This is a genomic window from Nonomuraea sp. NPDC050022 (assembly GCF_044460705.1).
Classification (GTDB): Bacteria; Actinomycetota; Actinomycetes; order Streptosporangiales; family Streptosporangiaceae; genus Nonomuraea.
Window position 1 is genome coordinate 113086 of the sequence record NZ_JBITKE010000014.1, and the last position, 114746, is coordinate 227831.

Consider the following 114746-nt stretch of genomic DNA (forward strand, 5'->3'; position numbering starts at 1 on the left):
CGGCTGCCTGCCGCAAGAGGTGGATCCGCCGATGGAGGACGAGGTGCACATCAGTTTGTCGTAGTCACCTGGCACTCTGGACGGCGTGCACGTAGTGGTGACAGACGGGACGATCCTGCCGGTCGGTGGTCCGGCTCGCCGGGTCGACGACCTGCCGCGGGCCGTGCGTGAGCTCGAAGCCGAGCGGCCGCGCTGGGTCTGGGCGGACGCCCGCGAGATCTATCCGTCCTTGCTGGCCAAGGGTGTGCGGGTGGCACGCTGCCACGACCTGACGCTCACCGAGGGGCTGCTGCTCGCGTACGAGGGACGATACGGCCAGCCGCGCTCGGCCAAGGCCGCCCACGCCAGGCTGCACGGCCTGCCGGTGCCCGATGATCGGCCCAGTGTGCCCGACACGCTGTTCGCGCCCGAGCCGCTCGGCGCGGAGGCGGTGGCGGAGGTGCTGGCCGACCAGCTGCGCCGGATCGAGGCGCTGCCCGAGCCGGGCCGGTTCCGGCTGCTGGTGGCGGCCGAGTCGGCGGGCGCGCTGATCGCCGCCGAGATGGGCCACGACGGCATGCCGTGGCGCCGGGACGTACACGACGCCCTGCTCACCGAGCTGCTCGGCCCGCGCCCGGTGCACGGCATGCGGCCGGCCAAGCTCCAGGCGCTGGCCGACGAGGTGTCGGCGGCGTTCGGGCATCCGGTCAATCCCGACTCGGTGCAGCAGCTGGTCAAGGCGTTCAAGGGGGCGGGCGTCGCGCTCAAGACCACCCGGTCGTGGGAGCTCAAGCAGCTCGACCACCCGGCGGTCGCGCCGCTGCTCGCCTACAAGGAGCTGGCCAGGCTGTACAGCTTCCACGGGTGGGTCTGGGCCGACCAATGGGTGCGTGATGGGCGCTTCCGTGCCGAATACGTGGTCGCAGGGGTGGTGTCGGGGCGGTGGGCCACCGACGGCGGCGGCGCGCTGCAGATCCCCAAGGTGATGCGCCGCGTGGTGGTCGCCGACGACGGCTGGACGCTGATCGTGGCCGACGCCGCCCAGCTGGAGCCGCGGGTGCTGGCCGCGATGGCCGCCGACGGGGGGCTGGCGCGGGCGGCGGGGGAGATCGACCTGTACTCGGCGCTGGCCAAGTCGTTCGGGGGCGAGCGCGCCAACGCCAAGATCGCGATGCTGTCCGCCATGTACGGCGGCACCAGCGGTGACGCCTCCAAGCTGCTGGCGGTGATGCGGCAGCGCTTCCCCAAGGCCTACCAGTTCGTCGAGGACGCGGCCAAGGCGGGAGAGGAAGGGCGGCTGGTGCGCTCCTGGCTCGGCCGCACCAGCCCGCCGCCGTCGGAGGGGTGGAAGTCCCTCGTGTCGGGGCCCGAGGGGAGCCGGGCGATCCGGGATCGGGGGCGGTTCACCCGCAACTTCGTCGTGCAGGCCACCGCCGCCGAGTGGGCGCTGGTGCTGATGGCGGTGCTGCGGGGGCGGTTGTCCGGCCCGGCCAGGCTGGTGTTCTTCCAGCACGACGAGATCATGGTGCACTGCCCGCTCGACCAGGCCGAAGAGGTGATGGCCGCGGTGTCGGAGTCGGCCGCCGAGGCCAGCCGCCTGCTGTTCGGGGGGACGCCGGTGCGCTTCCCGATGGAGGCGGTCGCGGTCTCCTGCTACGCCGACGCGAAGTGACTCCGCGCACGTCACATGGCGGGTGTCAGCGGGCCGTTGTGCACGTGGCGCCAGGTGATCGCCAGCCAGACTCCGGCCAGGGTCACCATCACCCCCACCACCAGACCGAGCACCCCGTACGACAGCCCGCCCACGATCGCGCCCGCGACGATCGTGCCGGTGGCGCCGCACACGTTCATCAGCAGGTCGGACAGGCCCTGCACGGCGGGCCGGCTGCCGACCGGCACCGACTCGCTGACCAGCGCCGACCCCGCCACCAGGCCGCACGACCAGCCGAGGCCGAGCAGCACCAGCGCGGTGGTCACCTGCCAGACGCGGTGACCGGCCGTACCCGCCAGGACGGCGGCGCTGAGCAGCAGCGCCATGCCGAGCAGCAGCACCGGCACCTTGCCCGCCTTGTCGGCCAGCCAGCCCACCACCGGTGACATGACGTACATCCCGGCGATGTGCAGGCTGATCACCAGGCCGATGATGTCGAGGTTCGAGCCGTCGTGGTGGAGTTTGACCGGGGTCATCGACATGACCGACACCATCGCGGTGTGGCTGACCGCGATCATGACCAGGGCCTTGCGGGCCATGGGGGTGGTGCGCAGGGTCGTCCAGGCGTTCCTGATCGTCCGGTTCTGACCGGCGGCAGGGGGTTGCGTGTCGTTCAGCCGGCGGGCCAGTTTGAGCGGGTCCGGGCGCAGGCCGACCAGGATGATGAGCATCGCCAGCGCGAACGCCAGCGCCGCGAACGCGAACGGCCCGGCCTTCTCCACGAGGCCCGCGCTCATGCCGATCTGGTCCGCGGGCTTGGCCAGGTTCGGGCCGGCGACGGAGCCGATGGTGGCCGCCCAGACGACCAGGGACAGGTGCCTGGCGGCGTGCCCCGGCGGGGACAGATCGGTCGCCGAGTAGCGGGCCGCCAGGTTGCCCGCGCTGCCGCCGCCCACCAGGACCAGTCCGAGCAGCAGCAGCGGCCAGTTACCGAGGCTGATGGCGCCGACGGACAGCGCGCAGCCCGCCAGCGCGGCCACGTACGCCAGCGTCAGGCCCGTCCGCCGGCCGCCCCTGCCGGACGCCTTGGCGGTCGGCAGGGCGAGGAGGGCCGCGCCGAGTACGGTCGCGGTGCCCGCGAAGCCGCTGATCACGGTGGATCCGGAGAGCTCGTCGACGACGACGGAGCTCAGTGCCAGGCCGACTGCGACGCCTACGCCGCCTACTATTTGCGCGGCGGACAGGATCACGAGAGTGCGCCGCTGGACGGCCCGGATCCGGTCAGGGGATGAAATATCGGGCTTTATAGGGGCGCTGGTCACTTGTGAAGTCTCGCATAGACCATGAGATCCCCCCAAAGGCCCAAATCACCCCACGCAGCGTTATTCAACTACTTATGGCTGCTTTCGGATGTTTGGCAGAGTGGGATGGGGTTTCGCAGCCCGGCTCGGAGGTTCGGCCGCCTGGCTCCGAGGAACCCGGCTCAGAGGATCGTCACCGGATCCCCCTGCGCGATCCGGCCAGGGGCGTCCGGGATGAGGTTCACGCCGAACCAGACCTTGCCGTCCCACCTGCGGTGCCTGGCCAGGGTGCGGATGGGCTCCTTGCCCTTGGTGTAGGTGACGGCGTCCACGGTGGTCAGCACGCATCGGTCACAGCCCTTGACCACCCGGAACTCCGTGTCGCCGACGCGGACGCGCCTCCATCCGTCCTCGGCGAAGGCGTCCGGCACGCCGTCCACGACCACGTTCGGCCGGAACCTGCTCATGGGCAGCGGCGCGGGCAACTCCTCGCCGCTCTCGACCGCCGTCTCCGCGATCCAGTCGTTGAGCCGGGCCAGCGAAGCCGTGGAGGTGAGCAGCAGCGGATACGCGTCGGCCAGGCTGACCCGGTCGTCCGGCCGGCCGTACTCGGGATCGACGGGACGGCAGGTGGGGTCGTCCTGCCAGGCCAGCCGGACGGGGCGGTCGATCAGCGCGCTCAGCCACGCGGCCGCGTCGTCGCCGCAGTCGGTCAGCTCTATCGACGTCTTCCGCATGTTGATCACCGAACGGCCGGCGGTGGGACTGACCCGCAGCGGCGCGGCGTGCGGGCCGGTGAGCTTGAGCGTCTCGCCGTCCGGCTCCGGCACGCACATCAGCAGCCGGGGGAGCTCGCGGGCGGTCAGCATCTCGCCGTGCTCGTCGACGATGAGGTAGCGCCGGTCACCGGCCAGGCCCCAGGGCTGCACCTCGGCGTCAGATACCTCGTGCCCGGTCGTCGATTTGACGGGATAGATGTGGATGCTCGCCAGCTTCATGCGGCCGACGCTACATGACGCCCACATGCGGGGGATTCGGCGACCGGCCGAGGGCCGAGGCGCTGGGGAGCGGTCGTCGGGCGGCTGTTAGCGTACCGATCATTCCGAGCGAGGAGAGCCTTGTGAGAGCTGCCACACCTGCGGTGACCTTCGACAGTGACGGGGTCCCGTTGCTGGGAGTGCTGCACCTGCCGGCCGGCGAGGGGCCGCATCCGACCGTGGTGGTGCTGCACGGGTTTCCCGGCAATGAGCGCAACTTCGATCTGGCCCAGGCGCTGCGCCAGGCGGGGTACGCCAGCCTGGTCTTCCACTACCGGGGCTCCTGGGGCGTCGGTGGGGACTGGTCGTGGGGGAACGGCCTGGCGGACGCGGCGCGGGTGGTGGCGGCCGTCCGGGAGAAGCCGTTCGCGGCCGAGCACCGGCTCGACCCGGAGCGGGTCGCCCTTGTCGGACACAGCTTCGGGGGCTTCGTCGCGCTCATGACGGCCGCCGCGGATCCGGGCATCGCGGCCACCGTGTCGGTGTCCGCCTTCGACTTCGGTACGGTCTCGCGCGGGCTCGACGCCGAAGGGCGGCGGGAGTACGTCGAGGCGTTCGACGGTGAACTGCTTCCGCTCACCGGCACCAGCGGTGAAGCGCTGGTGGCCGAGATGGAGGCCGCGGGGGAGGCGTGGAGCCTGGCCTCGCTGGCACCCGCGTTCACCGGACGCCCGGTGATGCTCATCGGGACCGGACTCGACCCCGTGACGCCCGCCGCCGTACACCACCGGCCGCTGCTGCCCGCGTACGCGGGGGCGGCGCTCGAACACCACGAATGGGCCACCGACCACGCCCTGTCCGACCACCGCGCCGAACTGGCCACGACGGTCCGCGACTTCCTCGACCGCGCTCTCGGCGTGCGGTAACCGTTCGGATCCCGGCCGCGCGATCCGCCCATCCGCGCTCATAACGCGGTGGCTGGGTCTCACGTCTGGCCCCACCCATCCGCGCTCATGGCGCGGCTGGGTGGGTCTCCTCGGGAGGTCACGTCTGGCGGAAGGTGTCGAAGAAGACCTTGCGGGTTTCGGCCTGGTCATCCCACTTGAGTTCGGGCATGTTGAAGGTGATCTTGTACGCGTTGGTGTCGTCGATCGTGACGAAACGGGTCAGCGCGTGCATGGGAACGCCGTTGGCCAGGGTGTAGGTGTACTCCCAGTCGGCGGCCTTCCAGTCGCGATACCGCGTCGCCTGGAGCTGTACCTGGATGTAGCCGTCGACGCGACCGGCCGCCTCCTCGCGGGTCAGTTCCGACAGGCCCCCGTCCTGCTGCGGGGTCGTCTGCTCGATGCGGGTCGTCATGCCGGAGTCCTTGGGCCCGGTGAAGGTGGCGTCGCCGCCTGACGCGGTCAGCTTCCAGCCGTCGGGGACGGCGGCGGAGAAGCCGGGCGGGGTCTGCTCGCTGAAGCCCTTGGGCACGGTCGCCGTCAGCGGATCGGTGGCGGGTGGCGACGACACCTCCTGGGTGATCGCCACGCTCGGCACCGGCGCGGGTGCGCTGCCCGTGCGGACGTACAGGACGACGGCCACGATCACGCCGACGGCCGCGATGCCCGTGACGATCAGGCGCGGGGTGGGGCGGCCGTCGCGGAGCCAGCCGCCCTCATCGTCGTCCTCGTGCCTGCGCCTGCTCTTGGTCAGGCGCTCCGAGGTGGCGCTGGGCAGCTTGGTGAGGCGGTCGTGGGTCAGGTCGCGCGACAGGTCGATGGCCTGGTCACGCAGGTGGTCCGGCGAGGCCAGCGGCCAGGGGGCGGCGCGGCTGTCGCTGGTCAGGGGCAGGATCGGCTGCGGGCCCGACGGGCTCGGGGCGTCCGCCCGCGATTCCGGGATCCGGCGCGGCCCCGAAGGGCTCCCGAACGCCCCGCTGTCAGAGGCGCGATGGGATCCCGACGGCCCGCCGAACGACGGCGGCGCACCGAGCGGCCCGCTGGGCGGGAAACCCGGCGACGACGGAGGCCCGCTGGAGGGGAAACCGGGCGACGACGGTGGCCCGCCTGCTGAGAAGCCCGGTGACGACGGCGGTCCACTCGCTGGAAAGCCTGGTGACGACGGCGGCCCGTCCAGCGGGGAGCCTGGCCCGGACGGGAAGCTGCCGGACGGGAAGCTGCCCGACGGGTAGCTGTCCGATGGGAAACTGCCTGATGGGTAGCTGCCCGGCAGAGGGCGCACCAGGGACGGTCCGGCCGGATCGCTCAGCGACGGGTGCGGCCCCGTCGGCGGGCGCTCCCCGGCCTCCGGTATCCGGTGCGACCCTGACTGGCTGGTGAACGCCTCGAACCCGTCCGCCGAAGGCAGCGACGGCAGCGCGTCCGTGCGGTGGCTGCCCGACGGGCTCGACATCCCCTCGTAGGGCATGGAGTAGCCGCCCGACGGGCTGTTCAGCGGGTCGTACGGAACGCGTACCGGCCCCGAGGGCGTCTCCACGATCCGCGACGGCATCGGCCCGGACAGCGAGTCGAACGGCGGCAGCAGCCCGGCGGGCGTCGAGTCCGCCTGCGTGGGCAGGGACCGCGAGGTCTCGGCGGGTCGCGGTCGGGTCGAGCCGTGGGCGTGCAGGATCCGCTCCAGCAGTTCGCCGACCTGCTCGGCGGTGAGACGTTCGGCCGGGTTCTTGCGCAGCAGGCCCTCGATCACCGGCGCCAGCGCGCCCGCCCGCTGCGGGGTGACGGGGTCCTGCGTGAGGACCGCGCCCAGCACCGCGATCGGGTCCGGCCCCTCGTACGGCGGGCGCCCCTCCACGGCCGCGTACATCGTCGCCCCGAACGACCACAGGTCGGCCGCCTGGGTGATCGACTGCCCGGACAGCCGCTCCGGCGGGATGTAGGCGGGCGAGCCCATGAGCAGCCCGGTCTGCGTGATCGTGACGTCGCCCTCGATCGCGGCGATGCCGAAGTCGGTCAGCACCACGCGGTCGGAGGTGAGCAGGACGTTGCCCGGCTTGATGTCACGGTGCAGGATGCCGGCCGCGTGCGCGTGCCGGACCGCGTCGAGCACCCGGATGCCGATCTCGGCGGCCTGGATCACCGGGAGGGGTCCGCTCTGCCGGACCGCCTGCTCCAGGGACCACGCCCGGACCAGCTCCATGACGATCCACGGCCGGCCGTCTTCTTCGACGACGTCGTGCACGGTCACGATGCCGGGGTGCGTCAGTCGCGCGGCGGACCGGGCCTCGCGCAGCATGCGCCGGTGGGCCACCTGCTTGCCCGCCTGGTCGAGCCCGTACGGCAGGATCAGCTCCTTGACCGCCACGTCACGGGCGAGCAGCACGTCATGCGCGTGCCACACCATCCCCATGCCGCCGCGGCCGACCGGTGACATCAACCGGTAGCGCCTGCCGATCAAACGACCCTGGCTCTGTGAAGCGTCTCCCTCCGCACCGGGTCCGCTGAGCAAGCGGTCGGCTGCCATGTTCCCGCCCCAATCTCCAGCCTCATCGGTCACAAGCGTCGCGCCGCCATACGTCAAGATTATGAGCGTTGGCCACGATATAGGCAGGTCATTCCCAAGGGAACCACAACTCGGTTCTTACAAATGCCTTGACGTACCGCAATATCGCCCATCAAATGGATCATTTACGGTCAGCGGCCAGGGCGAGCAATGCGGCGGTAAATGCCTCTACCGGGGGCTTCACCAGGCCCGCACCGACCTGGCCGGTGCCCGCCACGCGGCCCGCGATACCGGTGTTGACGACGGGCAACACGCCCGTCCTGGCCACCAGGGTGATGTCGATGCCGACCGGTGTGCCGCGGAAGCCGAGCCCCGGGATCTGGTAGGCGGGATGCTCGGCGAGCGTGATCTCGTACATGGACCGGGTCGCCGCCACCGCGTCCGCCACCTCGCCGCCGACGAAGCGCACGATGGCCGGGGACGCCGCCATCGCGAAGCCGCCCAGGCCCGACGTCTCGGTGATCGTGGAGTCGCCGATGTCCGGGTTGGCGTCCGCCGGGCCGTACGCGCCGAGGTAGAGCCCGTCCGGCACGCCGGCCGGCCCGGTGAACCACCGATCGCCCAGCCCGGAGACCTGTACTCCGAAATCGGTGCCGTTGCGGGCCATGGCGACGACCATCGAGGAGCCGGGTACGTTCCTGGCCGCGTCGGTGCTCACCTTGCCCGCGGCCATGGCGGCGTTCAGGAAGAAGTGGTCGTTGCCGTTGACGAAGCGCAGCACCTCGGCAGCGCTGCCGGCCGCGGCCTCGACCACCCAGGGGGCCAGCTCGCGCAGGAACAGCGAGGTGGCGGCGCGGTTGCGGTTGTGCAGCTCGTCGCCCATCTGCAGCGCCTGCGCGATCATCGCGCGCAGGTCGATGGGGCCGCCCAGCTCGATCGCGGCAGACAGGACGGGCCCGAGCACGCGATCCATCCACCGCAGCCGCTCCAGCACCTCGGGCCCGTACGCGCCGTAGCGCAGCACCTTGCCCAGGCCCTCGTTGAGCGAGCAGTACGCCGTGCCGCCGTGCTCGGCGTCGCGTACCTCCAGCATCCACATCGACGGGCTCACCACGCCCGCCATCGGGCCGACCGTGGCGTGCCGATGGCAGGGCTCCAGGCGTACCCGGCCGGCGGCCAGCGACTCCTCGGCCGCCGGCACGTCATGGGCGTACTCCTCGAACAGCATCGCGCCGATCAGCGCCCCGCGCATCGGGCCCGACGCGCGCTCCCAGTCGATGGGCGGCCCCGCGTGCAGGAACATCCGCTCCGGCAGGTCGAGCACCTCCGAGGCCCGCCGTACCCCGACGAGCTGGGGGCGGGCCGAGGTCAGGCGGCCGACGGCCCGTTCGTTGGCCGCGGGCAGGCGCGGGTCGGCGAGCACCCGCGCGAGCGCGTCCGCGGTGCCGGGCAGGGGCGGGCGCCACGCGACGGCGGTCGTCGGCACGGCCTGCGCGTCGAGCGACTCCTGGAGGAGGGCGGCGCCGACGGTGATCACGTGGGGCGGACCGGAGAGCAGAGTCAAAGGAGGTCCCTGGCGTGCCGGGCGGCTTGGGCGTTGGAGGTGAAGACGGTGGCGCCCGCCTCGCGGAACGCCGCGGCCTGCCGGTGCAGGCCCTGGGGGTCGCCCTCGGTGCCGATGAGTGCGACGACGACGGTGGCTCCGTGGTGGGTGGCGTGGGCGACGGCCGAGGCGAGGGAGGCGGCCGGGTCGGGGTCGGCGCCGTGCCCGAGCACGACGTCCATGAGGATCACGTCGCCCGGCTCCACCTGGGCCAGGGCCTCCAGGCGGAGCGTCGGGTCGATCATCGGATGGGCGCGGCCCCTGGTGTAGGCGTCCTCGCCGTAGTCGGTGAACTCGCCCGCCCCGGTGATCAGGCTCGCCTCGGCGCACAGCGTGCCGCCCGAGTAGACGCCCTTGAGCTTCGTGTACGCCGACGTGGGCGACCAGCCGGGCCACGACTCCCAGGCGGGGACGGGCCGGCCGAGGGCGCGCAGCGCCTCCTCCGCGGCCGCCGTCAGATCGCGCTCCCCGAGCAGCGCCGAGACGACCGGCGTGCCCAGCGTCTCCACCACCTCTTGTACGGCCCGCGCCACCGCCGGGTCGGGCCGCTTGGAGACCAGCACGATCAGCTCCGTGGCCGGGTCGTCGTCCAGCATGCGCAGCGCCCGCATCGCCGACAGCCCGCCCACCTCGGCCGACAGGTCCCTGCCGCCCACGCCGAGCACGTGGCTGACCCCGGCGCCCGCCTGGTCGAGCAGGGACGTCACCTGCTGGGCCCCGGTGCCGGAGGCCGCGACGACGCCGACCGGGCCCGGCCCGAGCACGTTGGCGAAGCCCAGCCCCACCCCGGCGATCACGGCGGTGCCGCAGTCGGGGCCCATGACCAGCACGTCCCGCTCCTCGGCCAGCGTCTTGAGCCGCTGCTCCTGGGCGACCGGCACGCCGTCGCTGAAGATCATCACGGGCAGTCCAGCGTGGACCGCGTCGAGCGCCTCGGCGAACGCGTGCTCCCCCGGAACCGACACGAGCACCAGGTCGGCCGGGCTTCTGGCCGCCGAGAGGGTGGTGAGCGGGGGTTGGTCGGCGGCCGCCCGGGTCCGGGAGGCGGACAGCCGGGCCAGGGCGTGGTCGAGCTCGCCGGTGGCGGTGTCCACGCTGTCGCCGCGCAGGGCGACGAGCAGATCGCCCGGGTCGGCGGGGGGCAGGTCGAAGCCCAGGTCGCGGGCCAGGGCGAGGTTCAGTTCCGTGGCCATGGCGACGATGGCCACCCGCATGCCGGGCAGGTCCGACAGCGTGCGGCTGACACGCATGAGGGTGACGGAGTCGTGGTAGACGCCCTTGCGCAGCAGCACCGAGTCGCGGGTCATCCGGCCACCGTCAGGGCGTGGGCCGGACTCGGAGCCTCCGTCATGGCCGCTGTCATGGCCAGGACGGTGTCGAGGCCGATGGAGATGCCCTGGAGCAGGTCGGACCCGGAGGTGTGGCCGAGCCGCCGCAGCTGCCGCCGCGCCGGTTCGAGCTCCTGCCGCCCGGCGATGCCGCGCAGCACGGCGATCACCTCGGGGCTGGCCTCGCCTCTGGCCGCGCAGTGCAGGAGGGTCGCCGAGATCGGCGTCGTACGAGTGCGGGCGTCGTACGTCACGGTCGCGGCCAGCCAGTCCGCCAGCCACACCGCCCGCCGCGCCCCGGCCGCCGCGCCGAGGTGCCTGAGTGTCACCAGCAGCCCGGCCAGCACGTCGTCCCCGCTCGGCGTCAGCCCCGGACCGAGGCCGACCAGCCGTTCGGCCGCCGTCACCGCGCCCAGCAACCGGCCGCTCGCGCAACTGGCCGCCAGGAGCTCGATCGCCTCGTTGCCCGCCAATCCCGGCTCGCCGGGGGTCAGGCGAGGGGCGGCCTGCCGGAGCCGTACGGGATCGACCCGGCCGAGCGGCGGCGCGGGATCCCACCAGCGGCGCGCCCGCACGCTCAGCCGCCCCAGCTCGATGGCGCCGTCGCCCACGGCGGCCTCGTCACCCACGGTGACGCGCGGCAGCTCGGCGGCCAGCAGCACGGAGTTGGGCAGCCGCGTCGCCGCGCCCGTGATGACGGCCAGCACGGACGGCTCCAGCTCCGTCCTGACCTCCAGGTACACCCCGGCGGGGAAGACGGCCAGCACCCGCGCGGGGCTGCGCGGCGCCTCCAGCACAGGGCGTACCGCCGCGCTGGCCGCTCCTGTCACAGGGGTACGCGGGCGCCTCGCATGAATACCGACGGTCACCGAACCTCCCTACCGGCTCTGGACCTGACCGTAGAACGTGCCGCACAACCGTCCGTACGGAGAAATTTGCCAAGAGTCAGCGTGAAGGTTGGCTCTTCCTGACAGACCGCTTCTGGGGTCACAATCTCCACATGGAGCCCCCAGTCCGTCTCGCGAGCACGGGCACGATCACCCACGGCGTCTCGGTGGGGGAGGTGCTCGGCGTATCGACCCTCGCGGACGCCCGCCTCATCGCCGGGGAGAGCGGGCTGGGCCGCATCGTGCAGCGCCTCAACGTCATGGAGGTGCCGGACATCCTGGCCTGGGTCAAGCCGCACGAGTTGCTGCTGACCACCGGCTACCCGCTGCGCAACACCCCCCAGTCGCTCGGCCGCCTGGTGGCCGACCTCGACGAGCGCAAACTGGCGGCCCTGGCGATCAAACTCGGCAGGTATGTGGACAAACTGCCTGACGAAATGGTCGAGCAGGCCGACCGGCTCGGGTTCCCGCTCATCCTGCTGCCGAACGACGTCGGCTTCGACGACATCCTGAACCAGGTGCTGACCGACATCCTCAACCGCCAGGCCGCCGTGCTCGCCCGCGCCGAGGAGGCGCACCGGGCGCTGGTCCAGGTGGTGCTGGCCGGCGGCGGGCTGGACGAGGTGACCGCCGAGGTGGCCGCGCTGCTCGACGTGGCGGTGGCGGCGGTGGACGGCGGCGGCCGGGTGCTCGCCACCGCCGGGCCGCCCGACCACGTGACCCTCCTGTGGGAGTCGATCGCGCACGAGGGACCGCCGCTCGTCCCCGCCTCGGGCCGCACTCCTTCCGGCGGGCCCGCTTCCGGTACGGCGGGCCGCACACGCGCGTTCGCCTCCGTTCCCGTCCTCGCGGGCGGTCACCACCACGGCCGCATCGTCGCCTACAGCCCGGCCGGGACGCTCCGTGACAGCGATGTCGGCATATTGGAGCGCGCCGCGACCGTCGCCGCGCTCGTCGTCACCAGGCAGGAGGCGGTCAACGCCGTCGAGAGCAAGTACCGGGCCGACTTCCTGCGCGACGTGCTCACCGGCCGGGCGGGCACGGCCGAGCGCGTCACGGCGCGGGCCAGGGCGTTCGGCTGGGATCTGGAACGGCCCGTCACCGTGCTGGTCGCCGAACTCGACCCGGACGGCGACGAGCGCGCCACCCAGGACCGCCTGGTCGCGTGCTGGGTCGCGGCGATGCGCCGCCACGACCCTCAGGGCGCGGTCGCGGGCTTCTCGCACGAAGTGGTGGCGGTACTGGACGCCACGGTGGACGCCGCCAGGGTGGCCAAGGACGCCGCCTCCGCCTTCGCCGACGTGCCGCCCGCCACGTTCTCGACCGGCACCTCCCGCCCGTCACCCGGCGCCGACCTGCTGCCCGAGGCGTACTCGCAGGCCCTGAAGGCGGCCCGCGTCGGCCGTCAGCTCCACGGCCCCGGCGCGGTGGCCCACTTCGACCAGCTGGGCGTGTATCGGCTGCTGTCGCTGGTGAACGACACGGAGGAACTACACGCCTTCGTCCGCGAGACGCTGGGCCCGCTGGCCCTGGACGACGACGCCGAGAACTCCGACCTGCGCAGGACCCTGCAGGTGCTGCTGGAGACCAACCTCAACGTGGCGGAGACGGCCAGGCGGCTGCACTTCCACTACAACACGCTGCGCTACCGCATCGGCAAGCTGGAGCGCCTGCTCGGCAACTTCACCGACGACCCCCATCTGCGCCTCAACCTGACCCTTGCCCTGCACGTGCTGCGCATGCGGGGCATCTAGGCTGAGTGCTCGTGGACTTCGAACTGCGCTCCGACTTCATCCCGCTGTGTGACCTGCTGAAGTACTGCGGGGTCACGGAGACGGGCGGCATGGCCAAACACCTGATCGCCGAGGGGATGGTGTCGGTGGACGGGGAAGTGGAGCTCCGGAAGACGTGCAAGATCCGGACGGGGCAGATGGTGACGGGGGAGGGGTTCTCGATCCGGGTGCACTGAGGTTTGGCGACCGAAAATAAACGGCCCCCGAATCGGAGGCCGTAGAGCCCGGGAACCTACCCCCGGGGGTGGTGACCCCATAGTACATTCGGATGCGCCGAAGTCGCGCAAAGTCATCACAGCATTACTCGCTGTTTACTATTCTCGAACATGAGAGCGAAAAAGAAACGACCCCCGTCGCCGGGGGCCGTAGAGCCCGGGAACGTAGCCCCAGGCGTTGAATGACTCCATGTTAGGGAAGGTAGCCGTGGGTGACAAGTCGAACGAGGAGATGCCGGCAGTGCGGCGCGACCTGGCGCTCCTACGAGGAGAAGAAGACCGACGTCGCCATCGCCAGCGCCATGATCGCTGACGTCGCGCTCGAGCAGGTCGATGTCGTCATGCTCGTGTCGGCCGATTCGGATCTCTGCGCGGCGGTCGAAAAGATCCGCGAGATCGACACGCTCCGTGGCGCCAAGACAAGGGTCGTCGCCGTCTTCCCGCCGGGCAAAGGCGCGGACGGCCTACGCCGGTGCAGCGACGCGTGGTTCCCCCTCGGTGCCGCCGTCGTGCGGCGTTCCCAGTTCCCCGACGTGGTGAGCGGGCCCGGTGGTGCCACCTACCACCGGCCGCCGCGCTGGAACTGACCGCTCACCGAACCCCCCGAAGGTAGTGCGCGATCACTCCTCTGGTCAGGAAAGCGAATTTGGCAGATCATGCCCGTGTACGAGCGCGCCCACGGGCCTAATGTGCCCGCAACGGCAGCACGAATCTGGAGCGGGATGCGGAAGGAGCCTGCGGGGCGGCACTGGAAGCGGCAGCCCGGGTGAAGAGGGGCTCACATGGTTTTCGGTTGGATCAAACACGGCGACGGCAAGCATCTGGCTCCCGGAGAGGTCGTCAAGCCCGACGAGCGGCTGACCTGGCCGCGCATGATCGGGTTCGGCGCGCAGCACGTGATCGCGATGTTCGGCGCGACGTTCGTGTTCCCGCTGGTGATGGGGCTGAGCCCCAATGTCGCGATCATGATGTCCGGCGTGGCCACGATCATGTTCCTGCTGATCGTGAAGGGCAAGATCCCCAGCTACCTGGGCACCAGCGCGTCGTTCGTGGGCGGTGTGCTGGCCATCAGGGCGGTGTTCGGCGGTGACACCCCTGGCGCCGATGCCATCGTGACCGGCGCGATCCTCATCGTCGGGTTCGTGCTCGCGCTGTGCGGGCTGGCCGTGCACTTCCTCGGGGTGCAGATCATCCACCGGATCTTCCCGCCGATCGTCACCGGCGCGGTGGTCATGCTGATCGGGTTCGGGCTGGCCTACGTGGTGGCGGACGTCTACTGGCCGCAGGACCAGTGGATGGCGCTGATCACGATGCTGGTGACGTTCGTGATCGTGGTGGCGTTCAAGGGCTTCATCGGGCGCATCGGCATCCTGCTCGGCCTGATCGTCGGCTACGCGCTGTCCTGGGTGGCCGACCAGCTCTTCGGCCAGGTCCCGGCCTACACCGACGGCGCGCTCAAGATCGCCCCGCATCTGCGTGTCGACTTCTCCAAGCTGGAGGCGGCGCCATGGTTCGGCCTGCCGCCGTTTCATCTGCCAGACTTCAAGTTCTCGGCCGTGCTGCTCGTGCTGCCCGCGGTGATCGCGCTGATCGCGGAGAACATCGGTCATGTCAAGGCCGTGGGAGAGATGACGCGTACCGACGTCGACCCGTACATCGGCCGCGCCATCGCCGCCGACGGCCTGGCCACCGTGGTGACCAGCGCCGTCGGCGGCTCGCCCACCACCACCTACGCCGAGAACATCGGCGTCATGGCCGCCACCAAGGTCTACTCCACCGCCGCCTACTACATCGCCGCCCTCATCGCCATCCTGTTCGGGCTGAGCCCGAAGTTCGGCGCGCTGGTCTCCGCCACTCCGGCAGGCGTGCTGGGCGGCGTGACGGTCATCCTGTACGGCATGATCGGCCTGCTCGGCGCCAAGATCTGGATCGAGAACCGGGTGAACTTCGCCGATCCGGTCAACATGGTCCCCATCGGCGCGGGCATCATCCTGGCGATCGGACCGGTGAAGCAATTGATCAGCGGCGACTTCCGGCTGGAGGGCATCGCGTTGGGCACGATCGTCGTGGTGGGCGGCTACCACCTGCTGCGCGTCATCGCCGGGCGGCCCGCCGACACAGCCGCCGCAGGGGGAGACACGGGGTGAAGCCGCCGCCCTTCGAACACCACGCGCCGCGCGACCTCGGCGAGGCCCTGGACGTCCTCGCCCAGGTGGGCCCGCGCGGCAAGGTGCTCGCGGGCGGCCAGAGCCTGATCCCCATGCTCAACATGCGGCTGGCGGCGCCCGAGCATCTGGTCGACATCAACCGCGTCGAGTCGCTGGCCACCCTCGACCTCGCCCCCGAAGGCGTCACCGTGGGCGCGCTGGCCAGGCACGCCCAGGTGGAGCGGCTGGCCGGGCATCCGCTGCTGCGGCAGGCGCTCCGGCTGGTCGCCCACCCGGTGATCCGCAACAGGGGCACGGTGGTGGGCAGCCTGGTGCACGCCGACCCGGCCGCCGAGCTGCCCGCCGTGCTGGCCCTGCTCGGCGGGTCGGTACGGCTGTCCCGGCTGGACGCCGCCGAGGGCGTGGTGAGCCGGGAGGTGACGGCCGCCGACTTCTTCGTCGGGCCGATGGAGTCGGCCGTCCAGCCGGGCGAACTCGCCGTTTCCGCATATTTCCCGGCACCGCCGGAACGGTCGGGTACGGCCTTCCGCGAGGTGGCCAGGAGGCACGGCGACTATGCCCTGGCCGGGGTGTGCGCGCTGGTCACGCTGGACGACGACCTGCGCGTCACCGCCGCCCGGGTGGCCTGCGTCAGCGTCGGCCCCGTGCCGGTGGTCGTGGACGTGGGCGGGCTGTGCGAGCGCCGTCCCGCCTCCAGCGTCGACTGGGCGGGCGTGGCGCGGGCCGTACGGGAAGCGACCGAGCCGGACGACGACATCCACGCGAGCGCCGCGTACCGGCTGCATCTGGTCGGCGTCCTCGCCGAGCAGGCGCTGAAGGACGCCGCCCGTGAGGCGGCGCTCAAGGACGTGGCCCGTGAGGCGGCGGGACCGTGGGGTAGCAGCCCAGCAGGTACGTGAGGGAGGCCGGATTGGAGCGCGAGCGCGAGATCACGCTGGTGGTGAACGGAGCCGCGCGGCGGGTGCGGGTGCCCGGCCGGCGGCTGCTGTCCGACTGCCTGCGCCACGACCTCGGGCTGACCGGTACGCACGTGGGGTGCGAGCACGGCGTGTGCGGCTGCTGCACGGTGCTGCTGGACGGCGAGCCGGTGCGCTCGTGCCTGACGTTCGCGGTGACCGTCGACGGCAGCGAGATCACCACGGTGGAGGGGCTGGCCGGGCCGGAGGGGATGTCGGCGGTGCAGCGGGCGTTCGCGGAGTGCCACGGGCTGCAGTGCGGCTTCTGCACGCCGGGCTTCCTGTGCACGGTGACCGCGCTGCTGCGTGACAACCCGGCGCCCACCGACGAGGAGGTGGTCGACGGCATCTCCGGCAACCTGTGCCGCTGCACCGGCTACCAGAACATCGTGAAGGCCGTCCACCGGGCGGCGGAGCTGATCGCCGAGGAGACCTAGGGATGACCACCAGGCTGTTCGGGGAGCCGGTCCAGCGCCGGGAGGACCCCAGGCTGCTCACCGGCGGCGGCCGCTACCTCGACGACCTGGGCTCCGGCGCGCTGGCCGCGGCGTTCGTGCGCTCGCCGCACGCCCACGCCCGCGTCCGCGACGTCGACGTGAGCGCCGCGCTCGACGTGGACGGCCTGGTCGCCATCTACACCTGGGAGGACCTGCCCGAGCGCGTGGGCCGCCCCCTGCCCCTGCTGATCCCGCATCCCGCCCTCACCCACGGCCGCACCGCCTACCCTCTGGCCAGGGACGTCGTCCGGCACGTGGGCGAGCCCGTGGTGATGGTCGTGGCCAGGGACCGCTACCTCGCCGAGGACGCCTGCGCGCTGATCGAGGTCGACTACGAGCCGCTCAAGCCGGTCGTGGGCATCGAGGAGGCGGTTCAGGGCGCGCAGCTGGTCCATGAGGACGTACCGGGCAACGTGGGCGCCCATCTGGTGCAGGAGGTGCCGAACCAGGCGGGCCGGAGCGCACGCGAGGCCATCGAGGCGTCGCCGCACACGCTGAGCTTCCGGCTCGACATCGAGCGCAGCGCGAGCATGCCGCTGGAGGGCCGCGGCGTGTACGCCCGCTGGGACGGCTGCGACCTGCGCGTCTACACCAGCACCCAGACCTCGACCAGCGTCCGCATGGCCGTCGCCGCGGCCCTGGGCCTGCCCCTGCCGCACGTCGAGGTGATCGCGCCCGACGTGGGCGGCGGGTTCGGGGTGAAGATCGTGCACCCGTGGCCGGAGGAGATCCTGGTGCCGTGGGCGGCGATGCGGCTCGGCCAGGAAGTCAAGTGGACCGAGGACCGGCGCGAGCACTTCATCTCCTCCGCCCACGAACGGGGCCAGGTGCAGCACGTCAGGGTCGGCTTCGACGACGACGGGGTGGTGCAAGGGCTGGATGTGACGATCCTGCACGATCACGGGGCCTACACGCCGTACGGGATCATCGTCCCGATCATCACCTCGACGCAGCTGCTCGGGCCGTACCGGATCGGGGCCTACCGGGTCGAGTTCTCCGCCGTCTACACCAACACCGTGCAGGTCACCCCGTACCGGGGCGCGGGGCGGCCGCAGGCGGTGTTCTGCATGGAGCGGACGATGGACAAGATCGCCCGTTACCTGGGCAGGGACCGCACCGAGGTGCGCGCGGCGAACTTCATCCGGCCCGACGAGTTCCCCTACGACCAGGGCCTGATCTTCCAGGACGGACGCCCGCTGATCTACGACAGCGGCGACTACCCGGAGATGCTCCGCATGCTCAAGGAGCTCATCGGCTGGGACGACTTCGAACCCGGCCGGCACCGGGGCATCGGCATCGGCTGCTACGTCGAGGGCACCGGCGTCGGCCCCTACGAGGGCGGCCACGTCCAGATCACCTCCGACGGTCGCGTACACGTCTCCACCGGCCTCACCTCACAGGGGCAGGGCCACGAGACCGTGTTCGCCCAGATCGCCGCCACCGAGCTGGGCGTGCCCATCGAGCGGATCTCGGTCGTCACCGGCGACACGCGCAGGTTCGGGTACGCGGTCGGCACGTTCGCCTCCCGCGCGGCGGTGATGAGCGGCAACGCCATCGCGCTGGCCTGCCGCAAGGTGCGGGAGAAGGCGCTGCGCATCGCCGCCGACGCGCTGGAGGCCGACCCGGCCGACCTGGAGATCGCCGACGGCCTGGTGCACGTCGTGGGCGCCCCGACCGCCTCGATCCCGCTGTCCACGGTCGCGGTCCTGGCCAACCCGCTGCGGTACGCCTTCGACGAGGAGGTGGCCAAGGCCACCCAGTTCTCCGGCACCTCCCCGCCCGACAAACCGCCGGTGGCCGAGGGCGACGAACCGGGGCTGGAGGGCCGCGACTACTACTCGCCGATCAGGTCCACGTTCGCGGCCGGGATGCACGCCGCCATCGTCGAGACCGACCCGCTGACCGCCGAGATCAAGGTCCTGCGGTACGCGGTCGTGCACGACTGCGGCCGGCTGATCAACCCGATGATCGTGGAGGGGCAGATCCACGGGGGAGTGGCCCAGGGCATCGGCGGCGCCCTGTACGAGCGGATGGTGTACGACGGGCACGGGCAGCTGCTCAACGCCTCGTTCATGGACTTCCTCATGCCGTACGTGACGGAGATCCCGCACATCGAGACCGCCCACCTGGAGACGCCGTCGCCGCTCAACCCGCTCGGCATCAAAGGGGCGGGGGAGGCCGGGGTGATCCCGGTCTCGGCGGTGATCGCGGGGGCGATCGAGGACGCGGAGGGCATCGAGATCGACCGCATGCCGATCTCACCGTCCGAGCTGTTCGACCTCAGGAACCTCGCCGAGCCGGACGCCCAGCCGGGCACTTAGCCGGGCTTCCCGCGGCGGCGGGTTTCCGGCGGCGGCCTGCTTCCGGCGCGGCGTGCGAGGATCGGCGCCGTGACGATCCATGATGAACTGCGCGCACCCGGCGCGGGCCTGACCACGTTCCCCGGCTCGGACCCCGCCGAACTCGGCGAGGTCCGGCTGATCGACCTGGCCTGGAACGAGCTCACCGAGCTCCCCGCGTGGCTGGGCGGCCTGACGTCGCTGGCCGAGCTCCGGCTCGACGGCAACCGCCTGCGCTCGCTGCCGGACCTGACGGGACTCACCGCGCTGCGGGCGCTGCACCTCGACGGCAACCGGCTGACCGAGGTGCCCGGCTGCCCGCCGTACCTGGAGACGCTGTACCTGTACGGCAACACCATCGAGAGGTTGCCCGAGCGGCTCGGCGGCGGGCTGCGGCACCTGGCGGCGGGCGGCAACCGGCTGACCGGCGTGCCCGACGCGCTGTGGAAGCTGACCCGGCTCGAATCGCTCAACCTGGCCGAGAACGCACTCACCGAGGTGCCCGCGGCGATCGGTGGGCTGACCGGGCTGCGCATGCTCGACCTGGGGCACAACGACCTCGCCACGATCCCGCCGGAGATCGGCGACCTGGGCCTGACCGACTACCTCTACCTGAGCGACAACCGGTTCACCGAGGTGCCCGCCGCGATCGGCCGGCTCGACCGGCTCGCCTACCTCAACGTGACCGACAACCGGCTGACCGGCCTGCCCGAGGCGCTCGGCCGCATGGCGTCGCTGGTCGAGCTGCGGCTCTACAACAACCGGCTGGGAGCGCTGCCTGACTCGATCGGCGGGCTGGGCCGGCTGCGCGAGCTGCATCTGCAGGGCAACCGGCTGACCGCGCTGCCCGACTCGATCGGCGAGCTCGGCGAGTTGCGCGTGCTCGATCTGCGCAACAACCAGCTGCGCGCCCTGCCCGGCGCGGTCGCGGGGCTGGCCCGGCTCACGCACCTGGATCTGCGTAACAACCGGCTCAGGACCCTGCCCGAGAGCCTTGGCGAGCTGCCCGCGCTGGAGAAGCTCGACCTGCGCTGGAACAAGCTCGACGGCGAGCCCGACGCGCTGCGCCGCCTGGTGGAGCGCGGCTGCGTCGTCCTGCGCTGAGGCCCCCGGGTCGCTGAGATCGCGGCGGCTCTCGGGCTGAGATCGCGGTTCCCCGGCTGAGCGGCTCTCGGGCTGAGATCGCGGCTCTCGGGCTGAGGTCTCGGGTGAATCTCGGTTTAATCTCGGCCGGAGTGAACCCCACCTACGGGGGTTGCGTATCTCGGCACATGACGACATTTCCACGTCTGGCCGCTACTGCGCTGCTGGTCGGGCTCGTGGCCGGTTGTACGAACGCCAGCGGTTCCGTAGGAGCCGGCCAGAGCGCCGCGATGGCCGGGGGCGAGCCCATCGTGCAGAAGCCCGCCACGGTCGACAACAACGTCTACACCGTCGAGCAACTGGCCGAGAAGGTCGGGTGCAAGCCGAAGATCCAGGTCAACGCCAAGGACATTCGTACGGGCTTCTGCCAGACCGACGAGGGTCAGTTCTTCGTGTCGACCTTCGCCACCCAGGCCGGCAAGGACGCCTGGATGGACACCGCGCCCGAATACAACCCGCACCTGGTCGGCAACCGATGGACCGTGCTGTCCAGCCGCAAGGTGCTTGACGCTTTGAAGGAGCGTCTCCACGGTGAGCTCCATCTCAAGGACCACAGGACCAAACAGATGCAGACTAACGGCTGACGGAGGGCTGGGAAGGCGGTGGGAGTCCTCCCAGCCCCAGTCGTTCAGCCTCGGGTCGCCAGCTTGTACTGGGCCCAGATCTCCAGGGGGGCCGCGACCCTGTCGAGGAACATCAGATCGTCCATCCGGCAGTTACAGGGGTTGTTCTCTCTGGTGTTCTGCGGATAGCTACCGCCGATCTTGATGCCTCTGGGGTCGGTGGCCGAGGTGAGATCGGGCTCCGGCGCCCCCTCCACGCCCCACGGATCGCCCGTGAGGGTGTAGAAGCCGTCGAGCGGGCGGCCGTTCTTGTAGAGCTTCATCGCGGCGTTGTCGTAGTCGAACGTGGCCGCCAGGAAGACCCATTCGTCCTGAGGAAGCACGCTCTGCCACGGCTCGCTCGCGGCGAAGGTCTGGGAACTGCTGCCGTCGACGCGCCTGCCCAGCGCGACCACGCGCAACTCCCCGTTGACCGTGATGAGTTCGAGCAGCGCTCTGACGTCATGGCCCTGGGAGTTGCCGGTGAGCACCCCGGCCAGCCCGATCGCTCCGTAGCGGTCGGCCGGGTCCGCGGTGTTGGAGTTGAGGCTGGGGTTCTCGCCGGTCATCTTGAACCAGCCCATGACGGTGGCGCCCTTGACGGCGTTGAAGGCGTGGAGGGTGGGCACTCCGGTCTCGGAGTAGATCCCGGCCTTCCAGTCGTCGTTGCCCATCGTGGCGGGGTTCACCTGCTGGAGCTGGATCGAGTGGCGGCTGCCTCGATGCGCGCCGTCGTCGTTGCGCATGGCGTCACCGCCGTTGATCAGCGTGAGGTCCGTGCCCGATCTGCCCTGGTCGCGCTCCTGCGCGGGGTTTCCGGGGACCGGGTGTTCGAAGTCGTAGGCGGCGATGAGGTTGTGGCGCAGCGTGGGCAGCACTCCGGGCCGGTCGTGGGCGGCGGCCGGAGTGGCGAGCGTAGCCGTCAGGACGAGAGCCGCCACCGGGGCCAGATAGCGGTGCCTCATGGCGTCGCCGTCATGCAGGCGCCGGTGACCTTCCAGATCTTGCCGTTGGCCTTGGACAGCAGGTAGAGCTCGCCCGCGCCGTCGCGGCTCAGGCGCAGGTCCACCCGGGCGTCCCCGGCCAGATCCTTCATGGTGACCGTGGCGCCGCTCGCGTTCACGAGCTTGGGCTGGTAGATCGTGGCCCGCGGGCCGCCCTGCCGCATCTGGTTGGCGATCGTGAAGAAGACCCGGCCGTCGACGATGTCGCCGAACAGGTACTTGCCGTACAGCAGCGGCAGCCGCGTGCCGCGATAGACGAACCCACCGGCCACCGCGTGACCGCTGTCGGCCGTGCAGGAGTGACCGGGCGGCGGGTCGTGGTCGTAGGCCGCGACCGGGTAGTTGTAGCCGAAGGACGCGTCGTTGTCGGGCAGCGTGTACAGGTGGCAGCGGTCGGCCTTGTTGAACACGAAGGAGCCCTCGCGCTCGCTCCAGCCCAGGTTGTCGCCGGCCTTGACCTCGTAGATGGCCTCGATGGCGTGCTCGCCGATGTGACCGAGGAACAGCCGGTTGCCCTGCGGGTCCCAGCTGAAGCGGTGCGGGTCGCGCATGCCGTAGGCGTAGATCTCGCCGATCGCGCCGGCCTTGGTGACGAACGGGTTCTTGGCCGGGATGCCGTACTTGCCGTTGGCGGCGTTCGTGCCCAGGGGGTCGATGCGCAGAATCTTGCCCTGCGGGATGGCGAGGTTCTGCGGGTCGTCGCTCGACGCGCCCCGGCCGCCGTCGCCGGCGGCGACGTAGAGCAGGCCGTAGTCGGCGTCCCGGCGCTTCGCGTACGGGTTGAAGTCGATCTGCTGGATGCCGTGGATCTGGCCGCTGACGCCGAGCCTGAGCACCTCTCGGTGGGTGCCGCTGAAGGTGTCGGCCTTCGGGTTCGTGGCCGTCCACTCGGTGATCACGCCGTGGAACTTGGTGTCGGGCTGAGGCGTCAGGTCCGGCGTCTTGGTGGTGAGGGCCGCGCCCCACTCGGTATGTACGGTGTAGAACTTGCCGTTACGGGCGAAGTCCGGATGGAAGGCGACGTACCCGAACCCGGATCCCAGGCCGCGGCCGGAGAGGAAGTCCGGCGCGAACGTGGCACCGACGTCGAGGTACTCCTGCGGCTGGCCGTTCTTCAGCAGGTACAGCTTGCCGTTGAGGTCGTTGACGAACTGGCGCCGCGACCCGTCGGGGATCTCGCCGATGTTGTTGATCCTGGCCCAGCGCATCAGCCGCTGGTCGGTGGGCGTGGGGACCGGCTCGGTCTTGGGGAAGGTCGCGTATTCGGTCAGCGTCAGCGTGAGACCGGACGCGGTGGGATTCTCCGGAATGGGATCGTCGATCGGGGTCGAGTCCATCGCGGCTGCCGGCGGCGCCCAGAGCGCGGTCGCCAGCAGTGCGGCTAAGAGATACCGGAGGGGGGATTTCGGCATTCCTGTGCACCACCTGAGGGGTTGTTGGAAAGCGCTTACCGGGGACGGTAAAGGGAGAAGTGAGAGGAGTCAAGAAGGGTGACGTCAGGGGTTGTGAGTGTTCGGGTTGTGCCCGTGACGGTCAGGGTTGGGAGCGCTCGGCGCAGGCCGGTGTGCCGGTGACGGTCAGGTTGCGCACCCGCCCGATGTTGTCGAACGAGCCGAAGCCGACGCGGCCCGAGGGGAACGTCCGGTCCGTGGCCGTGATCAGCGGTGTCGTCGAGCCGTCCATGAAGACCGAGACGCGGCCGGTGTCCGCGCAGTAGCGGACGCGGACCTTGTGCCACGCCTCATCGGTGACCGCGGGCGGCGCGCCGACCTGGCCGTTCCACTGGTCGTCGATGCGCAGGCGGTCGGCGTTGTTCACCACGAAGATCCCGTTGTGGGGATAAATGGTGTTGTCCTGCGACAGGTGGGCGTAGTTGAACTGCAGGTCGGAGCGGTAGCCGAACACGATGATCACGTCACGGTTGCTGACGCTGGTCGGGGTGTCGAGCCGTACCTCGGCGTCGATCTGCACCGAGCCGAATTCCGGGCCCTTGGTCAGCACGGCGTACTCGAAGGGGCGGCGCGGGCCGGGGCGCGCTTCCCCGGCTTCGGCGAGGATCACCTGGTCGCCGGGGAACTGCCACTTGGCCGGGGTCACCGGGGCCCAGCTGGTGGCGGCGTTGGTCTTGCGGACGACCGTGCGGCCCACCGTACAGTCGGGAGCTTTCGCCCCTTGGTCGGCGGCAGCGGCGTGGGCGGTGGGCGCGATGAACTGGGCCAGGACCAGCACCAGTGCGAGCGCGCACAAGCGGACGAATGTGGGCATCGGAATCCTCTCAGTGGGGGAGGGGGCGGATCCGAGCGGTCAATCGTGGTGCGTGGCGGCCCCCAGCAGGTCGCGGATGTGGCTGGTCGCGGCGGCGAAGGCGGGCTGGGACATGGTCGCCGCGTAGTCACGTACCCGTGGCAGCGCCACGTCGATGACCTCGGCGATCGTGCCGGGCCGCGGCGTCATGACGATCACCCGGTTGCCCAGGTAGACCGCCTCGGCGATGGAGTGCGTGACGAGCAGGACCGTGGTCTCGGTCTCGTGCCAGATGCGGTGCAGCTCGACGTTCATCTGCTCGCGGGTCAGGGCGTCCAGCGCGCCGAACGGCTCGTCCATGAGCAGCACCGGCGGCCGGTGCAGCAGCGCGCGGCACAGCGCCACCCGCTGCTGCATCCCGCCGGACAGCTCATGCGGCAACGCGTCCTCGAAGCCCGTCAGCCCGGTCATCTCGATCAGCTCGTCGGCCCTGGCGGCGGCCTCCTTCTGCGGCATGTCGCGCATCTCGGCCTGCAGCAGGATGTTCTTGCGCGCCGAACGCCACTCCAGCAGGGCGGCGCGCTGGAAGACGTACCCGACGTCGTGGCGCGGGCCGCCGACCGTGCCGCCGAGCAGCCGCACCGCGCCCGCCGACGGCTTGAGCAGCCCGGAGACCAGCTTGAGCAACGTCGACTTGCCGCATCCCGACGGGCCCACGATGGACACGAACTCGCCGGGGCGGACGTCCATCGACACGTTCTCCAGCGCGACCACGTCGCGCTTCTTCGATCGGAACCGCACCGCCACCTTGTCGATCTCGACGGCGGGTGCCTGTTGCGTCACGGTCATCCCTTCGGCGCCACGCTGGCGTCCCAGTAGGCGCTGGGCGCCTGCGGGTTGGAGACCATCCCGGCCTTGGCGAAGGTGTCGATCGTCTTCTGCCAGTCGGCCTCGGTGTTGACCCCCGGCGCCTGTCCCTGGGTGGCGTCGGTGTGCAGCAGCGTGGTCGTGGTCTTGAACTGGTCGAGCAGCACCTGGGCCGGCGGCAGCTGCTCCGAGGCGCCCTTCATGGCGTCCACCGCGGCCTGCTGGTCCTTCTCGGCCGCCGCCCACGCCTCGCTGGTGGCCGCGACCATCCGCTTGACCAGGTCGGCCTTGCTCTGCAGGAAGGAGGAGGAGGTGAGCAGGCCGTTGCTGTAGTAGTTCAGGCCGAACTCGGAGAAGCGCAGGTACGCGACCGGCTTGCCGGCCTTGTTCTGCATGGTCGGGCCCTGGTCGGAGGCGTAGCCGAGCAGCGCGTCCGTCTGCCCCGACATGACCGCCGCGATCTTGCCGGCCGGGTCGGTGTTCTGCAGTTTGACGTCGGCGTCGCTCATCCCGTTGGCCTTGAGGAACACCGGGAAGGTCTTGGTGAGCGCGTCACCGGCCGTCGAGGCGATCGTCTTGCCCTTCAGGTCAGCCGGCTTGGTGATGTTCTTCTCCTGGAAGAACTGCACCGAGGCCGGGGTCGTCTGCAGGAAGACGCCCAGGCTCTTCACCGGCACGCCCGAGCTCACTCCACCGAGCAGCGCGGGGGTGTCGGCCCAGCCGAAGTCCGTCTGGCCGGCTCCGGTGGCCTGGACGGTCTTCTGCGAGCCCTGCCCGGCCTGGATGGTCAGGTCGATACCGTGTTTTTCGAAGATGCCCTTCGTCTTGCCGTAGTAGAAGGGCGCGTGCTCGCCGTACGGATACCAGTTGAGGGTGAGCGTGGCCTTGTCGAGCTGCTTGCCCGACGAGCTGGTGGTCTTCTCGCCGCCGCCGGAGCCGCACGCGGTGGCGAACAGGAGCAGAGCCGGAGCTATGGCGGCGATCAGCGTGCGTGTCTTCATGGCGTCCTCAGTGGGGGTGGCGTCCTCAGTACGTGACGGTGACGGCGTCGCCGCGGCGGCTGGCGTGCCAGGGCAGCAGCAGCCGCTCGGCGAACTCGACGGCGACGAAGAGCACGACGCCGAGCAGGGACATGACGAGGAGTCCCGCGAAGAGCATGGGCGTGTCGATGTTGCCGTTGGCCTGCAGGATGACCGAGCCGAGCCCGTCGTTGCCGCCGACGAACTCGCCCACGACCGCCCCGGTGACGGCGAGCGTCACGGCGACCTTCAACCCGGAGAACAGGAACGGCAGGGAGGCGGGAAACCTGATCTTGGCGAAGGTCTTCGCCGGGCTCGCGCCCATGGTCGAAGCCAGCTGGAGCATCTCCGGATCCACCGACTTCAGGCCGGTGACCATGGAGATGACGACGGGGAAGAACGCGATCAGCACGGCCACCACGATCCTGGGCGTCAGCCCGAACCCGAGCCAGACCACGAACAGCGGGGCGATCGCGATCTTCGGGACGACCTGCGCGAACAGCAGCAGCGGATAGAGGGTCTTCTCGACCTCCGCCGAGGCCACCATCAGCACGGCCGCGGCGACGCCGACGACCACGGCGATCGCGAAGCCGAGCACCGTCTCGTAGCCGGTCACCAAGGTGTGGTGGGCGAGGTAGCCGGCCTTGTCGGCCATCACCTGAAGCGTGACTCCGGGCGAGGGTACGAGGAACCTGGGCACGATCTCGAACTCGGTGATCGCCCACCAGATCGCGTAGCAGGCGGCGAGCAGGGCGAACGGCCGCCAGGACCGGTCCGCCAGTTCTAAAACGCGGTCGCGCGAGCTCGGACTCTCGCGCCGCACGATTCCATCAGCGGTCTGTACCACGATCGAAGGTATCCCTCCATCGCGTGCCATCAGGCCAAATGCGAGAAAGCGCTATCTGAAAGCGCTTTCCTGCGGTACGCTAACCCGGCATGGTCCAGGGGTCAATGGTCGTTAACTTCCTGTTACAGGAGGGCGAGTGGCCGAGCGCGTTCACGTCACTCTCCGGGATGTGGCCATGGCCGCCGGAGTCTCCCTAGCCACCGCCTCACGTGTCCTCAACGGCACCGCCAAGGTCCGCGAAGACCTGCGCGACCGGGTCGAGGCCGCCGCCTCCGAGCTCGCGTACACGCCGAACGCCCACGCCCAGGCCCTCGTCCGGGCCTCCAACGAGACCGTCGGCGTCATCTGCCACGACGTCAGCGACCCCTACTTCTCCGGCATCGCCAGAGGCGTCATGCGCGCCGCCGCGCAGCGCGACCTGCTGGTGATGCTGGCCAGCACCTTCCGCGACAGCAGGCGCGAGGTGGCCTACGTCTCCATGCTGCGCGCCCAGCGGGCCCGCGCGATCCTGCTGATCGGCTCCGGCTTCGAGGACCGCGGCTGGGAACGGGCCATGGACGTCGAACTGCGCCCCTACCTGAACGCCGGCGGCCGGGTCGCCGTGGTCAGCCGGCACCGCAGCCTGCGCGTCGACACCGTACTTCCGGAGAACCGCGAGGGCGCCGCCGCCCTGGCCCGCGCCCTGCTCGCCCTCGGCCACCGCCGCTTTGCCATCCTGTCGGGCCCGCCCGGCCTCAGCACCGTCGTGGACCGGGTCGCCGGCTTCCGCGACGCCCTGGCGGCGGCCGGGGTGACGGTCGACCAGATCGAGGAGGGCCCGTTCAACCGCGAGGGCGGCTACGCCGGCGCGTCCGCCCTCCTGGACCGGGGGCTCGACGCCACCTGCCTGTTCGCCGCCACCGACGTGATGGCGGTGGGAGCGCTGGCCGCCTTGCGGGAACGCGGGCTGCGGGTGCCGGAGGACGTGTCGCTGGCGGGCTTCGACGACATCCCGGTGGTACGGGACCTGACACCACCGTTGACGACGGTGTCGCTGCCGTTGGAGGAGATGGGGGAGCGGGTGATCGCTCTGGCCCTGCGGGACGGGAGCCGGGGACGACGGCGCATCGAACGGGTGCCAGGCACGGTCATCTTGCGCGCCAGCACCAGCGGGCCGCCATAAAGGACCTCCGCTTCGGGCGTTCTTTCCTGCCCACCCGCCCGCAGAGGGCCTCCGCTTCGCTCCGGGCGTTCTTCTTTCCCACCCTTACCCGATTCGGTGGTTGGCCGTCTGCTGCCCACCCACCCAAAAGGGCCTCCGCTTCGCTCCGGACGTCCCCCCAGGCGGGCTCACGCCCGCCCCCTGGCGGGCCTCGCTTCGCTCGGACTGCTTTCCCAGCGCTTCGCCGGAAGAGTAAGGCGGCATACCAGGGATCATTCGCAGTTCAGCAAGGCACGATGCCGAGTTCTCCGAGAAGCTTCCATACCTCTGTAGAGGGAACTCGATCGACCACCTTGCACTCTTGCGCGTGGCCCTTCCTCGCTGTGCATTCCAAACTCGGGCAGTTGGTGATCAGCGTCTTCGCCCGACCGACCGCAATGGCTTCCTGGCCCTCCAGCGCTCGTCGATGTGCGGTTTCAAGGCTCTTGCCGAAATCACGGAAGGCCGGATGAACCGCTCGAAGCTGATCCTGGACGCCTTTCGACGTCCGTGCTCCCGACACCCCGGACGCGAAGTGGAGCAGAAGCCAGAGTTCGAAGCACGGATGGGAGAAGGCAACCTTCACCCCCGCCGACTCGGCCTGAGCATGTGCTTCCTCGACACCGCAGTGCTCGTCTCTGTCAAAGAACGCCCACACCTGTTCGCGCTGCGGATCGTCCAATTCGCCGAGCTTTTCCAGCGCGCGGTTCACCACTTCGTGAGGCTTCAGACCATTGCGCTTCCAAAGGACCTTGATCTCGAAAGTGCGTGGGTCGCCGGCGAACCTCCTTTCCAAGTAATCCAGATAGTCCCGCTCGGTGGTCTCACCCTCGACCACCGCGTAGATCACCTGGCGTTTGCGCCCCTCAGAGACCGCACGAGGCGCTCGGGCAGCACCGGTCGGCGGGCCCTTTCTTTTTACTCGGCTCTTTTTACTCGGCTCACGCATCGGCTCCGGCGGTCTGCTTCTCGACCTCCACAGCCATTCCGCTGAGCCCAATACGTGGCACGCCGCCGTATCGTCCGCGCAGGTATCCGCGCTCCAGACTCTCGTCAACGCGTACACCGACATCGGTGAGCGGGTAGAGCTCCGATTCGCCGGTGCTCCGTTTCTCGGTGATCCACACTTGCTCGCGATCCAGCGGCCGCTCGACATGCGCCTTGCTCAACAACGTCGCGTCGTGCCCGGTGAATACGAGTTGCGCTCCTCGTGAGTTCGCTACGGGGTCTTCGAAGAGCCGGACGACCTCGGCCACCAGGACCGGATGCAAGCTGGAATCCAGCTCGTCAGCCAGCAGCACCGCGCCATGGTCGAGCGCCTTGAGTAGCGGTCCGAGGAAGGCGAACCAGGCGAGTGTGCCGAAGGATTCCTGGTGGATGTCGAATGCCGTGGATCCGTCCTTACCCTGGTGGACCAGGGAGACCTCCGGCATCTCCTCTCCGCGATCCTCGACCACCACTCCAGCCACGCCCAGGTCGGCGACCGCTAGAAGGCCCTCGACGCGCTCGCGGAACTCAGGCTTCAGAAGCCCCCAGCGGGTGTAGGCATCCCGCTGCCGCAGATCGTCATCCGGGCTGACCAGCCACAGATTCTCCTTGAACCAGTCATACAAGGGCACCAGCTGTTTGAGCTGAAGTGATCCTGCGGCCGTGAGGAAGAGCGCGTTGGGTCTGGTGTAGTCGATCACGGGCTTCTTCGCGCCCTTGAGGCGATCGCTGGGGAACCGATACTCATCCTCCCCCCGCTCCACTCGCTCGGCGTCCCGATCGAACCAGACCTGTCGTCGGCGGCTCCCCCTGGGGAAGACATGCAGCCATTCCGTCTCCACCCGTTCGTCGGACACCTCGAAGCCGTAGACGTACCGGTCTCCCCGAATGACGACGTCGACCTCGAACAGAGACGCTTCCTGCATCGCCTCGCGATCGAGCGCGAATGGCCGTCTGGGCACCCCTTTGACGCGTGCCCAGTCCGCGACCGAATCGAGTACGGCGTGACGCATCCAACGCATGGCCGCCAGCACGTTGGTCTTCCCCGACGCGTTGGCGCCGAAGATCGCGGCCACGGGTGAGACGTGCAGGCCATCGAGGGCTCGCGCGGCCCGGTCGGCTCCCTCCGGAGCAAGCAGCGACAACTCGAACTCATCGCGAAACGACAGGATGTTCGCGGCTCGAAATCCCACCAGCACAGCTGCGCCTCCACCTGTAGATGAGGCATGTACCGGCATTCTATGCCCTCACACGGTAAAAACCCGCGCGCAGAGGCTCGAAATCCGGTTCCTTCCTATCGCAGGCTAGCCAGGCGGGCCTGTCTCGGTCAGCTGAGAGCCGCCTCGATGATCCGCATTACCGCGATACTGTCGCGCGGATCGACCGGTGGCCGCGACCCCGCGCGCAGCGCCGCGGCGAGCTCGGGGTAGTACGACTCGTAAGAGCCGCGCCGTGTCGGTACCTCGCGTAGGTCGGCACCGGCACCGATCCGTCCCCAGCTTTGGCGCCGAAGTCGGCGTCGTCGGGGCGCCTGCCCGCCTGGAGCTGGGACTCCTGCGGGTCGAGGCCGAATGTCACGTAGGCGCCGCGCGTACCGCGCAGGACGAATCGCGGGCGTTCTTGGGCCGCCAGGCTGCTCATCCAGAGCCGGCTCCGGACGCCGTTCTCGTGCTCCAGGCTGATGAGTACGTCGTCGTCGTTCACCGCGTGCGGGCGGCGCGTGTCCACCTCGGCATACACCTCGCGGACCGGGCCGAAGAGGATGAGCGCCTGGTCGATGAGGTGGGGCGCGAGGTCGTAGAGGATGCACCCGCCGTCCGCCACGGTCGTTTGGTCCTTGCGGCCGGTGGTGACCTCGGGCGGCCACCACTCGAAGGCTGATTCGAACCCGCAGACGTCGCCGAGCTCACCCGACGCGAGTACGTCGCGCACGGTGAGGAAGTCTCCGTCCCAGCGCCGGTTCTGGAAGACCGTGAGAGTGCGGCCGGCGGCGTCCGCCGCCTCGATGAGTCCTTCCGCCTCTTGTACGGTCAGGGCGAGTGGCTTGTCGACGACGACGTGCAGCCCCGCGTCGAGGGCGCGGCGGGCCAGCTCGACGTGGGTGTCGTTCGGCGTGCACACCACGGCGAGGTCGCAGTCACCGGCGAGCGCGAACGCCGCGTCAGCGTCGGCCACGACCTGGGCGCCGGGATGGGCGGCGCGGGCCGCCGCGGAACGGGCAGGGTCGGACGTCACGATGACGTCGATCGTGTAGTCGCCGCCGGCGGTGAGCAGCGGGGCGTGGAACACCTGGCCCGCCAGGCCGTAGCCGAAGAGCAGGACGCGCAGCGGCTGCGCGGGGGCATGGGACATGGGAGTTTCCTCGTCGTCGGTACTGATCGTCGGAGAACGAACGTCAGGCGGGCAGGGTGGCCAGGGCTCGGAGTTCGTCAGGTGGCCGGTGTGGCCGGGCCTTGGAGCGCTGCGGCGCTCGATTCCGGCGAGAAAGAGGGAGAGGTGGCAGGCTCCTGCGATGTCTCTGGAGTGGACGACGAGACAGGCTCGGCGGCTTCCGCGAGTCGAATCCGCTCACCAGAAGAGGCGCCCGACGGTTCGCGGGCCGTCCCTGTCGCGGTGGTGGTCACGATGGCCACGCTGACCACCGCGCTCACCAAGAGGACGAGCATGGCCACGGCGCCGAACGCGACGACTCCGGCACGCTGCCTGTTCTTCCACGGGTGTGCCACATGAGCTCCTGGTGCGACCGGCGACGACAACCACGAGAGCCGTGCGCCTCCACTCTTGGCAAGCGATGCCCACTGAGCAAGGCAGTATGACCGGACATATTCCGGACATAGGTGAAGGCGCCCTCTTTCGGTGCGGCTGCCTACCATCGGATCAGGCCGCCGCCAACTCAGGCGAGAATGTCCGTCGCATCGCTTGAGGTTCCAGTGGGTGGAAGGTGCAGAGTCGAGCCATGAGCGATGCGACCGATCTCTACACGATTGGGCAGCTGGCCCAGCGCACCGGGCTGCAGGCGCGCACGATCCGCTTCTGGTCCGACAGCGGCGTTGTCCCACCAGCCCACAGGTCGAGCGGGGGATACCGGCTTTATGACGCGGAGGCGGTCGCACGGCTGGACCTGGTCCGGACCCTTCGCGATCTCGGGCTCGGCCTTGATGCCATCCAGCAGATCGTGGAAAAGCGGGTCGCACTGCGGGAACTGGCGCAGACCCACGTCAAAGCCCTCGACGCGGAGATCCGCACCTTGAAGGTACGGCGTGCCGTCCTGCATGTTCTCGCCCAACGTGACAGCACCACAGAGGAGATCACCTTGATGCACGCGCTAGCCCGATTGTCGGCGCGGGAACGCCAGCAGATCATCGACGAGTTCGTTGATGCGGCATTCGCCGACATCCTCGACGAGGACGCCGCTCTCGTCGCGGACTGGATGCGTGACATCCCCGCAGACCTTCCCGAGGACCCGACGGCCGAGCAGGTGAACGCCTGGATAGAGCTGGCCGAGCTGGTCGCCGACGAGAGCTTCCAGCGGACGGTACGGCAGCTGGTCCTGAGCGGACGGCAGGACAATCGCCTCGAGTTCGGCCTCAACCTCCGGCCCCTGGTCCTTGAGCACGCGGCCGCCGCCCTGGAGAAGGGGACCCCGCCGGAGTCGCCAGGCGCGCGGGTGATTCTTGACCGGATCATCCCCTTGGACCTTCCCGCCGAGGAGACCGTCTCCCTGACAGACTGGCTGGGACTGGTCGCCGAGCCCAGGGTCGAGCGGTATTGGCAGCTTCTGCGGCTCCTCCAGGGCCTGCCGCCGGATCCGCCGGCGGTCCCGGCCTTCCAATGGCTGCTCACCGCGCTGCGCACCCACCGCTGATCCTTCAGTGCGTCGTCAGGGTCACCCGCTTGCGGAACACCCAGTAGGTCCAGCCCTGGTAGACCAGTACGAACGGCAGCGTGATCAGCCCGATCCAGCTGAGCATCGTCAGCGTGTAGGGTCCCGAGGCCGCGTCCGTCAGCGTGATGCCGGGGAGCGGGGCCCATCGGAGCTCGGCGAAGACCGCCACCGAGGCCAGGGCGATGGCGCCGGCGGTGGCGGTGAAGGCCCAGCCTTCCCTGCGGCGGTACGTCAGCGCCGCCCCGGCGGCCAGCGCCGCCATGGCCATTAGGGCGGAGATCGAGCCCAGGCTGGACAGGGCCGCCACGGCCAGCGGCAGGACCACGGCGCTCGCGGCCAGGGCAACCGCGCGGGCGCGGCGTCGTACGGGGCCTTCGGTCTTGAGGGACAGGAAGACGGCGCCGTGGAGTACGCAGGTCGCCAGGGTGAACAGGCCGCCCACGAGCGCCGCGAGAGCGCTGTCGAAGAGCACGTCGGCGAAGATCGCGCCCCACAGGAACGCCGGGAGGGCGCTGCCCACCACGATGCCCAGATCGCACCAGAACGTATTGGTCACCTTGCCGCGCCACTCCAGGCCGACACCGCGCACGATCAGGCCCACCAGGATGAGCACGACCGGGAGGTAGAAGGCGCTGAACATTCCGGCGTACCAGGCGGGGAAGGCCGCGAACATGGCGCCGACCGCGGTGATCAGCCACACCTCGTTGCCGTCCCAGACCGGGCCGATCGTCTCCAGGCTCTGCCGGTGCTGCTCCGGGCCCCTGCTCACGAACGGTGCCAGCAGGCCCACACCGAAGTCGAAGCCCTCCAGCACGAAGTAGCCGGTCCAGAGGAAGGCGATGATGACGAACCACAGGTTGACCACTGTCTCCACCTCAGTACATCAGCGACGGCTGGAGTCGCTCGGTCGCGGGGACGGGCTCCGTCTGCTCGGGGCCCTTGCGTACGTGCCTGGTCAGGAGTACGGCCTCGGCCACCGCGAGCCCGCCGTACAGGAGTGTGAAGATCGTGAGCGAGGTGGCCACCTCGGCGAGACTCACGCCGGGTGACACGCTCGCGGCCGTGAGCAGTTCGCCCGTCACCGTCCACGGCTGGCGGCCTATCTCGCTCAGCAGCCAGCCGGAGATCATCGCGAGGAACGGCAGCGGCAGGGCCAGCACCATGATCCGGGCCAGCCAGGGGGGCAGGTCGCGCCTGCGGCGGGTGAGCCAGAGGCCGAGCACCGACAGCCCCACCGTGGTCAGGCCGAAGACGATCATCACCCGGAACGACCAGAACACCACGGTCTGGTTGGGCCGGTAGTCGCCGGGGCCGAACTGCTGCTCGAGCCGGGCCTGCAGGTCCTCGGTGCCCTGGACGGTGGCGGTGGGGTCGTGGCTGGCGAGGAGGCTGAGGAGGCTGGGGATCTCGACACCGGGGACGATGGAGAACGGGGCTCCGGCGGTGTCGTGCTGGAGGCCCTCGGCGGCGGCGAGCTTCATCGGCTGCTGCTCGTACAGCAGCCGGGCCGAGGTGTCGCCGGTGCCCGCTACGACGGCGCCGGCCAGTGCGGTCATGACCAGTGCGGCCCGGGCGGCGCTGCGCCACATGGGGGCCTTCGTCTTGAGCAGCCAGTAGCCGCAGACCGCCAGTACGAACCCGCCCGCCACGATGAAGGCGGCGCCGACGACGTGCGGCACCTGGGCGATCGCGGTGGGGTTGGTGAGGACCGCCCACAGATCGGTCATCCTGGCCCGGCCGTCGACCACCTCGTAGCCGACCGGGTGCTTCATCCAGGCGTTGGCCGCGAGGATGAAATACGCGGACAAGTTAGATCCGATGGCGGCGGCCCAGATGCACGCCAGGTGGACCTTCTTCGGCAGCCGCTCCCAGCCGAAGATCCACAGCCCCAGGAACGTGGACTCCATGAAGAAGGCCAGCAATGCCTCCATGGCCAGGGGCGCCCCGAACACGTCGCCGACGAAGGTCGAGTATTCGCTCCAGTTCATGCCGAACTGGAACTCCTGCACGATGCCGGTGACCACTCCCATGGCGAAGTTGATCAGGAACAGCTTGCCGAAGAACTTCGTCAGCCGGAGATACTGCTCCTTCCCCGTCCGGTGCCAGGCGGTCTGGAGACCGGCCACGAAGACGCCCAGGCCGATCGTCAACGGCACGAACAGAAAGTGGTAAACGGTGGTCACCCCGAACTGCCACCGCGCGAGATCGAGCGCGTCCATCTTCCCCCCACCGGGTGTTTAGCTCTACAAGCTGTAGTGCATCTACTTCAAGTAGTACTACAGCCTGTAGAGCACGGCTATGCGATCTTTGTCACAAGCGTGCGGATCGGTGGTCCCACGATGGCGTACAGGGGTCAGCGGGCGGTGGCGGCGTCCAGGTACGCCTGGAGGTTGCCCAGTTCGAAGCCCCGGCGCTTGATCTTGTCGACCAGGATGCGGAAGTCCCTGGCCAGGTTCGGGCGGAAGTGCAGCAGCAGGATGTCGCCGGGGCGCAGGCGCTTGTCGGGCACCTGGTAGGCGATCTTGCCGCCCGGCTGCACCGTGGCCGTCCAGAGAAGGACCGACTTCAGGCCGCAGTTCTTGGCGGCCCTGAGCGTGTCGGTGTTGTAGTTGCCGAACGGCGGCCTGAACAGCGTCGGCCTGGTCCCCAGCTGCCTTCTGATAATGGTGGAGGAGCCGCAGATCTCCCGTCGCTGGGCGTCGTAGCCGAGGAGGCGGAGGTTCGGGTGGGTGAGGGTGTGGTTCTCGACGGGTACGTGGGCGTCACGCAGCGAGCGGAAATATCCCCATTTCCCGGCCCCTACGAACCGGCCGGGCCCACCGGCGGGGTCGGGTGTGCCCTTGGCCTCCACCGCGTCCCGCATGGCGAACGCCGTGATCGGGATGCGCTGGTCACGTACCTGCGCCAGGAAGCCGGGGTCCTGCTCCCACCCGTCGTCGATGGTCAGGAAGACGACCTTGCGGTTGGTGGGGATGGAGCTGATCACCGGAGGTAAGGAGCCCGTGGCCTGGATCTCTTTCACCTCGCCGCGCCGGGGCAGAGCGCCGGGCGGGCCGTCGAGCGGCCGGGTGGTCGCGGCGTCAGGGCCTTGTTCGGGGGTGCGGGTGACCGTGCCCTTTGTCGCGTTTTCTGGGCCGTCTGTCGTACGGCCTGGTCCGCCGTTGGCCGCGCAACCGGCCAGGAGCAGCGCGACCGCCGCCACGTGAGCCACGGTCGTCGTCTTTCGCCCCGGGGCTCGCTCGTCGCACACCGGTCCCATCCTGCCAGGCATGATCGGCGGGCGAGTACATCCGATAAGAGTGATTAGCGATGAGGAGTGATTAGCGATAGGGAGGGATTGGCGATAAGGAGGGATCGTCCCTCTGGCGAGTGTTGCCCTTATCGCGAAACGCGCTTCGTCCCTAGAGTGGCGGTGTGAAGGTCGCAGGTAGCGCCATGATCGGCGTCGAGAGGCATCGCGTGTGGGACGCGCTTCAGGATCCGGAGGTGCTGGTACGCACCATCCCCGGCTGTGAGCGCCTGGAGGAGACGGGGCCGGACACGTACCGGATGACGGTGACGGCGGGGGTCGCCTCCATCAAGGGCGTCTACCAGGGCGAGGTGTCGCTGTCCGAACCGTCGGCGCCGGAGAGCTTCGTGCTGCGGGCGCGCGGCCAGGGTGCGCCGGGGACGGTGGAGGCCACGGTGCACGTACGGCTCAGCGAGGTCGACGAGGGGACCCGCGTCGACTACGACGCCGACGCGGTCGTCGGCGGGATGATCGGCGGGGTGGGGCAGCGCATGCTCGGCTCGGTGGCCAAGAGGACGGCGGGGGAGTTCTTCGCGGCCGTCGAGGACCATTTGCGCCTCCCGGAGGGTCCGTTGCTCGCCCCGGACGGTACGGGGGTGGACGAGTTGGCCGCCCGGCGAGCCGCGATGGCGCGTACGGCCGACGAGGTCGCGGAGGGGCGTCGGGCGCCCGCCGTGTACGAACGGCCGTCCGGCGTGTACGAGCGCCCGCCCAAGAGCCACACCGAGACGAGGCCTTGGGTGATGCTGGCGTCGTTCGGCATGGGAGCGGGCATCGCGCTGACCGGCGTCGCCGTGGGCTGGCTGTTCGGCCGGGCAGGCCGCCGTCCACGCCACTGACCATCGCCCGGAGTCGTTGTCGTTGGCGTCACTGACGGTTGCGCGCTCAGGCCGCTGCCGACATCGCTGACGGTTGCCCGACCGGGCCGTCGTCCACGCCCACTGACTGTTGCCCGATCGGGCCACTGACGGATTGTTCGACCAGGCCATGGGCCGTTGCCCTAGAGAACCGGCGCCATCCCGCTGGTCGCCGGGCGACCCACGCCCCGGGTGGCGGCGCGGTCCTCCAAGGCCGCACCGTCAGGTCGGCTGGTGTCCGGGAGTGGGCTCAGGGATCGAGGGCGGGCGCGCCGTCGGACCGCCCGCTGCCCGAGGGCGGTCGATGTCGTCAAACGGGCTGCTCATGAGCGCAGGACTAGGCTCTCGCGGAAAAGGATCTCCAGGCGTAGCGTGGCTATATGCGGCAGGCACACGCTGAAGACGCACGAACCGAGGCCCGGCGAGTCATACGCAACCTACTTGGAGAGGAGCGCCCGACCGCCGAGGCGCTGATCGGCGACGCGCGCTCCGTGCTCGGTGACGACCGGGTCGGCCGCTGCCTGAGCCTGGCGCTCGGCGCGTCTCTCACCAGGCGGTCCGCCGAGCTGGCCGCCATCGCCGCGTTGCTGGTCGGTGCGCGGGAGCTGGGTGAGGAGTGGTGGACGCGGCCCAGGGGCGGCAAGCTGCCCGCGCCCGACGAGGTGCTGCGTACGGCCGTCGCGATCGAGCCGTGGACCGACCTGACCGCCCTGGAGATGCTCGCCGCCTGGATCTCCGACGACGCGGCCGACCAGCTGTGGGGCCAGCCCGTCGCCCAGGTGGACCTCAACTCGTGGCAGGCCGAGGACCGCTTCGACCTGCCGGACGGGGCGAAGCCGGGGCAGCGGCTCGTCGTACACTTCGACGCCGGAGGGCGGCTCGACGCGGTGGTCACCCGGCGGCCCGACGAGGACCTGGGGTCGAACCTCGACTTCCACTCGCTGCGCTACTCGCGTCCCGCCGAGGCCCAGTGGAGCTGGGGAGTGGCGGCCGGGCTCGGACCGCACCGGCTGCCGGACGAGGACCCCGACCCGTACGCCCGTGAGGTACCCGGCACCGCCGTCGGCATCCTGCGCGCCTGGGCGCTACGGCACGGCGCCACCCGCGAGCAACTGGGCGAGCGGTGGCAGACGGTCGGCGACGTGGTGGCGGCCATCGAGCGGGTCGACTGGATGTGGCGCAGCGGGGAGTGGTTCGGCTGGTGGCGCGGCGCCTCCGCCCTGGTGGACGACTCGGCCTACCTCCCCTACCGGCTGGAGGAACTGGCGGCCGGGTGACCGGCCCGGCGGGGGAGCGGGCCAGCGGGGGAGCGGCCGGCCGAGGCCGTGCGCATCCGGCCAAGGCCGTGCGGGAGTACGGACAAGGCCGCGCACACATACGGCCCAGGCCGGTGGAATGGGGCCGGGGTCGTAGAGGTTGTGGTCGAGCGTGAAAGTCGAGATATTTTCGGACATCGTCTGCCCCTGGTGCTACATCGGCCACACCCGCTTCGGCCGAGCGGCCGACCGCTTCCGCGCCAAGGGCGGCATCGTGGACATCACCATGCGCCCGTTCCAGCTGAACCCGGACGCCCCCGCAGAAGGCGAACCGCTGCTCCCGTCGCTGGAGCGGAAGTTCGGTGGGAACGCCGCGCAGATGACCTCCCATGTCACCACCGTCGCCGCGGAAGAGGGGCTGGACCTGCGCTTCTCGCAGGCGATCAGCGCGAACACCTTCGAGGCGCACCGGCTGGTCGAACTCGCCACCCGGCAGGGGCGCGGGCTGGAGGCGGTCGATCGGCTGTTCCACGCGCACTTCACCGACGGGCTCAACGTCGGTGACCAGGACGTGCTCACGAAGCTGGCCGCCGAACTGGGCGTGGATCACCCGCCGGGTGAGGGCGCGCAGGAGGTACGCGAGCAGCTCGGCCGGGCGCGGGCGCTGGGGATAACGGGTGTGCCGCTGTTCCTGTTCGAGGGGCAGTTCGCGGTGTCGGGAGCGCAGCCGGCGGAGACGTTCGACGCCGCCCTCGACGAGGTGGCGGCCCGCACCGGCCAGACTCCGGTGACCATCCTCGCGCCCCCGGCCGACGGCTGTGACGACGGCTATTGCGCCGTTTGAGAGGTTATGGCGGCTACTGCGCCGCCTTGGCGGGGATGGCGGCTACTGCGTCGTGTGCGCGATGGCGACGGCCACTGCGTCGTGTGCGCGATGGCGACGGCTACCGTGTCGTGTGAGCGATGATCTCCTCGGCCAGCCATTCGGCCACGTTCGCGGGGCCGGGCAGGCGGACGCCGAGGACGAAGTGGGTCAGGCCGGCGTCCGCGAGCTCCCGGATCGAGGACCGGGCGGCGGCGGGGTCTTCGGTGGAGACGACGAGTTGCGTCGAGCGGGTGATCTCCGCCGGTTCGCGGCCGATGGCGGCGCACCTCTCGTCGAGCACCTTGTTCCGTTCCCGGATGAACTCGATCGTGTTGTGCGGCGGCCCCGGCACGTTCCAGATGTCGGCGTGCTCGGCCACCACCCCGAGTGTCCTGTCGCCCCACCCGCCGATCAGCAGCGGCGGCGGGACGGCCGGTTTCGGTGAGCAGACCGCCTCGCGCAGCTGGTAGTAGCGGCCGTCGAAGTCGAATCGGTCCTCGGTCCACATCCGCTTGATGATCGCGCACGACTCGGCCAGCCGGGCCACGCCCTCACCGGGTGAGGCGATGTGCAGGCCGTACGCGTTGTACTCCCTGGGTACGAGCGTGTCGCCCGGCTGGTGCGTGCCGCCGACGCCGAGGCCGAGGACCAGCCGGCCGGGCGCGATGGCGTCCACGGTCGCCGCGATCTTGGCGAGTACGGCCGGCGGCCGGGTGAGGTTGCTCGTCACCATGAGCCCCAGTTGGAGCCGGGAGGTCCGCGCGGCCAGGGCGGCGAGCATCGTCCAGCCCTCGTGGATCGGCGCGTCCACCGGCCCGAACAGCGGCAGCATGTGGTCCCAGAGCCACGCGTGCTCGATGGCGGGGACCGCGTCGGCCTGCTGCCAGGTTCGCAGCAGCGTGTCGTACGTGACGCCGACAGGGACGGTCTTCATTCCGAAGCTCAGCATATGACAGCTCCACTGATTGTCAGCTCTACTGACGATTAGGCTAGTGCGAGAATCGGGAGGTGTCGAGACGCCGCCTTGGATACCTGCTGAAGCACGCCAACCTGCGCCTGGCCCAGCACACCGGCCCGGCCCTGGAGCCGTACGGCGTCGACGGCCGCGAGCTCGCGGTGCTCAACGTGCTCGACTCGGCCGACCCGCTGTCCCAGCAGGAGGCCGCGACGCGGCTGCGGATCGACAGGACGACGATGGTCGCGATGATCGACACGCTGGAGGGCAAGAAGCTGGTCAGCCGTCGGCCGCATCCGGCCGACCGGCGCAAGAACATGGTCGAGCTGACCCCGCGTGGCCGTGACACGCTGCGCGACGGGGGTCAGGCTGTGGACGAGGCGGAGCGGACGTTCCTGGCGAAGCTGACGCCTGAGGACGCGGCCCGCCTCAGGGAGCTGCTCGACAAGCTGATCTAGGCTCGGGCCGAGGGACTGCTCGACGATGGTTCCCCGGGGGATTCGTCACATAGACGGCCTGTGATGGCTGGGGTCCTTAGAAGGGACTACCCCCTCCGGGGGAGTGAGGAAGAGGCTCAGACAGTGCCCTCGCCCAGGAGGCCCGCGCGGTGGTGGCGGCGGCAGAGGACCTGGTAGCGGACCGGGGACGCGTCCGTGTCGCCGATCACGACCTGCTCGCCCGTACGGACCAGCTCCCCGCCCACGATCCGCCCATTGAGCTGGCCGGGGCGCCCGCACCAGCACAGCACCTCCACCTGCAACCGGCACACCTCGTCCGCCAGCTCGAACAGCCGCTGCGCCGCCGGGAACATCACGGACCTGAAGTCCGAGGCCAGCCCGAAGGCGTAGACGTCGATGCCGTGCTCGTCGACCAGGTCGGCGAGCTGCTCGATCTGGTCGACGGTGTAGAAGCAGACCTCGTCGCAGATCAGGTAGTCGATCCTGTCGTGGCCGGTCACGAGCGTCACCAGATCGAGGGAGTCCACGACCTCGATGGCGTCCAGACCGAGCCCTATCCTGCTGGTGACCTGGGGTCCGCCCGAGCGGTCGTGCTTGGTCAGGACCAGCCCGCGCCGGCCCTGGCGGCCGTGGTTGTAGTTCATCTGGAGCGCGAGCGTGGACTTCCCGCAGTCCATGGGACCGAAGTAGAACTTCAGTACGGCATCACGGGCGCCGGACGGGACGGCGGACAGGGCAAACGTGTCGGTCACAGGGGGCCACCTTAGCGGCTTGGCTTGTTACCTGACCTCGTGGGAGATTTCTCCCCTGGAGTTATCAGGAGGAACCGTGGTCACAGAGAAGCCCCCCTCGCTCGACGCGATGATGACGACCGACGACCTCACGGCGGCGCAGGCCGACGCCACGAGGTGGCGGTACGGCTTCCTTGTGGTCGTGGCGGGGATCGTCGCGGTGCTGGTGGCCTTCGGGGCCGCCGTGTTCGCCACGAAGGAGTTCGCGGCGTTGTTCGCGGGCGTGGCCGGGGTGGTGGGCACGATCATCGGCGCCTACTTCGGCGTGCAGGCGGGGCAGTCGGGTAAGGCCAGGGTTGAGGCCGAACTCGCCAGGTCACAGGAGCTAGTGGTGCGCTTGGCCGCCTATGTTGGCACTGAGAACGCGCCCCGGGTCATCGATGAAGTGCTCGGCCGGCGCCGAAGCTGAGGAGCCATGCGTAGCGTCCGTATTGGAGTCGACACCGGGGGCACGTTCACCGACGTGGTGGCCGTGGACGACCAGACCGGTGAGATCGTCACCACCAAAACCCCCTCGACCCCCGCGAACCCGGCCGACGGGTTCGTCAGGGGCATCGAGAAGCTGGGGCCGCTCGACGCGAGTTCCGTCGTGCACGGCACCACTGTTGCCACCAATCAACTGCTCGAGGACCGGATCGCGAACCTGGGGTTCATCACGACCGAGGGCTTCGAGTTCATCCTGGAGATAGCCCGGCAGAGCGTGCCCGACGGCTATGGCAACTCCTACTTCTGGGTCAAACCGCCGCGGATCGTCCCGATCCACCTGGTCAAGACCGTCGGGGGACGGCTGGACCACACCGGCGCCGAGGTACGCCCGTTCGCCGAGGAGCAGGCCGCCGAGGTGGCCCGCTGGCTCAAGGCCAAGGGCGTCACCGCGATCGGCGTGTGCTTCCTGCACTCCTACGCCAATCCGGACCACGAGCGGCGCATGCGGGACGTGCTGGCCCGTGAGCACCCCGAGGCGGTCGTCTCGCTGTCGAGCGACGTGCTGCGCGAATACCGCGAGTACGAGCGGTCGGTCACCACGCTCGTGGACGCGGCGGTCAAGCCGACGATGCGCCGCTACCTGGCCAACCTGTCGGCCCGGCTCGGCATGCCGTTCTCGGTGATGAAGTCCAACGGCGGCGTGCTGTCGGCCCGCGAGGTCGTCAACCAGCCGATCACCACGGTGCTGTCGGGGCCCGCTGCCGGGGCGCTGGGCGCGGCGCTCATCGCCTCCACGGCGGGGCACCCGTCTGTGATCACCCTGGACGGCGGCGGCACGTCCACCGACGTCGCCGTGGTGATCGACGGTGAGCCGTCCATCACCACCGAGGGCGTCATCGGCCGCTACCCGTGCAAGATCCCGATGATCGACATCGTCACCGTCGGCGCGGGCGGCGGCTCGATCGCCTGGATCTCGCCCGAGGGCACGCTGAAGGTCGGCCCCAAGTCGGCCGGGGCCGATCCCGGACCGCTCTGTTACGGCAGGGGCGGCACCGAGGTGACGGTCACCGACGCGCACGTCTTCCTCGGCCGCATCCCGCCGCACCTGCTCGGCGGGGAGATCCCGCTCGACGTGGCGGCCGCGCGCACTGGCATCCAGGCGCTGGCCGACAAGCTCGGGCTCAGCGCCGAGCGGACCGCGACGGGCATCCTGGAGATCAGCGCGTTCAACCAGAGCAACGCCATCCGTCAGCTCACCGTCAAGCGCGGGCTGGATGTGCGGGACTTCCCGCTGGTGACGTTCGGCGGCTCGGGGCCGCTGCTGGCCTGCCGGCTGATCGACATCCTGGGGCTGCCCGCGGTGGTCGTCCCGCCCGATCCGGGCAACGTCTCGGCGTTCGGCCTGCTCACGGTGGACGTCAAGAACGACTATGTGCGTACGTACGTCACCCGCGACCTGTCCTTGGAGACGGCCGGAACCATCTTCCGCGACCTGGAGGAGCAGGCGGCGCAGGCGCTCGACCGGGAGGGCTTCGACGAGCCGGTCTACGCCCGCAGCGCCGACCTGCGTTACTACGGCCAGGCGTACGAGGTGCGCGTGGCCGCCCCGGCGGGCGAGGTGGATGAGGAGTGGCGCCGGGAGGTGCTGGACCGCTTCCATCAGGCGCACGAGAAGCTCTACGGCTATGGCTATCGCGACGACGAGCGGCACGGCGTCGAATGGGTCAACCTGCGCGTCTCCGGCATCGGTCCCATCACCCGCCCGGCCATCCGCCGCAGGGAGCCCCGCGACGGCGAGACGCCCGCGGCGGTGACCAGGAGCGTGCACTTCGACTCGGCCGCCGACACACCGATCCACCAGCGGTCCGACCTGGACCCGGGCACGGTGGTCGAGGGTCCGGCGGTCATCGAGGAGTACGGCTCGACGATCCCCATCCATCCCGGCTTCACCGCTCAGGTGGACGACTACGGCAACGTGGAGGTGCGGCGTGGCTGACCCGATTCTCGTCGAGATCGTCGAAGGCACCCTGGCCTCCGTGGAGAAGGAGGTCGAGACCGCGATCGCGCGTACGGCCCGCTCGCCGATGATCCGCGACGCGCACGACTTCCGCGCGGGCATCCACGACGCCCGGCTGCGCAAGCTGACCGGCCGCTCCTACAGCGCGCTCGTCCAGCCGATCGTCCGCGACTTCCCGATCGAGGAGATGAACCCCGGCGACGTCTTCTTCCACAACGACGTCTACCTGTCGGAAGGCGGGATCGGCCACCTGCCCGACCTGTGCGTCACCGTCCCGGTCTTCCACGAGGGCTCTGTGGTGGCCTTCGTGCAGGCGTTCGGGCACCACGACGACATCGGCGGCTCCGTGCCCGGCTCGATGCCCTCGCACGCGCGCAGCGTGTACGAGGAGGGGCTGATGGTCCCGCCGATCAAGCTGTGGGACGCGGGCGTGCCCAACGAGGCCGCGCTGCGCATCATGACCCGCAACTCGCGCATGCCCGACTCCCTCGCGGGCGACCTCGACGCCGAGTGCTCGGCCTGCCTCATGGGGGCGCGCCGCCTGGGCGAGCTGTTCGACAGGTACGGCCGGACCGAGGTCGAGGAGTGCTTCGACGCGATCATCGGCAAGACGACGGAGACGTTCCGGCGCGAGCTGCTGGCCAAGATCCCCGAGGGCACCTACGCCTGGGAAGACTATGCCGAGCACGACGGCGTGGACGAGCCGCGGCTGCACGCCCAGCGGATCACGCTCACCGTCGACCACGCGGCGGACGCCCCGCTGAAGATCGACTTCACCGGCACGTCACCGCAGGCCAAGGGGCCTATCAACCACGCGGGCGACTACGCCGACGGCGTGTTCCTGAAGAAGTGGCTGGCCCCCATCCTGCGCAACCTCGCCGACACCCCGGAGCGCATGGCCGAGCTGGACGTCAACGAGGGTGTCGTCCCCCTGATCGAGATGGTCTTCCCGGAGAAGGGGACGCTGCTCACCCCGATCTTCCCCGCGCCCACCAACGCCCGGACGTTCGTGATCCTGCGCCTGCTCGGCGTGCTCGCGGGCGTGCTGGCCAAGGCCACCGGCGGCCGCATGCCGGCCGACCAGGAGACGATCCGCTACACCGGCGTCCACGGCGCCGACGCCGACGGCGTGCCGTACCTGATGAGGGAGGTCCTCGGCGGCGGCTCCGGCGGGCGCTGGTACGCCGACGGCGAGGACACCATCCACGTGGTGCCCGACTCGCGCAACATCCCGGTGGAGTTCGCCGAGGCGCGCTGGCCGTTCCGGGTCGAGCGCCTGGCGCTGGCCTGCGACTCGGGCGGGCCGGGCATGTTCAGGGGTGGGCTCGGCTACGACAAGCACATCAGGATGCTCAGGGACGCCTCGTACATGTCGATCGCCGACCGGTCGATCCTGTCGTGCTGGGGCGTCAACGGCGGGCTGGCCGGGCGGCCGTTCCGGGTCGAGATTGCGGGCAAGGAGATGGAGGGCCTGGTGGACGACCACCAGGTGCAGGCGGGCGAGACCATCCGCATCCGCACCACCGGGGGCGGCGGCTGGGGCTCACCGTACGACCGGGACCCGCGCGCCGTGGCGGCGGACGTCCGCGACGGCAAGGTGTCGATCGCCGGCGCCCTGGGCGACTACGGCGTGGTGCTGGACGGCGACCGCATCGACGAGCAGGGCACCGCCGAGCTCCGCGCCAACCTGCGCCCGCCGGCGGGCCGCTTCTTCGACCGCGGCCCCGGCTACCCGAAGCTGTCGGGCGGCCGCTCCCACGCGGAGGTGGACGAGCTCTAGCTGATGCCATGATGGGCTCCATTTCCTGACATGTCGCGAAATGGAGTCCGTCATGCGTGTCGCCCTCGCCGGTCTCGCCACCAGCCATCCCTTCACCGACGCCCGTACCCTGGCCCGCCACGCGGACCTGCTGGTGTGGGAGGAGGACCCGGAGCGGCTGAGCCGCTTCGCCGAAGAGCATCCCGGCGCCAAGGTGCTGCCGAGCCTGGCCGCGCTGCTGGCCGCCGAACCCGACGGCGTGGTGCTGACCGTGCCGAGCCCGCGCGTGCCCGGGGCGCTGGCGGCCGTGCTCGACACCGGCGCGGCCTGCTTCGTGAACAAGCCCGCCGTCGCCACCCGCGCCCAGCTGAACGAGCTGGACCGGCTGCGGATCCACGACCGCGTGCTGTCCAGCTCGGTGCTCCGCTTCGCTCCGGCCTTCGCGGGGCTGCGGGTGGACCCCGCCGACGTGCTCGCGGTCCGGGCCACCGTACGGCATGACGTCGGCCTCTGGGCCGATGGCTACAACGCCTGGCAGGACACCCCCGGCGAGGGCGGCGGGACGATGGTGACCATGGGGATCCACGGCGTGGAGCTGCTGGTCGCGTTGTTCGGCCCGGACGTACGGCTGGCCGGCGCGGCCTCGGCCACCAGGCACTACGCGGGCCTGCGCTCGGAGGACACCGGCGTCATGGCCCTGCGCTGGGACAGCGGCGTCACGGGCACGGTCGAGATCCTCGGCGTCTCGGATGAGGAGTCCTACTCCGTCACCGTTCACCGGCGCGGCGGCACCGACACCGTGGTGATCGAGGGCGGTGACGACCACGTCAAGGGCCTGGGCTACGAGGGGACGATCGAGGCGTTCCTGGCCATGGTCGGGGGCGCGCCGAGCCCGGTCCCGTGGGCGCAGACCCGGGCCATTCTGGAGGTACTGGTCGCTGCCCGCGAAACCACCCAATGACCGGCGCGCGAACCACCCGTTGAGCGGCGCCCGAGGACGCCCGCCAACAGGCGTCCGAGGGCGCCCATTGACAGCCGAACTCCGCCGCAGTTACGGTCTGGACCGTAAATGACGTAACGGAGGTAGACCGCGTGCGGACGACAGCGGAACTCGAGGAACGGCTGGCGCGGCCGAGCGCCGCCCTCGTCGACGACCTGAGCAGGCTCGACGGCGACATCCTGATCCTCGGCGCGGGCGGCAAGCTCGGCCCGAGCCTGGTCCGGCTGGCGCTCAACGCCACGCGTGGCGACCGGCGGATCATCGCGGTGTCCCGGTTCTCCGAACCCGGGCTGGCCCAGGCGCTCCAGGACGACGGCGCCACCGTGGTGGCCGCCGACGTGGCCGACGAGGGGGCGCTGCGCGAGCTGCCCGACGCGCCGAACGTGGTGTTCCTGGTCGGCGCCAAGTTCGGCACCGAGGGCCGGGAGCACGCCACCTGGTTCACCAACGCGTACCTGCCGGGCAGGGTCGCCGACAGGTTCAGGGACGCCAGGATCGCCGCCCTGTCCACCGGCAACGTCTACCCGCTGGTTCCCGTCGGCGGCGGCAGCACCGAGGGCTCGCCGACCGGGCCGGTCGGCGACTACGCGATGAGCTGCCTGGGCAGGGAGCGGGTGCTGTCGCACTTCGCGGAGGCGTACGGCACCCGCATGTCGCTGCTGCGGCTCAACTACGCCGTCGAACTGCGCTACGGCGTGCTCGTCGACCTGGCCGGGAAGATCCTGGCCGGGGCGCCGATCGATCTGGCCACCGGCCAGGTCAACGTGGTGTGGCAGGGCTACGCCAACGAGGTCGTGCTCCGCTCGCTGCTGCTCGCCGAGTCGCCGCCGTACGTGCTCAACGTGACCGGACCCGAGCTGGTCTCGGTCCGGCAGGCGGCGCTGGACCTCGGCGCGGCGCTGGGCAAGGAGCCGATGTTCAGCGGCGAGGAGGCGCCCACGGCGCTGCTGTCGAACGCCGGCAAGTGCCACCGCCTGTTCGGCTACCCCGAGCTCACGCCCGCCGAGCTGATCGAGCACACGGCGCGCTGGGTGGCCGACGGCGGCCCGTTGCTCGGCAAGCCCACCAAGTTCGAACGCCGTGACGGCCGCTTCTAACCGCGTGCCCGGCCCATTGACCCGAGGGGGATCCGACGTGCTCAGCACGATTCCAGAGGCGCAGACGTCCGTGCGCGAGCTGTTCCGGCGCGGCCTGGTGATTCCGGCGCACCCGCTGGCCTTGACCGAGGACCGCAAGCTGGACGAGCGGCGGCAGCGGGCGCTGACCCGCTATTACGTCGAGGCGGGCGCGGGCGGGCTGGCGGTGGGCGTGCACACCACGCAGTTCGCCATCCACGGCACCGACCTGCTGCCGCCGGTGCTGGAGCTGGCCGCGCGGACCGCGGGGGAGTACGAGCGCGAGGTGGTCCTCGTCGCGGGCGCGACCGGGACCACGCGGCAGGCCGTGGCGGAGGCCGAGCTGGCCAGGTCGCTCGGCTACCACATGGTGCTGCTGAGCCCGTGCCGGGAGCTGGACGAGGACGGGCTGATCGAGCGGGCGCGGGCGGTGGGCGAGGTGCTGCCGGTCATCGGCTTCTACCTGCAGACCGCGGTCGGCGGACGCCCTTTGTCGCGGAATTTCTGGACCCGGTTGGCGGCGATCGAGTCCGTGGTGGGCATCAAGGTCGCCCCCTTCGACCGCTACCGCACGCTCGACGTGCTCCACGGCGTGGTCCGGGCCGGTCGCGCGGCCGAGGTCGCCCTCTACACCGGCAATGACGACCACATCCTGGCCGATCTCGTCACCACCCACCGGGTGGTCGTGGACGGGCACGAGGTGGAGATCGAGTTCGTCGGCGGGCTGCTCGGTCAGTGGGCGGTCTGGGTACGGCGGGCGGTCGAACTGCTGGAGGAGGCCAAGCTGGCCCGCGCGGGCGATGATGCGGCCATGCGGCGGCTGCTCACCCTCGACGGTCACCTCACCGACGCCAACGCCGCCATCTTCGACTCGGCCAACGCCTTTCACGGCTGCATCCCCGGCATCCACGAGGTGCTGCGCCGTCAGGGGCTGCTGGCGGGGCGCTGGTGCCTGGACCCGGCGGAGGAGCTCTCCCCGGGGCAGCTCGCGGAGCTTGACCGGATCTGGGCCGCCTACCCGTGGCTGCGGGACGACGACTTCGTCAGCGCCGGCCTGTCGCGCTGGCTCGCCTGACCCTCATGCGAGCCAGCGGCACCGTCCCCGAGCCGGCCGTCCCCGAGCCGGCCGTCCCCAAAACGGCCGTCCCCGAGTCAGCCGTCCCCGAGCCCGCCGCCTCAGAGAGTGAGGCGGTACAGGGTCAGGGGGCGGCCGCTGGAGCCGCTGGTGAGGTTGCCCGTGCGCTCGGCCAGCCCGGCCAGCTCCAGCCGGTGCAGCATGCGCCGGGCCGTGCGCTGCTGGACGTCGAGGCGGTCGGCGATCTCCCTGGTGGTGAGCGGCTCGTCGCCCGCCGCCGATCGCGCCTCCAGCAGCCGCTCGATAGTCGCCACCGACAGCCCCACGCGGCGGGCGATCACCGAGAGGTTGCGCTCCGACTCCGGGACGCCGGCGACCGACTCCAGGACGATGTCGGTGTCGGCGCGCAGCGACAGCACCGCCGCGATGTCGCCGATGCGCCGGGCGCGGGCCAGGGCCCGGCGGGCCAGGCTCTCCGCCTCCGCCGCGCTGCGGCCCAGCCCGAAACCCACGCGTACCACCTGATTCTGCGCCGCGAGGCGGCCCAGCATGGGCAGGCCGGTGAAGCCGCCCGTGGCGTCGTGCAGCGGGCCCCGGGTGGTGACCAGGAGATGGGTGCCGCCCCGGAAGGCGGCCAGCGTGCCGCCGAGCGCGGTGGCCTCGCGCAGCAGCCCCTCCTCGTTCTCGACCTCGATCAGCCCGAGCGCGATCTGCGCGTCCTCCTGCGCCTGCCCCTCGGCGGTCAGCAGCAGCTGGCGCAGCGCCACCCGGACCGAGTGGACGGACGGCGCCAGGCGCAGCACGTGCATCTCGCCGCGCAGCGCCTCGTGCACCGAGCTCAGGCAGGTGATCACCGGATGGGCGGGGCCGCGCTTGTGGAAGGCGATCGCCTTCTTGGAGGTCATCTCCGGCCGGTAGGGCAGCGTCCTGAGCGTGTCGGCGGGCAGCCCGGCCTCGGCGAAGGTGGCCACCACGTCGGCCGCGGGCAGCGTGTCGATCGACAGCCCGGTGACGTCCTGGCCCTCGTGCTGCAGGCGTACCAGGGCGCTGAGCAGCGTCGCGCCCGAGTAGTCGACGAACGCGGCGGCCCGGCTCAGCACCTCGGCGTCGCGGGAGAGCATGTACGGGACGATGCCGGTGAACAGCCACCCCTCCACGGCGGCGGCGTGCGCCTCGACGATCGCGGGCGCCTGCGACTCGTGGTCGTAGTCGAGGCGCAGCGCGGTGACGCCGGGCTGCTCCTCGCAGGTGGCCGCGACGTCGTCGACCAGATCATGCGGGCCGACGACCCCGATGACGATTCCCACCCACGCCTCCCTCTCGCTGTTTTCGGTCAAGACCGCAATTATATCTTGTGAGGTGCCCCTGTGAAGTTCCCGTCCATGGCCGAGGCCGCCGGCCGTACGCTCGGCGACGAGGAGGTGGCCGCCGCGGCGCGGGTGATCCGCTCGGGCATGCTCAGCTCCGTCTGGGGGACCGAGACCAGAGCGCTCGAACGCGAGGTCGCCGCGTTGTACGGCGTGCGCCACGCGGTCGCGTGCGGCTCCGGCACCGCGGCCCTCCATCTGTCGGTCGTGGCGGCTGCGCCGGACCCCGGAGACGAGATCATCACGACGCCGATCACCGACTTCGGGACCGTGGCCCCCATCCTGGCGCAGAACGCGGTCCCTGTCTTCGCGGATGTGGATCCCTCGGACGGCAATCTCGACCCCGGCGCGGTGGCCAAGCTGATCGGCCCGCGGACTCGGGCGATCATGGCCGTGCACCTGTTCGGCGCGCCCGCCCGCGTGGCCGAGCTGCGGGCGCTGGCCGACGAGCACGGCCTGGCGCTGATCGAGGACTGCGCCCAGGCGTGGCTCGCCGAGCTGCCGGACGGCCGGCCGGCCGGCACGGTGGGCGACGTCGCCACCCTCAGCCTGCAGCAGTGGAAGCACATCACCTGCGGCGACGGCGGCCTGGCGCTCACCGAGGACGACGAGCTGGCGCGCCGGATGCGGCTGTTCGCCGACAAGGGCTGGGACCGGGCGGCCGGGCGCTCACACGCCGGTTTCGGCCTGAACTACCGCATGACCGAGCTGCAGGCCGCCGTGGCGCGGGCCCAGCTCGCCAAGCTGCCCGGCGTGGTCGCGGCCCGCCGCCGCACGGCCGTACGGCTGCTCGACGCCCTTCAGGGCCTGCCAGGGGTACGGCTGCCGCGCCCGGAGGGGCACGCCTGGTGGCTGTTCCCCATCGTGCGGCCCGAGGGTGACGCCCGGGAGCTGGCCGCGCACCTGGCCGCGGCCGGGATACCCGCGCGGGCCGGTTACCTGGAGGAGCCGCTGAACCGCGCCCCGCTGTGGGATCGGCCCATCTACGGCTCCTCGCGCTACCCGCTCGACGGCTACGTCCCGAACCCGTGCCCCGAGGCCGAGCGGCTGGTCGCCGAGACGCTGCTGATCATCGACTGGAACGAGAACTACACGGCCGAGCACGCCGACGCCGTCGCCCGCGAGATCACCCGATTCACCGCGCGTTGACGGCGGAGGCCGTAGTTACGTTCAGGTATCGCCCATTGACCGCACGAGGTCCTCGTTACTAGGTTTCGGTCAGGACCGGTATTACTCGAAAGGAATCCGCCGATGAGGAAGACAGCGGCACTCGGCCTGACGGCCGCCCTGGCCCTCGCCGCCGCCGGGTGCGGATCCAGCGGCTCGGACAAGAGCACCGTGACCCTCTGGATGTACCCCGTCATCGGGGACCAGGCCAAGAGCCAGGCGTTCTGGGCCAAGGTCGAGAAGGACTTCGAGGCCAAGAACGCGACGATCGACATCAAGATCGACCAGCAGCCGTGGGAGGGCCGTCAGGAGAAGGTCACGACGGCACTGGTCTCGAAGAAGGGCTTCGACCTCGTCGTCCTGGGTCCCGACCAGATCCCCCAGTACGCCCAGCAGGGCACCATCGACGCCGTCGACGACGTGGTGGGCAAGGACAAGGCGACCTACCTGCCCAGCGCGCTCACCGCGCTGACCGTGAACGGCAAGCTGTACGGCGTGCCGATCTACCAGACGATCACCGCGCCCATCTACAACAAGAAGCTGTTCGCCGAGGCGGGCGTCGAGAAGGTGCCCGAGACGCTGGCCGAGCTCAAGGCGGCGGCGCCCAAGCTGGCCGCCAAGAAGGTCGCCGTGCTCGACTACCCCGGCAAGCCCGAGGTCAGCCTCAACCAGAGCTTCTATCCCATCCTGTGGGCCAACGGCGGCAGCGTCTTCGCCCCCGACGGCAAGAAGGTGGCCTTCAACAGCCAGCAGGGCGTCGACAGCCTGCAACTGCTGCTGGACCTGAAGGCCGCGGGCGGCCTGCCCGAGGACACCGCCAGCAAGGGCAACGAGGTCGAGGGCGGCGCCCTGGCCAAGGGCAAGAGCGCGATGTACCACGCGGCCACCGCCCTGCAGGCCACCCAGCTCGGTGCCGCGATCGGCGCCGACAACGTCGGCATCGGCTTGCCGCTGGAGGGCGTCAAGCGGGTCGCGTTCGGCATCCCGGGTGCCCTGGTGCTGGCCAAGCACGCCGAGAGCAAGGACGCGGCGAAGAAGTTCGCCACCTACCTGTCCTCGCCCGAGGTCGCCGCCAGCCTGGCCGCGGAGTCGGGCTTCTTCCCCGCCCGTACCGACGTGACCGTGCCGGGACAGTCGGCCGCGGCCACGGAGTTCGCCAAGTCGCTGCAGTACGCCTTCCCCGGTGACACCCACCCGAAGGCCCGCCAGGTGATGGGCGTCATCGCCCCGCACATCCAGGCGGCCCTGCTCGGCAAGGAGGACGCCAAGACGGCGCTCGACGCGGCGGCCAAGGAGGCCGACGCGCTGCTGGGCAACGGCGGATAGGGATGCGCCAACGCCTGCGTGACCCGGTCACGGGCCTGCTGTTCGTGCTGCCTGTGCTGGTGCTCTTCCTGATCTTCAGGATCTTCCCCGCCCTCGGCGCGGCGGGGATGAGCCTGACCAACTGGAACATCGGCGGAGAGTGGAGCTTCGTCGGCGCGGACAACTACGCCCGGCTGCTCGACGACACGATCTTCTGGACGAGCCTGCGCGTGACGCTCGTGTACGTGGCCGTCTACGTGCCGCTCACCCTGCTCGTGTCGCTGGGCACGGCGTTGCTGCTGAACCAGGTCGTGTTCCTGCGCGGCCTGTTCCGCGGCATGCTGTTCCTGCCGTACGTGACCAGCTTCGTGCTGGCCGGCGTCATCTGGCGGTGGATCTACGAGTTCGACGGCCTGATCAACGGCATCCTGGGCAAGGCGGGGCTCGGCCCGGTGGCCTTCCTGGAGCAGTCGTCGCTGGTGCTGCCGGCCCTGGCCGTGGTGTCGGCGTGGAAGGGCTTCGGCTACTCCATGCTGATCCTGCTGGCCGGATTGAAGGCGATCCCCGGCTCCTACCTGGAGGCGGCCCGGGTCGACGGGGCCTCGGCGTGGCAGCGCTTCCGCCGGATCACGCTGCCGCTGCTGAAGCCCGCGCTCTTCTTCGTCCTGGTGATCGAGACGATCAGCGCCTTCCAGACCTTCGACACCGTCTACGTGATGACCGGCGGCGGTCCCGCCAGGGCCACCTACACCCTCATCTACGGCATCTACGACCACGGCTTCAGATCCTTCGACTTCGGCTACGCCGCCACGTGGGGGATGGTCCTGTTCGCCCTGGTGCTCATCGTGTCGCTGATCCAGCGCCGCTTCCTGGACCGGGGGAACACATGACGCGCACGCGGCAGAGATGGCCGCTCGTCGCGCTGCTCGGCGTGCTGTCGGTGCTGACCGTCAGCCCGTTCGCCGCCATGCTGATCGTCGCGCTGTCGCCCGCGGGCGCCCCGACCCTGCCCGCGCAGTGGCCGGACTCGCTCACGCTCGACAACCTCACGCGGGTGCTGTCCGCCTCCGGCTTCGTGGGGTGGACGGTCAACTCGCTGGTGTACTCCGTGGTCTCGGTGGTGATCATCCTGCTCACCGCCTCGATGGCCGGGTACGCCTTCGCCAAGAAGCGCTTCCCCGGCCGCCAGGCGATGTTCTGGACGTTCCTCGCGACCATGATGGTGCCCTTCCAGGCCACCCTGATCCCGACGTTCGTGCTGGTCAACAGCCTCGACGGGGTGGACACGTTCTGGGGGCTGATCGTCCCGACGCTGGCCAACTCGCAGGCGGTGTTCCTGATGCGGCAGTTCATCATGGGGCTGCCCGACGAGCTGTTCGACGCGGCCAAGGTCGACGGCGCCTCCGAGCTGCGGGTCTACTGGACGATCGTGGTGCCGCTGACCCGGCCCGTCCTGGCCACGCTGGGCGTGTTCGTGTTCCTGTGGCACTGGAACGACTTCCTGTGGCCGCTGGTGGTGGGGCAGAGCGACGCCACGCGTACGCTCACCGTCGGCCTGACCACGCTGCGGACCGAGGAGATGCAGCTGTCGGTGCTGATGGCGTCGGCGGCGATCTCCGTGGTGCCGTGCCTGCTGGTCTTCTTCCTGTTGCAGCGGTACCTGGTCAACAGCATCGCGATGACTGGGCTGAAATAAGCTCTCTCGGGTGGATATTTCGGCACAAGTCCTCCGTGATCGTCTTCGCGGCACGCTGCTCGCCGCCGCGGCCACCCCCATGACGGAGTCGGGCGAGGTGGATCTCGGCGTGGTCTCGCGCTACCTCACCGGGCTGGTCGAGGACGGTGCTGACGGGCTGGCGGTGCTCGCGCACACCGGCCGCGGGCCGTACTTGACTCCGGACGTACGCGCCGCCGTGATCGAGCGCGCGGTCGCGCTCGGCGTGCCGGTCATCGTCGGCGTCGGCGGCGCCCCCGAGCGGGCCGTGGCGGAGGCCCAGGTGGCCGCGAGGCTCGGCGCCGATGGCGTCCTGGTCTTCCCCGCCGAGGGCGACCGGCTGGGCGGCCACGAGGCGATCTGGCGGGCCGCCGGGATCCCCATGATCGCCTTCGACCTCTACACCCGGCCCTGCCCGGCCGACACCATGCGGGACCTCCTCCGGCATCCCGGCGTGGCCGGGATCAAGACCGCGCTGCTGTCCGACGCCATGGGCTGCCAGCGCGCCATCACCCTCGCGAGAGAGGCGGGCCGGCTGGCCATCACCGGTGAGGACCGCATGTTCGGCCCGTCGCTCCTGTGGGGCGCCGAGGCCGCCCTGGTGGGCCTCGCGGCCGCGTCGGTCCAGGTCACTGCCGGGGTCATGGCCGCCTACCGAGGTTCGGACCTGCGGGCCTTCGACGCGGCGTCGGGCCGCCTGGACCGCCTGGCCACCGTCACCTTCACCGAGCCCATGGAGGGCTACGTCCAGCGCATGCTGTGGCTCGCGGCGGCCGAGGGCCGCATCCCGGAGTCCCACGCCCACGACCCGTACGGCCCGCCCCTGCCGGAGCAGGAACGGGCCGCGGTGGCGAGGGCGGGGGGCTACCTCGCGATGTAGGCGTCGGCGACGGTCTGCGTGACGGCGCTGCCGTCCTTGCCCTTCGCCTCAGCCTTGATCGTGATGCTGCCGGCCGGGTTGACCACCAGGACCTTGTAGGAGCCGCCCGGCGCCGGGAGGACCACGGCCGGCGTCCAGTGGGCACCCTTGTCGGCGGAGGTCCAGACCCGCAGCGCGGACGCGCCGCCCTCGGCCTTGACGGTGAACGCGAACGGCCGGCCGGCCGCCACGGTGTCGTTGCCCGGCAGGTTGAGCTCGTACCGGAGCTGGATCAGCGGCAGCCGGGCGCACGGCTGCTTGTCACCGAAGAGCAGGCCGTCCAGGCACTGGTACGGGGCGCTGTCCTTGGCCGGGCGGGCGGATCGGAACGTCCAGGTGGACTCGACGCTGGTGCCCGCGTGCTTGCCGGTGAACCCGTCCTTCCACACATTGGTCAGCCGGTACGTGCCCGACCCGGCCGGCACGCTGTAGTACGGCAGGCCGATCTCGTCGGACTGGGGCTGCACCTCCGTCTCGCCGCTGAACAGGTGGGTCTGCTCGTCGCCCGGCGCCCCTACGTAGGTGTGGCTGGGGTTGGCGGCGTCGGTGTAGTAGCCCAGGCCGAACGGGACGAGCGCGCGCATCCGCAGCCGGTCGCCCTGGCGGCAGCCGTCGCAGAAGATCCCCGGATCGACCCAGTCCGGCCGGTCAGGCCCGGTGGTGATCTGGGTGGGCATGAGGGCCTCGTTCCACTCCTCCCGCTCCTGGGTGGCGCGGGTGAACCCCCGTTCGGACATGGCCAGGCGAGTGGTGTCCGTGGCGGGGTCGCGGAACTGGTAGCCGCGCTGCCACAGCACCTCGCCGCCGGTCGTGTTGTAGTACTCGGTCCGGGTCACGGGCGCGTTGAAGAGGTGCGAGCCGCGGACGCTGAGCGGCTGGACGGGGATGTAGGTGTGGTCGACCTCGTTGAAGTTCGGGTACGGCCCCCACCTTCCCGCCTGCATGGGGAACTGGGCGTGGTAGGTGGTGTCGATCGCGGTCAGGTCGCGGGCCTTCGGGGCGAAGGTCAGGCGGCCGGCGGTGGTGCCCTTCACGTAGTAGGCGAGCTTGTACTCGAACGGGCTGTTCGGCTGGACGGTCAGCTTCCCGGCCGGGTACGGCTTGCGGGCCATGGCCTTGCCGAGGGCGTCGGCTTCGGCGCTGTCGAGCCACAGGAGGGGCAGCTTGTTCTGGGCGAGGTAGGCGTCGGCACTGAGGATCCAGGCGAAGCGGTCGTTGGTGATCACACCCGCGGCCCCGCCCTTGATCGCCGTCTCCATGTCGGTCAGGAGGAGTTGCAATGAGTCCCTGGCGGGGAGATAGACCAGCTTGCCGCGTATGTCCGCGCCGATGGTGGTCAGGCTCAGCCGCTGGTCGGCGGCGAACTTGGGCACCAGGGCGTCGTGCTCACTGACGTAGCGCGGATGCAGCGACAGGCCCGGCACGCTCAGCGAGACCTCCGGCGCCCGGCGGATCTGGTCGAACAGGAACGTGAAGGTGCCCACGGTCGGCTTGGACGTGACCGGCGTGACCCAGTAGTTTCCGGTGATCGCCGGCTCGTAGCTCAGCAGCGAGGCGCCGGCGTACATCCGCCCCGAGGCGGTCGTGCGGACGTTCATCGTGTTCAGGAACACCGGCTCCGACTCGCGCGGCGTGCTGATCCGCAACGGTTCGGTCTTCGTCGCGTCCAGGGTGATCGTGGTCTCGCCGGTGAGCTTGGTCTCGGGGGCGATCAGCAGGCCGTACTGGAGCTGGTGGGCCGGCATGGTGTACCACCACGGCTGGGTGCTGATGGAGTAGACGCCGCCGTGGGCGAGCTTCACGTCCACCTGCACCGTGCCGGGCACGTCGGTGGCCCGCCAGCTCTCGGTGACCATGGTGCGCGGCTCGCCGTCGAGGAGCGGATCGGTGTCGCTGACCCTGATCACGGACAGCGGTCCGGGGTTCAGCCTCGCCCACTCGGGCTTGCCGACGAGCTTGACGTGCACCGTGTCCATCTGGGCCTGCTTGCGGAAGGCGATGGGCGCCGTCAGCCGGTCGGTCCCGGCCGTCGCCGTCAGCCGGCCCTCGTACCAGCCGGGTTCGCCGAGCTTGGGCTCGATGGTGAGGTCCGCCGAGGCGGTGCCGCCCGCGGGCACGGTCAGCGACGACGGCGTGATCGAGGCCATCCCGGCGGGCACCTGCGCCTCGCCGCGCGCCAGTGCCAGCGACAGGGACAGCGTGACGGGGTCCTTGCCGGTGTTGCGGTAGGTCACCTTCTTGGTGAGCGTCTGGCCGGTGTACGGGTCGGTGAACCCGGCCGACACCACCGACAGGTCGTCGAAGACCTGCTGGGTGACGGCCCGGCCGATGTCCAGCCGACCGGCGCCCTGGTCGTACGGCGAGGTGGCGTCAAGGGGCTGCGCGGTGCCCACCAGGGCGGTCTTGAGCTGGTCGGGCGTCCAGTCGGGATGCTGGGCGGCCAGGATGCCCGCCGCGGCGGCCACGTGCGGCGTGGCCATCGAGGTGCCGGACGCCGCCGTGTAGTTGTCGTCGATCGGGCCGCCGCCCGGGACGCTGCTGCCCTCGCCGAGCGAGGTCCCGGCCGCGCGGGCTGCGATGATGTTCACGCCGGGCGCGGTGATCTCCGGCTTGATCGCGAAGTCGTCGCTCAGGCGCGGGCCGCGGCTGGAGAACGACGCGATCTTGTCGGCGGAGTCGACCGCCCCGACCGTGAGGGCCGAGGTCGCCGCGCCGGGCGCGGCCACGGTGAACCGGTCAGGGCCCGAGTTGCCCGCCGCGACCACGAACAGCGTGCCGTACTCGGCGGTCAGGTCGTTGGCCGCCTGGCTCAGCGGGTCGGTGCCGTCGGTCGCGCCGTTGCTGCCCAGGCTCATGTTGACCACCCGGGCGTGCTCGGTGGCCGCCTGCCACTCCATCGCCGCGATGATCTCGGAGTTGTTGCCGCTGCCGGTGTCGTCCAGCGCCTTGGCGATGGTCAGCCGGGCACCGGGCGCCACGCCCTTGTAGCGGCCGTTGGACGCGGCGCCGCTGCCCGCGATGATGCCCGCCACGTGGGTGCCGTGGCCGAACTTGTCGGAGGCGTTGGCCGGGTCGCCGCCGCCGGGCCTGCCCGCCGGGACGAAGCTGCGCGCCTCGGCGATCCTGCCCTGAAGGTCGGGGTGCTGGGCGTCGATGCCGGTGTCGATGATGCCGACCGTGGCGCCGGTGCCGTCGAACCCGGCGGCCCACGCCTTCGGCGCGCCGATCTGCGGGTTGCTGACGTCGTCGAGCGCCTTGGCCTTGCCGTCGAGCCACACCTTGCGCAGGCCGTTCTCGAGGGCGGGGGCCGCCTTCGCCTTGGCCTCCGACGGGGTCGTCTCCCCGGTCACGGACTGCCAGAACGTTCGGGCCTGCTTCTTGTCGACCTTCAGCGCGGCGCCGTCGATGCTCTTCAGGACCAGCGGTTCCGTGCCGCCCTTCAGCGCCCGGGCCTTGCCCGCGACGTCGCCGGACTTCACCTGCGGCTGGTACTGGACGATGAGGGGCAGCCGATCGGCCTTGGCGTCGCCGTACCCGTTGACGGCCAGGTAGTCGACGTTGAACAGCTCCTTGTCCAGCAGGCCGCTGCTGACGTAAGGACCGGCGTCAGCGGGGATCACGTAGTAGCCGTGCTCGTCCTGCTGGGCCTGGTAGGTCGTCGCCTCGTGGCCGTCGCGGGGGTCCACGACGACCGCCGCGCGGCCCGCGGCGTCCTTGGAGTAGGTGAGGGTGTCCCCGGTGACCAGGGTGATCTTGACGGGCGCCGTACCCCGCGCCTTGACGGCGGCGGGCGCGTTGGCGGACCCGTTGGCGGGCGCCTCAGCGGGTGCGGCGGCGGGCGCGGCGGTGGCCGGCTCGGCTACGGCGACCAGCGGCACCGCCAGCGCGAGCGCGAGTAAGGCCCCGAGACCGCGGCGCCGGGGGGTGGACAGCATGCGCACGGCACTCTCCTGTGCGGTGGAGATCGTTTCCTCGCTGACCTAATCTGGGAATCAGTCAGGGCACAAGTACGCCGGAGGGGCCAAAACCCGCCAGGTGGCGGTATCCCGCCATTGGTCAGAAGGGTGCCGCCATGCTCGAAGCGATCGGCCTGTCACCGGCCGAGAGCCGCCTGTACACGATGCTCGTCGAGAATCCGCGGTCATCGGCCGCCGAACTCGCCACGCACTGCGGGGTCTCGACGCCGCTGGCCGCGCGCACGCTCGCCGGATTTGCCCGGCGCGGGCTGGCCAGCCGCCTGCCCGGCCGCCGCGCCCGATACGTGGCGGTCGCGCCGGACATCGCCATCCGGCCGATGCTCAGCCGCCAGGAGGAGGAGCTGCACCAGGTACGGACGGCCATCCACGAGCTCACCACGTCGTTCCAGCGGGCCTCACGCTACGCGGCGCACCCCGCCGAGCAGGTGGAGGTGGTCATGGGCACCGACAACATCATCAGCCGGGCGTACGCGCTCCAGGAGAGCGCGCAGAGCATGTTCCGCAACATCGACAAGCCCCCGTACGTCATGCCGGACCTGTCGGGCAATACGGAGCGCGAGCTGCGGATGCTCCAGGCGGGGGTCGACTACCGCAGCGTCTACGACCTGGAGGCGCTGGCGATGCCGGGCCGGCTGGAGCTGATCCAGGCCGCGGCGGCGCGTGGTGAGAAGGTGCGCGTGGTGGCGGACGCGCCGGTGAAGATCTGGATCGCCGACGACGCGCTCGCGCTGATCCCCATCCGCAGCGGGGCGTACGCGATCGACGCGGCGTTCATCCTGCACCACTCGGCGCTGCTGGACGCGCTGATCGCGCTGTTCGAGCGGGAGTGGCGGCGCGGCTTCCCGTTACGCGCGGTGCCCCGGCCGCCCGCCGACGGTCCGGACGAGCTGGCCAGGGACCTGCTGGCGCTGATGGCCGGGGGACTGACCGACGAGGGCATCGCGCGGGCGCTCGGGCTCGGGCTGCGTACCGTGCAGCGCCGCATCCACGACCTCATGCAGGACCTCAACGCCATCACCCGCTTCCAGGCGGGGATGGCGGCGAGGGAACGTGGGTGGATCTGACGGTTGTTCTGACGGCTCAGCGGCGGCCTGAGATGGCGATGCGGACCAGGTCTCGGCCGCGTACGCCGTACAGGGCCTTGCCGGAGGGGTCCAGGGCCAGCTTGGGCTCGCCGCCGAACCACTGACCGGCCAAGCCCTCGACGATCGTCTTCGCCGTGAACGTGACCAGGTCCAGCTTGTACACCTTGTCGCCGTCGGTGCAGTAGGCGACACGGCCGGTGACGAACAGCTCGCCGCCCTTGGCGCCCACCTTCAGCGTCCTGGTGACCTTCTTGCGGATCAGGTCGAACTCGAACACCTCACCCGTGCTCGCCATGCCGTACAGGGTGATCGGGCCCAGCGCGAGGGAGGAGATGTACCGCGCGCCCGCGATCGGCTCGACTTGCCACAGCAGCTTCCGCTTGACCAGGTCGAACGCGGCCAGCCTGGCGCTCGTGGTGACAGGCGGCAGCCCGAGGCCCTCCTGGGTGGTGGTGCCGAGGTAGGCGGTGCCGAGGCGGGTGGCGACGGAGTAGACGGTCTGCCGCTCGACGGCTGGACGATAAGTCTCGTACGTGCCGGTGCGCGGTGAGTAGAGCGACAAGGCGCCGTTCATGTGGCCGGGCTCCGGCTGCGTGGGCATCACGATCAGGCCCGTCCGCGCGTCGTAGGCGAGGTCGCGCGGCCGGTCCTGCTGGTTGCCGGTACGGGCCAGCAGCTTCGGCTCCGCCTCGTCCGGCCGGTAGGAGTAGAGCGCGGCCTGGGTGTAGACGCCGAGGTAGGTGGTGCCGCCGACGGTCAGCAGCGTCTTCGGCTCGCCCGAGATGCCCAGCCTGCTCACCTTGCCCGTGGCCAGGTCGTGGACGTCGGCGCCGCCCTTGCCGCCCACGTAGACGCGGCGGCCGTCGGAGTGGACCGACATCGGCTCCTCGGGCGCCGCCTTGAGCCCGCGCTGCACCAGGTTGAGGTAGTCGAGGGTGCCCGTCGCGGGGTCGTACACGAAGACCGCGCTGTCCTGGATGCCGTAGACGCGCCCCTCGTGGGCCAGCAGCCGGTGCGTGAGCGCCTCGAAGTACGGCACGCCGAGCACTTCCAGCTTGCCCGTGGCCAGTTCGTAGCGGTAGAAGGTGCCCGAGGGGCGGCCGGAGAAGTAGACATAGCCGTCGTGGATCAGCACCGCGACGACGTACTTCTCGCCCGGAGCCGTGGCCTTGACCAGCTTGTAGTCGCCCGGCGCGGCCTTGTCGAGGACGACCAGCTCGGCCAGGGAGTTCATGCCGCCGGCGATGTGGGTGTCGGAGATGTTCATGCTCGACACCCAGTCGCGGTCGGCCAGAGCGGCCGGGAGCAGCTCCCGCTTCTCGCCGGTCGCCCGGTCGATCGCGACGAGGTGGGCGTGGGAGCCGACGCCCGCGTAGACGTACTTGTCGTCGGCCTGGATGCTGCGCACGTACGCCTCACCGGGGGCGGGCTGGCCCAGGTCGCGGCTGGTGCCCGTGGCCGGGTCGTACTCCCAGACGCGGCCCGGCTCCGACGTGCCCATGTAGACCTTGCCGTCGGGGGAGGAGGCCATGGTCCAGATGTAGTGGTCGGGGTATTCGGCGACCTTCGTCACCTGTCCCGCGACGGTGTCGATGCGGTAGAGGTCGGAACGGGCGTGCGTGCCCACATAGACGTCGGTGCCCACCCGGCACATCGCCCAGACGCCCACGCCGGTGGGGATGTCGAAATGGGTGGTGACCGAATCCTTGGCCAGGTCGTAGGCGCCCACCACGTTGGGAGACAGGCCGCGGGAGCCCACGTACAGGACGCCGCCGACGAACTCGCCGTTGCCCAGCGGGCTGGCGACGCTCGCTGGCCCGAGGCCGGTGACGGTGCCCTCGGGCTCGCGGCTGCTCTTGGTCTCCTCGCCGGACCGGGCTTCGGCGGCCTTGGCCTGGATGACCGGTACGGCGGTGAGGGAGGCGGCCGCGGCGGCCGCTCGCAGGAAACGACGACGGGGGATCATGTGCGGCTCCCTTGGTGAAGTTGCGCCGCACGCTATAACGGACCGGGCCGTAATGTCCAGATCGTGTTAGTCGGTCTCCAGGCCGAACAGTTCCGCCGCGTTGCGCCACGCGATCCGCTCGGCCGTCTCGCCCCTGAGGTTCGCCGCGGCGACCGAGCCGAAGGCCGACGACGGGTCGATCAGCGTCGCGTCGGTGCCGAACAGCAGTTGCCGCGCGTCCACGTTCGCCGCCACCTCGGCGATGCGGCCCGCCGGGGCGTGGGACCAGCAGGGCTCCAGGTAGAGGCGGTCGCAGGCGCGGGCCGCCTCGATCGCGTACCTGAACCCGTCGGCGCCCATGTGCCCGGCGATCACCCGGAGCCCCGGCGTGTCGAGGCAGACCTGGGCCAGGTCGAGCACCGAGGGGCCCCAGGTGTGGACCAGCGCCGGGCAGCCCGCCGAGGCGACCAGTTCGAGGGCGTCGCGCAACTGGGGCGAGGTGGCGGGGGAGCCCGTGTAGTCGGTGTGGATCTTGACACCGACGAACCGGCCGGTAGGCAGGTACTCGGCCAGATCCCGGACCGCCTCCTGAAGCCTGCGCGGGTTGATGGTGACATAGCCGTACAACCGACCCTGTCCGCCTTCGCGCCCACTGTCTGGACCGCCTTCGCGCCCGCCGTCCGGGTCGCCTTCGCGCCCGATCCCGCCGTTTCCCTGGTCGTTCAGGGCTGCGGCCAGGGCGCGGTTGCCCGCCGGGGCGTCGTAGATGACCGCCTCGGTGGACGACACGATGGCCCGGTCGATGCCGTAGCGGTCCATGGTGGCGAGGGTCGCCCCGGCCACGTCCATGGTGAAGAACCAGGGGCCCCAATGGGCGTGGACATCGATGATCATCCGAGTAGCCTCCTGGCGTTGCCGCCCGCCACGGCGGCCACCTCGTCGGGCTTCAGGCCGCTGGTCGCCAGCCTGAGCAGCGGGACAACGGGTTCGTAGTGGGGGGTCCGCGAGCCGTACAGCAGCCGGTCGGCGCCGAGCTCCGCGGCGACCGTCTCCAGCGCGTCGGGGGAGTTGAGCAGGCGGGTGGAGGTGTGGAAGCCGGGCTCGTCGGCGGCGGCCACCAGGAAGTCGCCCAGATGGTAGAAGTGCGTGTCGAGGAAGACCACCCTGGCCTCCAGCCCGGCGAACGGCTGCCAGAACCTGCGTACGTCGCCACCGGTCAGGACCGTCATATCCAGCCGCGCCGCCCGCCGGGCGACATGCCGGACCGACGGAAAACCGGGCTCCACGCCCTGCTCATCCGGAAACAGCCGGACCGCCCGCACACCCGCGGCCGCGAGACGGTCCATCTCGTGCCCCGCACCCACGGGATCCCGCAGATCGACCACCCCTACCGGTACGAACGCCGCCGCCGCTCCGGCCGTCGGCCCGCGCGACGCCGCCCCTCCGTTGGGCGCCGCCAAGGTGTCGGCTGCCGTCAGGTCGTCGGGCGCGGTCTGTTCGCCGGATACCGTCAGGGTGTCGGCTGCCGCCAACGCATAGGGCGCCGCCAGCGCGATGGTCGTGTCGTTGCCCGAGCGTACGTCGAAGAGCGCCGCCCGCAGGCTCGCCACCGCCCCCGCCCGGATCCGGTGCGCAGCCAGCATCGCCCGTACGGTGGCCGGAGTCCCGGGCGGCCCGTCGCGGTCCGGGTAGGCGCCCACGAGCACGTCGACGTCCAGGGCCACCTCCAGCCCACCGATCAGCCCCCAAGCGTCGAACGCCATACCGGTCTTGTCCCTAATCGCCATGAAGCCAATCATGCCATTGACGAACAGCGCGCATAAGATTACGGTCATGGCCAAAATCGCTCAGTAATGAACGCGAGGCCCACATGCTCCGCTCACTCATGGTCGTCGTGGCCGGCCTGTTACCCGCCCTCCTCACAGCCCCCACCGCCGAAGCCGCTGCCGTCGCCGATTGTGCGAGCCCAGCGGTGGAGACGTTCGGGCCGGCGTCGGTCACCGGTGCGATCGTCGGCGCCGTCGTCCACGAAGGGCACGCCTACGTCGTCGAACGCGGCCCCAAGCCGCCCGTACTGGCGGAGATCGACCTGGCCACCCGCAAGGTCGTCAGGAGCGTCACGCTCCCCGACGGCCCGGCGGCGGGCGAGGCGGAGGGTGGCTGGGCCACCGCCGTGTCCGGCGGCAAGATCTATGTCGGTACGTACCCGGTCCCCGACCTCTACAGCTTCGACCCGGCGACGGGTGAGGTGAAGCGCCTGTACTCGTTCGGGAAGAACGGCGGTTTCGTCTGGAGCCTGACCGCGGCGCCCGACGGCACCCTCTACGCGGGGACGTACCCGGACGGCAAGGTCTGGGAGTACGTCCCCAGCACCGGCGCGGTCCGGAACTTCGGCGTACTGGCGCCCGGCGAGCGTTACGTCAGGGCCATCGCCGCGGACGCCGACCACGTCTACGCCGGCCTGCTCGACAAGGCCCAGCTCATGTCGATCGACCGGGCCACCGGCACGGCCACGCGGCTCGCCACCGGCCCCACGGGATTCGGCGCCGTCGCGGAGCACGGCGACCGCGTGTACGCGGCCAGCGGTGGAACCCTCATCGACGTGCGCAAGGACGGCACCGACCTCCGGCAGCCCGCCCTGGCGGAGGGCAGCCTCGACATGCTCACGGTGGTCGCCGATGGCACGGTCTACGCCACCACCCGCCCGGACGGCGCGGTCTACCGCTACCGGACCGGCGACGCCGCGTTCACGAAGATCGCCGACCCGCCGTCCCCCGGTGACGAGACCAGGCGGCTGCAACTGCTCGACGACAACACCCTGTTCGGCGTCTCGGGCAGCGGCGGCATGTGGTGGCTCGATCTGCGTACGGGCAAGTCGGAGTTCGTGGACCTGGTCGAGGCCGGAATACCCGCCGGTGCCGAACGGCCGCAGAGCATGCTGCTCGTGCCCAACCGCGCCCTCTACATCGGCGGGCACTTCTCGATGGAGGTCCGCGACCTGCGTACGGGCGCCAAGCGCAGGTTCCGCCTGCCCGGCGAGCCCAAGGACCTGGTGCGGCGCGGCAACAAGATCTACGCGGCCATGTACCCGAGCGGGCAGATCCTCTCCATCGACATCCGCACCGACCAGGTGCGCGGGCTCGGCTACCTGGGCCACGACCAGCAGCGGCCATGGGACATCGAGTACGACCCGCTGACCGACAAGCTCCTGGTGGCCTCCGCGCCACTCGGCGCCAAGCTGTCGGGCGCCCTGTCCGTGGTCGACCCGGACACCGGCAAGATGGACGTGTACGTGGACGTCATCCCCGGTCAGAGCCTGATGAGCCTGTCGCTGGGCGCCGGCGTCGTCTACCTGGGCGGCGACGTGCTCGGCGGCGGGGGCACTCCGCCGGTCAAGACCTCGGCGTCCGTGGCGGCCTTCGACCTGAGGAAGCGCAAGGTGATCTGGCAGGTCGATCCGGTCGCCAATTTCCGGACGTTCCAGGACATCAAGGTGCACCGTGGGCTGCTGTACGGCGTGTACAAGCGCGACTCGGGAGCCTGGATCGCGCTGGACCTGGCCACCAAGAAGGTGGTCAGCCAGGGCAAGCTCGCCGGCTACGGAGAGTTGACCGTACATCGGGGCAAGGTGTTCGTGTCCACCTTCTTCGGCGGCGGCAACGCCTACGAACTCGGCACCGACGCCAAGCTGCTGGCCACCGGCCTGGGCGACGAGTGGTACACCAACCCCCAGCTCCACTTCGAGCCCGGCAGCTGGCGTGCCTGGGCCCTGGTGGGCCGGAACCTGGCCCGGATCAGGCTCGACCCCGGCTGCCCGCCCTTGACCATCCCGGCGACCACTGGCTAGATTTCGGTCTGTGCCGAAATGTGTGATCGATGCCCACCGGCTGATCGGTCCCGTACCGTTCGACGACCTGCCGTCGGACCCCGGGCCCGAGATGGACCGGCTGGGCATCGACCGGGCCTGTGTGACCCACACGCTCAGCCTCTACTCGGACGCGCAGGCGGGCAACGAGGTCCTCCTGCGGCTGGACGACCCCCGGCTCATCCCGGTGCCCGTCGTGGTGCCCGGCGTGACCGGGGCGTCCGCGCCGGTCGCGGTTCACGAGGTGCTGGCGTGGAACGTCCGCATGATCAGGCTCTGTCCCGAACGCCACCGCTTCGACCTCACCGGCCCGATCGCGCTGCGCTGGCTGGCCGCCATCGCCCTGCCCATCGCGATCGACCTGGATGAGACGTCGCCCGCCCAGCTCCGCACGCTGCTGGAGCGGCTGCCCGAGCAGCGCGTCCTCCTGCTCAACCCCGGCTACCGTCGCCTGCGCGCGGTGGCCGAACTGATGGCGGAGACCCGCCGCCTCTGGCTGGAGATCGGCACCGTCAACACCCAGGGCGGCGTCGAATGGCTCGCCGATCGGTTCGGGGCGGACCGGCTGGTCTTCGGTACGGGCGCGCCGATCGCCGACGACTGCGGCCCCCGTTTCCTCCTCGACCACCTCGACCTGGAGCCGTCCGCCGTCGACCTGATCGCCGCCGACTCCCTGAGCGGGCTGATGTGAGCCTCCTTCCGGAGCGGGCCGATGTGAGCCCCCTTCCTGGGCGGGCCGATGTGGTCCTTCGTCCTGAGCGGGCTGATGTGGTCCTCGACGCGCACGGTCACGTCGGCGACTGGCCCGACTTCCTCATCCCCGATCCGTCCGCGGAGGGCCTGGTGGCCACGATGGACCGGATCGGCGTCACCGCGATGGGCATCAGTCACCTGCTCGCGGTCGGCCCGGACGCCGTACGCGGCAACCGGCTGGCCGCCGAGATCGCCGAGCGCTTCCCCGGCCGGTTCGGCGTCTGGCAGGTCTACAACCCGCACCACCGCACGCCCCTGACCCTGGAGGGCGTGTGGGGCGTGAAGCTGCATCCCGACGTACACCAGTGCCGTCTGGACGACCCGCTCTACGACCCGGTGTGGGAGCTCGGCCTGCCCGTTCTCGCCCACGGCCAGACCGACTCGCCGTGGAGCGACCCCGCCCAGTTCGCCGCAGTCGCCGCCCGCCATCCGGCGGTGCCGCTGCTCATGGGGCATACCGGGCTCTGGGCGTACGGCTTCGCTCGCGCCGCCCGTCTGGCGGCCGACCACCCGAACCTCTACCTGGAGATCTGCGGCTCCAAGATGACCGGCCGCTGGATCGCCCGGCTCGTCGACATGATCGGGGCGGATCGGGTGGTGTTCGGGTCGGACGCCTGTTTCCTGGACCTGCGCACCGGTTTCGGCCGGATCGCCCTCGCCCCGCTCACTGACAGGGACCGCACCCTCGTCCAGGGCGCCAACCTCGCCCGCCTCCTCGCTCTCCCTCTGTGACCTGAACCCCCCGAGCCCCCAGCCCCGAGCCATCCCGAGCCCCCAGGCCCCACCCATCAGCCCCGAGCCCCGAGCCATCAGCCCCGAACCCCGCGAACCCCGACCTCTCCAACCCATCCCGGACCCCCAACCGCCAGCTCACCCCAACACGCCCCACCTCACCCCGAGCCGAATCGAAAGGGACGCTCCCCGTGACACTCGCCCTCCACGGTGGTACGCCGGTCCGCTCGGCGCCCTGGCCCGCGTGGCCGCCGCCGCTCGACCCGGCCCAGCGCGCTCTCGTCACCGAGGTCCTGGAGAGCGGCCAGTGGGGCGCCACCCAGGGCGGCTCCACGGTCGCGGACCTGACCGCCGCGTTCGCCCACAGGTCCGGCGTGCCGTACGGCGTGGCGGTCGGGAACGCGACACTGGGCCTGTTCGCCGCGCTGAGAGGTCTGGGGGTTGGGCGGGGCGACGAGGTGATCGTTCCGGCCTACACCTTCGTCGCCTCGGCCACGGCGGTGCTCCTGGCCGGTGCCACGCCCGTGATCGTCGACGTGAACCCGGTGGACCTGCACCTGTCACCAGAGGCCGTCGAAGCAGCGCTGACGGACAAAACGGCCGCCATCATGCCCGTCCACCTGGCCGGCAGCCCCGCCGACATGGATCCGCTCAACGCGCTGGCGGCCCGCCACGGCCTGGTCGTGGTCGAGGACACCGCCCAGGCGCACGGCGCGACCTACAAGGACCGCCCGGTCGGCGGACTGGGCGATGCCGGGGTGTACAGCTTCCAGGCGAGCAAGGCCATGACGGCGGGCGAGGGCGGCTTGATCGTCTGCCGCGACGAGGCCGCGTACGAGGCGATCTGGTCGGTCTGCAACCTCGGCCGGCGGCTCGGCGGTCAGTGGTACGGCCACCCGTCGGTCGGCTGGAACCTCCGGCTCACCGAGATCCAGGCGGCCCTCCTGCTGCCCTGGCTCGACCGCCTCGACACTGAGATCGCCCGCCGCGAGGCCTTCTGCGCCGCCGCCGAACGCGAACTGGCCGACTGGTGCGCGGCGCATGGCGACCAGTCGGCGGGTGTGGGTGCAGCGGGTGGTGGTGAATCGGCGGGTGCGCAGTCGGCGTGGGGTGGGGGCCTGTCTGGGGTGCGGCTGGCGTACGGCCGCGGGCTGCCGGTGAGTGTGGTGCCCCGGCCGCCTGGTACCACCCGGGACTCCCGCCATCTGCTCATGCTCCGCTTCCATGAGCCGGTGGACCGGGAGTTCCTGCTCGCCGCGATGGCCGCCGAGGGGGTGCCGCTCGAAGGCGGGTACCCGCCGCTCGGGACGATGGCGGCGCTCGTCCGGGAGGGCGCGCGGGTGGAGCCGTGCCCGGCCGCCGAGGCGGCGGCACGGGAGGTGGTCTGGGTCCGGCAGTCGATGCTCATGGACGACCCCCGCCACGCCGCCCACCTGGCCGAGGCCCTGGCCAAGGTGCTGGCCGCCATGCCGCCCGCCTGATCGTCGTCATCCATGCCCGCTCAGTTCGATCAGCAGGGCGCCAGGATCGCTCTGATCGGATTTTTCAGGAAACCTGGCGATCGGGTAGCGGTGGAGGATCTCCTCCGGGATGGCGAAGGCGTCCACAAGCAGCAGCGCGTACGGCGCGAGCCGCGCGACCGCCTCGTCGAGGACGATGGGCAGCTGCTCGACGTGCTCGGCCGACAGGTGGCCCGCGGCCATCAGGCTTCCGCTGTGCGGGGAGATCCGCCGCAGGGCGAAGATCCGGTGGAGGAGGTGCAGCAGGTCCTGTCCCGCGACGTCTGGGACACCGGGGCGCAGCAGGTCCTGCCCAGCAGCGTCCGGAACGCGGGGGTGCGGCAAGTCCTGCCACATGGCGTCCGAAACGCCGGGGTGTAGCAGGTCCTGCTCGGTAGCGTCCGGAACGTCGGCGGCGGCGTTCAGCAAGGCATCCCCTGCCAGTCGCTGCGCATGGGCGGCGACGAGTTCCAACGCGGGGTTGGTGGCGGCGTTCCAGCGGTTCAGCGGGTGGGGGTCGGCGCATCGTTCGAACGCGGCGCGGGCGCGCCGGTCCCAGATGTGCTCGAGGCAGATCATCAGGTGGTGCAGGAAGCGCGGGCTGGTCAGGGCCGGGGGCGGCGCGGGCGGAGGCGGTGGCAGCGGGTCCCTCAGCAGCATCTTTCCCGCGGCCTTGAGCCAGATGGGCAGGTTGTCGCCTTCGGCGGTGATGGGCAGCTCGCTGCCGGTCAGGAAGTCGGCCAGTCCGTTGACCAGGAACAGCCCCTGGGCGCCACAGCGCTCGCGGCACTCGATCAGCACGTCCCTGCACTGCCAGGTGATCCATCCCTTGGCGATCGCCACCAGGTTCTCCGCCTGGCCGCGGTCATGCGTGGAATGAGCCGCCCACTGTCGTACCGCGGTCCGGTGCAGGAGCGTGGCGGCGTACACGGTGGCCAGCGCGTCGAGCAGCCGGGCGTGATGGCTGCGGTAGGCGAACAGGGGCACGCTGCCGCCCGTGACCTGGCTGAGCCCGGAGGTGTGCCTGGTGTGCGCGTAGCGGATGGCGATGGCGAGCGCGGCGCGGGTGCCGCCCAGGCTGGTCGCGCTCATGCAGAGCTTGCCTTCGGTGACGCGGCCGATCGAGTACAGGAACCGTCGCCGGCGCTCGACGCCGCCGGTGAAGGAACCGTCCGGAAGGATCCGGCCGCGCTCTGACTCCAGCAGCGCGTGGCGGGGCAGTCGTACGTGGTCGAACCCCGTCAGGCAGTGGTCGATCGGGCTGCCCATCCGTTCGGGCAGCCACCGGATCTCGACCCCGGGAAGCGGTCCCGACTCGTCGCTCAGTGGGGTGAGAAAGAGGAACACGCCCTCGTCCGCACCGTCGACGATTAGGCGGGCGGCGACCACCGCGGTCTTCGGGCCGCCGATCGCGCTGGTGTTCGGCATGAACTTGCGGGCGCCCGGGTGCGGGGTGTGCAGGTCGAAGCACGCGGTGAGCGGATCGTAGACGGCGGTGGTCTCCAGCTCGGCGGCGCTGTTGCCGTGGGCGAGCTCGGTGCACAGGAATGTCCCGGTCCGCTGGAGCGGGGCGTAGTCGCGCAGGCTGCGCCGCTCGTGCGGGGTGTGGTCGTGGAGGCTGCCCAGGAACAGGTTGTAGTGGATCCCGGCGAGCATGGTGGTGCCGCAGTCCACGGGACACGCCCATTCATGCAGGGCGGCGAGCGTCTCGATGTCGGACACGAGATCCTCGACCGACCGCACGCTATTGTCGACGTGCCTGAGCCGTTGGTACGACCGGCGCATGCGGTCGTCCGGAGACAGGTCGGCGTTGTCGCGGAAGGGCTCGGAGGCGAACAGGCGGCGCCACGGTTCGTGGACCTCGCTGAAGCGCGGTCCGAAGAGCGCCGCTGTGAGTGCTGATACGTCCGTGACGCCCAAGGTGCGCCCTTTCAGAGTGAAGTACGGCGCACCCCCTGCGGGCAGGAGGTACGCCGTGTCGATCAGAAGCCGGGCCGATCAGAAGCCGGGCCGATCAGAAGCCGGGCCGATCAGAAGCCGGGCCGATCAGAAGCCGGGCCGATCAGAACCTGTGCTCGTCAGAAACCTGGACCCGTCAGAACCTGCCGAACAGGGCGTTGGCGGCTGCGTCGGGATCGGTGCCGAGGAAGTACTCCGTCGACGCGCGTTGCAGTTCCTCGCGCGTCAGGTGCCCCTTCGCTTCCTCGTCGAGCAGGGCGAACGCCTCGGCGCTCTCGTCCGCCGGGACGCCGAACCCGTGCGTGAGGCTGCGGGCGAACTCCTCGCCGGTGATCCGGCCGTCGCCGTCCGCGTCGGCGATGTCGATCAGCGCGTCGAGCAACGGCCGGATGCGCTCGTAGCCGTCGGACTCGTCGAGGACGCCCTCGGTGAAGCCGTCGACGTATTCGGCGAAGCTGACGTGCCCGTCGCCGTCGGCGTCCATGGGCTCGATGACGTCCTCCCAGAACCGGCGGAACGTCGCGCGGACGGCCTCGTGCTCGGGCGATCCGGGCGCCAGGCCGCATGACGCGCTGACGCCGTCGGCGGCGGCGAGATAGTCGTCCAGTTCCAGGGTGTCGCTGCCGTCCCGGTCCATCAGCCCGAAGAAGTGCCGCAGTTTCCGCTCGAGGAGATCAGTCATGGGGTGCCCCTTGCCTTGACGGTTCCTTTACTGATTGTGATGGCTGAATAACTGTGAGTAAAGGAGCGTTCCGATGGATCTACTTTGTAAAGGCGAGCCGGCGCGGCTATGGCACCATGCACTACATGGGACCGTCGCGGATCCTCGCCGTACGACACGGCGAAAGCGAGGCGAATGCCGCCTACCGGCGAGCGGGCGACACGCCACTCGTCTACGAGCGTGGCGATGACGAGGTGACCCTGACGGACCTGGGCCGGCGGCAGGCCGGGGCGCTCGGGCAGTTGCTGGGGGCGCTGCCGCAGGAGGAGGCGCCCGAGTTCGTGTGGTGCTCGCCCTACGCGCGTGCGCTCGACACCTGGGCGAGCGCCTCAGAGGTGTGGCGGACGTTGCCGGTGACGACGGACGAGCGGCTCAGGGATCGGGAGCGGGGGATGCTCTCCCCGTACAACGAGGCGGAGATCGGGCGGCGCCATCCCGAGGAACTGGCGCGCCGGCGGGCGGCGGGGGACTACGACTATCGGCCGCCGGGCGGTGAGTCGGTGGGTGACGTGGCGGTCCGGGTGCGCGCGGCGGTCGGTGATCTGGGCGCGCGGGCCGCTGGGCGGCGGGTGCTGATCGTCGCGCACGACGCGGTGGTGCTGACCCTGCGGCATGTGATCGCCGAGACGCCGGACGCCGAGCTGGCCGCCATGGATGAGTTCGCGCCCGTGCTCAACGCCTCCGTCTCGACGTGGGAGGCGCTGGACGGCCGTCTTGAGCTGCTGTCCTTCAATGACGTCGACCACTTGCGGTCCTTATAGCGGCCTCAACCACTTTTGATGAGATCGGCGCGACCCCGCGTGTCGTCGGCGTCGAACCAGGCCTGCTCCTTGGCGAACCACTCGCGCCACCGCGGTTCCAGCTCCGGCCCGTCGCGCTCGATCACCCGGCGCAGCCGCACCTCTTCGGGGGCCTCCACCCAGATGGTGAACGCCAGCAGATGGCCCGCCGATCGGCGGGCCGTGCCCACGCCTTCGATGATCAGGACCGGTGCGGCAGGGACCGTGATCAGGTCCGTGTATTCGCCGCGTACCCAGTCATAACGGCGGAACGCGCCCGGGAGTCCGCGCTGGAGCGGGCGGAGCACCTGCGTGTCGAGGGCGTCGAACCAGCCGCCGGGGCCCTCGTCCCACGGGACCGGGAAGTCGTCGCTGTGCACTACCTGGCAGCCGAGTTCGGTGGCCAGTTCGCCGGCGAACGTGGTCTTGCCCGACCCGGCGGGGCCGTCGACGGCGACCAGCCGGACCGGCCCGCACGACGGATCGAGCGCCTGGATGCGGCGGGCGGGCGATTCCACGGCTCCCAGGGTAGGTGAAGGAGACACGAAGCCTGAAAGACTACTCTTTCGCCACGAACGCAATTCTGGAGGCTGACCTTGCCCGGACCCCTTGGTGACATCGTGGTGCTGGATCTGTCCAGGGCCTTGGCGGGCCCGCACGCCGCTCAGATGCTCGGCGATCTCGGCGCCCGGGTGATCAAGGTGGAGCATCCGGACGGAGGAGACGAGTCCCGGGGCTGGGGGCCGCCCTTCGTCGGGCCGGATCACGATATTTCCACTTATTTTCTGGCGGCGAACCGCAACAAGCAGTCCATCGCCATCGACCTCAAGTCCGCCGACGGCAAACAGCTCGTCGAGCGCCTGGTACGCCAGAGCGACGTGCTCATCGAGAACTTCCGTACCGGCGTGCTCGACCGCCTCGGCTTCTCCGTCGAGCGGCTGCACGAGCTCAACCCGCGCCTGGTCATCCTGTCGATCACCGGCTTCGGCCACGACGGGCCCGAGGGCGGCCGGCCGGGCTACGACCAGATCGCCCAGGGCGAGGCCGGCCTGATGTCGCTGACGGGCCCCTCGCGCGACGAGCCGTACCGTGTGGGCGCGTCCATCGCCGACCTGCTCGCGGGCATCCACGGCGCGTACGGCGTGACCGGGGCCCTGTACGAGCGCGAGCGGACCGGCCGGGGCCGGGTGGTGCGTACGTCGCTGCTGGCCGCCGTCACCGGCGTGCACTCCTACCACGGCACGGCGTGGACCGTGGGCGGCCAGGTGCCCGGCGCCAACGGCAACCACCACGCCTCGATCGCCCCCTACGGCGCCTTCCATTGCGCCGACGGGATGCTGCAGATCGCGGCGGCCAACGACGGCCAGTGGAAGAAGGTGGCCGCCCTACTGGGCATAGACCCAGATGTGGCTAAATATGCGACGAACAGGGAGCGATTCGCGCACCGGGATGAGCTGATCGCCGACATGGAGAAGGCTCTGGCCGCGCACGACCGCGGCCACTGGCTGGCCAGGCTCGGTGAGGCGGGAGTGCCCGCGGGCGCGATCCGCTCGATCGACGAGGTCTACACCTGGGACCAGACCCGCTCGCAGGGCCTGGTGATCGAGGTGGACCATCCCGTACTCGGCCGCATCGAACTGCCGGGCCCCCCGCTGCGCTTCGAAGACGGCCCCGAGGTGGCGCACACTCCGCCGCCCGCCCTGGGCCAGGACGGCGACGCGGTGCTCAGCTGGCTGGAAGAGCGCGAGGGGTGATGCGAATCCGATGGCACCGGCGGGCGCTCTGGTGCGTCAACATTCCGACATCGCCGGTTAGTAGGGAGCCATGGTGAGCCGTCCGGACGCGCGCACACTGATCGAAACGGTCCTCGACGCCGGATCGTGGAAGTCGTGGGACGCGCCGCCCGCCGATCCGGTGGCGCCGGGCTCCTCCTATGCCGACGAGCTGGCCGCGGCCCGCGCCAAGTCCGGCTATGACGAGTCCGTCGTCACCGGCGAGGGCCTGCTCGACGGGCGGCGGGTGGCCGTGGTGGTCTCCGAGTTCTCGTTCATGGCCGGGTCGATCGGGGTGGCGGCGGCCGAGCGGGTCGTCGCCGCGGCCGAGCGGGCCACCCGTGAGCGGCTGCCGCTGCTGGCCGCGCCCGCCTCGGGCGGCACCAGGATGCAGGAGGGCGCGCTCGCGTTCGTGCAGATGGTGAAGATCACCGCCGCGGTGCAGGCGCATCGCGGGGCGGGCCTGCCGTTCGTGGTGTATTTGCGGCATCCGACGACCGGCGGGGTGTTCGCGTCGTGGGGCTCGCTCGGGCATGTCACGGCCGCGGAGCCGGGGGCGCTGATCGGGTTCCTGGGGCCGCGGGTGTTCGAGTCGTTGCACGGTTATCCGTTCCCCGAAGGCGTACAGGTGGCGGAGAACCTGCACGAGCACGGGCTGGTCGACGCGGTGGTGTCGGCCGACGACGCGCGGGAGGTGGCGATCAGGGCGCTGTCGGTGCTGTGCGCCGAACGTAGCGGGCTGGTCGCCGGCGAGCCGCCCGAGGAGGACCTGCGGCCGGTGGAGGCGTGGGAGGCGATCACCCGCTCGCGCCGCGACGACCGTCCCGGCGCGCGCACGCTGCTCAAGCTGGCCGCCACCGACGTGACCCCGCTCACCGGCAACGGCGCGGGCGAGAACGAGCCGGGCCTGCTGCTGGCGCTGGCGCGGTTCGGCAGCGCGCCGGCCGTCGTGCTCGGCCAGGACCGGCGCCGGGCGCGGCCCAGCTCGCCGCTCGGCCCCGGCGGGCTGCGGATGGCCAGGCGCGGCATGCGGCTGGCCGCCGAGCTGGGGTTGCCCCTGGTCACCGTGATCGACACGGCGGGTGCGGCGCTGTCGAAGGCGGCCGAGGAGGGCGGGCTGGCCGCGGAGATCGCCCGCTGCCTGGCCGACCTGGTCATGCTCGACGCGCCGACGGTGTGCCTGCTGCTCGGTGAGGGCGCGGGCGGCGCGGCGCTGGCCTTGCTGCCCGCCGACCGGGTGCTGTGCGCGCAGCACGCGTGGCTGTCGCCGCTGCCGCCGGAGGGCGCCTCGGCGATCCTCTATCGCAGTGTGGACTTCGCGCCGGAGATCGCTCAGCAGCAGCGGGTGCGGGCCACCGACCTGCGGCGTGACGGGATCGTCGACCGGGTGATCCCGGAGGTGCCCGATGCCGCGTACGAGCCGCGCGCCTTCTGCGAGCGGGTGGGACGGGCGCTGGAGTACGAGATCGCCGGGCTGCTGGCGCGCAGCCCGGCGGACCGTCGAGCGGCCCGCCAGGCCCGCTACCGCAACCTGGGCGGCTAGCCTGGCGGGCCGTTACCGCTTAGCGCGGCTCCTTCGGCTCGTACGTCCACAGCACGTGTCCATCGGCGGCGAAGCCGGTGAACCGCATGCCCGACCAGAACAGCCCCTGATTGCCGACCGCCTTGGGCACCGGCCCGGCGAACAGCAGCACGCCCTGGTTCCAGGGGTCGGGCACCGTGCTCGCGGTGAGGCGCCCGCCGCCCTTGAGCGTGACCTCGACCTTGGCCGTGCCGGGCACGGTGAAGCCGTACCACTCCTGCCGGTTCCCTGACCATTGCAGGGGGAGCTCCGGGGCGGCGATCATGTCGCTCAGCTTCCCACCTGGGGCGGGCTGGAAGGAGCCGGGCTGTTCCTTGCCGTCCTTCCACCACTTGACGCACGGGCCGTCGTGCAGGTTGGCGGTGAGCCCGCTGGGGAAGACGTGACCGGCATCGAGGGGCTTCTTGTCCTCCCAGCACCAGCCGCGCCGCGTCAGGTCGACCTGTTCGATTTGCTTGCCTCGCACCTTGTACGCGAAGGCGCGCACTTTCGCGTCGCGCGGGTACCTGACCCACCACACGGGCGCGGGCAGGTCCTTGCCGCGCGTCAGGGTGGCGGGCAGGCGACGTCCGTCCTCCAGCACCGCGTCGATCGACAGCCAGTCGTCCTCGGCCGCGCCGAAGGCGACGACGCTGCCCGGCAGCGGCAGGTAGGTCTCCACCCGGCCACTGGAGAGGCTGTCGGACGGCGGTTCGGGCCGCACCCGGGCGCAACCGATCTGCTCCCCGCCGTCGGCGCCGGTGCCACCGGTGGCGCACAGCTGCAGGCCGTCCTCGTAGGGGTACTTGCCGAACGAGAGCCGTACCGGTCCCTTGCTGAAGTCGTCGGTTCCGGGGACGGTGATGGGCTCGCCGATCCGCTTGAAGTTCGAGTTCGGCGACGAGGTGCGGCGTGGCCTGTCCTCACGCCAGAGCTGCTTGCCCGCGGCGTCGTAGCCCGCCCACCAGCCGCCGAGAGACCAGTCGAGGGGTGGCAGGTGCGCGAGGGTGAACAGGTTGCGGTCGAGGTTCCACGGATCGGGGATGCCCTGCATGGTGAGCGGGGCGTCGGAGCCGAGCGCTATCTGGATCTTGACGGTGTCCCGCTTCGTGGCGGTGTAGATGAGTCCGTCCTCGGAATGGATCATGGGGGCCTTGGCCGTCATCGGATCCTTCAGGTCGAGGTTGACCCAGCCGAGCTCCTTGGTACCGCGGAACCAGACCACACTGCGGCCCTGGACCTTGTCGTCGTAGGGGCGCACCATGACCTCGCCGGGCAGCCGCATGGGCTGGCCGATCGGTGTGTGCCTGCTGCTCTCGCCGGCGAGGCGCCTGGGCGAGGTGTCCGAGCCTCGCCTGCCGCGCGCGTCGGTGAACTCGACCGTGGACACCTTGTCCCCGGCCGACAGGGCCAGCGTCCAGATGACCATCGGGGCGCCCTCGGAACGGTGCACGGTCGCGTCGACGCGCCGGCCGTCCGCCAGCACGGCCGTGACCTTCGCCACGTCGTTGTCGGCCACGCCGTAGTCCACGTAGGCGGACGGGGTGTCGGCGCGGGTGGAGCCCTCGTACATGCCGCTGCGTTCAAAGATCTCGGCCACGCGCAGGTCGTGGCACGAGCCGTACGGATCGCCGTCCGCCGGGACGGCGACGAAGCACACTTCGGGGACGCCGAGCGGGTCCCGGGCGAACCACAGACGCAGCGGCTGGCCCCGCGCCGGATCGTCCACCACCACCTGCTCCCCGGCCGCCGTCTTGCCCTCCATGAGCTGCTTGTAGACCTCGTCGGGATCGCTCGCGCTGTTGCGGCCCAGACCCCCGTTGAGCAGGATGGGGACGAAGATGGCCAGCAGCGCGATGGGCAGGGCGGCGAGCAGCCACCGCCCGCGCGGCACCGGCGGGGGAGTGCGGCGCTGGACCTTGAGCCAGGCGTTCGGATCGGCCTCGTAGGTCTGGGCACGGGCTTCGAGTGCCGCCCGCAGGCGTGCTTCGAGGTCGCTCACTGGTCCTCCTCCTTCAGCGCCTTGCCCAGAGCGGCCAGGGCCCTGCTGGCGTGGGTCTTGACCGAACCCGCCGAGACGCCCATGACGTCGGCGATCTCGCGTTCGGACAGGTCGAGCCAGTAGCGCAGGACGAGGGCTTCGCGCTGCCTGCGCGGGAGGCGGTCGAGTGCCGCGAGCAGTTCGCGGTGCTCCTCGGCGACGATCACCGCGTGCTCGCTGCTGCGTTCATGCTCGGGAGGATCGGGGCGGCGCAGCCGGACCAGCCTGAGGTGGCGCAGGCGGTTGCGGGTGAGGTTGCAGACGATCGTGCGCAGGTACGACACGGCCGCCCCGTCGTCGCGCAGCCGTCTGATGTGCAGCCGGGAGAACGCCTCCTGGGCGATGTCCTCCGGGTCGTCGGCGCCGAGCAGGCCCGCCAGCCGTACCAGGGGGTGGTAGTGGGCGGCGAACAGCTCGGCGAATGACGGCTGCGCCATGGTGGAGGAGTCGATCACAGTACAGAGACACCCAAGACGGGCGTCGGTTGACTAGGGGACGGGAATCCGTTCGACGCGGATCGAGAAGACCTCCTCACGGGGCACCACGACCTCGTAGGCGCCGTGGTCGACCATCCAGTAGCCGAGCGCCTCCGCCTTCATGCCGCTGTGGCCGGTGTAGGCGATGTGCAGGCCGTCGTCGTCCTCGTCGAGCACGATGCACGGCTCGCCGCCGAACGCACCGACCGTGCGGATCAGCGCCAGCCAGTCGAGCTCGGCGCGGCCGACCGTACGCCGCCAGTAGCCGGAGCCCGGCTCGAATCCGTCGAGCTCCTCCTCGCTGAACAGCACCACCTGGTCGCTGTCGGGGCCGAGCGCGGCGGGCAGCGTGCGCTCGGCGAAGCGCGCGACGAAGCCGGCGGCCACGGGGGTGATCTCGTCACTCATGCGGCGGGCCGCCAGGTGAGCCCGTCATAGGTGGCGAACGGCCGCTCCTGTTCGGGGGTGATGTGCACGATCTCCGCCCCCGCGGGGATGGGGATCGGCGTGGTGTGGAACTGCGGGACCACGTGCTCGCGCGAGGTGGTGAACCCGTTTCCGGCGAACGGCGGCGCGTCGCTCCAGTCACCGCCCATATGCGGTCCGTACGGAACGGCGTAGGTGTCGGCGTCGCGGGCGTACCAGCGCATGACATAGAGCTCGGGCACGTCGGCCGTCAGCTCCGATCCCTCGAACGAAAGGTCGAGTCCGTAGTAGAGCTGTCTGGGGGTCGTCAGCCGGACGCAGTCCTGAAGCCGGTAGACGTAGCCGGAGATGACCGTGCGTTTACCCGATAGGTATGGCACGAGCAGACGCGGCGGGACGACCTTCTGCATCTGCGTTCTGCTCACTGTTCTACTTTACGATCGCTTGATACCTAGTACGCGATGTTCGAGGCACGGCAGGGCGGTCCTGGCCGCTGCGGTCACTTCTGGATCCACCTCCACGAGCTGAATGCCCGGATTGGTGCCCAGATCGGCGCGGACTACACCGAGCGGGTCGACCAGCATGCTGCGGCCCACCCCGAAACCGTCGCTCGACTCGGCCGGATTGGGTGCCTGGCCGACGGCGGCGGTCCAGGTCGTGTTCTCCAGCGCCCGCGCCCGGACCAGCGTGGTCCAGTGATCCTCCTTGAGCGGGCCCGATCCCCACGCGGCGATGACCGCGAACAGCTCGGCGCCCTGGTCGACCAGCGCTCTGGCCAGCTCGGGGAAGCGGACGTCGTAGCAGGTGATCAGCCCGACGCGGAGCCCCGCGAGCTCCACCACCGTGGGCTCGGCGCCGGGGGCGACCAGCTCGGATTCCTTCGCGCCGAAGGAGTCGAACAGGTGGATCTTCCGGTAGGCGGCCTTGACGGAGCCGTGCGCGTCGATGGCCACGGCGGTGTTGTGCACTCGGCCGGAGCTCGGCTCGAACACGCCGGCGATCACCGCGAGGCCGTGCTCGCGGGCCGCCCGCGCCATACCGGACACGAACGGCCCGTCGAGCGGCTCGGCCAGGTCGGTGATGCGGCTGCCGTAGCGGGTCAGCGTCGCCTCGGGGAAGATCGCCAGGTCGGCGCCTTCGGCCTTGGCGAGCGCTTCGCGGACCCTCTTGAGGTTGGCAGACGGGTCAGGAGACACCGGGATCTGGCAGAGGGCGATTGTGGTCACGGCCCGACTCTAACCGGTTGGGCACCCGTCGAAACCAGGTCAGGCATCGCCAGATCCACTCGAGCGGGCCGTACCTGAATCTCGCCAGCCACCAGGCGCTGAACGGAACCTGTACGGCCAGCGTCGCCACGGTGATGACGAGCACCCACCAGCGCGTGGGATCGGTCTTGAGCAGGGGGCCCGCCAGGGCGATCACCAGCGTGCCGGAGACGTAGTTGGTCAGCGCCATCCGCCCGAGCGGCTCCAGCGCCGCCGACAGCGGCGCCGACCACCGGGTGCGCAGGGCCAGCAGCAGGCCGGTGGAGTAGGCGGTGGCCCCGGCGAGCGCGGCCACGCTGTAGACGGTCCAGTTGTGGTTGGTGGTCCAGGCGGCGGTGAGCAGCGCGCAGGCCAGCGTGCTGACCGCGAAGACCGGCAGCAGCAGCCGCCCGGACGGGCGCGACTGCATCAGCGCCATGCCGAGCAGGAACAGCGCCGGGATGAGATATGGCCCGGCCCCGACCGACACCGTCCACACGACCGCGGCCACCCCGAGGATCATCATGGGCAGGCCGCCGGCCAGGAACGAGGCGGGCAGCAGCACCAGCGCCCCGAAGGCCGCGTAGGCCGTCAGCACCTCGCCGCTGTAGAACGTGCGCTGGAGCAGCCCGAAGCACAGCAGCCAGAACAGCCGGCGCAGCAGCACCCACCGCCCGGCCCGCTCCAGGACCAGGACGAAGCTGATGCCGAACAGCAGCGAGAAGATCGGGTAGAACCGGCTCTGGAACAGCGCGTCGATGGTCCAGTCGATGCCGTTCTTGGGTTCGTGCACGGCGTGCTGCCAGGTGTTGACCAGCATGATGCCGCCCACCGCGAAGCCGCGGAGCGCGTCGAGCTCTCGGATGCGCCTCACAGGATCCAGGCGAACCACCATACGAGGAATCCGGCCGCCGTGACCGCGGCCACCGCCTGTGGCCATCCCCGCCGCAGCGCGAGCGCGCCGAGCGTCAGTACGGCCGAGCCGACCGCCACCCAGGTGTACGGCCAGGCCGAGGCGGGCAGGCCGACGGCCAGCGCGGTCTCGTTCTCCTTGAGCATGCCCCACACCGCCGAGCCGAGCAGCCCCGTGAACGCCGTCCCCGCCAGTCCGGCGAAGGCGGTCAGCGCCCGGCCCTTCAGCGCGCCCGCGACCAGCTGGATCAGCGACACCAGCGCGAACAGCGCGAACGGGGCGGCCAGCCAGGGCGACAGCGAGATCTGGTACGGGGCGCCGGTCGCGAGTACGTCACCCGGGTTCAGCCGGGGGAAGACGGTCGCCTTCTCAGGCGAGCAGGGTGCGGCCGCCCCGCCTGACGGGGTGTCCACGAAGGCCAGGATGTGGCGGCGGGCGCAGGCGTTGGCCAGGAACACCGCGTGGCCCGTGCCCGCGAACTCCACGAAGCGGGCGTTGGGCAGGCTCTTGGCGGCGGGCTCGCTGGTCCTGGTCGGCGTCGTGGGGTCGTACTGGCCGCCCACCACGAGCACCGGGGCCTTCGTGGTGGCGTTGACGGGTGCCGACTTGGGAAGCTTCCAAGCATCACACACCGCTTTGTCGCTGTTTACGGTGAAAAGTCGGGATTTTGTGGCGAATGTGTTGAACGGGAACTCGTCCTGGCACTGCACCGCGTTGTACAGCCCGAACTCGTGGGAGACCAGCCCGTCGCCCACCGCGTCGGCGAGCGGGCGCAGCAGCTCGTCGTGGCCCTTGCTCAGCGCGTCGATCATCGCCGGCGCCACGGCGAGCACGTCGGCCTCGTGCAGCGCCTCCGCCATGATCGTCGAGACGTCGTCGCCGGTCAGCCGGGCGGTAAAACCCGTGCCGAGCAGCGGGTCCGTGGTCGGCACGCGGGCCGGGCGGGCGTTCAGCCGCTGCACCATCGCCTCGAACGGCTCGCGCAGGCCCAGCTTGGCCACGGTGTCGGTTAAGTTGCGGTCGGCGTCGTCGTACCAGCCGACCTTCTCCGGCAGGTACGAGTCGAGCACCACCGAACGCACACCCGCCGGGTCGGCGGCGGCCACGTCCATCATGACCCGGGTCGAGTAGCTGACCCCGAACAGGTTCCAGGTGGGGTAGCCGAGCGCCTTGCGCAGCTCGACGACGTCGGCGGCGATCTCCTTGGTGTTGTAGCCGCGCAGGTCCACGCCCTGCCGCGTGAGCCGCTCCCGGCACTTCAGCGCGGCGGCGCCGACGTCGGCCGACGGCTCGCGCAGCCGGTCCAGCATCGCCTCGGCCGTCTCCGGGCAGCCCAGCGTCGGCTGGGAGTATTTGCTGCCGCGCTGCTCGACGGCCACCACGTCACGGTCGGGGAACATCTGGCTCAAGAACCCCGTGAGCTGCATCGACGCCGAAGCCGGGCCGCCGCTCATATAGACGACCGGGTCGGGCTTACGATCCTTGGCCGTGGAGGCGTGCACGGCGTAACCGACCTTTATCGTCTTGCCCGGCGTGTCCCTGCGTTCGGGGACGATCAGGAAACCGCAGGTCGTCTGGTCGGGCGTGGCGACGGGACACGCGCTCTTCTCGACACCGCCCGGAGCCATGACGGGCGGCGCGGAGAGGGCGAGTGCGAGGAGGACCCGGATGATCACGGGAAGAGGTTAGCGGGAAGAGATTAATCGAGGGGAGACTAATAGTGTGGGGCCGTGACGGAACCACTTGTATCCCGGATGCGCGCCTTCGGCACGACGATTTTCGCGGAGATGAGCGCGCTGGCCGTACAGACCAGCTCGATCAACCTTGGGCAGGGATTCCCCGACACCGACGGGCCCGCGGCGATGCTCGACCGGGCGGTGCAGGCCATCGTGTCCGGCGCCAACCAGTATCCGCCCGGCCCCGGCGTCCCTGAGCTGCGGCAGGCCGTCTCCGAGCACCGGGCCGACCACTACGGCCTCGACTACGCCGCCGACGGCGAGATCCTGGTGACCGTGGGGGCCACCGAGGCCATCGCGGCCAGCGTGCTGGCGCTGTGCGAGGCGGGCGACGAGGTGATCGCCTTCGAGCCCTACTACGACTCCTACGCCGCCTCCATCTCGCTGGCCGGGGCCCGGCTGGTCGCGGTGACCATGCGGCCGGTGGAGGGACGATTCACCTTCGACCCGGACGAACTACGCGCCGCCGTCACGCCGCGTACCCGGGCGATCCTCGTCAACTCCCCGCACAACCCGACCGGGACCGTGTTCACCCGCGCCGAGCTGACGGTCATCGCCGAGCTCTGCCAGGAGGCCGGGCTGACCGCGATCACCGACGAGGTGTACGAGCACCTGACGTTCGACGGCGTCGAGCACATCCCCCTGGCGACGCTGCCCGGCATGCGCGAACGCACGGTGATGATCTCCTCCGCGGGCAAGACGTTCTCCGTCACCGGATGGAAGACGGGCTGGATCTGCGCCCCCGCCCCGCTGATCACGGCGGTGCAGACGGTCAAGCAGTTCCTCACCTTCACCGCGAGCGCGCCGTGGCAGCTCGCGGTCGCCTACGGCCTGCGCAACGAGCTGGAATGGGTCTCGGCGCTGTGCGACGGGCTGGGGCACAAGCGGGACCGGCTGATGGACGGGCTGGCGGCGGCCGGGTTCGAGGTGCTCAAACCGTCGGGGACGTACTTCGTGCAGACCGACATCCGGCCCCTGGGCTTCGAGGACGGGCTGGAGCTGACCCGGCGGCTGCCGGAGCTGGTGGGCGTGGTGGCCATCCCGACGCAGGTCTTCTACGACCACCCGGACCGGGGCAAGCACTTCGTCCGGTTCGCGTTCTGCAAGAAGGACGAGGTCATCGACGAGGCGGTCACCCGGCTCAAGCGCCTGTCGGCCTAGCGGCCTCTCGGAAGTGTAGTTGTTCGGCTACGGCGAGGAATGAGCGCAGGTGGGCTAGGGTAGGAGCCGCCCCCAAACAGGGATCGCCTCTGGGCCCCGACCCCCCGAAGGAGACGGAATCGTGCTCACCGTCGGTGACCGCTTTCCCGAATACGCGCTCACGGCGTGCGTCGGCCTCGACCCCGAGCGGGCGTTCGCGGAGATCGACCACAAGACCTACGAGGGCAAGTGGCGCGTCGTGTTCTTCTGGCCGAAGGACTTCACCTTCGTCTGCCCGACCGAGATCGCCGAGTTCGGCCGGCTCAACGGCGAGTTCGCCGACCGCGACACGCGGGTGCTCGGCGTCTCCGTCGACTCCGCGTACGTCCACCACGCCTGGCGCAAGCACCACGACGACCTGCGTGACCTGCCGTTCCCGATGCTGAGCGACGTCAAGCGCGAGCTGAGCGGCGCGTGCGGGGTGCTCGGCGAGGACGGCACGGCCCAGCGGGCCACGTTCATCGTCGACCCGCACAACGAGATCCAGTTCACGATGGTGACCGCCGGATCCGTGGGCCGCAACGTCAAGGAGGTCCTGCGCGTCCTCGACGCCCTGCAGTCCGACGAGCTGTGCCCCTGCAACTGGACCAAGGGCGAGGCCGGTCTCGACGCGCGGATGCTGCTGGCCCAGTGAGCGAGCTGACCTACGGACCCGGTGGCGCATGAGCATCGACGAGCTGAAGACGGCGCTGCCCGGCTACGCCAAGGACATCCGGCTCAACCTGGGCTCGGTCACGACCACCTCACCGCTGACCGACCAGCAGCTGTGGGGCACCGTGCTGGCGAGCGCGCTGGCCACCAGATCCGGGCGGGTCATCGCCGCGGTCTGCGAGGAGGCCGCCGGCAAGCTGTCGGCGGAGGCGTTCACCGCCGCCAAGGCCGCCGCGTCGATCATGGCGATGAACAACGTCTACTACCGGGCCACCCACCTCATCGGCGACGAGACGTACGCGACGCTGCCCGCCCGGCTCAGGATGACCGTCATGGGCGATCCGGGCGTGGACCGGGGCGACTTCGAGCTGTGGTGCCTGGCGGTCTCCGCGATCAACGGCTGCGGCCGGTGCCTGGAGTCGCACGAGCGGGTGCTGCGCGGCTCCGGCCTGCCACGCGAGCACATCCAGGAGGCGCTGCGCGTGGCCGCCGTGATCAACGCCACCGCCGCGACCCTCGAAGCCGAAGCGGCCCTGGTCACGGTCTGACAGCCGCTCTTGGGGCTTCCATGGCGGAGGTGGGCTCTCCGGGTGTCCACCTCCGCCACGGTTCAGCCCTTGGCGCTCTTGGTGTCGTTCGCGTCCTCGACCTGCGGCGCGTCCAGCGGGGTCAGCGACGCCGTCGCCTCCTCGTGGTCCATCCCGGTCGCCTGGAGCAGGTCCACGGCGATGGAGCGCAGCTGCGCGATGATGACGTGCGCCGAGAAGCCCAGCCGTTCGGGACGCTCCCGCGCCGCGACGGCGAGCAGCGCCTGCCGGGCCAGCATGGGCTCGCGGCCGGCCGCCAGTTCGAGCTGGAGCAGCAGCGCCGCCTCCGACACCTCGCGCATCGCCTCGGCCAGCGAGGTCGGCGGCGGGCTCGTCTCACCCAGTGCCGCCAGCGTCCGGCGGGCCAGCACCCTGGCGTTGCGCAGGGCCAGGTCCACCGGCACGGCCACGGTCTCGTACCTGGCCAGGCGGCCACGGCGGTGCCAGTGCAGCGGCGAGATCAGGGTGATCTCCTTGCTGGTCTCCACCGCCCGCTCGAACTCCGCGACCGCCGCCTGGGTGTTGCGCGCCTCCTCCAGCGCCTCGGCGGCCAGGTCCACGTCGCGCTTCTCGATCGCCTCCGCGGCCCGTTCGAGCACCGTGGACAGCGCGTCGAGCACGCCCGACAGGTGCTTGGCGGCGATCGTGAAGGGGCTGGCCGGAAGCAGCGCCGCCGTGGCGATGCCGATGACGCCGCCGGTGAGCGCGTCGGCCATCCGGTCCCAGCCCCCGGCGCCGTCCGCGGGCACCAGGGCGGCGACGAGCACCGCGGACGACCCGGCCTGCGCCACGAAGAGCGCCCCGCTGTTCAGCAGCACCGCGGCGGTCATCGCCAGCGCGACCACCAGCATGATCTGCCAGGCGCCCGAGCCGATCCAGGACACCAGCAGGTCGCCGACTCCGACGCCGAGGCTGACCCCGACCACGAGCTCGGCCACCCGGCGCAACCGCTGCCCGAGGCCCACGCCGAGGCAGATCAGCACGGAGATCGGCGCGAAGAACGGGCGAGGGTGGTCGAGCAACTGGATGGCGACGGTCCAGGCGAGCGCCGCGCCGACCGCGCACTGCGCGATGGAGGGCGCCATGAGGCCGAACCCGCTCAGCCGTTCCCGTACATGATCGCTGAGCCTCGTTCGCACCCCTCTACCTTGGCGGATCTTTGTGACATTAAGGTCACATTGCCCGTATTCGGGCGTGTCGGGACCGCGGTGGTCACCGCATCAGGGGACGTCCTCTTCGCCCGCGTCCAGGGGCGGGAGGGCGGCCATCGCCTGCTCGCGGTCGCCGCCGCTCGCCTGGAGCAGGTCCACCACGATCGACCGGTACTGAGCGACCATCACCCCGGCCGAGAACCCCCACCGCTCATCCGCCACCTGCCGCGAGGCCACCGCCAGGATCGCCTCGCGGGCCCGATCCGGCTCGTGCCCCAGGGCCAGCTCCTCCCGGAGCAGCTGGGTGGCGTCGGCCAGGTCGCGCAGCGCGACCGGCAGCCAGGCAGGCGGCGGGTTCTGCCCTCCGAGGGCCACGACGGCCCGCCTGGCCAGCACCCTGACGTTCCTGACCGCGTGATCGAGCGGTACGGCGGCCGTCTCGTACCCCTCCAGCCGGTGGCGGCTCTGCCAGTGCAGCGGTGAGATGGTGGCGATCTCCCAGCTGGTCCCCAGCGCCTGCCGGAAGGTGTCCACGCTCGCCTGCGTCCCCCGCGCGACCTCCAGCGCCTCGGTCGCCAGGCCGGGGTCGGTCCTCTCGATCGCCTCCGCGATCCGCCGGAGCGCGTCGCCCAGCGCCTCGAACATCCCCGACGCCTGCCTGGCCACGAGGGCGAACGGGCTGGCCGGCAGCAGAGCCATCGCGATGATCCCCATGACGCCGCCGACCAGCGCGTCGAGCATCCTGTTGACCCCGCCGACGCCCGACGGGGGCAGCAGGGTGGCGACGAGTACGGCCGAGGACCCGGCCTGCAGGACGATCAGGGAACCGCTGTCCAGGAGCACGCCCATGGCCATAGCCAGCGCCACCACGAGCGCGATCTGCCAGGCACCCGAGCCGATCCACGACACCAGCACGTCGCCGACGCCCACGCCGAGGCTGACCCCGACGACCATCTCGACCATCCGGCGCCGCCGCTGCCCCAGGCCCACGCCGATGCAGATGATCACCGCGATCGGCGCGAAGAACGGGCGAGGGTGCCCAAGGACGTCCTTGGCCACCAACCAGGCCAGCGCCGCCGCCACGGCGCACTGCCCGACCGTCGGCGCCATCAGGACCAGCCTGCTCAGCCGCCGTTTCACCTGCACGAACCCTCGCCTACCCAGCTTGCGGCGCTCCATCGGCCAGGAACTCGTCCACGGCCCGCAGGAACGCCGCCCGCGCGGAGACGTGGATGAGATGCCCGACCTCGATCGTGACCAGCTCGGCCCCCGGAATCCGCTCGGCCACCGCCTCGACGTCGAGATGGCTGGCCCCCGACAGGACCAGCGTCGGCGCGGTGATCGAGGCGAGCCCCTCGGCCCACGCCGGATCGGGCGCGAGGAACTGCCGCTCGGTCTCGTGCACCATCCGCCAGTCGAAGCCGGGGGACTCGCCCTCCTCCACGATCGGCGGGCGGTTCTTCATCGCGTACGGGGGCGCCGGATCCTCCAGGACCAGCCGCTCGACGCGATCGGGCCATGTCATGGCCATGAGATAGGCCACCGCCCCGCCCAGCGAGTGCCCCACCAGCGTCGCCCGCTCGAAGCCCAGTTCGTCCAGCAGCGCGACGACGTCGCGCGCCATGTCGGCCAGCGCGTACGCGCCCGGGTAGTCGCTGGCGCCGTGCCCCCGCAGGTCGATGGCGAAGACGTGATGGCGGGCGGCGAAGTGCTGGGTGATGCCGTTCCAGTCGTTGTGGTCGGCGGTTCGCCCGTGGATGAGCACCAGCGGGGGAGCGGCGGGGTCGCCCTCCTCCCGATAGACGAGCTTGATCCCGTTTACGTGTGCTTCGCGAATCACACGGTGACCCTATCCCCGAGGCCGGCCGCCACGTTGGGCAGACATTGCCGGTGAGAGCCCGTTCGGCTGGTGGATAGCGTGTTCTGCGTGCCGCCTGGGTAGGTCTGGGAGTCGCGCGTGTTCGCCGCCGAACCGTCGAATCGCTGAATCGTCGAATAGGGGTTGTGATGCCGGATCCGATAGAAGTGCGCAAGGTGCCGATCGAGAGCGTGACGGACGCCTCCGGCCTGGCGCGGCTGATCGACGACGGGGTGATCGAGGCACACCGGGTGCTCGCGGTGATCGGTAAGACCGAGGGCAACGGGGGCGTGAACGACTACACCCGGATCCTGGCCGACCGGGCCTTCCGTGAGGTGCTGGCGGCCAAGGGGCATCCGGCGCCGGAGACCGTACCCCTGGTGTGGTCCGGAGGGACGGACGGCGTGCTCAGCCCGCACGCCACCGTGTTCGCCACCACCGACCCGGCTGGCGCGCCCCGATCGGATGAGCCGCGCGTGTCGGTCGGCGTGGCAATGAGCGACGTGATCCTCCCGGAGGACATCGGCCGCCCGGCGATGGTGGAGAAGGTCGCGGCCGGGGTGCGCGAGGCGATGAAGATCGCGGGCATCGACGACCCGCGCGACGTCCACTACGTGCAGACCAAGACGCCCCTGCTCACCCTGGCCACCATCACCGACGCCAAGAGCCGCGGCCAGGACACCGCCATCGAGGAGACCGGCCCCTCCATGGACCTGTCCAACTCCACCACGGCACTCGGCATCGCCGTCGCCCTCGGCGAGATCGAACCGCCGCGGGCCGATCAGATCCACAAGGACCTGTCCCTGTACTCCTCGGTGGCCTCGTGCTCGTCCGGGGTCGAACTGGACCGGGCGCAGATCGTGCTGGTGGGCAACGTACGGGGGATCGGCGGGCGCTACCGGATCGGCCACGGCGTGATGCGGGACGCCCTGGACGCCGACGGCATCTGGGACGCGATCCGCGACTCCGGCCTCGCGCTCCCCGAGCGGCCGCACCACACCGACCTCGGCGACCGCCTGGTGAACGTCTTCATGAAGTGCGAGGCCGACCCGTCCGGCCGGGTCCGGGGGCGGCGCAACATCATGCTCGACGACTCCGACGTGCACTGGCACCGCCAGATCAAGGCCACGGTGGGGGGAGTGGCGGCGGCGGTCACGGGCGATCCGGCGGTGTTCGTCTCGGTCGCCGCCGTCCATCAGGGCCCGTCGGGCGGCGGTCCGGTCGCCGCCATCGCCGACCTGGGAGAAGGGTAGTCTCGGGCGTTGTGCCCAGCATTCCCCAGCCACTCGATCCCGGCGACGACGGCACGGCCGCGCCCGCCGTGGCCGCCGCCCTGGCCTCCTACGAGCGAGGCGAGGCGGACGCCACCGAGGTGCTCAACGCCCTGACCGGCGCCCGGCTGCTCGTCCCCGTGGTCGCCCTGCTGACCGAGTCCGAGGTGGGCGAACACGGGCTGCGCCAGGAAAAGGAGAGCGAGATGGCGCTCCCCAAGCTCGTCGGCAAGGACGGCAGGCAGGCGGTGCCGGCGTTCACCGGCGCCGAGTCCCTGGCCAGATGGCGCCCCGACGCCCGGCCGATCCAGGCCGGCCTGCTCCAGGTCTGCCGGGCCGCCGCCGGTGAGCGGGTCGCGGCGGTCGTGGTGGACGTGGCGGGGCCGGTGCCGTTCGTGATCCAGGGCGACGTGCTGGAAGCGCTCGCGGCCGTCGAGTCCGGCACGCTCGACGAAGTCTCCGGCGTGACCGTGGCCCACGTAGAGCCGATACGCAAGCGCCGCTGGTTCTCCAGGAAGTAGTCTCGGCGGAGTGGTGGCACTCGTCGCGCTCCTCGGACTGATCGTCGGCCGCTACGTCAGGACGCTCGCCGGCTGCTTCGTACCGAACCCCCCGGACACCCGCGAGGAGGCCCACGCCGCCCTGGACGCCGTGCTGCGCACGGTGCCCGTGCCGGGCGGGCCGCCCACCGTCGAGGTGGCCACCGCCGCCGTCGCCGCCCTCGTCGCCTGGCGCGCGGGCCTGCCGTACGTCTACTTCGCCCTGGCCGGTACGGCCCTGGCACTCATCGACTGGCGGACCACGAGGCTGCCCGACGTGATCACGCTGCCGTCGTACCCGATCCTGGCGCTGACCCTGCTGCCCACCGGAGAGCTGCCCAGGGCGCTGCTGGGCGCGCTGGCGCTGGCCGCCGCGTACGCCGTGCTCTGGTTCGCCCGCCCGGAGGCGATGGGACTGGGCGACGTCAAGCTCGCCGGGCTGATCGGCATGGCGGCCGCGGCGATGAGCTGGCAAGCCTGGGTCGTCGCGGCCGTCGGCGGCCAGCTGTTAGGTGCCCTCTACGCCATCGTCCTGCTCCTCACCAGACGCGCCACTCGTGACACACAGTTCCCTTTCGGCCCGTTCATGCTGCTCGGCGCCTTCACGGCACTCTGTCTCGGCCAGTGAACACCGGACATCCCACTAGGCGGCACGTGGAAGACTTGTACGCATGTTGCGCTGGTTGACCGCCGGAGAGTCCCACGGCCCCGAGCTCGTAGCCGTCATGGAAGGCCTGCCGGCCGGGGTCGAGGTGACCACGGCCGCCATAGACGAGGCCCTGCGCCGCCGCCGGCTCGGCTATGGCCGCGGCGCCCGGATGAAGTTCGAGCAGGACCAGGTGACGATCGCCGGCGGCGTCCGGCACGGCCGCACGATGGGCAGCCCGATCGCCGTCCGCATCGGCAACACCGAGTGGCCCAAGTGGGAGAAGGTCATGTCGGCCGACCCGGTCGACCCGGCCGAGCTCGACGGCCTGGCCAGGAACGCCCCCAGGTCGCGCCCCAGACCGGGCCACGCCGACCTGGCCGGGATGCAGAAATACGGCTTCGACGACGCCCGCCAGGTCCTCGACCGGGCCAGTGCCCGCGAGACCGCGGCCCGCGTCGCGCTCGGCGAGGTCGCCAGGCGCTTCCTGAAGCAGGCGCTCGGCGTCGACATCGTCAGCCACGTCACCTCCATCGGCGGCGCCCAGACGCCCACCGAAAACCTGCCGGGCCCCAACGACCTGGCGCGCATCGACGCCGACCCCGTCAGGTGCGCCGACCCCGAGGGCAGCGCCGCGATGGTCGCCGTCATCGACCAGGCGCACAAGGAGGGCGACACCCTCGGCGGCGTCGTCGAGGTGCTCGCCTACGGCCTGCCGCCCGGCCTGGGCAGCTACACCCACTGGGACCGCCGCCTCGACTCCCGGCTGGCCGGGGCGCTCATGGGAATCCAGGCCATCAAGGGCGTGGCGGTCGGCGACGGCTTCGAGACCGCGCGCCGGCCCGGCTCGCGCGCCCACGACGAGATCGAATACACCGCGGCCGACGGCGTCAAGCGCATCACCAACCGCGCGGGCGGCGTCGAGGGCGGCATGACCAACGGCGAGATCCTGCGGGTCAGCGCCGCGATGAAGCCCATCTCCACCGTCCCGCGGGCGCTGGCCACGATCGACGTCAAGACCGGCGAGGCGGCCAAGGCGCACCACGAGCGCTCCGACGTCTGCGCGGTCCCGGCCGCGGGCATCGTCGCCGAGGCGATGGTCGCGCTGGTGCTGGCCGACGCGGCGCTCGAGAAGTTCGGAGGCGACTCCGTCGAGGAGGTCGCCCGCAACCTGTCCGGCTACCTGTCATCGATGGTGATCAAATGATCAAGGCCGTGCTGATCGGCCCCCCGGGGTCCGGCAAGACCACCCTCGGCCGCCTGCTCGCCGGCCTGCTCGGCGTCTCCTTCCGCGACACCGACGCCGACGTCGAGGCCACCGCGGGCAAGCCCGTCGCCGACATCTTCATCGAGGAAGGCGAGGCCCGCTTCCGCGAGCTCGAACTGCTGGCCGTACGCAAGGCGCTCGCCGAGCACGACGGCGTGCTGGCCCTGGGCGGCGGGGCGGTGCTCAACGAGGAGGCGCAGGAGCTCCTGGCCGGCCAGCCGGTCGTCTACCTCCAGGTCGGCCTGTCCGACGCGGTCCAGCGGGTGGGCCTGGCCTCGGCCCGGCCGCTGCTCGTGCTCAGCCCGCGCAGCCAGCTGAAGAAGCTCATGGAGGAGCGCCGCCCGATCTACGAGCGGCTCGCCGTCCTGACGGTCGTGACCGACAAGCGCGAGCCCGCCGAGCTGGCCGAAGAGATCATGAAGGGGCTCCCGTCATGAGCGCGACCAGGATCGCCGTGCGCGGCGACAGCCCCTACGAGGTGGTGATCGGCACCGGCGTGCTGCCGGAGCTGGCCGGGCTGTTCAAGCCGGGCGTACGCACGGTCGCGGTCATCCACCCGGCGGGCCTGCCCGAGATCTCCCGACCGGTCTGCGAGGCGCTGTCCGGCGCCGGATACGACGTGGTGGAGCTGCCCGTGCCCGACGGTGAGGCGGCCAAGTCGATCGAGGTGGCCGCCGAGCTGTGGTCCGCCCTGGGCCGCTACGGCGTGACCCGCTCCGACGCCGTCGTGGGCGTCGGCGGGGGAGCCACCACCGACCTGGCCGGGTTCATCGCCGCCACCTGGCTGCGCGGCGTCCAGGTGGTGCTGGTGCCGACGACGCTGCTGGCCATGGTCGACGCGGCGGTCGGCGGCAAGAACGGCATCGACACCCCTGAGGGCAAGAACCTCGTCGGCACCTTCCTGCCTCCGGCGGGCGTGCTGTGCGAGCTGAGCACGCTGTCGAGCATGCCGCGCGCCGACTACGCGGCCGGGCTCGCCGAGATCATCAAGGGCGGCTTCATCGCCGACCCCACCATCCTCATGCTGATCGAGGACGACCCCGGCGCCGCCGCCACGCCCGAGGGGCCGCACACCCGCGAGCTGATCGAGCGGAAGATCCAGATCAAGGCCGACGTCGTCGGCGCCGACCTGCGCGAGGCCGGGCTGCGCGAGATCCTCAACTACGGCCACACGCTCGGCCACGCGATCGAGCGGGCCGAGCACTACTCCATGCGCCACGGCGAGGCCATCGCCATCGGCATGGTGTTCGCCGCCGAGCTGTCCAGGCTCGACGGGCGCATCGGGATCGACCTGGTCGAGCGCACCCGGACCATCCTCACCTCGGTCGGCCTGCCCACGACCTACCGGGCCGACGCGTGGCCGCAACTGCGCGACCACATGCGGCTGGACAAGAAGAACCGGGGCGCCAAGCAGCGCTTCGTCGTGCTCGACGGGCTGGCGAAGCCGGGACGGCTGGAAGGGCCGTCCGAGGAGCTCCTGGAGGCCGCCTACCGGGCGGTCGGCCGGTGACGCTGCGGCAGCCGGCGTCCCGGGCGGTCAGCCGGTGAGGCTGCGGCAGCCGGCCGCGTCCCGGGCCGCGGAGCCGACGCCTTTCCCCCGATCGCCGTTCCTTAACCGTCTTCCGCTCGATTACTTTGCACGCGTGTCGGGGTGGCGGTGGGCGTGGCGGCGGGGTTCGCACTACAGTCAGATGTCCTGACGCACCACGGCACGGCGGAGATGAACAGCAGGTCATGAGGCAATATCGCTCTTTCGTCGCTCTTGGTGACAGCTTTACCGAAGGTCTCAACGACCCCGGCACCAACGGCCACTACCGTGGCTGGGCCGACAGGGTGGCCGAGCGGCTGGCGGCCGACGACCCGTCCTTCCGCTACGCGAACCTGGCCGTGCGCGGCAGGCTGCTCGAGCAGATCGTCACCGAGCAGGTGCCGATCGCCGTCGAGATGGCGCCCGACCTCGTCAGCCTGTGCGCGGGCGGCAACGACCTGCTACGGCCGGGCAGCGACCCCGACGTGATGGCCAAGCGGCTCGCCCGCGCCGTGCGCGACCTGCGGGCCACCGGCGCCGACGTGCTGCTGTTCACCGGCGTCGACCCGCGCGACACACCGGTGATGCGGCGGCTGCGCGGCCGCTTCGCGATCTTCTATCTGCACGTACGCTCCATCGCCGACCTGTACGGGTGCCGGCTCGTCGACCAGTGGTCCATGCAGGGGCTGCGGGACTGGCGGGCGTGGAGCGAGGACCGGCTGCACATGAACCAGGACGGGCACCGGCTGGTGGCCGCCCGGGTCCTCGACGTGCTGGGCGTGCCGTTCGACGACTGGCACAAGGTGTGGCCCGAGCGCGTCCTCGACCCGCGCGCCCGGCGTCGCGAGGACGCGCAGTGGATCCGCGAGCACCTGGTGCCGTGGGTGACTCGCCGCCTGCGCGGCGCCTCCTCGGGCGACGGCCTCGACCCGAAACGCCCCGACCTCGCCCCCTGGGTCCACTGAGACCTCGCCCCCTGGTCCACTGACGAGGCCAGCCCAGCCCTCTGACCAGCCCAGCCCTCTGACCGGCACGGCTCTCAAAGACCCCTGCCGGGCAGGCGGCGGGTCAGTCTTCCGTGGACAGGCGCTTGAGGGCTGCTCGGGGGATCGCCGGGTCCGTGGTGCGCCAGAACGGCGGCAGGGAGCCCAGCAGGAAGCCGCTGTAGCGGGCGGTGGCCAGACGCGGGTCGAGGACGGCGATGACGCCCTTGTCGTGCTGGGCGCGCAGCAGCCGCCCGGTGCCCTGGGCGAGCAGCAGGGCGGCGTGCGTGGCGGCGACCGTCATGAAGCCGTTGCCGCCCTTGGCCGCCACGTGCCGTTGCCGGGCCGAGGTGAGCGGGTCGTCGGGGCGCGGGAACGGGACCCGGTCGATGATGACCAGCCGCAGCGACGGGCCGGGGACGTCGACGCCCTGCCACAGCGACAGCGTGCCGAACAGGCAGGTCGCCTCGTCCTCAGCGAACTGCTTGACCAGCAGCATCGTGGAGTCGTCGCCCTGGCACAGCAGTGGCACGTCGAGCCGGTCGCGCAGCGCCTCGGTGGCGGCCTTGGCGGCCCGCATGGAGGAGAACAGGCCGAGCGTGCGCCCGCCCGCCGCCTCGATCAGCTCGGCGATCTCGTCGAGGTAGGCCTGCGGCAGCCCGTCACGGCCCGGCTGTGGCAGGTGCTTGGCCACGTACAGGATGCCCGCCCGTGGATGGTCGAACGGCGAGCCGACGTCGATGCCCTGCCAGCCCTTGTCGCCCAGCCCCCACTGGCGGGCCAGGCCGTCGAAGGTGCCGCCGAGCGCCAGCGTGGCCGAGGTGAGGACCACGGTGCGGTCGCCGAAGAGCCGGTCGCGCAGCATGCCGCCCACGTTGAGCGGGGCCACCCGCAGCGCGGGCGGGCGCCGGTCGGTGGCGCCCTCCAGCCACACCACCTCGGCCCGGTCCTCCTCCGAGGCGTGGCCGTAGGCCTCGAGCATGCGCACCGCCGTGTCGTGCACCTCGTCGAGCGCGGTGAAGGCGGCCTTGCGCTGTCCGGCTCTGTCGGGATCGTCCTTGTCGCCGCCGCGCGGGCCGAGCGCGGAGACACAGCGCGCCGAGGCGTCGCGTACCAGCGCCAGCGTGAGCCCGAGCACTTCGGGCAGCTCGTCGACGCGTCCGGGGGGAGCGGCGGCCAGCAGCGCCTTGAGGTCTTCGGCCGCCTCCATGAGCTGGTCGGCGATGGGTTGCTCGATGAGCCGGCCGACGCGGCGCACGGCGAGCGCGGCCGAGCTCTCCGACAGCTCGGAGGTCACCACCGAGGTCACCCGGTCGACGAGTTCGTGGGCCTCGTCGACGACCACCATGGCGTGCTCGGGCAGCACCGGGATGTCGCCCATCGCGTCGATCGCCAGCAGCGCGTGGTTGGTGACGACCACGTCGACCTCGCCGGCCCGGCTCCTGGCCAGCTCGGCGAAGCACTCGGCGCCGCTGGGGCAGCGCGTGGCGCCCAGGCACTCCTGGGCGCTGACCGAGAACTGCCGCCACGCCTGCTCGTTGACCCCGGGCACCAGCTCGTCGCGGTCGCCCGTCTCGGTCTCCTCGGCCCACTCCTGGATGCGCTGGACCATCCGGCCCGTCGCGCCGACCTCGCGGGGGTCGAAGAGCTGGTCCTGCTCGTCGTCCTCGGGCCAGCCCGCCGTCGCCTTGTAGCGGCACAGGTAGTTGCGCCGGCCCTTGAGGATCGCGAACGTCGGCTCGTGCGGCAGCTCCTTGCCGAGCGCCTCGGCCAGCCGTGGCAGGTCGCGGTCCACGAGCTGCCGCTGGAGGGCGATCGTGGCCGTGGAGATGACCACCGGCTTGTCGGCCTCCATGGCGTGCCTGATCGAGGGCACCAGGTAGGCGAGCGACTTTCCGGTGCCGGTGCCGGCCTGGACCGCCAGATGTTCCTCTTCTTCGATGGCCCGTTGGACGGCCTGCACCATCGTGATCTGGCCCCGCCGTTCGCTCCCTCCGAGAGCGCTGACCGCGATGCTGAGCAGTTCTTCGGCTGAGGGAAGATGGGAGTCCGGCACGGCAGTAAACGGTACCTGCAATCGGGGGTCGACGCGCCGAACGCCGTGTGATCGTGCAGACGCATCCCGGCGTTCTGGGACGTCCACAGCGGCTCGCGTGGCACACTGAACGATCGGAACTCCAACTGGCCCAAAAGACCTACCTGGAAGTGGCCAGTGGGGTATGAGGTCAGATGGGGAGAGCCGGTTCAGTAGGGTTTACCGGGGTTGAGTGGACGGATAAAGGCTGGTTAAAGCAGTATGTCTGCCATGTCGGAAGTTGTCCCGTTGCCGTCGTTCGGCGAAGTGTTCTTCGATGCTCGAGGTCAGGAGCGGTGTCTCCGGGTCACGTGGCATGAGGGCACCCTGGTGCTCAGCCTGTGGCGAGGTGAGATGTGCACCGCCAGCTTCCGCATGCCGATGGACGATGTCGGCCGGTTGCTCGACACCCTCGATGACGGGTTCGCCGAGGCCACGGGCGAGCAGCCCGCCGTGCCCGCGCACGACCCGGGCACCGAGGTGATCCCCGGCACCGGCCAATACCAACGGCCGCACCAGAGCTCTCCACCGCCGCCGCACGAGGACCGGCCCACCGCCGCTCTGTCCCCCAACGACGTCCTGGTGGCCAGGGGCGCCCCGCCGCCTCAGGACAAGCTGGTCGCCTCCTACGGCGAGACGACCGCGCCGGCGCCGCGCGAGCCTCTTGGCCAGCAGTACGGCCAGCAGGGCTCCTACGGCGCGCAGCAGTACGGCCAGCCGAATCCCCGCGAGCCGTTCACCGGCCCCCAGTACACCGAGCCCGAGCCGCCCGAGCCCTTCACCGGCCCGCAGTACGCGGTCCCCGCCGCCCCGGACCCCTACAGCGGCGCCCCCCAGTACACCGGCGACCCCTTCAGCGGCCCCCAGCAGCCCCAGCAGTACGCGCAGCCGGCGCCGGCCCAGGACCCCGGCGAGCCCGTCTACCAGATGCCCGGAAGCCGCCGCAGGCAGGCGCCCAACACCGACCCGCTCGGCTTCCCCTCCCAGTCGGCCCCGCCGAACCGGCCGCAGCCCGAGCCCTTCGCCCAGCAGCAGCAGCCACACGACCCCTATGGCCAGCGCGGATACCCGCAGCAATCGCCGCAGCAGCCGGACCCGGCCGGTCTCGGCACCCCGATGCACGGCATCCCGGGCGCGGGCCGGCCCCGGGAGCCCATCACCTACGCCAAGCGCGAGGCGTACCCGCCGACGCAGGTGCCCTACCCCTCCACCGACGGCTTCCCCGCCTACCAGACCCCGCCCAACCCGGTCGACCCGCTGTTCTCGATGGGCCAGCAGCAGGGCACGCCGTACCAGACGGACCTGTCCCGGCCCTACGTGGGCGACCCGATGTTCTCCACCGGTGAGCGGCTCCGCCCCGACCAGGAGTACGACGACGACAGGGATCACCGCAGGGAGTGGTGAGCCCGAGGCGGGCGGCCCATCTCATGAGCGGTACGCTGCCTTCGCGTGCCCGTGCCGAGGTGGAGGAGCGCCGTGAACCCCACGATGGGCCTGCAACTGCTGCTGGTGGCGGCAGGGGCGGTCGCGGTCGCCGCCGTCGCCCGGCGCAAGGGCTGGCCGGCGCCGCTGCTGCTGGTGGCCGCCGGCCTGCTGGTCTCGCCGCTGGTGCCCGCCGTGCCGCTGGACCCGCAGCTGGTGCTGTTCGTGTTCCTGCCGCCGCTGCTCTACTCGGCCGCGCTCGACAGCTCCTATCTGCGCCTGCGTGACGTCAAGCGGGCCGTGGCGCTGCTGTCGGTCGGGCTGGTGCTGTTCACGACGGCCGTCGTCGGGCTGGTCGTCCACCTGCTGCTGCCCGATCTGCCGCTGGCGGCGGCGTTCGCGCTGGGCGCCATCATCGCGCCGCCCGACGCCGTGGCCGCCGTCGCGGTCGGCCGCCGGCTCGGGCTGCCGCGCCGGGCGCTGACGATCCTCATCGGCGAGAGCCTGTTCAACGACGCGACCGCGCTGACCCTCTACCGCGTGGCGATCGGCGCCGCCGTGGGCGGCACGGTGGACCTGCTCGAAGGGGTCGGCGAGTTCCTCTACTCGGCGGCGGCCGGGGTGGCGATCGGGCTCGCGCTGGCGTTCCTGTTCTCCTGGGTGTTCCGGCACACCCGCGACTCCCTGGTCGAGAACACGCTGATGCTGCTGATCCCGTTCGCCGCCTACCTGGCGGCCGAGTCGGTGCACGCCTCGGGCGTCATCGCAGTGGTGATCGTCGGGCTCTATCTCGGCAACCAGATGCACCAGCGGGGGTTCGGCACCCGGCTGGTGTCCGACGCGGTGTGGAAGGTGACCGACTTCTTCCTGGAGGCGATCGTCTTCGCGCTGATCGGCCTGCAGCTGGTCACGGTGATCAAGGGCATCGGCGGCTACGGCGCCTGGGAGGTGGCGCTCTACGCGGTCGTGGTGTTCCTGGTGACCGTACTGTCGAGGTTCGTGTGGATGTTCCCCGTCACGTACCTGACGTGGCTGTTCACCGGGAGGCGCAGGGGCGAACCGCACCCCGCGCCCGCGCCGACCGTGATCATCAGCTGGGCGGGCATGCGCGGGGTCGTCTCGCTGGCCGCCGCCTTCGCCATTCCGGTCGGCATGCCCGACCGCGACATCCTGCTCTTCCTCACCTTCACCACCGTGATAGGCACGCTGCTCGTGCAGGGCACGACGTTCCCCGCGCTGATCAGGCGGCTGCGCGTGTCGAGCGAGCAGGAGCAGTATGAGGACAGGCTGGCCGAGGCCGCGGCGCAGCAGGCCGCGCTCGCCGCGGGCACCGAGGTGCTCGACGGGCTGATCGAGGCCGAAGGCGAGCCCGACGAGATCCAGAAGCAGGTCATCGACCAGCTCAGGGAGAAGTCGTGGCGGCGCTCGCTGACCGCGTGGGAGCGTCTGGGCGGCGGCACCGCGCAGGGCGGCGCGGAGACGCCCAGCACGCTCTATCGCCGGCTGCGCCGGGAGATGCTGCAGGCCGAGCGCGAGACGTTCGTCCGGCTACGCGACGAACGCCGCCTCGACGACGAGGTGCTGCGCGAGGTGATGGCCGAGCTCGACTTCGAGGAGGCCATCCTGGAGCGTTAGGCCCGCCTCAGGCCATCGCGTTGTCGACGAAGCACCACTTCCAGCTCTCGCCCGGCTCGTACGACTGCATCACCGGGTGCGAGGTGGCGTGGAAGTGCTTGGTGGCGTGCTTGTTGGGTGAGGAGTCGCAGCACCCGATATGACCGCACTCCAGGCAGCGGCGCAGGTGCACCCACCGGCCACCCGCCGCCAGGCACTCCTCGCAGCCCTCGGGCGTGCGCGGGGCCGGGTCCTCCGCTTGGGAAATATGCTCACACGTTGCCATAGGTGAAATCCTAGAGCTTCCGCGACACGGCAATTAGCTCGCACCCCTCCGGCTTGGTCCCGCCGGGGCGTGAACCCGTTGGGTAGGTTCGGAGTATGCGTCGCCTCAAAAGTCAGTTCGTGCCCCTTGCCGCCTTCACCATGTTCGTCTTCGCCGCGGGCTGCGGTGAGGTCAACAACACCATCGACAAGGCCCAGTCCTGCCTGGAGGCCCCCAAGATCGTCACCGAGCTGGGCGCCAAGCTCACCGAACTGAAGGACGACCCGAAGGCCATGGAGAAGGCCCTCGACGACAGCGCCGCCAAGCTCAACGAGGTGGCCGACAAGGCCGCCAACACCACGCTCAAGCAGGCCTCCGACGACCTGGCCAAGACACTGAGCGGCATCAACGTCAACAACGTCAACGACGCCGTCGACGCGGTCCAGAAGGTCGGCTCCGAGACCGCCGCCTACCTGGAGAAGGTCGCCAAGGCCTGCGGCGGCTAACCCGGCTTCTCTAGGGGGAATGTGTGCCAATTAGCGTCGTTCGTATGGAGCCTGACCCGCGTTTCACGCTCGCGAACGAGCGTACATTCCTCACATGGCTGAGCACCGCGCTGGCACTCAGCGCCGGGGGCGTCGCCATGGCGGCGCTCCCCGACCACCTGTTCGTCCCCTGGGTGCGCACCGCCCTGGCCGTGGTCCTGGTCTCGCTCTCCGCGCTGGCGGCGGGCATGGCCTATCCGCGCTGGCGCAACATCCAGCGCGCGCTGCGCGAGCGCGCGCCGCTGCCACCGCCCGCCCTCGCCGCCGTCTTCGGCTACGGCGTGGCGGCGGTGGCGGTGATCGCCCTGGTGGTCATCGTGATGGGCGCCTGATCCGCCGATGTCCGAGGAGATCTGGGACCCCGGGCTGCAGAGCGAGCGGACCCGCCTGGCCTGGGTACGCACCGCCGTGGCCCTGTCGTCGGGCGGTCTCGGCGCGATGGGCCTGTCCGCGCGGCACGGGCTGCCCCTCGCCGTCGTCGTCACGTTCGTACCGGCCGCGCTCTGCGGCGCCGCGCTGCTGCTCAGGACCAGGACACGGTTCCGCCGCGTACAGGAGGCGCTGCACGGCGGCCGGCCCGTCGACGCCGGGCTGGACGCGCTGTTCGCCTGGCTCGGCACGCTCAGCGTGGTGGCCGGAGCGCTCGCGTTCGTCCTGGCCCTCGCCTAGCTGGTACGCATTCAGTCCGCCACCAAGGTGAGCATGCCGCCGGGCTCGCCGCGGATCCGTCCCCCGAAACCGCGGCCGGCCCTGTCGAGGGTCACGCGCAGCCACTCGGCGTCGTCGGGTGCGGCGTGGCGGAGCCGTATGTGCCGGATCCGCAGGGGTGCCATGCGCAGGGCGGCCAGCCGTCCGGAGCCCGGATCGAGCGAGGCGAGATAGAGCAACCGCAGGTCGCCGCGGTATTCCTCGTACCCGCCGATCCCCTCGTAGTCGTCGATCATGTCGCCGCAGCCGTGCAGAATCAGGTGGCCGCGGTAGATCTCGATCGGGCGCGGATGGTGCGAGGAGTGCCCGTGCACCACGTCGACGCCGCCTTCGATGAGTGCGTGCGCGAATTCGATCTGCTCCCGGGAGACCCAATACCCCCAGTTGGAGCCCCAGTGGATGGAGGCCACCGCGATATCCCCGGGCCGTTTTGCCCGCCGTACCCGTTCGGTGATGTCGGCCGCGGCGGCCGGCGACGGCTCCGGCACGAAGTCGACGCCGGAGCGGTCCGGGGCCGCCGCCCAGTCCGGTGGCACACCACTGGACGGCATGCCGAACGAGAACACCAGCACGCGCCGCCCTCCCGGCACGGGCACGGCCACCGGACGGCGCGCCTGGTCCAGGTCCCTGCCCGCCCCGGCGGTGGCGAGCCTGGCCGCGGCCAGCGTGTCGAGCGTTTCGGCGAGCCCGTCGCGTCCGAAGTCCAGCAGGTGGTTGTTGGCCAGTACGCAGACGTCCGGCCGCGCCACGGCCAGACACGGGAGGTTGTCGGGGTTCATGCGGTAGTGGAGGGCTTTGTCCGGAGCGTACGCGCCGCTCGTGGTCACCGTCGTCTCCAGGTTCACCACCCGGACGGCCCGCGCGTGCGCGTCCAGGATCGACAGCGCGTCACCCCAGGGCCAGGAGAAGCCGACGGGGCGCGGAATCGGTCCGTTGACCGCCTCGGCGAGCTCGACGTAGACGCGCGCGTCGTCGATGTGCGGCTCGCGCAGGGCGGGATCACCGGGATGCGGCAGGACCTGATCCACACCTCGGCCGAGCATGACGTCGCCACAGAGGCACAGGGTCACCAGGTCAGCGCCCATGCCTCCATGGTATGGCGGCTGTCATCGGGGGCGGTTGCAAGTTCGCGACAAATAGGACGACACTCGAAGGAGGGGGTGACTCATGGAAGAAGAGCTCAAGATCCTGCCATTCGAGTGCCGCGGGTGCTGGCATGTGTGGGAAGAGGAATACCTCGTCAGGCGCTTCGACGATCGTCACGGCAACGAGCGCGAGATCTGGTTGCGCTCCGGTGTGCCGGTCCCACCGCCTTCGTCGGGCGCCATCTGTCCCAACTGCGGCTGCCAGCAGGCGACCATGTTCCCGGAGGGTTATCTCAGCCGGCATCCAGAGCTGAGGCCACCGGCCGAGCCTGTTACGCCCGACGCGACACCGCTCCTCAGTCCGGTCCAGAGACGGGTTTACCCTCTCTAACCTGACAGTAGGTGAGCATTTCATAGCCCTGAGTGTCATAGTGCCGTCTTGCCGGGTGGCAGGACGAGGCGGACACTCTAATCGGATGGCGGCACGTGACCGGGGGTGGTCCTGGTGCGGGATGGGTTCAATACCCAGGAGACATGGCCTTTCGAGTGCATGCGCTGTTTACATGTCTGGGAAGAGGAGTACGTCGTCAGGCACCTCATGGACGACTACGGCAACGAGGTCACGATCTGGCTGCGCGCCGGCGTGACCGTGCAACCGCCCTGGTCAGGTATGTCCTGTCCGGGCTGCGGGGCATACCACGTCACGTCGTTCCCGACGGGATACCTGTCACGACACCCCGAGCTGGTGCCGGTGCCGGTGCCTGAGCCCGTGGCGGAGGCGCCTGCCGTGGTCGCCGGGTCCGTGGCGGCGAGGCGGGTGCCCATGGCACGGGCACCCCTCCCCGGACGGCTTCTGCTGGCGGTGGGCCTGCCCGTGGCGTTGTTCGTCGGCTACGAGCTGTACGAGAACATGACGCGCGTGGTGCACCCGCACTGAGGTGACGACAGAGCAGCGGGGTGCACCCGTGCTGACAACAGCGGGGTGCACCCGCGCTGATGTCAGCGGGGTGCACCCGCGCTGACGTCAGCTGCTGAGGCTGTCCAGCCAGGCCTGGTGCAGGCCGGCGAAGCGGCCGGAGGCGGCGATGAGGCGGTCCGGTGGGCCGTCCTCGACGATCTCGCCACTCTCCATGACCAGCACCCGGTCGGCGATCTCCACGGTCGACAGCCGGTGCGCGATGATCAGCGCCGTGCGGTCGGCCAGGATCGTGCGCAGCGCCCGCTGCACCAGCCGCTCGCTCGGTACGTCGAGGCTGGAGGTCGCCTCGTCGAGGATGAGCACCGCCGGATCGGCCAGGAACGCCCTGGCGAAGGCCACCAGCTGACGCTGACCGGCCGACATGCGCCCGCCCCGCTTGCCCACCTCGGTGTCGTAGCCGTTGGGCAGCGCGGAGATGAACTCGTGCGCGCCGATCGCCTTGGCGGCCTCGCGTACCTCACGGTCGGACGCGCCGGGGCGGCCGAACCGGATGTTGTCGGCGACCGTACCGCTGAACAGGAAGTTCTCCTGCGTCACCATGACCACGGCCTTGCGCAGCGTGGGCTCGTCGAGCGTACGCAGATCGACGCCGTCGAGCAGGACGCGGCCCGCGGTCGGGTCGTAGAAGCGGGAGATCAACTTGGCCAGCGTCGTCTTGCCCGCGCCCGTCGAGCCGACCAGCGCGACGCTCTGCCCCGCCGGAATCGTCAGGTCCAGCCCCGGTAGGATCGGCCGGTCCTCGACGTAGGCGAACCTGACGCCCTCGAACCTGACCTTGCCACGGGCCTTGGGCAGCGCCGCCGGCTCGCGCGGCTCAGGTACGGCCGGCTCCTCCTCCAGCACACCCGACAGCTTCTCCAGGGCGGCGCCCGCCGACTGGAGGGTGTTGTAGAACTGGCTGATCTCCTGCATCGGCTCGTAGAACTGGCGCAGGTAGAGCAGGAACGCCGCGAGTACACCGACCGTGACCTCGCCGTGCAGCGCCAGCCAGCCGCCGTAGACCAGCACGACCGCCACGGTCACGTTGCCGATCAGCTTGATGCCCGGCATGAACACCGCGATGAGGTGCATGCTGCTGGCGTTGGCGCCACGGTAGTCGTCGTTGAGCTGCTTGAAGATCTCCTGGTTGCGCGGCTCCCGGCGGAAGGCCTGCACGGCGCGGATGCCGGTCATCGACTCCACGAAGTGCACGATGACCAGCGCCACCGTCTCCCGGGTACGCCGGTAGACGATCGCCGACTGGCGCCGGAACCACCGGGTGAACAGCAGCAGCAACGGCAGCGGGATCAGCGCCACCAGGCCCAGGTGGACGTCGAGCACCAGCAGCAGCGCGGCCGTGCCGAACATGGTGAGCACGGCGGTGACCAGGCCGTCGAAGCCGGACTGCAGCAGTTCGGCGATGGCGTCGATGTCGGAGGTGAGCCGGGAGATGACGCGGCCGGAGGTGTACTTCTCGTGGAAGCTCAGCGACAGCCGCTGGAAGTGGTCGAAGACCCGCCTGCGCAGCTCCAGCAGGATGTTCTGGCCGATGCGGCCCGCCATCTGCAGGAACACCTGCCGGGTGAGGGCCTGCGTCACCGCCGCCGCCAGGATGACGCCGACGACGGTCAGCAGCGTGCCGGGGCCGGTGCCCTTGAGCATCGGCGGGATGCCCGCGTCGATGCCCACCTTCACCAGGTAGGGGATCGCCAGGCCCGCCAGGTTGGACACGACGATGATCGTGGTGAGCAGCGCCATCGCCTTGCGGTGCGGCGTGAGCAGGTCGCCGAGCAGCCTGCGGGAGCGCTCCCGCAGTAACACCGTCACCGTCTCGGACAGGTCGTCCTGGTTCTCGGAGGCGACGCCCCGCCAGTCGGCCGCGCTCGACGTCGTCGTGGTGGTGGTCATCGCAGGGCTCCTTCCGAGGGGTCGAAGTCGGCGTCCTGGGCGAGCAGCTCGCGGTATTCGGGCACCTCGTCCAGCAGGTCGTGGTGCCGTCCGACGTGCGTGATCGTGCCGTCTCTCAGCAGCGCCACCTTGTCGGCCAGCAGGACCGTGGAGGCTCGGTGGGCGACCACGATGCCGGTCGCCTCACGCAGCACGTGGCGCAGCGCCTCCTCCACCAGTGCCTCGGTCTCGACGTCGAGCGCGGACAGCGTGTCGTCGAGGACCAGGATCCGTGGCCTGCTCAGCACGGCCCGCGCCAGGGCGAGGCGCTGGCGCTGGCCACCGGACAGGGACATGCCCTGCTCGCCGATCCGGGTGTCGAGGCCCCACGGCAGGTCGTACACGAACATGGCCTGGGCGGTGCGGATGGCCTCGTCGAGCTCCTCCTCGGTGGCGTCCTGGCGGCCGAGCGTGAGGTTCTCGCGCACGCTCATCGAGAACAGCGTCGGCTCCTCGAACGCCGTGGCCACCACCTCGCGCAGCGCGGGCAGCGACAGGTCGCGTACGTCGTGGCCGTCGATCGTCACCCGGCCGGCGGTGGGGTCGATGAGCCGGGGTACGAGCGAGGTCATCGTCGTCTTGCCCGAGCCGGTGGCGCCGACGATGGCCACCGTCTCGCCCGGGCGTACCTCGAGCCACACATCACGCAGCACCGGCTGGTCGGAGTCGGGGAAGCGGAACTCCACCCCCTCGAAGCGCAGATGCCCGCGCGGCCGCTCGATCGACCCGGAACCGCCCTCGATGGCCGGAACCGTGTCCATGACCTCCATGACCCGGTCGGCGGAGGTCATCGCCTCCTGGGCCATCGCCAGGATGTAGCCGAGGCTGGCGACCGGCCAGACCAGCTGCAGCATCAGCGTGGTGAAGGCGACCAGTGTGCCCAGCGTCAGCGAGCCGCCGCCCACGGCCAGCGCGCCGAGCAGCAGGACTAAGGCGAGGGTGAAGTTGGGGATCACCTCGAGGAAGGTGAAGAAGCGGGCCGACAGCCGCACCTTGTCCATCGAGGTGCCGTAGACCTTGCGCGCCGAGTCGTCGAACTGGTCGAACACGTGGTGACGGCGGCCGAACGCCTTGATCGTCCGGATGCCGATCGCCGACTCCTCGACGACCGTGGCGAGGTCTCCCTGCTCGTCCTGCACCTGGCGGGAGATCCTGATGTACTTTTTCTCGAAGCTCAGCGACACCAGGATGATCGGCACCGCCGACGCGGCCACCAGCAGCCCGAGCGGCCAGTACATGTTCAGCAGCAGCACCGTCACGGTGGTCAGCTGCAGGATGTTCATGACCAGGAAGAGCATGCCGAAGCCGAGGAAGCGGCGGATCGTCGACAGGTCGGTGGTGGCCCGCGACAGCAGCTGGCCCGACTGCCAGTCGCCGTGGAAGCCCATCGGCAGGCGCTGCAGGTGCGCGTAGAGGTCGTCGCGGATCTGGGTCTCCAGCCCGAGGACCGGGCCGGTCTGCGTCCAGCGCCTGAAGAAGATCAGGAACGCTTCGAGCACGCCCACGCCCAGGGCGACGAGGCCGAGGGGGAGCAGGGCGCCGGAGTCGCCGTGGAGCACGGGACCGTCGACGACCTCCTTGCCGACGAGAGGCAGGGCGATGCTCGCCCCGATGCCGATGATCGCTGCCAGCCAGATGAAGACCAATCTGGTGACATAGGGGCGGAGATAGGGCTTCATCCGCCACAGGGCATTGGAGGAGAGTGAGGTGAAGATGGGCAGGGGACGGCGAGGAGAACGCGTATCGGGAGGCATCCCATCCAGGCTAATACGTTGGATCAACCGATTTTCTGCCGCCCACCGCCTGCTCCCTGCGGCCAAAGCGGAACAGTTTTGCATCCGCCCAGCCCATTGAGTGCCCTGGTCCGAGACCCGTGGGGTGATATATCCGGATGCGGCGCGAGCCGCCGATGAAGTTGACTGCCCCGCATGAAAACTTCGGGGAGCGACTACGCGGGCGAGACGGATCTGCGGGCGATGGAAGGAGCACGTGGGCGGCTCTGGTTGCGCGCCCGCTCAGCCCGTTAACCCGTGGCGGGTCGCGTAGTGGGTGGCCTCGACGCGGTTGCGGACGCCGATCTTGGTGAACGCGTTGTTGATGTGCGTCTTGACCGTGGCCTCGCCGATGAACAACGCCTCGGCGATCTCCGGGTTGCTCAGGCCGCTCGCGATCAGGGCCAGCACTTCTGCCTCGCGGGCGGTCAGGCCGTCGGGCAGTTGCCGGGCTTTGGGGCGCGGCGCGCGGTGCATCGCCTCCACCAGCCGGTCCGAGACCTTGGCGGCGAAAGTCGACTGGCCCGCGACGGCCGAGCGCAGCGCCGCCGCGATCTCGGCGCGGCCCGCGTCCTTGGTCAGGTAGCCGCGCGCGCCCGCCCGGAGCGCGCCGGCGATCGACTCGTCGTCGGTGTAGGTGGTGAGCACGATGACCGCTATGCCGGGATGCTCGCCGACGATGCGGCCGGTCGCCTCGACGCCGTCCATCACGGGCATCCTCAGGTCCATCAGTACGACGTCCGCGGGGTGGGCGCCGTCCGTGCCGTTCGCGATGGTTGCGGCGTTGGCGGCCAGCAGGTCGAGGGCCTGGCGGCCGTCTCCGGCCGTACCCAGGACCTCAATGTCCTCGACCAGGCCGAGCAGGGCGGCCAAGCCCTCGCGCATGACTTGCTGGTCGTCCACCACGACCACTCTGATCACTTTCGTACCTCCACAACCGACCGCCCCCGCGTTCGCCGCGCTGATCGTTCCCGGGTCTGCCGCACCGCTCACTCCGGCACTTCCGCGGTCACCTGCCAGGTCCCCTCTTCGTAGCCGGAGTCGAGTGTGCCGCCGGCCAGCGCGAGCCGTTCGCGCATGCCCGTCAGTCCGAACCCGCCCTTCGCCGGGACTTCGGCGGGCAGCGGGTTGCGTACCCGCAATCGCACCACATCGGCGGTGAAGTCGAGCGTCATCGACACGGGCGCGTCCGGCGCGTGCCTGGCCGCGTTCGTCAGCGCCTCCCGCGCGGTCCCGACCAGCGAGACGGTGGCCGCCGACGACAGGCCGCGGGGGATCCCACCAGCGCGGAAGTCCACCGGCGACCGGTGGTCGCGCCGGTGCGCCTCGGCCAGCGTGGCGAGCGCGTCGGCCAGTGAGGGGTTGTCCTGGCGCAGCGCGGCCACCGCGGCGCGGGCCTCCGCCAGGCCGTCCGCGGCCAGCCCGCGCGAGCGCCGCACCGTCGCCAGCGCGCCGGTCACGTCGTTCTTCTCCGCGAGCAGGGCCTCGGCCAGCTCCAACTGCACACCCAGCGCGCCCAGCGAGTGCGCGAGCACGTCATGGATCTCGCGGGCGATCCTGGTGCGCTCGTCCAGCGCGGCGGCTCGCGCCTGCTCCGCCTGCGCGAGCCGGGTCTGCTCCAGGAGCCGTTCGGCCTGCTCGCGCCGTACGACGTGCTGTCGGTGATTGACGCCGACCAGCGTGATCGCCAGCAGCACCAGCGCCTGCCCGAACGCGCCGACGGGTGTTTCCCCGGAGATCGGCCAGGTCAGTACGGCCAGCGCCATCGTGCCCGCGCCGACGCCCACGATGGCGGCCACGGACGGGGTGGCGAGCGCGGCGAACCGGCCGAGGATGATCGCCGTGAGGAGCAGCGCCGTACTGTCCTCGGCCGCCCCGAGCGCCACGGCGGGCAGCAGCGTCGCCGCGCCCAGCAGCCCGGCCGTGAGCCGGGGCCGCGACCGGTCGAGCGCCACGAACAGCAGCCAGCACGCGGCGCTGACCCCGTACAGCGCCCAGATCCACAGCGCGCTCTCCCGCGCGGTGACCAGGGTGATGATGACGAACAGCGTGCCGAACACCTGCACCACCAGCCAGCCCGGCGCGATGGTGTCCGGCAGCGACCGCTTCTGTTCCATGCGCTTGATTCCACCAGGTACGGGCTGGTCAGCGCAGGCGGGTGATGAGCTCGATGAGAAGAAGCCGGTAGGCGATGAACCCCACCAGCACCACACCGGCCACCACCGCGATCCCGACCCACGTCTTGCCGTGCATCTTGCCTCCCTTGAGCGACTCCTGCGCTTTGTCGGCTGCGAACCTGAGCAGTTCGTTTCTGTCCATGACCGCGAAACTACGGATCGGGGCGGGTGGAGCGGCACCGCCAGATGGTGGAGATACGGGTGGAGAAGTGGGGTGGAGCGCCTAGACGGCCGCCGTCAGGGCACTTGGCAGGCTCTTGCGTCAAGGAGGAGACGGTGACCGCAACGGAGAAGGCGGGGCGGCAGGCTCGGGCCGCCGCCAGGAAAGCGGCCGCGCATCCGGCGCTGAACCGGCTCGCCAGGGTCGGGCTGGCCTGCCGGGGAGTGCTGTACGCGCTGATCGGGGTGGTGGCCGTGCGGATCGCGCTGGGCGAAGGCGGGGGACGGGAGGCGGACAAGGCGGGCGCGATCTCGACCGTGGCGCGGTTGCCGTTCGGGGAGGTGGCGTTGTGGGTGATGGTGGCGGGGTTCGTCGCGCTGACGCTCTGGCAGTTGTCGGAGGCGCTGTTCGGCGGGCTCCGCGTGGCGGACCGGCTGGAAACGGTCGGCCGGACCGCCGTGTACGCGCTGATCTGCGGCACCTTGCTGAGCGTGCTGCGGGCCGGGAAGGCCACCTCTGACGATGAGAAGTCGCGGGACGCGACGGAGGCGCTGCTCGGCCTGCCGGGAGGGCCGTTCATCGTGGGCGCGATCGGGCTGGGCCTCGTCGCGCTCGGCGTCCGCTGGGGGCACCAGGGCGTCACCAAGAGGTTCCGGGACGAGCTGAACCTCGGCCAGATGTCCCCGCGGGCCCGCTCGGTGATGGACAGGCTCGGGTTCGCCGGGTATGTCGCCCGCGGGGTCATCGCCGGCCTGGCCGGGGTCTTCGTCGTCGAGGCGGCGATCACGTACGACCCGGACAAGGCGGGCGGGCTGGACGCGACCCTCAGAGCCTTCGCCGCGACGCCCGTGGGGCCCTGGCTGCTCGTGGTGGTCGCCTTGGGGCTGGTGCTGTTCGCGGGTTATTGCTTCGGCGAGTCACGCTGGCGCCGCGTCCGCTGACGCCCGCGTCCAGCGTTCACGGGCGTCAGCGTTCACGGGCCGGCGCTCATCGGGAGCGGGGGTGGAGCAGGCCGGCGTCTCGTTGGATGGCGGCTGTGGCGACGGCCAGCTTCTCCTCGTCGGGGAGCGTGGTGTTGTCCTCGTACGTGACGCCCGCCGGCACGTCGTCCACCCCGACCGGGTCGGCGTCCCAGAAGTTGCCCCGGTAGACGACGTTGTCCAGCGGCGGCGCCACCTGCAGGACGGCGGTGTTGTCGGCGCGCGCGACCACGTTGTCCTCCACGGTCACCCAGGCGGCGCCGTAGTCGGTGTAGAGAGCGAAGTTGTACGGCGTGCGCGTGTCCTTGATGACGTTGCCGCGGATCACCGCGCCGTTCTCGTGCGAGTCGCCCTGCGGCCCCGAAAGGTAGACGCCGCCGCCGTCGGCCAGTACCCCCATCGTGCCGACGGTGAGGTTGCGCAGGATGCGGGTGCCCTCGGCGGGCCCGGCCACGATGCCGCAGTGAGGCACCTCCTCGACCTGGTTGTGGGCGACTGTGCAGCCCTTGGTGCCCAGCACCGCGATGCCGGGGGAGCCGGTGAACTCCAGGCCGGTGTGATGGATCCAGTTATCCTCGACCAGGGGGTTCACGGCGCCGGTGACGGAGACGGCGCCGGCCGAGAGCGTGTCGAAGTCACATCCGCGCACGCTGACGTCCGTGCCGCCGGTCAGCTCCAGGCCGGCGGCGCCCATGCGGGTGAAACGGCAGCGCTCGACCGCCACGCGTACAGCGTCCTCGATCACCACGCACGCGGGGATCCTGGCCGACTCGCGCGGCACCGTCACCCACGCCTGCCCCTCGACGAGCTCCACCTTGTCGACGGGGCCGCCCTCGTAGTAGCCGCTGCCGTGGTAGTGCAGGAAGCCCTCCGCACGGCCGGGCCGCAGCCAGGTGGCGTCGGCGAAGACCAGGCCGCGGAAGGACACCCCGCTCGTGCCGGTGGCCCGCAGCAGCGTCTCGAGAACCGGGGCGACCACGCGCGTACGGTCCGGCGCCTCTTCCGGAAGGGGAAGGTAGCGGAGGACGTGGTGACCGGGCCGCGAGCGGTCCAGGACGAAGGTGCCGGGCTCGGTGAGGAAGGTGACGTCGTTCTCGACCCGGGTGGGCAGGCCGGGGCCGCGGTTGATGTTGCCTTCCCACGCGGAGTTGTAGAGGTCGAGGGCCCACCCGAAGCCGGGCTGAGCCATGGTGATCACGCTCGCCTCGCCACCGTCCGTCCCGGTGGTGACCGCGGTGATCGCGTCACTGTCCGTCCCAGCGGTGACACCACCGTCCGTCCTGGCGGCGATCGCGGCGACACTGCAGCGGGCCTCGGTCCATGGGTAGACGCCGCGGTAGACGAACTCGACGTCGGCGGGGTTGTGCCAGGCTCGCGGGGCCGCGCTGTCGCTCTCGTAGCCGGTCTCCGTCATGGTCACGGTGCCCGGCAGGCCGTCTATGGCGGCGCGTTCGACCCGGCGGCCGTCCACGTACAGCTGGCGCGTGTCCAGGTCGCCCACGTCGGCCAGCCACACGCCGTCCTCGATCCGCCAGCCGGTGATCTCGCGACCGCCGCTGACGACGACCTCCTCCTGGTCAGCCGTTCCGTAGCCGTGGGCCTGGTAGACGATCCGGTGTCCGTCACGGCCGGAGTCGGCCTCGGTGAGCTCGAACGGCGCGGTGAGCACGTGGGTGCCGGCCCGCAGCTGGACGATGACATCCCCGGTCGCGGTCACGGCGGGGTCACGCGCGATGTCCCCGGTCGCGGTTCGAACGGGGTCCCCGGTCACCGTCCCGGCGGGGTCTCGTACGAGGTCTCGTACGGCGTCGCGGGCGCGGTGCAGGCTGGCGAATGGGCGCTCCGCGGTGCCGGGCCAGGAGTCGTCGCCCGAGGGATCGACGTGGAACACGGTCATGATGTACCGCCTCTTTGCAGTGTATGGTGTACACGAGGTATTACACCATAAACAAGGGAGGTGTCCATGGCGAGAGGTGGCGCGGGAGATCCCGACGACGGGGTCGAACTGCTGTGGCGAGAGGGTGACGTCGAGCCGCGACCAGGGCTGAGCCTGAGCCGGATCGTCCGGGCGGCGATCGAGCTGGCGGACGCCGAGGGGCTCGAAGGGCTGTCGATGCGCAAGGTCGCGGACCGGCTCGGGTTCACCACGATGTCGCTCTACCGCCACGTGCCCGGCCGCGACCACCTGCTCGACCTCATGCGCGACGCCGTCATGGGCTCACCGGGCGCGGCCTTCTCCGGGAAGGGCGGCCAGGAACAGGGTGCGGGCGCTGAGGAAGCAGGTGGCCAGGGGCGGAGTGCGGGCGCCGAGGAAGCAGGTGGCCAGAGGCGGAGTGCGGGCGCCGAGAATGCGGGTGGCCAGGGGCGGAGCGCCGAGGAGGCCGGTGGTTGGCGGGCGCGGTTGGAGGCGTGCGCGCGCGAAGGGTGGCGGCTGCGCGAGCGGCATCCCTGGCTGGCCGAGGTGCGGGGCACTCGCCGGGTGCCGGGGCCCAACGCCGTCGCCCACTACGAGTACATGCTGAGCGCCGTCTCCGGCACCGGTCTCACGCCCGCCGAGATGATCGCCGTCGTCGGGCTCGTCGCCCGGTTCGTTGACTCCGAGGCCCTGCGGCTGGCGGAGGTGGCGCGGACCGAGCGCCTCAGCGGGGTGAGCGAGGAGGAGTGGTGGGGCTCCCGCGACTCGCTCTACGCGCGGCTCGAGCGCTACCCGACCCTCACGCGTCTGTGGGAGGAGGGCGGCTATGACGAGCCCGAGGACCCGTTCGAGTTCGGCCTGCGCCGGGTGCTGGACGGCATCGAGATGCTGGTCCATGAACGTGATGAAACGCGTGATGAAAGATGTCAGATTTGTGGTGCGCCGGTTGAGCGGGCCGCGTCGGGACGTCCGCGCGCGTACTGCTCACGGGCCTGCCAGCAGCGCGCCTACCGTAAGCGCAAATCCGGCTGACTATCGCCTGTGCCAGGCAAAGGGCCAGCTGGGCATCGGGCATCGGGCAAGGCGGGCACAGGGCCAGGTCCTCGCGCCGTCAGGCCCCGCGGCGGATCGCCACGATGGCCACGTCGTCCTCCCGCGAGCCGAACGCGGCGAGCAGCCGGTCGCAGAACTCCTCCAGATCGTCCTCGACCGTCTCGGCCACCTGCCTGGCCTGCTCCAGACTGTCGTCGAGCAGGATGCCGCGGTCCTCCACCAGCCCGTCGGTGAACAGCAGCATCGTGGCGCCCGCGGGCAGCTCCAGCCGGTTGACCTTGTAGTCCTCGTGCGCCACGCCCAGCAGCAGGTTGCCCAGCCCCAGGTAGTGGGCACCGGGTCCGGCCAGCATCGGCGGGATGTGCCCGGCGTTGGCCAGTTCGACCTCGCCGGTCTCCGGGTCGATGAGCAGCAGGCAGACGGTGGCCGTCATGCCGGAGTGATAGCGGCGCAGGACCTTGTTGAGCAGGTCCATCGAGGCGCTCAGGTCGACCGAGTCGATCAGTGAGGCGCGCAGCGCGTGCCGCAGCTCGGCCATGATGGTCGCCGCGTGCAGCGAGTGGCCCGCCACGTCGCCGATCGCCACCAGCACCCGGTCGCCGACCCGCAGCACCTCGTAGAAGTCGCCGCCGACCTCGATGTTGTCCACGGCCGGCTGGTAGCGGAAGGTCACCTTCAGCCCCGGCACCTCAGGGATGCGCGTGGGCAGGAGGCTGCGCTGCAGAGTCAGCGAGATCGTGTGTTCCTCGGTGTAGACGCGCAGCGCGTCGACGGCCAGCGCCAGCCCTTGGCCGAGCTGCCGCAGCACGTTCAGCTCGTCGGCGTCCAGCGGAGGGTCGGCCTCCAGCCCCAGGTAGACGGGTGGCTGGCCCCTCTTGGTGCGGCACAGCACGCCCGTCACCGGCGCGTTGAACTCTACGTCGCTCACCAACGTGAGCCACTCGGCGGCCGCCATGGTGAAGACCTTGGCACCCGCCGGCTCGCCCAGCGACATCGCGCTGAGCCGGTCCAGCAGCTGGGGAGCGGCGGACCTGCTGCTGGCCGTCTCGCCGGGCCGGGCGCGGAAGCGGCGCATCCGGCCGTCGGGCGGCAGCGCCAGCGCGCCCGCGTAGCGGCCCAGCACGTCGACCGTGCCCTCCACGGCCACAGTCAGCAGCCGGTCGAAGGAGTCGGCCCCGTTCATCCGCAGCGTGACGTCGGCCAGCTTGGCCAGGCGCTCGGCCATCAGCTCCGCCCGCCGCCTGGCGCGGTAGTAGCGCAGCGTCGCCTCGACCGTCGCGGCGAACTCGGCCGGCTCGATCGGCTCCGACAGGTAGGCGTCGGCGCCGCGTTCGAGCCCTTCCGTACGATCGGCCGAGGTGATGGCGTTGCCCGACACCTGGATGACCGGGATCGAGGTCGTCGCCGGGTTCGCCTTGATCCGCTCGCACACCTCGAAGCCACCGATGTCGGGCAGCCGTACGTCGAGCACGACCAGGTCGGGGCGGTTCACGGTGAGCATGGCCAGCGCCTCCTCGCCGCCGGCCGCCTCGACCACAGTGTGGCCCGCCCTGCGCAGCCAGCTCGACAGGATGTAGCGCTTGGTCGGCGTGTCGTCGACCACCAGCACCATCGCGGCGCCGCCGGCGGGCTCGATCACCGCCCTGGCCACGTG

Annotated in this window: 105 protein-coding genes (2 of these 105 only partly in view); 57 read left to right on the forward strand and 48 right to left on the reverse strand. The window is 70.8% G+C overall.

What is annotated here, in order from left to right; all coding sequences use genetic code 11:
• A protein-coding gene (locus ACIBO2_RS46265; RefSeq protein WP_358537583.1) for a metallophosphoesterase crosses the window boundary here: on the forward strand, positions 1-64 show its final stretch. The gene continues 1424 nt to the left of window position 1, outside the view; the window shows 64 of its 1488 coding nt (coding positions 1425-1488); the start codon falls outside the window, past its left edge; the stop codon is at positions 62-64.
• Positions 65-85: 21 nt separating this feature from the next.
• Positions 86-1651: a bifunctional 3'-5' exonuclease/DNA polymerase gene (locus tag ACIBO2_RS46270; protein ID WP_358537586.1), complete on the forward strand. Its 1566-nt coding sequence runs from the start codon at positions 86-88 to the stop codon at positions 1649-1651.
• An 11-nt stretch (positions 1652-1662) separates the two neighbouring features.
• Here the strand turns inward: ACIBO2_RS46270 and ACIBO2_RS46275 are convergent, their stop codons facing one another.
• Entirely contained in the window at positions 1663-2952 is a 1290-nt protein-coding gene (locus tag ACIBO2_RS46275; protein WP_397304340.1) for an MFS transporter, read from the reverse strand.
• 161 nt (positions 2953-3113) lie between these two features.
• Complete coding sequence (locus ACIBO2_RS46280; protein ID WP_358537590.1) at positions 3114-3929, reverse strand: MOSC N-terminal beta barrel domain-containing protein; 816 nt, start codon at positions 3927-3929, stop codon at positions 3114-3116.
• Between the two features lie 122 nt (positions 3930-4051).
• On the opposite strand from ACIBO2_RS46280, the gene ACIBO2_RS46285 reads away from it, so the two are divergent.
• Complete coding sequence (locus ACIBO2_RS46285) at positions 4052-4834, forward strand: alpha/beta fold hydrolase (protein WP_358537592.1); 783 nt, start codon at positions 4052-4054, stop codon at positions 4832-4834.
• A gap of 118 nt (positions 4835-4952) precedes the next feature.
• On the opposite strand, the gene ACIBO2_RS46290 is transcribed toward ACIBO2_RS46285, so the two are convergent.
• From ACIBO2_RS46290 to ACIBO2_RS46305, 4 genes are all read right to left on the reverse strand, one after another.
• Positions 4953-7283 carry a protein kinase gene (locus ACIBO2_RS46290; RefSeq protein ID WP_358537595.1) on the reverse strand — a complete coding sequence of 777 codons (2331 nt, stop codon included), beginning with the start codon at positions 7281-7283 and terminating at the stop codon, positions 4953-4955.
• Between the two features lie 250 nt (positions 7284-7533).
• Complete coding sequence (locus ACIBO2_RS46295; RefSeq protein WP_397304341.1) at positions 7534-8916, reverse strand: DUF1116 domain-containing protein; 1383 nt, start codon at positions 8914-8916, stop codon at positions 7534-7536.
• Positions 8913-10262: an FdrA family protein gene (locus ACIBO2_RS46300; protein ID WP_397304342.1), complete on the reverse strand. Its 1350-nt coding sequence runs from the start codon at positions 10260-10262 to the stop codon at positions 8913-8915. Before ACIBO2_RS46300 ends, ACIBO2_RS46295 begins: the two co-directional genes overlap by 4 nt.
• Positions 10259-11152 (reverse strand): DUF2877 domain-containing protein, encoded by an 894-nt coding sequence (locus ACIBO2_RS46305; protein ID WP_397304343.1) that lies wholly within the window; start codon positions 11150-11152, stop codon positions 10259-10261. Before ACIBO2_RS46305 ends, ACIBO2_RS46300 begins: the two co-directional genes overlap by 4 nt.
• Positions 11153-11283: 131 nt before the next feature.
• Between ACIBO2_RS46305 and ACIBO2_RS46310 the strand changes: the two genes are divergently transcribed.
• From ACIBO2_RS46310 to ACIBO2_RS46350, 9 genes are all read left to right on the forward strand, one after another.
• Positions 11284-12924 carry a PucR family transcriptional regulator ligand-binding domain-containing protein gene (locus tag ACIBO2_RS46310; RefSeq protein ID WP_358537604.1) on the forward strand — a complete coding sequence of 547 codons (1641 nt, stop codon included), beginning with the start codon at positions 11284-11286 and terminating at the stop codon, positions 12922-12924.
• Positions 12925-12935: 11 nt separating this feature from the next.
• Positions 12936-13139: an RNA-binding S4 domain-containing protein gene (locus ACIBO2_RS46315; protein WP_358537606.1), complete on the forward strand. Its 204-nt coding sequence runs from the start codon at positions 12936-12938 to the stop codon at positions 13137-13139.
• A gap of 251 nt (positions 13140-13390) precedes the next feature.
• A complete protein-coding gene (locus ACIBO2_RS46320; RefSeq protein WP_397304344.1) occupies positions 13391-13765 on the forward strand; it encodes an NYN domain-containing protein in 375 nt (124 codons plus the stop codon).
• A 195-nt stretch (positions 13766-13960) separates the two neighbouring features.
• Positions 13961-15325 (forward strand): uracil-xanthine permease family protein, encoded by a 1365-nt coding sequence (locus ACIBO2_RS46325; RefSeq protein WP_397304345.1) that lies wholly within the window; start codon positions 13961-13963, stop codon positions 15323-15325.
• Entirely contained in the window at positions 15322-16245 is a 924-nt protein-coding gene (locus tag ACIBO2_RS46330) for an FAD binding domain-containing protein (RefSeq protein ID WP_397304346.1), read from the forward strand. The genes ACIBO2_RS46325 and ACIBO2_RS46330 overlap by 4 nt, the downstream gene beginning before the upstream one ends.
• A gap of 11 nt (positions 16246-16256) precedes the next feature.
• The gene (locus ACIBO2_RS46335) at positions 16257-16739 is read left to right on the forward strand and encodes a (2Fe-2S)-binding protein (RefSeq protein ID WP_357941142.1); all 483 of its coding nucleotides are present in this window, start codon (positions 16257-16259) and stop codon (positions 16737-16739) included.
• Positions 16740-16741: 2 nt separating this feature from the next.
• Positions 16742-19120 (forward strand): aerobic carbon-monoxide dehydrogenase large subunit, encoded by a 2379-nt coding sequence (gene cutA, locus ACIBO2_RS46340; RefSeq protein ID WP_397304347.1) that lies wholly within the window; start codon positions 16742-16744, stop codon positions 19118-19120.
• A 69-nt stretch (positions 19121-19189) separates the two neighbouring features.
• On the forward strand, positions 19190-20242 hold the full coding sequence (locus ACIBO2_RS46345) for a leucine-rich repeat domain-containing protein (protein ID WP_358537617.1): 1053 nt from the start codon (positions 19190-19192) through the stop codon (positions 20240-20242).
• 167 nt (positions 20243-20409) lie between these two features.
• Positions 20410-20865 (forward strand): hypothetical protein, encoded by a 456-nt coding sequence (locus ACIBO2_RS46350; RefSeq protein WP_357941147.1) that lies wholly within the window; start codon positions 20410-20412, stop codon positions 20863-20865.
• A 44-nt stretch (positions 20866-20909) separates the two neighbouring features.
• On the opposite strand, the gene ACIBO2_RS46355 is transcribed toward ACIBO2_RS46350, so the two are convergent.
• The 6 genes from ACIBO2_RS46355 to ACIBO2_RS46380 form a co-directional block, all read right to left on the reverse strand.
• Complete coding sequence (locus tag ACIBO2_RS46355) at positions 20910-21848, reverse strand: hypothetical protein (protein WP_397304348.1); 939 nt, start codon at positions 21846-21848, stop codon at positions 20910-20912.
• Positions 21845-23299, reverse strand: coding sequence for a PQQ-dependent sugar dehydrogenase (locus ACIBO2_RS46360; RefSeq protein ID WP_397304349.1), 1455 nt, complete (start codon positions 23297-23299; stop codon positions 21845-21847). Before ACIBO2_RS46360 ends, ACIBO2_RS46355 begins: the two co-directional genes overlap by 4 nt.
• A gap of 121 nt (positions 23300-23420) precedes the next feature.
• A complete protein-coding gene (locus ACIBO2_RS46365) occupies positions 23421-24152 on the reverse strand; it encodes a hypothetical protein (protein ID WP_358537625.1) in 732 nt (243 codons plus the stop codon).
• Between the two features lie 39 nt (positions 24153-24191).
• A complete protein-coding gene (locus ACIBO2_RS46370; RefSeq protein ID WP_397304350.1) occupies positions 24192-24980 on the reverse strand; it encodes an ABC transporter ATP-binding protein in 789 nt (262 codons plus the stop codon).
• Entirely contained in the window at positions 24977-25999 is a 1023-nt protein-coding gene (locus tag ACIBO2_RS46375) for an ABC transporter substrate-binding protein (protein ID WP_393463513.1), read from the reverse strand. Before ACIBO2_RS46375 ends, ACIBO2_RS46370 begins: the two co-directional genes overlap by 4 nt.
• Before the next feature lie 25 nt (positions 26000-26024).
• The gene (locus tag ACIBO2_RS46380) at positions 26025-26840 is read right to left on the reverse strand and encodes an ABC transporter permease (RefSeq protein WP_358537631.1); all 816 of its coding nucleotides are present in this window, start codon (positions 26838-26840) and stop codon (positions 26025-26027) included.
• A 160-nt stretch (positions 26841-27000) separates the two neighbouring features.
• Between ACIBO2_RS46380 and ACIBO2_RS46385 the strand changes: the two genes are divergently transcribed.
• Positions 27001-28026 carry a LacI family DNA-binding transcriptional regulator gene (locus tag ACIBO2_RS46385; RefSeq protein ID WP_397304351.1) on the forward strand — a complete coding sequence of 342 codons (1026 nt, stop codon included), beginning with the start codon at positions 27001-27003 and terminating at the stop codon, positions 28024-28026.
• A gap of 262 nt (positions 28027-28288) precedes the next feature.
• On the opposite strand, the gene ACIBO2_RS46390 is transcribed toward ACIBO2_RS46385, so the two are convergent.
• The 3 genes from ACIBO2_RS46390 to ACIBO2_RS46400 all read right to left on the reverse strand — a co-directional run bounded on the left by ACIBO2_RS46390 (position 28289) and on the right by ACIBO2_RS46400 (position 31383).
• Positions 28289-28894 carry an RloB family protein gene (locus ACIBO2_RS46390; protein WP_358537636.1) on the reverse strand — a complete coding sequence of 202 codons (606 nt, stop codon included), beginning with the start codon at positions 28892-28894 and terminating at the stop codon, positions 28289-28291.
• A 91-nt stretch (positions 28895-28985) separates the two neighbouring features.
• A complete protein-coding gene (locus ACIBO2_RS46395; RefSeq protein WP_397304353.1) occupies positions 28986-30230 on the reverse strand; it encodes an ATP/GTP-binding protein in 1245 nt (414 codons plus the stop codon).
• Positions 30231-30387: 157 nt separating this feature from the next.
• Positions 30388-31383: a Gfo/Idh/MocA family oxidoreductase gene (locus ACIBO2_RS46400; RefSeq protein ID WP_397304354.1), complete on the reverse strand. Its 996-nt coding sequence runs from the start codon at positions 31381-31383 to the stop codon at positions 30388-30390.
• Positions 31384-31554: 171 nt separating this feature from the next.
• Between ACIBO2_RS46400 and ACIBO2_RS46405 the strand changes: the two genes are divergently transcribed.
• A complete protein-coding gene (locus ACIBO2_RS46405) occupies positions 31555-31761 on the forward strand; it encodes a hypothetical protein (RefSeq protein ID WP_358537643.1) in 207 nt (68 codons plus the stop codon).
• Positions 31762-31987: 226 nt separating this feature from the next.
• Positions 31988-32896: a MerR family transcriptional regulator gene (locus ACIBO2_RS46410; protein WP_358537645.1), complete on the forward strand. Its 909-nt coding sequence runs from the start codon at positions 31988-31990 to the stop codon at positions 32894-32896.
• Between the two features lie 4 nt (positions 32897-32900).
• On the opposite strand, the gene cydB is transcribed toward ACIBO2_RS46410, so the two are convergent.
• The 3 genes from cydB to ACIBO2_RS46425 all read right to left on the reverse strand — a co-directional run bounded on the left by cydB (position 32901) and on the right by ACIBO2_RS46425 (position 36167).
• On the reverse strand, positions 32901-33791 hold the full coding sequence (gene cydB, locus ACIBO2_RS46415) for a cytochrome d ubiquinol oxidase subunit II (protein ID WP_358537647.1): 891 nt from the start codon (positions 33789-33791) through the stop codon (positions 32901-32903).
• Position 33792: 1 nt separating this feature from the next.
• Positions 33793-35136 (reverse strand): cytochrome ubiquinol oxidase subunit I, encoded by a 1344-nt coding sequence (locus ACIBO2_RS46420; protein ID WP_358537650.1) that lies wholly within the window; start codon positions 35134-35136, stop codon positions 33793-33795.
• Positions 35137-35270: 134 nt separating this feature from the next.
• A complete protein-coding gene (locus ACIBO2_RS46425; RefSeq protein ID WP_358537652.1) occupies positions 35271-36167 on the reverse strand; it encodes a polysaccharide deacetylase family protein in 897 nt (298 codons plus the stop codon).
• Positions 36168-36331: 164 nt separating this feature from the next.
• Here ACIBO2_RS46425 and ACIBO2_RS46430 point away from each other — a divergent pair, with 164 nt between their 5' ends.
• The 3 genes from ACIBO2_RS46430 to ACIBO2_RS46440 all read left to right on the forward strand — a co-directional run bounded on the left by ACIBO2_RS46430 (position 36332) and on the right by ACIBO2_RS46440 (position 39163).
• On the forward strand, positions 36332-37045 hold the full coding sequence (locus ACIBO2_RS46430) for a carbon monoxide dehydrogenase subunit G (protein ID WP_358537654.1): 714 nt from the start codon (positions 36332-36334) through the stop codon (positions 37043-37045).
• Positions 37046-37443: 398 nt separating this feature from the next.
• Complete coding sequence (locus ACIBO2_RS46435; protein WP_358537657.1) at positions 37444-38340, forward strand: hypothetical protein; 897 nt, start codon at positions 37444-37446, stop codon at positions 38338-38340.
• A 151-nt stretch (positions 38341-38491) separates the two neighbouring features.
• Complete coding sequence (locus ACIBO2_RS46440; protein ID WP_397304355.1) at positions 38492-39163, forward strand: DsbA family protein; 672 nt, start codon at positions 38492-38494, stop codon at positions 39161-39163.
• A gap of 100 nt (positions 39164-39263) precedes the next feature.
• Here the strand turns inward: ACIBO2_RS46440 and ACIBO2_RS46445 are convergent, their stop codons facing one another.
• Positions 39264-40118 (reverse strand): LLM class flavin-dependent oxidoreductase, encoded by an 855-nt coding sequence (locus ACIBO2_RS46445; protein ID WP_358537661.1) that lies wholly within the window; start codon positions 40116-40118, stop codon positions 39264-39266.
• A 74-nt stretch (positions 40119-40192) separates the two neighbouring features.
• On the opposite strand from ACIBO2_RS46445, the gene ACIBO2_RS46450 reads away from it, so the two are divergent.
• Positions 40193-40597 carry a MarR family transcriptional regulator gene (locus ACIBO2_RS46450; protein ID WP_358537663.1) on the forward strand — a complete coding sequence of 135 codons (405 nt, stop codon included), beginning with the start codon at positions 40193-40195 and terminating at the stop codon, positions 40595-40597.
• Positions 40598-40713: 116 nt separating this feature from the next.
• Here ACIBO2_RS46450 and ACIBO2_RS46455 read toward each other — a convergent pair whose 3' ends face one another.
• Positions 40714-41349 (reverse strand): thymidine kinase, encoded by a 636-nt coding sequence (locus ACIBO2_RS46455; RefSeq protein WP_358537665.1) that lies wholly within the window; start codon positions 41347-41349, stop codon positions 40714-40716.
• A 76-nt stretch (positions 41350-41425) separates the two neighbouring features.
• Here ACIBO2_RS46455 and ACIBO2_RS46460 point away from each other — a divergent pair, with 76 nt between their 5' ends.
• The 6 genes from ACIBO2_RS46460 (at position 41426) to ACIBO2_RS46485 (ending at position 48780) form a co-directional block, all read left to right on the forward strand.
• Positions 41426-41797 carry a hypothetical protein gene (locus tag ACIBO2_RS46460; protein WP_357642639.1) on the forward strand — a complete coding sequence of 124 codons (372 nt, stop codon included), beginning with the start codon at positions 41426-41428 and terminating at the stop codon, positions 41795-41797.
• A 6-nt stretch (positions 41798-41803) separates the two neighbouring features.
• Complete coding sequence (locus ACIBO2_RS46465) at positions 41804-43810, forward strand: hydantoinase/oxoprolinase family protein (protein WP_358537667.1); 2007 nt, start codon at positions 41804-41806, stop codon at positions 43808-43810.
• On the forward strand, positions 43803-45611 hold the full coding sequence (locus tag ACIBO2_RS46470; protein ID WP_358537669.1) for a hydantoinase B/oxoprolinase family protein: 1809 nt from the start codon (positions 43803-43805) through the stop codon (positions 45609-45611). Before ACIBO2_RS46465 ends, ACIBO2_RS46470 begins: the two co-directional genes overlap by 8 nt.
• A 52-nt stretch (positions 45612-45663) precedes the next feature.
• Positions 45664-46551, forward strand: coding sequence for a Gfo/Idh/MocA family oxidoreductase (locus ACIBO2_RS46475; protein WP_358537671.1), 888 nt, complete (start codon positions 45664-45666; stop codon positions 46549-46551).
• A gap of 131 nt (positions 46552-46682) precedes the next feature.
• Entirely contained in the window at positions 46683-47687 is a 1005-nt protein-coding gene (locus tag ACIBO2_RS46480) for an NAD(P)-dependent oxidoreductase (protein WP_358537673.1), read from the forward strand.
• Between the two features lie 37 nt (positions 47688-47724).
• Positions 47725-48780 carry a dihydrodipicolinate synthase family protein gene (locus ACIBO2_RS46485; protein WP_358537675.1) on the forward strand — a complete coding sequence of 352 codons (1056 nt, stop codon included), beginning with the start codon at positions 47725-47727 and terminating at the stop codon, positions 48778-48780.
• 101 nt (positions 48781-48881) lie between these two features.
• Here the strand turns inward: ACIBO2_RS46485 and ACIBO2_RS46490 are convergent, their stop codons facing one another.
• A complete protein-coding gene (locus ACIBO2_RS46490) occupies positions 48882-50117 on the reverse strand; it encodes a hypothetical protein (protein WP_358537679.1) in 1236 nt (411 codons plus the stop codon).
• A 30-nt stretch (positions 50118-50147) separates the two neighbouring features.
• On the opposite strand from ACIBO2_RS46490, the gene ACIBO2_RS46495 reads away from it, so the two are divergent.
• From ACIBO2_RS46495 to ACIBO2_RS46515, 5 genes are all read left to right on the forward strand, one after another.
• Complete coding sequence (locus ACIBO2_RS46495) at positions 50148-51296, forward strand: DegT/DnrJ/EryC1/StrS family aminotransferase (RefSeq protein WP_358537681.1); 1149 nt, start codon at positions 50148-50150, stop codon at positions 51294-51296.
• 102 nt (positions 51297-51398) lie between these two features.
• Positions 51399-52640, forward strand: a complete 1242-nt coding sequence (locus ACIBO2_RS46500; RefSeq protein WP_358537683.1) for a sugar ABC transporter substrate-binding protein — start codon at positions 51399-51401, stop codon at positions 52638-52640.
• A gap of 2 nt (positions 52641-52642) precedes the next feature.
• Entirely contained in the window at positions 52643-53509 is an 867-nt protein-coding gene (locus ACIBO2_RS46505) for a sugar ABC transporter permease (RefSeq protein ID WP_358537686.1), read from the forward strand.
• Positions 53506-54315 (forward strand): carbohydrate ABC transporter permease, encoded by an 810-nt coding sequence (locus tag ACIBO2_RS46510; protein ID WP_357941230.1) that lies wholly within the window; start codon positions 53506-53508, stop codon positions 54313-54315. Before ACIBO2_RS46505 ends, ACIBO2_RS46510 begins: the two co-directional genes overlap by 4 nt.
• Before the next feature lie 10 nt (positions 54316-54325).
• Entirely contained in the window at positions 54326-55213 is an 888-nt protein-coding gene (locus ACIBO2_RS46515) for a dihydrodipicolinate synthase family protein (protein WP_358537688.1), read from the forward strand.
• Here ACIBO2_RS46515 and ACIBO2_RS46520 read toward each other — a convergent pair.
• Positions 55198-59187 carry a S8 family peptidase gene (locus ACIBO2_RS46520; RefSeq protein ID WP_397304405.1) on the reverse strand — a complete coding sequence of 1330 codons (3990 nt, stop codon included), beginning with the start codon at positions 59185-59187 and terminating at the stop codon, positions 55198-55200. The two genes, ACIBO2_RS46515 and ACIBO2_RS46520, sit on opposite strands and share 16 nt — an antisense overlap.
• Before the next feature lie 137 nt (positions 59188-59324).
• On the opposite strand from ACIBO2_RS46520, the gene ACIBO2_RS46525 reads away from it, so the two are divergent.
• On the forward strand, positions 59325-60293 hold the full coding sequence (locus tag ACIBO2_RS46525) for a helix-turn-helix domain-containing protein (RefSeq protein WP_358537690.1): 969 nt from the start codon (positions 59325-59327) through the stop codon (positions 60291-60293).
• A 16-nt stretch (positions 60294-60309) separates the two neighbouring features.
• Here ACIBO2_RS46525 and ACIBO2_RS46530 read toward each other — a convergent pair whose 3' ends face one another.
• From ACIBO2_RS46530 to ACIBO2_RS46540, 3 genes are all read right to left on the reverse strand, one after another.
• Complete coding sequence (locus tag ACIBO2_RS46530; protein WP_397304356.1) at positions 60310-62280, reverse strand: hypothetical protein; 1971 nt, start codon at positions 62278-62280, stop codon at positions 60310-60312.
• A 66-nt stretch (positions 62281-62346) separates the two neighbouring features.
• Positions 62347-63153 carry an amidohydrolase family protein gene (locus ACIBO2_RS46535; protein WP_397304357.1) on the reverse strand — a complete coding sequence of 269 codons (807 nt, stop codon included), beginning with the start codon at positions 63151-63153 and terminating at the stop codon, positions 62347-62349.
• Positions 63150-64046 carry an amidohydrolase family protein gene (locus ACIBO2_RS46540; RefSeq protein ID WP_358537698.1) on the reverse strand — a complete coding sequence of 299 codons (897 nt, stop codon included), beginning with the start codon at positions 64044-64046 and terminating at the stop codon, positions 63150-63152. The genes ACIBO2_RS46535 and ACIBO2_RS46540 overlap by 4 nt, the downstream gene beginning before the upstream one ends.
• Positions 64047-64129: 83 nt before the next feature.
• Here ACIBO2_RS46540 and ACIBO2_RS46545 point away from each other — a divergent pair, with 83 nt between their 5' ends.
• The 4 genes from ACIBO2_RS46545 (at position 64130) to ACIBO2_RS46560 (ending at position 69090) form a co-directional block, all read left to right on the forward strand.
• Entirely contained in the window at positions 64130-66106 is a 1977-nt protein-coding gene (locus ACIBO2_RS46545) for a hypothetical protein (RefSeq protein ID WP_358537700.1), read from the forward strand.
• Positions 66107-66116: 10 nt separating this feature from the next.
• Positions 66117-66815: an amidohydrolase family protein gene (locus ACIBO2_RS46550; protein WP_358537702.1), complete on the forward strand. Its 699-nt coding sequence runs from the start codon at positions 66117-66119 to the stop codon at positions 66813-66815.
• On the forward strand, positions 66812-67609 hold the full coding sequence (locus ACIBO2_RS46555; RefSeq protein ID WP_397304358.1) for an amidohydrolase family protein: 798 nt from the start codon (positions 66812-66814) through the stop codon (positions 67607-67609). Before ACIBO2_RS46550 ends, ACIBO2_RS46555 begins: the two co-directional genes overlap by 4 nt.
• 191 nt (positions 67610-67800) lie before the next feature.
• Complete coding sequence (locus ACIBO2_RS46560) at positions 67801-69090, forward strand: DegT/DnrJ/EryC1/StrS family aminotransferase (RefSeq protein WP_397304359.1); 1290 nt, start codon at positions 67801-67803, stop codon at positions 69088-69090.
• A 6-nt stretch (positions 69091-69096) separates the two neighbouring features.
• Here ACIBO2_RS46560 and ACIBO2_RS46565 read toward each other — a convergent pair whose 3' ends face one another.
• A complete protein-coding gene (locus ACIBO2_RS46565; RefSeq protein ID WP_397304360.1) occupies positions 69097-71028 on the reverse strand; it encodes an acyl-CoA dehydrogenase in 1932 nt (643 codons plus the stop codon).
• A 175-nt stretch (positions 71029-71203) separates the two neighbouring features.
• Positions 71204-71749, reverse strand: coding sequence for an EF-hand domain-containing protein (locus tag ACIBO2_RS46570; protein ID WP_358537711.1), 546 nt, complete (start codon positions 71747-71749; stop codon positions 71204-71206).
• A 125-nt stretch (positions 71750-71874) separates the two neighbouring features.
• On the opposite strand from ACIBO2_RS46570, the gene ACIBO2_RS46575 reads away from it, so the two are divergent.
• Positions 71875-72549: a histidine phosphatase family protein gene (locus tag ACIBO2_RS46575; RefSeq protein ID WP_358537713.1), complete on the forward strand. Its 675-nt coding sequence runs from the start codon at positions 71875-71877 to the stop codon at positions 72547-72549.
• A gap of 5 nt (positions 72550-72554) precedes the next feature.
• Here the strand turns inward: ACIBO2_RS46575 and ACIBO2_RS46580 are convergent, their stop codons facing one another.
• On the reverse strand, positions 72555-73085 hold the full coding sequence (locus ACIBO2_RS46580; RefSeq protein ID WP_358537715.1) for an AAA family ATPase: 531 nt from the start codon (positions 73083-73085) through the stop codon (positions 72555-72557).
• A gap of 78 nt (positions 73086-73163) precedes the next feature.
• Here ACIBO2_RS46580 and ACIBO2_RS46585 point away from each other — a divergent pair, with 78 nt between their 5' ends.
• The gene (locus tag ACIBO2_RS46585; protein ID WP_358537717.1) at positions 73164-74321 is read left to right on the forward strand and encodes a CoA transferase; all 1158 of its coding nucleotides are present in this window, start codon (positions 73164-73166) and stop codon (positions 74319-74321) included.
• Between the two features lie 70 nt (positions 74322-74391).
• Positions 74392-75882, forward strand: a complete 1491-nt coding sequence (locus ACIBO2_RS46590; RefSeq protein WP_358537720.1) for a carboxyl transferase domain-containing protein — start codon at positions 74392-74394, stop codon at positions 75880-75882.
• Between the two features lie 19 nt (positions 75883-75901).
• On the opposite strand, the gene ACIBO2_RS46595 is transcribed toward ACIBO2_RS46590, so the two are convergent.
• The 7 genes from ACIBO2_RS46595 to ACIBO2_RS46625 are packed head-to-tail and all read right to left on the reverse strand — an operon-like array spanning position 75902 to position 82676.
• Positions 75902-77902 (reverse strand): hypothetical protein, encoded by a 2001-nt coding sequence (locus ACIBO2_RS46595; protein WP_397304361.1) that lies wholly within the window; start codon positions 77900-77902, stop codon positions 75902-75904.
• On the reverse strand, positions 77899-78396 hold the full coding sequence (locus ACIBO2_RS46600; RefSeq protein ID WP_358437053.1) for a SigE family RNA polymerase sigma factor: 498 nt from the start codon (positions 78394-78396) through the stop codon (positions 77899-77901). Before ACIBO2_RS46600 ends, ACIBO2_RS46595 begins: the two co-directional genes overlap by 4 nt.
• Before the next feature lie 33 nt (positions 78397-78429).
• A complete protein-coding gene (locus ACIBO2_RS46605; protein ID WP_358537728.1) occupies positions 78430-78825 on the reverse strand; it encodes a hypothetical protein in 396 nt (131 codons plus the stop codon).
• Positions 78822-79268 (reverse strand): hypothetical protein, encoded by a 447-nt coding sequence (locus ACIBO2_RS46610; RefSeq protein ID WP_357941268.1) that lies wholly within the window; start codon positions 79266-79268, stop codon positions 78822-78824. Before ACIBO2_RS46610 ends, ACIBO2_RS46605 begins: the two co-directional genes overlap by 4 nt.
• Positions 79269-79277: 9 nt before the next feature.
• Positions 79278-80069 carry a carbon-nitrogen hydrolase family protein gene (locus ACIBO2_RS46615; RefSeq protein WP_358537730.1) on the reverse strand — a complete coding sequence of 264 codons (792 nt, stop codon included), beginning with the start codon at positions 80067-80069 and terminating at the stop codon, positions 79278-79280.
• Positions 80029-80961, reverse strand: a complete 933-nt coding sequence (locus tag ACIBO2_RS46620) for a DUF418 domain-containing protein (protein ID WP_358537732.1) — start codon at positions 80959-80961, stop codon at positions 80029-80031. Before ACIBO2_RS46620 ends, ACIBO2_RS46615 begins: the two co-directional genes overlap by 41 nt.
• Positions 80958-82676, reverse strand: coding sequence for an alpha/beta hydrolase (locus tag ACIBO2_RS46625; RefSeq protein ID WP_358537734.1), 1719 nt, complete (start codon positions 82674-82676; stop codon positions 80958-80960). The genes ACIBO2_RS46620 and ACIBO2_RS46625 overlap by 4 nt, the downstream gene beginning before the upstream one ends.
• 54 nt (positions 82677-82730) lie before the next feature.
• On the opposite strand from ACIBO2_RS46625, the gene ACIBO2_RS46630 reads away from it, so the two are divergent.
• From ACIBO2_RS46630 to ACIBO2_RS46640, 3 genes are all read left to right on the forward strand, one after another.
• Positions 82731-83897 (forward strand): pyridoxal phosphate-dependent aminotransferase, encoded by a 1167-nt coding sequence (locus tag ACIBO2_RS46630; RefSeq protein ID WP_358537736.1) that lies wholly within the window; start codon positions 82731-82733, stop codon positions 83895-83897.
• A 121-nt stretch (positions 83898-84018) separates the two neighbouring features.
• Complete coding sequence (locus tag ACIBO2_RS46635; protein WP_358537738.1) at positions 84019-84570, forward strand: peroxiredoxin; 552 nt, start codon at positions 84019-84021, stop codon at positions 84568-84570.
• A 28-nt stretch (positions 84571-84598) separates the two neighbouring features.
• The gene (locus tag ACIBO2_RS46640) at positions 84599-85135 is read left to right on the forward strand and encodes a carboxymuconolactone decarboxylase family protein (protein ID WP_358537740.1); all 537 of its coding nucleotides are present in this window, start codon (positions 84599-84601) and stop codon (positions 85133-85135) included.
• 62 nt (positions 85136-85197) lie between these two features.
• Here the strand turns inward: ACIBO2_RS46640 and ACIBO2_RS46645 are convergent, their stop codons facing one another.
• The 3 genes from ACIBO2_RS46645 to ACIBO2_RS46655 form a co-directional block, all read right to left on the reverse strand.
• Positions 85198-86313: an aromatic acid exporter family protein gene (locus ACIBO2_RS46645; protein WP_397304362.1), complete on the reverse strand. Its 1116-nt coding sequence runs from the start codon at positions 86311-86313 to the stop codon at positions 85198-85200.
• 81 nt (positions 86314-86394) lie between these two features.
• A complete protein-coding gene (locus ACIBO2_RS46650; RefSeq protein ID WP_358537746.1) occupies positions 86395-87465 on the reverse strand; it encodes an FUSC family protein in 1071 nt (356 codons plus the stop codon).
• A 16-nt stretch (positions 87466-87481) separates the two neighbouring features.
• On the reverse strand, positions 87482-88165 hold the full coding sequence (locus tag ACIBO2_RS46655; RefSeq protein ID WP_358537749.1) for an alpha/beta fold hydrolase: 684 nt from the start codon (positions 88163-88165) through the stop codon (positions 87482-87484).
• 167 nt (positions 88166-88332) lie between these two features.
• Between ACIBO2_RS46655 and ACIBO2_RS46660 the strand changes: the two genes are divergently transcribed.
• The 7 genes from ACIBO2_RS46660 to ACIBO2_RS46690 all read left to right on the forward strand — a co-directional run bounded on the left by ACIBO2_RS46660 (position 88333) and on the right by ACIBO2_RS46690 (position 94399).
• Entirely contained in the window at positions 88333-89436 is a 1104-nt protein-coding gene (locus ACIBO2_RS46660) for a ring-opening amidohydrolase (RefSeq protein WP_358537751.1), read from the forward strand.
• Positions 89437-89447: 11 nt separating this feature from the next.
• Positions 89448-89975: an SseB family protein gene (locus tag ACIBO2_RS46665; RefSeq protein WP_358537753.1), complete on the forward strand. Its 528-nt coding sequence runs from the start codon at positions 89448-89450 to the stop codon at positions 89973-89975.
• 10 nt (positions 89976-89985) lie between these two features.
• Positions 89986-90621, forward strand: coding sequence for an A24 family peptidase (locus ACIBO2_RS46670; RefSeq protein WP_358537756.1), 636 nt, complete (start codon positions 89986-89988; stop codon positions 90619-90621).
• Positions 90622-90664: 43 nt separating this feature from the next.
• A complete protein-coding gene (gene aroC / locus ACIBO2_RS46675; RefSeq protein ID WP_357941294.1) occupies positions 90665-91846 on the forward strand; it encodes a chorismate synthase in 1182 nt (393 codons plus the stop codon).
• Positions 91843-92343 carry a shikimate kinase gene (locus tag ACIBO2_RS46680; protein WP_358537758.1) on the forward strand — a complete coding sequence of 167 codons (501 nt, stop codon included), beginning with the start codon at positions 91843-91845 and terminating at the stop codon, positions 92341-92343. The genes aroC and ACIBO2_RS46680 overlap by 4 nt, the downstream gene beginning before the upstream one ends.
• Positions 92340-93416, forward strand: a complete 1077-nt coding sequence (aroB, locus tag ACIBO2_RS46685; RefSeq protein WP_397304363.1) for a 3-dehydroquinate synthase — start codon at positions 92340-92342, stop codon at positions 93414-93416. The genes ACIBO2_RS46680 and aroB overlap by 4 nt, the downstream gene beginning before the upstream one ends.
• 224 nt (positions 93417-93640) lie before the next feature.
• Complete coding sequence (locus ACIBO2_RS46690) at positions 93641-94399, forward strand: SGNH/GDSL hydrolase family protein (protein WP_358537763.1); 759 nt, start codon at positions 93641-93643, stop codon at positions 94397-94399.
• Positions 94400-94502: 103 nt separating this feature from the next.
• Here ACIBO2_RS46690 and ACIBO2_RS46695 read toward each other — a convergent pair whose 3' ends face one another.
• Complete coding sequence (locus tag ACIBO2_RS46695) at positions 94503-96473, reverse strand: ATP-dependent DNA helicase (RefSeq protein WP_397304364.1); 1971 nt, start codon at positions 96471-96473, stop codon at positions 94503-94505.
• A 249-nt stretch (positions 96474-96722) separates the two neighbouring features.
• Between ACIBO2_RS46695 and ACIBO2_RS46700 the strand changes: the two genes are divergently transcribed.
• The gene (locus ACIBO2_RS46700; RefSeq protein WP_358537767.1) at positions 96723-97895 is read left to right on the forward strand and encodes a hypothetical protein; all 1173 of its coding nucleotides are present in this window, start codon (positions 96723-96725) and stop codon (positions 97893-97895) included.
• A 72-nt stretch (positions 97896-97967) separates the two neighbouring features.
• Complete coding sequence (locus tag ACIBO2_RS46705; RefSeq protein WP_358537770.1) at positions 97968-99548, forward strand: Na+/H+ antiporter; 1581 nt, start codon at positions 97968-97970, stop codon at positions 99546-99548.
• Positions 99549-99555: 7 nt separating this feature from the next.
• Here the strand turns inward: ACIBO2_RS46705 and ACIBO2_RS46710 are convergent, their stop codons facing one another.
• Positions 99556-99813 carry a UBP-type zinc finger domain-containing protein gene (locus ACIBO2_RS46710; RefSeq protein WP_358537772.1) on the reverse strand — a complete coding sequence of 86 codons (258 nt, stop codon included), beginning with the start codon at positions 99811-99813 and terminating at the stop codon, positions 99556-99558.
• A gap of 95 nt (positions 99814-99908) precedes the next feature.
• Here ACIBO2_RS46710 and ACIBO2_RS46715 point away from each other — a divergent pair, with 95 nt between their 5' ends.
• From ACIBO2_RS46715 to ACIBO2_RS46725, 3 genes are read left to right on the forward strand one after another with little or no spacing between them, the layout of a single operon-like run.
• On the forward strand, positions 99909-100298 hold the full coding sequence (locus ACIBO2_RS46715) for a hypothetical protein (RefSeq protein WP_358537774.1): 390 nt from the start codon (positions 99909-99911) through the stop codon (positions 100296-100298).
• 44 nt (positions 100299-100342) lie between these two features.
• On the forward strand, positions 100343-100669 hold the full coding sequence (locus tag ACIBO2_RS46720) for a YidH family protein (RefSeq protein ID WP_225289460.1): 327 nt from the start codon (positions 100343-100345) through the stop codon (positions 100667-100669).
• Between the two features lie 7 nt (positions 100670-100676).
• Positions 100677-101006, forward strand: coding sequence for a DUF202 domain-containing protein (locus tag ACIBO2_RS46725; protein WP_397304365.1), 330 nt, complete (start codon positions 100677-100679; stop codon positions 101004-101006).
• Between the two features lie 11 nt (positions 101007-101017).
• On the opposite strand, the gene ACIBO2_RS46730 is transcribed toward ACIBO2_RS46725, so the two are convergent.
• A complete protein-coding gene (locus tag ACIBO2_RS46730; RefSeq protein ID WP_358537779.1) occupies positions 101018-102130 on the reverse strand; it encodes a CapA family protein in 1113 nt (370 codons plus the stop codon).
• Between the two features lie 82 nt (positions 102131-102212).
• Between ACIBO2_RS46730 and ACIBO2_RS46735 the strand changes: the two genes are divergently transcribed.
• Positions 102213-102521 (forward strand): hypothetical protein, encoded by a 309-nt coding sequence (locus tag ACIBO2_RS46735; protein ID WP_225289464.1) that lies wholly within the window; start codon positions 102213-102215, stop codon positions 102519-102521.
• Between the two features lie 159 nt (positions 102522-102680).
• On the forward strand, positions 102681-103067 hold the full coding sequence (locus ACIBO2_RS46740; protein WP_358537781.1) for a hypothetical protein: 387 nt from the start codon (positions 102681-102683) through the stop codon (positions 103065-103067).
• An 87-nt stretch (positions 103068-103154) separates the two neighbouring features.
• On the opposite strand, the gene ACIBO2_RS46745 is transcribed toward ACIBO2_RS46740, so the two are convergent.
• The 5 genes from ACIBO2_RS46745 to ACIBO2_RS46765 all read right to left on the reverse strand — a co-directional run bounded on the left by ACIBO2_RS46745 (position 103155) and on the right by ACIBO2_RS46765 (position 109126).
• Positions 103155-104996 carry an ABC transporter ATP-binding protein gene (locus tag ACIBO2_RS46745; RefSeq protein WP_358537784.1) on the reverse strand — a complete coding sequence of 614 codons (1842 nt, stop codon included), beginning with the start codon at positions 104994-104996 and terminating at the stop codon, positions 103155-103157.
• Positions 104993-106714: an ABC transporter ATP-binding protein gene (locus ACIBO2_RS46750; protein WP_357941321.1), complete on the reverse strand. Its 1722-nt coding sequence runs from the start codon at positions 106712-106714 to the stop codon at positions 104993-104995. Before ACIBO2_RS46750 ends, ACIBO2_RS46745 begins: the two co-directional genes overlap by 4 nt.
• Positions 106715-107050: 336 nt before the next feature.
• Complete coding sequence (locus ACIBO2_RS46755; protein WP_397304366.1) at positions 107051-107728, reverse strand: response regulator; 678 nt, start codon at positions 107726-107728, stop codon at positions 107051-107053.
• Between the two features lie 68 nt (positions 107729-107796).
• Positions 107797-108924, reverse strand: coding sequence for a histidine kinase (locus tag ACIBO2_RS46760; RefSeq protein ID WP_358537788.1), 1128 nt, complete (start codon positions 108922-108924; stop codon positions 107797-107799).
• A 28-nt stretch (positions 108925-108952) separates the two neighbouring features.
• Positions 108953-109126, reverse strand: coding sequence for a hypothetical protein (locus ACIBO2_RS46765; RefSeq protein ID WP_357941329.1), 174 nt, complete (start codon positions 109124-109126; stop codon positions 108953-108955).
• 134 nt (positions 109127-109260) lie between these two features.
• Between ACIBO2_RS46765 and ACIBO2_RS46770 the strand changes: the two genes are divergently transcribed.
• On the forward strand, positions 109261-110085 hold the full coding sequence (locus ACIBO2_RS46770; RefSeq protein ID WP_358537790.1) for a DUF1206 domain-containing protein: 825 nt from the start codon (positions 109261-109263) through the stop codon (positions 110083-110085).
• Positions 110086-110131: 46 nt separating this feature from the next.
• Here the strand turns inward: ACIBO2_RS46770 and ACIBO2_RS46775 are convergent, their stop codons facing one another.
• A complete protein-coding gene (locus tag ACIBO2_RS46775) occupies positions 110132-112021 on the reverse strand; it encodes a right-handed parallel beta-helix repeat-containing protein (protein ID WP_358537792.1) in 1890 nt (629 codons plus the stop codon).
• A gap of 66 nt (positions 112022-112087) precedes the next feature.
• On the opposite strand from ACIBO2_RS46775, the gene ACIBO2_RS46780 reads away from it, so the two are divergent.
• On the forward strand, positions 112088-113071 hold the full coding sequence (locus ACIBO2_RS46780; protein WP_358537794.1) for a TetR/AcrR family transcriptional regulator: 984 nt from the start codon (positions 112088-112090) through the stop codon (positions 113069-113071).
• Positions 113072-113150: 79 nt separating this feature from the next.
• Here the strand turns inward: ACIBO2_RS46780 and ACIBO2_RS46785 are convergent, their stop codons facing one another.
• Positions 113151-114746, reverse strand: partial view of a fused response regulator/phosphatase gene (locus ACIBO2_RS46785; protein WP_358537796.1) — the 3' portion only. Its footprint extends 9 nt past the window's final position; the window shows 1596 of its 1605 coding nt (coding positions 10-1605); its start codon lies off the right edge, out of view; its stop codon occupies positions 113151-113153.

Bases quoted from the DNA above. Each gene is read 5' to 3' on its own strand.
- ACIBO2_RS46280 (WP_358537590.1), bottom strand. From the start codon at position 3,929: ATGAAGCTGGCGAGCATCCACATCTATCCCGTCAAATCGACGACCGGG.
- ACIBO2_RS46290 (WP_358537595.1), bottom strand. From the start codon at position 7,283: ATGTCACCGGTCGGCCGCGGCGGCATGGGGATGGTGTGGCACGCGCAT.
- ACIBO2_RS46300 (WP_397304342.1), bottom strand. From the start codon at position 10,262: ATGACCCGCGACTCGGTGCTGCTGCGCAAGGGCGTCTACCACGACTCC.
- ACIBO2_RS46310 (WP_358537604.1), top strand. From the start codon at position 11,284: ATGGAGCCCCCAGTCCGTCTCGCGAGCACGGGCACGATCACCCACGGC.
- ACIBO2_RS46325 (WP_397304345.1), top strand. From the start codon at position 13,961: ATGGTTTTCGGTTGGATCAAACACGGCGACGGCAAGCATCTGGCTCCC.
- cutA (WP_397304347.1), top strand. From the start codon at position 16,742: ATGACCACCAGGCTGTTCGGGGAGCCGGTCCAGCGCCGGGAGGACCCC.
- ACIBO2_RS46350 (WP_357941147.1), top strand. From the start codon at position 20,410: ATGACGACATTTCCACGTCTGGCCGCTACTGCGCTGCTGGTCGGGCTC.
- ACIBO2_RS46355 (WP_397304348.1), bottom strand. From the start codon at position 21,848: ATGAGGCACCGCTATCTGGCCCCGGTGGCGGCTCTCGTCCTGACGGCT.
- ACIBO2_RS46360 (WP_397304349.1), bottom strand. From the start codon at position 23,299: ATGCCGAAATCCCCCCTCCGGTATCTCTTAGCCGCACTGCTGGCGACC.
- ACIBO2_RS46365 (WP_358537625.1), bottom strand. From the start codon at position 24,152: ATGCCCACATTCGTCCGCTTGTGCGCGCTCGCACTGGTGCTGGTCCTG.
- ACIBO2_RS46370 (WP_397304350.1), bottom strand. From the start codon at position 24,980: ATGACCGTGACGCAACAGGCACCCGCCGTCGAGATCGACAAGGTGGCG.
- ACIBO2_RS46375 (WP_393463513.1), bottom strand. From the start codon at position 25,999: ATGAAGACACGCACGCTGATCGCCGCCATAGCTCCGGCTCTGCTCCTG.
- ACIBO2_RS46400 (WP_397304354.1), bottom strand. From the start codon at position 31,383: ATGTCCCATGCCCCCGCGCAGCCGCTGCGCGTCCTGCTCTTCGGCTAC.
- ACIBO2_RS46410 (WP_358537645.1), top strand. From the start codon at position 31,988: ATGAGCGATGCGACCGATCTCTACACGATTGGGCAGCTGGCCCAGCGC.
- ACIBO2_RS46420 (WP_358537650.1), bottom strand. From the start codon at position 35,136: ATGGACGCGCTCGATCTCGCGCGGTGGCAGTTCGGGGTGACCACCGTT.
- ACIBO2_RS46435 (WP_358537657.1), top strand. From the start codon at position 37,444: ATGCGGCAGGCACACGCTGAAGACGCACGAACCGAGGCCCGGCGAGTC.
- ACIBO2_RS46445 (WP_358537661.1), bottom strand. From the start codon at position 40,118: ATGAAGACCGTCCCTGTCGGCGTCACGTACGACACGCTGCTGCGAACC.
- ACIBO2_RS46465 (WP_358537667.1), top strand. From the start codon at position 41,804: ATGCGTAGCGTCCGTATTGGAGTCGACACCGGGGGCACGTTCACCGAC.
- ACIBO2_RS46475 (WP_358537671.1), top strand. From the start codon at position 45,664: ATGCGTGTCGCCCTCGCCGGTCTCGCCACCAGCCATCCCTTCACCGAC.
- ACIBO2_RS46500 (WP_358537683.1), top strand. From the start codon at position 51,399: ATGAGGAAGACAGCGGCACTCGGCCTGACGGCCGCCCTGGCCCTCGCC.
- ACIBO2_RS46505 (WP_358537686.1), top strand. From the start codon at position 52,643: ATGCGCCAACGCCTGCGTGACCCGGTCACGGGCCTGCTGTTCGTGCTG.
- ACIBO2_RS46510 (WP_357941230.1), top strand. From the start codon at position 53,506: ATGACGCGCACGCGGCAGAGATGGCCGCTCGTCGCGCTGCTCGGCGTG.
- ACIBO2_RS46520 (WP_397304405.1), bottom strand. From the start codon at position 59,187: ATGCTGTCCACCCCCCGGCGCCGCGGTCTCGGGGCCTTACTCGCGCTC.
- ACIBO2_RS46525 (WP_358537690.1), top strand. From the start codon at position 59,325: ATGCTCGAAGCGATCGGCCTGTCACCGGCCGAGAGCCGCCTGTACACG.
- ACIBO2_RS46530 (WP_397304356.1), bottom strand. From the start codon at position 62,280: ATGATCCCCCGTCGTCGTTTCCTGCGAGCGGCCGCCGCGGCCGCCTCC.
- ACIBO2_RS46535 (WP_397304357.1), bottom strand. From the start codon at position 63,153: ATGATCATCGATGTCCACGCCCATTGGGGCCCCTGGTTCTTCACCATG.
- ACIBO2_RS46540 (WP_358537698.1), bottom strand. From the start codon at position 64,046: ATGGCGATTAGGGACAAGACCGGTATGGCGTTCGACGCTTGGGGGCTG.
- ACIBO2_RS46545 (WP_358537700.1), top strand. From the start codon at position 64,130: ATGCTCCGCTCACTCATGGTCGTCGTGGCCGGCCTGTTACCCGCCCTC.
- ACIBO2_RS46570 (WP_358537711.1), bottom strand. From the start codon at position 71,749: ATGACTGATCTCCTCGAGCGGAAACTGCGGCACTTCTTCGGGCTGATG.
- ACIBO2_RS46575 (WP_358537713.1), top strand. From the start codon at position 71,875: ATGGGACCGTCGCGGATCCTCGCCGTACGACACGGCGAAAGCGAGGCG.
- ACIBO2_RS46590 (WP_358537720.1), top strand. From the start codon at position 74,392: ATGGTGAGCCGTCCGGACGCGCGCACACTGATCGAAACGGTCCTCGAC.
- ACIBO2_RS46605 (WP_358537728.1), bottom strand. From the start codon at position 78,825: ATGAGTGACGAGATCACCCCCGTGGCCGCCGGCTTCGTCGCGCGCTTC.
- ACIBO2_RS46640 (WP_358537740.1), top strand. From the start codon at position 84,599: ATGAGCATCGACGAGCTGAAGACGGCGCTGCCCGGCTACGCCAAGGAC.
- ACIBO2_RS46660 (WP_358537751.1), top strand. From the start codon at position 88,333: ATGCCGGATCCGATAGAAGTGCGCAAGGTGCCGATCGAGAGCGTGACG.
- aroC (WP_357941294.1), top strand. From the start codon at position 90,665: ATGTTGCGCTGGTTGACCGCCGGAGAGTCCCACGGCCCCGAGCTCGTA.
- ACIBO2_RS46680 (WP_358537758.1), top strand. From the start codon at position 91,843: ATGATCAAGGCCGTGCTGATCGGCCCCCCGGGGTCCGGCAAGACCACC.
- aroB (WP_397304363.1), top strand. From the start codon at position 92,340: ATGAGCGCGACCAGGATCGCCGTGCGCGGCGACAGCCCCTACGAGGTG.
- ACIBO2_RS46690 (WP_358537763.1), top strand. From the start codon at position 93,641: ATGAGGCAATATCGCTCTTTCGTCGCTCTTGGTGACAGCTTTACCGAA.
- ACIBO2_RS46700 (WP_358537767.1), top strand. From the start codon at position 96,723: ATGTCGGAAGTTGTCCCGTTGCCGTCGTTCGGCGAAGTGTTCTTCGAT.
- ACIBO2_RS46710 (WP_358537772.1), bottom strand. From the start codon at position 99,813: ATGGCAACGTGTGAGCATATTTCCCAAGCGGAGGACCCGGCCCCGCGC.
- ACIBO2_RS46715 (WP_358537774.1), top strand. From the start codon at position 99,909: ATGCGTCGCCTCAAAAGTCAGTTCGTGCCCCTTGCCGCCTTCACCATG.
- ACIBO2_RS46720 (WP_225289460.1), top strand. From the start codon at position 100,343: ATGGAGCCTGACCCGCGTTTCACGCTCGCGAACGAGCGTACATTCCTC.
- ACIBO2_RS46725 (WP_397304365.1), top strand. From the start codon at position 100,677: ATGTCCGAGGAGATCTGGGACCCCGGGCTGCAGAGCGAGCGGACCCGC.
- ACIBO2_RS46730 (WP_358537779.1), bottom strand. From the start codon at position 102,130: ATGGGCGCTGACCTGGTGACCCTGTGCCTCTGTGGCGACGTCATGCTC.
- ACIBO2_RS46735 (WP_225289464.1), top strand. From the start codon at position 102,213: ATGGAAGAAGAGCTCAAGATCCTGCCATTCGAGTGCCGCGGGTGCTGG.
- ACIBO2_RS46740 (WP_358537781.1), top strand. From the start codon at position 102,681: ATGCGCTGTTTACATGTCTGGGAAGAGGAGTACGTCGTCAGGCACCTC.
- ACIBO2_RS46745 (WP_358537784.1), bottom strand. From the start codon at position 104,996: ATGACCACCACCACGACGACGTCGAGCGCGGCCGACTGGCGGGGCGTC.
- ACIBO2_RS46750 (WP_357941321.1), bottom strand. From the start codon at position 106,714: ATGAAGCCCTATCTCCGCCCCTATGTCACCAGATTGGTCTTCATCTGG.
- ACIBO2_RS46760 (WP_358537788.1), bottom strand. From the start codon at position 108,924: ATGGAACAGAAGCGGTCGCTGCCGGACACCATCGCGCCGGGCTGGCTG.
- ACIBO2_RS46765 (WP_357941329.1), bottom strand. From the start codon at position 109,126: ATGGACAGAAACGAACTGCTCAGGTTCGCAGCCGACAAAGCGCAGGAG.
- ACIBO2_RS46775 (WP_358537792.1), bottom strand. From the start codon at position 112,021: ATGACCGTGTTCCACGTCGATCCCTCGGGCGACGACTCCTGGCCCGGC.
- ACIBO2_RS46780 (WP_358537794.1), top strand. From the start codon at position 112,088: ATGGCGAGAGGTGGCGCGGGAGATCCCGACGACGGGGTCGAACTGCTG.